Genomic DNA, 115,343 nt, shown 5'->3' with positions numbered 1-115,343 from the left:
GCTGCGATATCTGGATGATCAAAGATCTTTCACAATAAATTGTATGGAATATTGGTAGCGTTGCATCTATTCCGTTCAGCAATGAAAACTGTCATTTATTTATTCATCGCAGCATTTTTATTTTCCTGTCATCAAAAAAATGAACAGGTGAGGCCGGTTACTACAAGGGTATCTGCTGCTACTGTTTCCACTGTATTGAATTACGATTCCTGCAAAAATGTTATTGCACTCACCCGTAAACAAAATAAAGCGGGCTGGAATGCACTGCCCAAGCAACAAAAAGAAAAAATATTTACCGCTGCCGTGGTGCAAACCATCATCCCCAGCTGGATCGGTACCCCGTGGAGCTTTAACGGCACTTCCGAAACACCGCAGCAGGGCAGCATTGCCTGCGGTTATTTTGTAACCACCATTTTAAGGGATGCCGGGCTTAGCCTTGCAAGAATAAAACTGGCGCAATGTGCATCCGAGCAAATGATACTGGCATTAGTGCAGTCCAGATACGTGCAGCATTTCAGCAATGTGAATATGGACAGCTTCCTGCAGGCCATACAGCAACAAGGCTATGGATTATATATTGTAGGACTGGACAATCACACCGGGTTTATCTATAATGATGGCAGTACGGTATATTTTATCCACTCAACGTTTGTGGGTACACGAAATGTACAATACGAACCGGCAGCAGATAGTTATGTGCTGCGCCAGAGTAAATATAAAGTATTGGGTAAAATAAGCGCCGATGAAAAAGTATTGAACAGGTGGATCAATTAAACATCTTTAGTCTTTTACAACAACCAGCTCCACTTCGTATACTGCGCTGAATAAATATAATTTGCCGGTCTTTACTTCCAGGCATTTGTACCGCTTGCGCACCTTCTCTCCTTTTTTAAATATGCGGCCCCCTTTTATTTTAAAGAGCGCCCCCTCATGAAGGTCTTCCACCAACACCACGCCCGGCTTCTTTACATCATAATGATTAAGCACCCTTAATAACTTTTCATCCCCGCAACTGCTGGCAGCAGGATTTTGCAGGGTCTGCATCAATGCTTTTTCAATATCTGCAGGAAATACTTTTTTAAGCAGGAATTTAGCGAGTATCTTACTGAACTCATTCTTCCATTCTTTGCCATGGGCCATTACGCGGTGGCCAAACTGTTCGTACGTGAACAGGTGCGCCAGTTCGTGCAGCAATGTAATGAGGAAGGCATATTTATTAAGGTTACCGTTTACGCTTATACGATGCGTTTGTCCCGCATGCGCATGGCGGTAGTCGCCCAGTATGGTTTGCCGCTGGCGGGTAATGGTAAGGTGTACTTTATAATGCTGCAGGTAATACAGTACTTCTTCAAAACTGCCCTGCGGCAAATAATCCTGCAACTGCAGCAGCGGCGCTTCCTGTTTAGGCATTTTTCTGTTTGTTCAGCTTCAGCGCCATAGCCACTTCTACAGCCAGGTATAGAAAATACAATACAATGGAAATGTAAATAGCAGGCTTATTCACCGCTTTACCCAATCCCACCACATACCCGATAAACGCACCCAGCACCAGCAGCATCTTGATCATCATAGCGGCCATCATACTGCGTACAAAAACATTGGGATTTTTATTTTGCAATCCCCTGCGCTGTAGTAAAAAAGCAATGAAATTGGTAAGAAAAAAAAAGCGTGTTCGCTGCTATCAGCACATAACGGTCAATACCGTGTTTTTCAAAAAAAGAAACGCCTGTTAATAAAAAAGCATTTACAATAAGGAAGACCATCAGCAACGGCAATACCGTTTTGGGCGTGTTTTGCATTCAACTGTTTTTGGTTAAGGTTGCAAAGGTACTATCTAAAAAAGAAATGCCCCTGAACATATCCAGGAGCATTGTAATATTTTATACCGCCGTCAGCTATTCATTCACTACAGTGGCCCTTTCGGTAATGGTGATCAGTTCCACCACGTTGGCGCCCATATGGCATTTACCATTAAAGGAAGCAGTAGGTTCTATCTGCAGTTTGCCTGCATAGATATCTCCATCCACCACGGCCTGGCCATGCAGGTACAGCAGGTCGGCCACTTTTATCTTACCGGTCACCTTGCCTAAAATATCGGCCTGCTTACCGTCGATATCCCCTTCAATTACGCCCCCTGCACCCACCAGTATCTTGGCTTTGGATATAAGGTTGCCTTTTATAACGCCATCAATGCGAATATCACCATTGCTTTGCACATCACCTGTAATGGTGGTGCCTGCACCAATAATGCTGGTAGAGCTGGCGCTGGTATCGTCAAACGATGTTTTTGATTTTGAATTAAACATATTCTTTAGTTTTTGAGGTTGAAAATGGATATTTACTCATCACTGTTCTCCACCTTGGGCAAGTTAAGCTTGGTGGTATCCAGCTTTGGCACATTACCTTCCAGCACTTTTTGTAAATTATTAAAATACTGCTGTTTATACTGTATGTCCTTTTCCAGCGAATCTGTTCTCATCTTCAGGAACCGGTACTCTTTTATCTGCTTGGCGTTACCATAACCCACCCCCGGTAAATAATACTTCAGCGGGGTAAAAACGATCAGGGAAACGGTCAGTCCCACCAGTAAAACGAAAAGAGTACTTAAAGCGATATATACACTCAGGCGATTTAATTTGAACTTTACCACCTCCTCGTAAGTGTCTTCATTCATCACCACCAACCTGTAACGATTCCGCAAGCGTTTTAATGTGCTGTTGGCGTCAAATTTTGCCATATTTTTTTTATTGCAGGGGCTTAAAATTAAGTAAAGGAGGCTGAAAAAGCAATAACACCCCTAAAAAAGCGTAATTATACTTGGAGGCCTGGAATATATTTACGCAAATGCTGCCGGCAATGGCCTCCTAAAAAAAATGTAAAGTGGCATTTTACCCTCTTGTTTCTGAAGACATTTAATAAAAATAACCGATATTTAGGGCTGTTATTCTAACCTTTTGATTCATGCTGAAAAAAACTGTTTTTCTCACGTTTTTATTTGTTGTTATTAGTACCTGCTTTTTTAAAGCTGTAGCCCAGCCCACATGGACTTTAGACCCTTTTGGAAAAGAAAAGAAACCGGAAAAATACGAGGAACGTAAACTGGGTTCGGAAAAGACCGCGGATAAAAAATTTACCACTTCCAGGCATTTTATACAGAATACCATTACCCACTACAACTATTACTTTAATTCCAATAACAAAGTAAATGCCGTGGTGGAAAGGGCCAAGATGGGCACCAAAGACGACTACAGTAAACTGTTGCCTTTTTATCCTTATTCGTTAGATAATACTGCCAACCAAAAACAGGAGCTGGACTCCGTGATCTACAAATGCACGGCGGGCATTCTACTGCACGACCTGCGCAATGACTGGATCGATAATATGTACCTGCTCATCGGTAAAGCATATTACTACCGCAAGGATTTTGATTCGGCTGCATTGACCTTCCAGTTCATTAACTACAATTTATTTCCAAGAAAAAAGCATGAAGATGATAACCGTGTGGTGGGAACCAATGAATCTGCCACGGGCAATAACATCTCTATTGCCAATAAGGAAAAACTGAATATTTTACAGAAAATTGCTTCCCTGCCACCCAGCCGCAATGATGCGCTGATATGGCTCGCCCGCACTTTGATAGAACAGAATGAGTATGGTGAAAGCGCCGGCCTTATCAATACCCTGCAGAATGATGCCAACCTGCCCAAGCGATTACAGAACGACCTGGATGAAGTAAATGCCTACTGGTATTTTAAACAGGGCGGCTACGACAGTGCAGCCGTACACCTGGAAAAAGCATTGAGCAATGCAGATGACAAACAGGATAAATCCCGCCGCGAATTCTTACTGGCACAGCTATACGAAATGAACGGGCTTACGGATAAAGCGTCTGAGTATTACGGTAAAGCATCCAAACATACTTACGACCCGCTGATGGATATTTATGCAAGGCTGAATGATGCCAAAATGTTCAAGAGTGGTGATGACATGAAGGAGCTGAATAACAGTATCAGCACACTTTTGCACATGGCTAAAAAAGATAAGTATGAGGCCTACCGTGATATTGTTTATTATTCCGCCGGCCAGCTTTCGATGCAGAAACCGGACACGAATAACGCGATCATTTATTTCGACAAGAGCATCAAGTATAACCAGAATAATATCAGCTATAAGAACAAGGCTTACCTGCAATTAGGCGATATTGCATACAAACGTAAATTATACAAACTGGCTGCTGCTATGTACGATAGCCTGCAGCTGAGCGATACCACTTTCACCACCGATCTTGCCGGTGTGCAGGCAAGGCGTGCAGCGCTTACAAAGATCGTTGCTTATACTGCTGCCATTGAAAGAGAAGACAGCCTGCAGCGTATTGCAGCCATGACACCAGCTGACAGGGACCTCTTCATAAAAAAGATGGTTAAAACATTGCGCAAGGAAAACGGCTTAAAGGATGATGGCGCTTCCAGCGGCGGAGTATCGCAGATAGATACCAAGACCAATACGCCTGCTGACATCTTTGCCTCCAGCAATACCAAGGGCGAATGGTATTTTTATAACAGTTCGCTTAAATCCAAAGGCTATAATGAATTCAAGAACCGCTGGGGCAACCGCCTGAATGTAGATAACTGGCGCAGGAAATCGGCGCTGGACCTGGCTACTAAAAATGCGGCCAATAATATCACCAACATTCTTAACAATAACGCTACTAACGGTGCCGCACAACCGGCGGACATCACTTACGAATCTTTAATGGGTGATGTGCCGTTAACACCAGAAAAGATCGACAGCAGTAATCTTACCATTGCAGATAATCTTTTCAATCTTGCTAAATTGTATAAAGACGAACTGGAAGATCATGAAGAAGCTGTAAAGACCTACGAAGAATACCTGCGCCGTTTCCCGAACAATCTACGTGATGGTGAAGTGTATCTTGGATTATATTACAGCTATACCAAATTGGGCAATACCGAAAGAGCCAATTATTACAAGAACCTGCTGAACAGTAAATTTGCCAGCAGCAAATCGGCATTGATGCTGAGCAATCCTGCTGCTTTCAATCCTAATAGTAAAGATCCGCAGGCCACCAAGACCTATGAGAATATTTACAACCTTTTTATTGAAGGAAACTTTGATGAAGCTGTAAGCGAAAAGAAAAAAGCAGATGCCCAGTACGGCGTAAATTACTGGACCCCGCAATTGCTGTACATAGAAGCCCTGTACAACGTAAAGCAGCACAACGATAGCCTTGCTATTGTTGGCCTGAATAATATTATCACTAACAATCCTGCTTCTCCGCTGAAAGATAAAGCGGCCACCATGATCGATGTGCTGAAGAGAAGAAAAGAAATTGAATCATACCTTACCAACCTGCAGGTTACCCGCATGGAAGATGATAAGGTGTTGATGCAGGATGAAAAGCCCGCCCCGAAGCCACAGGCACCGGTTGTAAAAGCCCCTCCTGCCGTGATACAGCAACCGGCTGTAAAAGCACCGGTTATTAAAGACACGGTTCCAAAAGCTGCACCACTGCTAACGAATGGTTCATTTGTAATAAAACCCGATTCGCCGCATTATGTGATTATGATACTGGATAAGGTGGATGGAGTGTTCATCAATGAAGCGAAGAATGCATTCGGCCGGTATAACCAAACAAATTATTATGGTCAAACTATTAATATAGCCAGGGATGCTATTGACGGTGAGCGCAGCTTGCTGCTGATATCGCCTTTTGCGGATGGCGCCGCTGCCCTGGAATATTACAATAAGATAAAAAGGGATGCACCCAGGGAAGTTTCCTGGCTGCCGGCCGCTAAATATTCATTTGTGATCATTACGGCCGAAAACCTGCAGGTATTAAAGACCAATAAAGATATTGCAGGCTATAAGGCCCTGTTAAATAAACAATATCCCGGCAAGTTTTAACAGGTGGCAGGGCCAATAATTAACCGCTGCAAGTATATTTGTACTCAGCATTACAACCATAACCATAACACACCCCCTTCATGAAGCGCTCTATTAAAATTTTCTGGCGGCTTTTCCTTTGCGGATTTGCTCTTGTGATCATTATGCTGCTATGTGCAAATTTCGGCCTGTTTGGAAAAATGCCTTCTATTGCAGAACTGGAAAATCCGGAAGCCGATCTTGCCAGCGAGATCTACTCCAGCGATGGTGTGCTGATGGGAAAATATTATGCAGAGAACCGCAGCGAAGTAAAATACAGCGAGATATCCCCCAACGTTATCAATGCTTTGATCGCTACTGAAGATGAAAGGTTTTACGACCATTCCGGTATTGATGCACAGGCATTGGGCAGGGTGGTATTTACACTGGGTACACAAGGCGGTGGCAGTACCATTACGCAGCAGGTGGCAAAGATGATGCTCGGCCAGGGTAAGGGTAATATTATCAGGCGAAGTATCGATAAGATGAAAGAATGGATAGTAGCTGTTAAACTGGAACGCAATTTTACCAAAGAAGAAATAATTACACTGTACCTGAACCGTGCTCCCTGGGGCAATGTATTCGGCATACGCAATGCATCACGGATGTATTTCCAGAAAGAACCTAAAGATCTGAAAATAGAAGAAGCAGCTGTATTGGTAGGTATGCTGAAGGGTTTTATCTACAATCCCATCACCAAACCAAAAGCGGCGCTCGACAGGAGGAATACAGTTATCAACCAGATGGTGGTGTGCAAACAACATTTTCTTACCGAAGAAGCGGCTGCAAAACTGAAGGCAAAACCGTTGATCACCAATTATAAAAAAATTGACGAGAACATTGGTATTGCCCCCTACTTCCGCGATGTTTTAAAAGATAAACTGAAAGCATGGTGTGCAGATCATAAAAATCCTAAGACGGGTGAGCCTTATGATCTTTTAAGGGACGGGCTTAAGATCTATACCACCATCAACAGTAAAATGCAGCAGTATGCAGAAGAAGCCGTGGTGGAGCACATGCCGCAGATACAGAAAAAACTGGATTATATCATGAAGAACAATGCCGACAGGATGTGGAAGGGACACGAGACCACAATAGAGTCGGCCATGAAATATTCTGAAAGATGGAAGAATCTTAAAGACGATGAAATGAAGGAAGAGGATATTAAAAAGACCTTTTTCGTTCCTGTAAAAATGAAGGTATTTGCCTGGAATGCCAAGCGGGAAAAAGATACGATCATGACGCCGTATGATTCCATTAAATACCACAAGCAGTTACTGCAAACCTCTTTTGCGGCAATGGACCCAAGGACGGGCGAGGTAAAATGCTGGGTAGGTGGTATCGATTATAAATGGTTCAAATTCGATCATATCACCACCAAGCGCCAGGTTGGTTCTACTATCAAGCCATTAATTTATTCTTTAGGCGTGCAGGATGCTGGTTATACTTTACAGACAGAGATACCGGGCGGCGCTGTAAAATATGGCAACGAAATGAGGACCTTTAAAGGCGGCGGCGGTACGCTTGCCAACTGTCTTGCATTTTCCAAAAACACAGCGGCGGTGAGAATTGCCAACCTGGTGGGTGTAAAAAGGATCATTGAATTTGCAAAAAGCTGCGGTGTAAAAGCAGAACTGAATCCTTACATTTCACTGGCATTGGGTGCAACAGAAATTCCAATGCTGGAAATGCTGCGGGCATACACCATGTTCCCCAACAAGAGTTTTAATACTGAACCGATACTGGTTACCCGCATTGAAGATAAAAGCGGTAATGTGCTGCAGGAATTTGTACCGGAAAGCAAACAGGTAATGAGCGAAAGCTCTGCTTACACGATGGTACAGCTGATGCAGGGCGTTATAAAATTTGGTACAGCGGCCAGGTTGAACAGTTATAATATCCCTGTTGAAAAAGCAGGCAAAACCGGTACGACCGATGACAACGCCGATGGATGGTTCATTGGTTATACGCCTGAATTACTGGCCGGTACCTGGGTGGGTTGCGAAGATCCTTTCATAAGGATATACTCCGGTACATCGGGTGGTAATGAAATGGCAGCGCCTAAATGGGGTATTTTTATGAGCAAGGTATATGCAGATAAAAAACTGGGTTATGGCAAGATAAAAGAATTTGAAAAACCTGCTGTAATGGGTAATGTGGAATTATCTGCCGATGCAGAAAAAAATCTTTTCAACGCAGGTGACAGCGTAATTGATGCTGACAGTAAAGATCCGAATGATTTTTTTGAACCGGCGCAACAACAGGAAGCTATTCCCATTGAAAGCGAAATAAAAAAACCTGCTGCTGATACCAATTCAAAAACAAAAAATAAACCAGTGGAAAAACAGGATCCCAAAGCGCCCCAACAATCAACCCCGCTGGTAAGGCCCCTGACTGATAAAGAAAAGACTACGATCAAGAAAGAGAAAGAAAAAAATGATTATTAACAATCGCCTTTAAAAGGTGAAAGAACAACAAAAAAAATTACTCAGCCAGCGGCACCCTGCACTCTATTTTATTTCGGTTTGGACCAAACGCCTTAAACGGCAATGGCAGTGGTATACTGACAGTAAAAGCTATGCTTCATTCAGAACGAATGAACCACTCCCCTTCAGGATAAAAAAACACCAGTCGGTTTTATTGAAAAAACTGGGCGACAATAATGCGCAACTGCAGATCAATAAAGTGACCAATCTTAAAATTGCAGCGGCAAACATCAATGGTATCATTATACAACCCGGCCAAACTTTTTCGTTTTGTAAACTGGTAGGCAGGCCTACTAAACGTAAGGGCTACCTGCCCGGTATGGAATTATCGTTTGGCGAAGCAAGGGCCGGCATTGGTGGCGGCATCTGCCAGATATCGAACCTTATTCACTGGCTGGTGATACATAGTCCTTTAACAGTAACAGAACGATATCATCACTCTTTCGATCCTTTTCCCGATGATGGACGTGTATTACCTTTTGGAAGCGGTGCAACGGTGTTTTATAACTACAGGGATTTTCAATTCACTAATAATACGCAGCATACTTTCCAGGTCAATCTCTGGTTCAGCGAAAAATGCCTGGAAGGAGAATTAAGGATCAATGAAGAACTGGATTATGCCTATCATGTAGAAGAAAAGGAACATGCTTTTCTTAAAATAGAAAATGTGTTTTACAGGAAGAATGAAATATGGCGGCACAAGATCCTCAAATTTCAAAGCGGTAAAATTGTAAGTACCGAACTGATCACAAAGAATTTTGCAAGGGTAACCTACACTCCTCCCGGATTTACTGAAGCAGAAAAATAACATTTACTTCTTCCACACTGCTTTTATGATCCTGAAGATGAGCATGGATAAGATAGCGCCTGCAAAAGCAATACCCATATCTTTTTGTGCATCCCATATATCGCCCTGGCTGCCTAAATATGCCGCGCCTTCTTCTGGATAAAATACATCGGCCACCAGCCATTCTATCAGTTCGTAGGCGGCGCTGAAAGACATGGTGATCTCCACCGGCAGCACCCAGCAAACCCAGTCGGGCCAATGCATGTAATTCTTAAAATAATCCCGCATGGGATAGGCCAGCATAAAGCCAAAACTGAAATGCACGATACGATCGTAATAATTGCGGTTCAAATGCAAAGCATCCTTCAGCCAGTAGCCGAAAGGGTTTTCGGCATAAGTATATTCAGCGCCATAAATATGCAGCAGTATGTATACAAAGAACAGCGTGTAACTGAGGTCACTGAATTTAAATTTTTTATAGCTGATAAGGATACCCGAAATAAAGATAGTGGTAAGCACATTTTCGGTGAACCAGTTTTGCCGGTTAGGTGTATTGATAAAGGTGCCGAGCCAGCAGGCAAAAAATACCAGCAGGTAGATCTTAAGCAGGTGGTTCTGTTTAAAACTCTTTCGTTCGGCACTTACAGCGGTAGAAAAGGACATAGGTTGATTTTACAGGGTTTAAAAAAAAGCAGGGTTTGAAATGAATCGAACCCTGCTTTAAGTATTTTAAAAAACCGATTGATTAATAGTTCCTCGCTTTCATTTCCACCCTGCGGTTCTTTGCACGGCCGGCAGCAGTTTTGTTATCTGCAACTGGCATATCCTGTCCATGGCCCGCTGCAAATAATTTGCTGGCATCCACACCTTTGCTAACCAGGTATGCTTTTACAGCATTCGCCCTGTTTTCGCTCAAGGTCTGGTTCTTATCAGGTTTACCCTGGCTGTCGGTATGACCGTCGATGTCCAGTTTTAAAGTAGCGTCATCGCCCAGTATCTTCACAACATCGTTCAAAGATTTGAAAGATTTAGGTAACAATTTAGCGCTGCCTGTTGCAAAGAAGATGTTCTTAGCCGCATAGTTGATCTTATCGATAACTGCCTGAGCAATTACAGGGCAGCCATAGTTGCTGGCAGGACCTGCTTCGTTAGGGCATTTATCTTCTTCATCATTTACACCGTCTTTATCCTTATCAGGAATCGGGCATCCCTGGTAACGTGCAAAACCTTTTTCTTTCGGACATTTATCCAGTTCATCGTTGATACCGTCGCCATCTGTATCAGGAATAGGGCAACCATTGTATTTTGCCAAACCTGCTACATCAGGACATTTATCTTCTGCATCAGCAATGCCGTCGCCATCCCTGTCGGGGCAGCCTTGTAATGAGGCCAGGCCTTTTACATCCGGGCATTTGTCATCCACATCCAGTACGCCATCACCATCCCTGTCTTTTGGCGCTTCCACAACTGGTGGCGGAGGCGGTGGAGGGATCACCACTTCTTTCTTTTTACCGATATTGCCGGCAATGCCAAAGCTGTGGTATAAATGATACGCACCGTTCTCTGTAATAGGAATACGGTATTGAGAATTGATCAATAAGAATGCTTCGTCAAAAAGATTTACCTGCAAACCGATACCAACAGGGATCAGGGCGCCATAGTAGCCTTTGTATTTTGAGATACCCACACCACCGGTAAGATAAGGGCTTACCCAGTATTTATCGCTCAGCAGTTTAAGGTTGGCAGTTGCAACACCTTCCAGCAAAAGATGGGTATTACCATCCGATACTTTGCCTGGAACAGGATAATCGAGGAAAGAGCTGGAAATACCCGCTTCAAAATCGATATTGTTGGTCAAACCCTGGATATAGTTGATACCGATACCTGCCGCCATATCTTTTGTATGCTTCCACTGTTTGCTTGTAACTACATTAGAAATACCCGAGGTACGCAATAAGCTGGCCGTTTTAAAATCATTCAAAATAAAATTAATACCCAGTGCCGGACGCTTCTTGTAATCATTCTGACCAAAGCTGCTGAAAAGCAGTCCTGTGGCTAAGAATGACAATAAAATTTTCTTCATATTTATTAGTTTACTTAATTCTGGCAAAAATACCTTCTTAGGCGCAAAACGTAAAATAATTTACACACATAATTGAAACGAATCATTTCAGAAACAAACCTTTATAAAGCCTCAAAAGGCCATTTTAAAGGCCTGCAGGCGGCTTTTTACCCAAAACCTCCACTTTTACCCTTGTAAGGCCCGATGATACATATCCCAGCTTAACGGCTGCCGCCTTGGTAAGGTCGATAATACGCTTCATACGTGGGTGCAGGCGGTCGTTGGTCTTAACGATCACGGTACGGCCATTGCGCTGGTTGGTCACCCTTATCCAGGTGCCCAGCGGCAGTATATTACAGGCACAGGTAAGCTTATTCTGGCTGAATATCTCACCCGAAGCTGTTTTTTTGCCATTGAATTTACTGGAATAAAAGCTGGCCATGCCGTAAAGCACCCTTTTGGGCTTGGCGCTGGCCTTTTTTGCCGCCGTATCCACCTGTGCGGCTGCAGTAACGGTAAAAAACAGTGCTGCTGCGGCCAAAAAGGCTGTTTGAAGATGGTTTTTCTTAAAAATTGGTCTCATGCAAGCTATTAATTATGGTTAGGAAAGGTTGAATCCAGGCTTATTTGTCTGCAAAATATTTTTCCCTTGCCACTTTATCCTCGCCGTAAATATCGTCGTAAAACTTGATCTTTCCATCTTTTCCCTCGCAACTGAAGTAGCGGATATAGATCGGTATCCTGTTCTTTACATCAATGCGGTGCTTTTCTTTATGCGCTATCCAGTTTTTGATAGAATCGGTATTATACTTCAGTTCACTGGTATTCTTTGCATTCATACTGTCGTTACGGGCCACATAATAAGCCAGTTGCTCCCAGTCCTGCACCCTTACACAACCATGGCTCAGCGCACGGGCGCTATTCTTAAAAAGATAACGCTGATTCGTATCATGCAAGTATACCGCGTAAGGGTTATTAAAGTTGAATTTAAAGATACCCAGGGCATTATTATCACCACTGTTCTGCATCACTTTAAAAGGTATGCCCTTGGAATATTTGCTCCAGTTCACACTGGAACCATCCACTGTTTCACCCTTACCGTTCACCAGCTTCAGCCCCAATTTGGATAGATATCCCGGGTTGTTCTTTAACCTGGGCAAATATTGCTTGGCAATAATGCTGGTGGGTACCGTCCAGGTGGGATAAGTGACCATATCTGTGATCTCGCTGTTCAGTAACGGTGTCCTGGTATCCGGTTTGCCGCAGATCACTTTCGATTCCAGTGCGATCGTATCATGATCCACCACCCACAAATAATAACCGGGCAGGTTTACCCAGATATATTTTTCAGGCATCTGGTCTGGCAATTGTTTATAACGGTCAAGCGTGATCGCAATTCTTTTAAACCGTTCTTCATCACTCGTGTTCATGATCCTTACGGTTGCAGCGCCGATCTTACCATCGGGCTTAATGCCTTTCTGCTTCTGGTATTTAGAGATGGCCGCACTCAATTGTGTGGAGTCGGGTAATTTAGCAGATAATTCTATATCACCACTTTCACTCAATCGTTTCTGCAATGTTTTAATAAAGAAAAGAGAATCTTTTGTATCGCCTTTTTTATAGGGATAAGTTACATACGTGTAAGTCTTGGTATCCATACTGTCTAAAAAACGGCGGATACCTTTTTTAAGTTCCCAATAACCTTTGTTGGCGGGCTGTAATGAATTCAGCAGTGAAGAGAATTGTTTTTTAGCCACCAGCTCATTTAAATTCTTAACAAAAAAATTACCTGCCCCCAGTGAGTCTTTATTGAGTGTAATGCTATCGGGTTGCAGGCGCCCGTGTTTAAGATCTTTTATAATGCGCATGAATGCGTCGGTGAACAACAGGTCGGCCTTTGTCCATAAAGCGGCATCCATACGTTTCAATGAATCCGTATCCAGTGTGTGTTTAAGTGATCCAAGGTTTTTAAAATGATAATCCTTCGGAAATAATCCTTCTTCCTGCGCATTGCTGATAAAATGAAAAAGACTGTCGGCAAGTGGTTGCCAGCTTTCCTTACTGCTCCATACCGGTTGATAAGAAGCCGCGGTATAAAAATCATTCACGATCGAAGCAAGGTTCAGCTTGATGCTGTCGTTGATCTTTCCATTATTTTTAAGGGCGAATTCGAGCGTTTGCTGTATGCTTTCACTCATTTTATTATCCATTTCTGCGGGACTGTCTACGATCTCTTTCTCCTTTGGTGCATTGGAATTATTGCAGGAAAGAATGAAAAGACATAAAATGACGATCGTAATTTGCAAGTAAGGGTTCCTGGTGTGATACATATGCTAAGCTCAAAAATTGTTATTTCTGGGTACTTTTGTCTTCCGGAGGATCTGTTTATATGAACAAGATAATACATAGGTTTCAATTAATCGTAATTTATAGCGTTGTTTTTTTATTAACAGCGTGTGTTGCGGGTGCACAAAACCCGGGTAAGCCGGTAAATGATACCGTGCTGAATAAATATGGCCTTTGGGTGATCCATTCAACGGACATACTCAATAAAACTGCAATTAACAATGCTGCCAAGCAAATGATCGATATTAAAAAGCATATTCCTTCTATCCTGCTTGATCTGCGTTATGCCGGTACTAATAATTTTATGCATGTACAATTGTATCCTGCCCTCAACACTACTTTTTTACGGAAAGCGGCTGCAGATTCTTTATTAAAAATTCAGCAGTTGTTAAAGAAAAAAGGATTGGGTATAAAAATATTTGATGCCTATCGTCCGTATGCTGTTACAGAAAGAATGTGGGAACCGGTGAAAGACGACCGCTATGCGGCAGACCCTAAAAAAGGCAGCGGGCACAACCGCGGTATTGCGGTGGATCTTACACTGGTGGATCTGAAAACAAAAAAAGAATTGCCGATGGGTACCGGCTTTGATAATTTTACTGATTCGGCGCATCATGCTTTTACAGACTTGCCAAAAGAAATATTACAAAACCGTTTGTTGCTGAAGAAAATAATGGAGGAGCATGGTTTTAAAGCGCTGGATACAGAATGGTGGCATTACTATTTGCCCAATGCTGCAAACTTTGAATTGCTGGATATTGATTTTAAAGAACTGGAACAAAACAATAAAAACATACACAAATGACTACTGCAATTGTAAGCGAACTTTTTGAGCGGGATCTCAATAAATTAAAAACCGAAATAGGTTTATATAAAGATGAAAACAGTTTATGGATCATTAAAGAAGGTATTGGCAACAGCGGGGGAAATCTTTGTTTGCACCTGCTCGGCAACCTGAATCATTTTATCGGGGCTGTATTAGGCAATACAGGTTATGTGCGGGAAAGAGAAAAAGAATTCAATTTAAAGGATATTCCTCAAAAAGATTTGTGCGCACATATTGAGCAGACCATCTCAATAGTAAACACAACTTTATCGAAACTCACAGCAGAAGACCTGGAAAAGAATTTTCCGATAGAAGTTTTTGGAAAGCCTTTAACAACAGGATTTTTACTGGTACACCTCACCACACACCTTTCGTATCATTTAGGACAGATCAATTATCATCGCAGGTTACTGGCTTAGTGATGTATCCTGCTGATCTTATTTTCCAGCATCATCAGGTCGGCCAGTACAAAAGCCGTAACAGCTTCCAGCACTACCGGTACACGCAATGCAATGCAAAGATCGTGTCGACCCTTGATAGAAAAATGTTCCACCGTATTGGTTTCCCAATTCAGTGATTCCTGGTCCTTAGGAGTGGAAGAAGTTGGTTTTACTGCAATGCGGAACACCAGTTCGTTACCATTACTGATACCGCCCACTACTCCACCGGCATGATTGGTAACTGTTTTCCCGGTGGCGTCTGCAATAGCATCATTGTGCTTGCTGCCAAACATTTTTGCAGCTGCAAAGCCGGTACCGAATTCAATACCGCGTACTGCAGGTATCGCAAAAACCGCATGACTGATCACGGACTCCACCGAATCAAAAAAAGGTTCGCCCAGGCCAACCGGTAAATTATTTACACGGCATTCTACAATGCCGCCAATACTATCCTTTTCGTCTATGGCTCGCTGCAAGCCTTTATCGAGATCTGCTTCGCCGCCAATTTCCAAAATGGTGGATGCCACTTTTATTTCATTCAGTATTTTTTTTGCCACAACACCTGCTGCCACCAATGCTACTGTTAAACGGCCGCTGAAATGTCCGCTGCCCCTGAAATCTTCAAAGCCGCCGAATTTTTTCTGCGCAACGAAATCAGCATGGCCCGGCCGCGGAAATGCACGCTGCTTTTCATAATCTCCACTACGGGTATTTTTATTTTTAAAAAGAATAGTGAGTGGCGCACCCGTTGTTCTTTCATTGAACCAACCGCTGATGATCTCGGGAATATCATCTTCCTTTCTCGGCGTGGTGCCTTTTGTACCGCCTTTTCTTCTTTCAATATCTGTATAAAAATCCTCCACAGTTAAAGGCAGACCCGCCGGGCAACCATCGATCGTTACACCAGCACAATCACCATGCGATTCGCCAAAAATGTGTATCCTGAATAAACGGCCAAAAGAATTCATCGAAAATATTTTAATTAATTAAAGATACAGCAGCATTCAATAACTGCAGGTGTTCGTAAAAATCAGGATACGATTTATTGATCGCTTCGGCCTCTTCAATAATAGTTTCGCCTTCGGCCTTTAAAGCAGCCACAGCACAGGCCATTGCAATGCGGTGATCGTGCCGCGAATGAACCGTAGCCCCCTTTAAACCTTCGCCGCCTTTTATCATCATCAAATCGTCCTGCAAAATGATCTCTACGCCCATTTTTGCAAATTCTTCCTGCAAAGTTAATCCACGATTACTTTCTTTATGTGCCAAACGGCTTACCCCTTCAATAACGGAGGTGCCGTTGCAATAAGCTGCCAATGCAACCAGTGGTGGAAAAAGATCCGGGCAATCGGTGGCGTTGAAATGAAAAGGTTTCAATGCTGACAATCCGATTGATGGCGGGGCAATTTCAATTTGTTTTTCTTCAACAGAAATGGTAGCACCGCTTGCGATGATCGCCTGTAACACCGCTTTATCCGCCTGGGTGGAAAATGGATCCAACCCTTTAACAACGATCTTGCCTCCAATAGCACCCGCTACCAATAAAAATGCACCACCGCTCCAGTCGCCTTCTACAGTATAACTGATTGTTTTACCGCTTAAGTTATTGCCTGGTTGAATGGTAAAAGAATTATAGTTATTATTTTGAATCGCATAACCAAAATGCTGCATTACCTGCAGGGTAAGATCAATATAAGGTTTGCTTTTAAGATCGTTTACAGAAATGGTCACAGGGTTAGTTGCAGCTTTGGCAAAAGCAAATAATAATCCTGTCAAAAACTGTGAGCTTAACGATCCATCAATAGTGATGTCCTTTGGTTGCAGCGGCCCTTTTATCTGCAATGGCAGCATACCAGCATTAGATGCTACTTTAATATCCAGCAATGGCAATATCTCGTCAAAAAAATTCATGGGGCGTTTTAATAAACTGCCTGTTCCGTTAATGGTTAAAGACTGCCCGCTTAATGCAGCAATGGGAGTAAACATACGTATGGATAAACCACTTTCCCCACAACTGATACTGCCAGACACCGGCTGAACACCGGTTGACTGAATATCAATTTCGCTATTTTCTATATTACTAACAGTAGCGCCTAATCGCTGTATAATACCCAACGCAGCAAGATCATCATTGCTTTTCCCTGGATTATGGATAGTTGTTACGCCTTCATGCAGCAGCGCTGCCGCACAGGCACGCTGCATAGAGCTTTTGCTGGTAGGTGCAATCAGGGCCCCCTTTATATCCGAGGGCTTTATTGATACTTTCACTATAAAATTTCTTTTAAATACTTGTGTAGGGTTTCCAGCTCCACCGGTTTTATCACGGCTTTGCCAATTTTTTCGAGCAAGAATAAAATTCATCTGGTTGCTGCTTCTCTTCTTATCCATCTTCAGCACCTCAAAAACTTTTTCGTACTCGGTTTCTATATCCACCGGTAAATGATATTTCGCCAGCAGTTTTACGATACGGATCGCTTCTTCAAAATGAAAGCCACTTAATTTCTCCGAAAGATTGCAGGCTGCCACCATACCAATACTGATAGCATGGCCATGCAGCAGATGATGGAGGTTCTCAATAGCATGCCCGATGGTGTGACCAAAGTTCAGCTGTTTCCGGTCGCCCTGCTCAAACTCATCGTTCACTACTACATTGGTCTTTATACTCACATTCTGCTCTATCAGTTCTGCCAAAAGGCTTTCATCCGTTTTAAAATCATGCAGCGAATATCTTTCCAGCTTTGCAAACAGCAGTGCATCTTTTATACAGGCATGTTTGACGATCTCTGCAAAGCCATTCACCCATTGTTCATTAGGCAATGTGCGCAGCAATGAATAATCAAACAATAAAAATTCCGGTTGTTTAATTAATCCCACCAGGTTTTTATATATACCTGCATCCACCCCATTCTTTCCTCCAATGGAAGCATCCACCATGGCTAGAATTGTGGTGGGTACAAATGCAAATTTCAATCCCCGCATGTACACACTTGCAGCATAACCTGTAATGTCTGTAACCACGCCACCTCCAACACCAACAATAAAAGTTTTCCTGTCGGCCTCCAATGCTATCAACTCACTGATAATAAAATCAACCGTAGATTGCTGCTTGTGCTCTTCTCCCGCTTTTATTACAATTGTTCTCCAGCCCTCAAATTTTTGCGAATGAAGCGCCCTGATATTTTCATCCGTAATTAAAACAGTATTTTCTTTTACCGCTAATTCTTCCAAATAAGAAAAAGCGGCATCAAAATAATAACTGACCTTTTTTTCTGAAAAACTATATTCGGCTTTAGTCATAATATCCGTGTTAATTCGTGCAATCCGTGGCTAGTTAACTGTTCATGATATTGTTCTGGTGATTGATACTTTCCAGGTGGATCGCATCAAAATACTTGGTGATGAATTCTTTGCTTAAACCCAGTTTTTCTCCTTTAGTATAGGCTTTTTCCAGTATCTCGTTCCAGCGATTGGTCTGCAGGATGGTAATATTATTGGCTTTTTTATACTGGCCGATCTTATCTGCAATCTTCATACGCTGGCTCAATATGGTCATCAGTTCATCATCCAGTTGGTTGATCTGTTCACGCAAAGTGGCCAGTGCGGTTACAAATTCTTTTTCATCTGTATTCTCATTACGCCAGATCAGTGCGTCCAGTATTTCGGCTAAGCGTTCGGGGGTGATCTGTTGTTTGGCATCACTCCATGCTTTATCCGGATCAATATGGCTTTCGATCATCACACCATCAAAATCAAGATCGATACTTTTTTGTGCTACTGATTGCAGCAATGTTCTGTTACCACAAATATGCGAAGGATCACAGATCAACGGCATACCAGGGAACCTTCTTTTCATTTCTATCGGCAAATGCCACATCGGCGCATTACGGAACTCAGTATTACCGTAAGATGAAAAACCACGGTGTATCATACCCACTTGTGTAATGCCCACTTTCTGCAAACGTTCAATACCACCGGTCCATAATTCCAGGTCGGGGTTGATAGGATTTTTTATTAAGACAGGAATATCAACGCCACGCAATGCGTCAGCAACTTCCTGTACACTAAAAGGGTTCACGGTGGTTCTTGCACCGATCCACAGCATGTCCACATCAAACTGCAATGCATCCTGCACGTGTTTGGCGGTGGCTACTTCCACAGTGATCGGCAGGCCGGTTATTTTTTTTGCCTGTGCCATCCAGGGCAAACCTTTTGTACCAATGCCTTCAAATAAACCGGGTTTGGTACGGGGTTTCCAGATGCCTGCACGGAGTACATCTATTTTACCTGTTTTGGCAAGGCGTGTGGCTGTTTCCAATACCTGCTCTTCTGTTTCTGCGCTGCAGGGTCCGCTGATAATTAATGGGCGCTTATTCCATTTTGCCTGCATTAATTCCTTCATTGATTGTGTTGCTGTTTGCATGATTGTAATGATTAAATTTTTTGAATTATTTTTTATTGCTCAATTTTATTTTTTGTGCTCCCACTCTGTCGCCGTCATCTCAAACCTGGTTTCGCCTTTACCATATACACCCGTTACTTTCCATCCCTGCAATGCATAAAATTTTTCTGCCCTTGTGCCGGGGCTGGTGCTCAGCCAAACCATTTCTTTCTGTTGTGCAAAATACCAGTCGAGCATTGTATCATGTAATATCTTGCCAATGCCTTTTGCTTCAAAATCAGGGTGTACAAAGAGCGCCCAGATATTATTATCCACTAAGTCGGCAATTGAAAAACCTACTATTTCACCATCAATTTCACAAACCCAGCCTTTGCCCCGTTGTGTTATGTAATCAGAACAATCTTTGTCAGTTACCAGGGCCGGATCGCTCAGCATATTTTCCTTTACTGCATTGCGTACCACCTGTATCTGCTGTATATCATCGTTCTGTGCTTCCCGAAAAATCATACCAGTTTATTTAAGTATCTTTTTTATTTTATTCGCATTCTCCATCAGTTCCACCAGGTAAGTGATATTTTCTTTTTCAAGACTTGCCTTGAATTTTCTTAACTGCGAGATGTGCTCATTCAATACATCCAGTACATTTTCTTTATTCTGCATAAAGATGGGCGCCCACATGGCCGAGTTACTTTTAGCCAACCGCACGGTGCTTTCAAAACCACCGCCCGCCATTTCAAAGATCGCATCTTCTTCTTTTTCTTTTTCCAGCACCGTGTTCGCCAATGCAAAAGAAGTAATGTGAGAGATATGGCTTACATAGGCTGCGTGCACATCATGGTTCACCGCATCCATATAAATAATGTGCATGCCCAGTGTTGTATAAATATTTTCCACCAGCTCCAATGCTGCTGTATCTGTTTTTTCTTTTTCGCAGATCACACAGGCACGGCCTGCAAAAGCGCCGCGTACTGCAGCTTCCGGCCCGCTGTATTCGGTACCCCACATAGGGTGCGTGGCCACAAAGCGGCTGCGCATGGGATGATCTTTTAAAGCAGCACATAAAGCCGCCTTGGTAGAACCTGCATCCAATACCACCTGTTTATCCGTGATCATATCCATTACTTCTATCATCACCGGTATAGTAGCATCCACCGGGATTGATACATAGATAATATCTGCCTGTTTTACTGCTTCCTCTAAAGGAAGGGCTTCATCAATAATACCCAGCTCAATTGCTTTTGCAATGCTGGTGGCAGATCGCCCCACGCCGATCACTTTTGTGGCAATACCTTTATCTTTCAATGCCAGCGCCATTGAACCGCCAATTAAACCAACACCTACAATTGTAACCGTCATAAAAATTATTTATTTTCTTTTATCCTTTTTATTGCTGCATCAATATTCTCTTCCTTGCAACACAAACTCACCCGTACATATTTATCGCCGGCGCTGCCAAAAATGCCACCGGGTGTTATAAATACATTGGCACCGTACAACACCTTATCGCTTAATTCGTAACCATCTTTATAATTTTCCGGTATGGAAGCCCACACAAACATACCAGCCTGGTCTTTTGCATATGTGCATTCCAGCAGGTCCAGTAATTCAAACACTTTTTCTCTTCTTGCCTTATATATCGCATTGATGGAATCGTGCCAGTCTTTTTCCAATGTAAGCGCTTTTGCTGCTGCCAGTTGCAGGGGCAGGAACATGCCACTATCCATATTGCTCTTAAAACGTAAAACTTCGTCTATGCGTTCCTTTGAGCCACACAATGTACCAACCCTCCATCCCGCCATATTATGCGATTTACTCAATGAGTTTAATTCGATCACACAATCTTTTGCTTCTTCCATGCTTAATAAACTCATCGGCTCGTCATTCAGGATAAAGCTGTAAGGATTATCGTGTACTATAAGAATGTTGTATTTTTTTGCAAATATCACCAGTTGGTTGAACAAAGACGATGTAGCCAGTTGCCCGGTTGGCATGTGCGGATAATTTACAAACATCAGTTTTACACGGTTGATGTATAGATTATTCTCAATAGCTGCAAAATCGGGGAACCAGTTATTTTCTGCTGATAATGTATACTCCATACATTTAGCCCCTGCAATGGTAGCTGCAGCACGATAAGTTGGATAACCGGGATTGGGTATCAGCACAAAATCACCTTCATTCAGGTAGGTCATACAGATATGCATGATCCCTTCTTTGCTGCCGATCAGTGGCAGAATTTCCGAATCCGCATCCAGCGTTACGCCGTACCATTTTTTATACCATGCCGCAATAGCATTGCGCAATACAGGGCTGCCTTTGTAACTCTGGTACGCATGTGTATTGGGTTTGGCGCTTTCTTCCTGCAATACTTTTATCACATCCGGGTGCGGCGGCAGATCAGGGCTGCCAATACCCAGGCTGATCACGTTTTTCCCTTCTTTATTCATACCATCTATCTCTCTCAATTTTTGAGAAAAGTAGTATTCGCCAATGCCTTCTAATCTTTTTGCTGTTTCCATATATTTTTTTATTACACTAATTATTACGAATTACACGAATTCATTTAGATAGTGCCTTTGTTTTAATTGGTGTAATTCGTTCAAATTCGTGTCATTTATTTTTTAATTCGTGTTATTGCTCTTCCCGTTCTTATACACGCCCAACACACTCAGCTCATCTGTCAGTGGTCTTATTTTTTCTATTACGTTGTTGAATTGTGCAGCTGTTTCAAATTCCATATCTGCATGAAAAGAATATTTAAAATCGCTGCCCGGTATGGGCATACTCTGCAGTTTGGAAAGATTGATCCCTTCTTCTGCAATTTTAGTAAGCACCCTTGCCAGGCTTCCCTTGGAATGATCGGTATAAAAATTAATGGAAGCTTTGTCTGCATCTGTTACAGACACTGCAACATCATTTGGTTGTAATACTAAAAAGCGGGTGTAATTATTTTTTAAAGTATGGATATTGGGAGCGATCATATCCAGGTTGTATAATTCGGCGGCGAGCTTACTGGCTATTGCCGCTACATGTTTGTTCTTGTGCTGGTGAATATGTTTGGCACTCAGGGCGGTATCTTCTGTTTCCACCAGCTTCCAGTTGTATTTATCTAAAAAACCAAAACATTGCTGTATGGCCATCGGGTGCGAATGCACTTCCCGTATATCCTCCAGCGTTACCCCGGGGTTTACCAAAAGATTCTGTTTGATCTGCAGGTATATTTCACCAACAATCTTAAGATTGCTTTTCAGCAGTAAATTATAATTAGGTAATATGCTGCCCGCAATAGAATTTTCAATGGCCATTACACCTCCATCGCTTTGTTTTTTATCGGCAGCGAGCTTTATCACTTCTTTAAAAGTTGCGCAGCAGATCACTTCCGTAGCTTTTCCGTAAAACTGGCGTGCAGCCACCTGGTGAAAGCTTCCTTCAAAACCCTGTATCGAGACTTTTTTATTCATACATTATTTGTAAAACAAAAATCCCGGCCTTTTAGCCGGGATTTTCTTTATGTTAGTCTGTTTATTTTATGTTCAGTATTAACAAAAGCATCCCGGCCTATTTGTAAAATAGTAGCTAAAATAAAAGAAGCTATGGTTGCCTTTGTTCATCATTGAATACCAAAAATAGGAAAACAAGTTTATATCAACAAAAAAATAAAAATCCCCCTTAAAAATTAAGAGGGACTTTAACGATTGCTTGCCATTTAAAAATCTTTATACTGAAACCGGCTGAATTACACAAGCAACCAATGGCCGGTTGAGAAAGTGCTTACTTCTTAGCAGCTGAATCTTTCTTAACAACTGGAGAGTCAACTTTTGGAGCAACAGCTGGAGAATCAACTTTTGGAGCAACAGCTGGAGAGTCAACTTTTGGAGTAGTTGCAGCTGGAGAATCAGTTTTTGGAGTTTCAGATTCACCACCATTGTTACAAGCTACGAATACAGAAGCTACTGCTAATGCTAAAAATACTTTTTTCATTTTTGTTTGTTTAATTTTTAAAATTATAATTTGATATTTATACTGAGACTCAAAAAAGGTAACCCAATATTTATTAACTTTTTTTTTCGTTCTTTTGGGTTACAAATAATCTTTAATCGTATTAATATTACCGGGTGAGCAATTTAGAAGAAGAAAAACTGATACTCAAGGGATTGGCTGAGAACGATAAGCAGGCTATCGAGACCATTTACCGGTCCAATTACGCTATGATCCAGGCATTTATACTCAATAACAGCGGTAGCCAGGATGATGCAAGGGATATTTTCCAGGAAGCCATGATAGTGCTGTACGAGAAGGCCCGGACCGAGAGTTTTGAGCTCAGCAGCCAGATAAAGACCTATATATATTCAGTTTGCAGGCGGTTATGGCTAAAAAGACTGAGCCAGATGCAACGTTTCAGCGGGCATCTGGAACATATAGAAGAGAGTGTGCCGGTGGAAGAAGATATTGAGTCGCACGAAAAAAAGAATGCCGACTTCATATTAATGGAAACCGCCATGAGTAAGATAGGCGAACCCTGTAAAAGCTTGCTGGATGCATATTATATACAGAAAAAGCACATGCAGGAAATAGCAGCCGATTTTGGATATACCAATGCTGATAATGCTAAAACACAGAAATACAAGTGTTTAATGCGATTGAAAAAATTATTCTTTGCACAATATAAAAATGGACAGTAACATGGATGACATATTATTAATGGATGCAGTTGAAAGATACCTGAGAGGAGAAATGTCTGAGCAGGAAAGGACCATGCTGGAAGAACTCCGGAAAAACAATCCTGAGGTAGACCAGATGGTGGTGGAGCATACTTATTTCCTGAACGAACTGGATCAATACGGCGCTATCAAGAATTTTAAACATGCACTGGTTGAAGCGGAGATCAAATTGACCGACGAAGGTGTTATCAACCCTGCTAAATTACAAGGCAGGGCCAAAGTGGCCTTCCTGTGGAAGAGGTACAAGCGCATTGCAGCCGTTGCAGCCAGTATTGCCGGTATTGTTTCTATTATTACCGCAGGATTAACTTCAGTTTATAATAACAGCGGTGATAAAACCAACCCGGGGTACGAACAGCTTAAAAGAGATTTGACAGCTATAAAAGAAGATCAGAAAAAAACCAAGAACGAGGTTAACGATATAAAGACTTTAATTGGTGATGCAAGACCTAAATCTGGTGGTACCGGCTTCTTGATTGATGGCCAGGGATACCTTATTACCAACGCCCATGTGCTGCAGGGAAAAACCATTATTGCTACTAATGATAAGGGCCGCCAGTTTTTGGTTACTGTATGTATGCAGGATAACACCCGTGATATAGCAGTTTTAAAAATAGATGATAAAGATTTTGTTCCTTACAAGTCATTGCCATACAGTATCGGCAAATCCGTAAATCTTGCAGAACCGGTATACACCATGGGCTTTCCTAAAGATGGTATTGTATACGGTGAGGGCTATTTGAGCAGTGAAACAGGTTTCCAGAATGATACGCTTTCTTACCAGATCGCTATTACAGCCGATCATGGTAATAGTGGTGGTCCTGTATTAAATAAAAACGGCGATGTAATTGGTATACTGAGTGATAAATCAGCAGGTGGTGGTGTTTACGCGGTTAAGTCAATGTATATTTTCAAGACCATTGAAAACCTGAAAAAAGACACGGCCTTTTCTAATATAAAATTGGCGAGCGCCAATACCATTAAAAACCTGGACAGGGAACAGCAGGTGAAAAAAGTAACAAGCTGCGTATTCTTAATTAAGAGTTACGAGTAAAATAGCTTTGAGCAAAAAGCGAAATAAAAAACGGTCTCATTCATTTGAGACCGTTTTTTTATACTGTACAATATTTTAAGCCCACAGGTTATCAGGATATTCTCCATCTGCCACCAGCTTATCGATGCTGGCTTTTACCACGGGTGCATCTTCTTTATACGTTACACCAAACCATTGTGAAGAGCAAGGGATCACTTTGATATTGCCGCCCATATCTTTCACAAAAGCATCACCGATCAGCGGGATAAAGAATTCAGCTTTGATATTATCACTGTTATCTTTTACAAACTGGTGAAATAATTTTTCTGTAAGTGGGAACAGCGACTGGTGGAAGCACCAGAAGTTCATTGATACACTTGAATTGAATGGCACTTCGTGTTTGCCATTGTCATCTTCATAAACAATAATATTTCCTTCCCGGTAGATCTTTGTACGTTCATTGATGCTTACAAGATTATTGTCCTTATCCACTACGCAAACGCCCCGGCTAACGGTGCCATGCTCACTGAGCGTTTTCGCCAGTTCGTACCCGATGATGGAATAGGTTTTTTCGTTGCAGTCGTTATTTAAAAATGCTGCTGCTTTTACAAAACCATCCTTACCATAAAAATCATCGGCATTGATCACGGCAAAGGGTTCTTTAATTACATCTTTGGCGCATAATACCGCATGGCCTGTGCCCCAGGGTTTGGTGCGGCCTTCGGGTACCGGCATACCGTCCAGGTGAGCATCCATTTCCTGGTACACATATTCTGTTTTTATTTTTCCTTTCAGTTTGGGTTCAAAAGTATTTTTAAATCCTTCAGCAAAATCTTTGCGGATGATGAATACCACTTTGCCAAAACCGGCGCGGATGGCATCATAAATAGAATAATCCATGATAGTTTCGCCACTGGGTCCAAAGCCCTGCGTTTGTTTCATACTTCCATAGCGGCTTGCCATACCGGCAGCTAAGATCAAAAGAGTTGGTTGCATTGATAATTTAAATTAAAGAATGAAAAATTAATGCCCGATTTTTGAGCAACGAAAATACTATAAACCCGATAAGATATAATAAAAATGCCTTTTAATATTTTTGATGCCCCTGTTGAACAACTGGATGCGGAATTACTGGCGCAAAAAAAATTATCAGTGTCGGTACTGCGCCTCGATCAAATACATCCCGTGGTATCGGGCAACAAATTATTTAAACTGCATTATTTTTTAGCAGCCGCATTACGGTCGCAACACAAGACCATCCTTACTTTCGGCGGCGCATACTCCAACCATTTAGTGGCCACTGCTTTTGCCTGCAGGGAAAATGATCTTAAATGTATAGGTATTGTAAGAGGGGAAAAACCTGCCACGCTCTCCCCCACCCTGCAGCAATGTATGCACTATGGCATGCAGCTGCAATTTGTTGCAAGAAGTGTGTATGATGAGAAAGCAAATGAAGATTTTATCACGGGTCTGCAAAAAGAATGGGGTGATTGCATGGTGATTCCCGAAGGCGGTTACCACCCGATGGGTGCAAAAGGCGCCGCACTTATCATTGACCTGGCGAAAGAAAAAGGCTTCACGCATATTTGTACTGCTACCGGCACTGCCACCACTGTTGCCGGCCTGCTGCTGAACAACAATGATACATCAGTAATAAGTGTACCCGTTTTAAAAGGCATGACCGATATTGAACAAAGAATTCATTATTTAACAGGTGGCAACTGGAAAAGGGACCGCCTGGAGGTACTAGATCAATATCATTTTGGCGGCTACGCAAAAAAAACACCTGAACTGCTTGCATTCATGAACCGGCTTTGGCAAGAACACCGCCTGCCGACCGATTTTGTATACACTGCAAAATTATTTTATGCAGTTTTTGACCGTATAAAAAACGACCGGTTCCCGGAAGGTTCTCAAGTACTTTGCCTGCACACAGGCGGGCTGCAGGGCAATAATTCCCTGCCGGAAGGCAGTTTATTATTCTAATTATTAACATCCCATTATCTTTGCCATAAAATTTAAAGCCGCTTATCCTCGTTATAGTAATATGCAAAGGCCGTTTTTATTGTTCATCCTCTTTTTCAATCTGCTGGCAGCGTCCTTAAAAGCGCAGGATACTTTGCCCAATACCCTGCCGAATATTACGGTAAAGAATATCAACGGGCAGATCATTGTGAGCTGGATCAATAATTACAAACTGCCGGTTAGTACCATCAACATTCAGCGCTCCTACGACAGCCTGCACAATTACAGTACGGTAGGTTCTGTTTTAAATCCGCAAAGTACAGAGAATGGTTATGCCGATATAAAGCCTCCCTACAACAAAATGTACTACCGCGTTTTTATTGCTTTTGAAGGAGGTACGTATGCGTTCAGTAAAAGCGGGAGACCGGTAAAAGTAGTGCAGGAAACAGTGAATGTGCCCGACACTTCCTTCCCCTTCTTAATTACAGGCCGCGATAAATCGGCTATACAATCCATCAGCGACAGCAGGCAGAAAGACCCGAAAAATATCCAGCCCAAAACACAGGTACCCGTGATCATCAACTCCGAGATCATTACTTACCCCAGCAGGCGCATCTTTACTGCAAAAGATAATAATGTGATCATTTCATTGCCGGATGCAGAATCAAAAAGATACACTGTAAAATTTTTCGATGAGAATGAGTTGCCACTTTTTGAATTGAATAAGATACACGAATCCTTCCTTATTATTGAAAAGGTGAATTTTGTGCACGCCGGTTGGTTTCATTTTGAAGTATACGAAAGCGGTAAGCTGATGGAGAAAAATAAATTCTTTATTTCAAAGGATGGCAAATCGCAGCCGCCGCAGAATTAATTACTGAGGGTAGCGGTAATTTCAGCAGGCACAGCTGTTGCTTCAAAAACTTTTTCAAAATTATTCTTGATCTTTTCCTTCACTTCTTCATAATCCACTTTATAGCCCAGTTCTTTTTCGATGGAAGTAACCTGTTTATCCTGTATGCCGCAGGGAATGATATTGTTGAAATAACTCAGGTCGGTATTTACGTTCAACGCAAAGCCATGCATGGTGACCCACCTGCTGCATCTTACGCCAATGGCGCAGATTTTTCTTTCTTTCCCCAAAACACCCGGCTCGATCCACACCCCGGTTTCACCGCTGCTGCGTTCCCCTTTTATACCATATTCGGCAATTGTTAAAATGATCACTTCCTCCAGGTTGCGCAGGTACCTGCCGATATCGGTATAAAATTGCTCCAGGTCCAGTATAGGATAACCCACCACCTGCTGCAGGCCATGAAAAGTGATATCGCCGCCGCGGTTGGTGTTAAAAAACTGTATATGATTGGCTTCCAGTTCCTCATCGCTCATCAGCACATTATTGATATTGCCGCTTTTGCCCAGTGTATAAACTGCCGGATGTTCGCAAAACAAAAAATAATGAGTGGTGCTCGGTTCAGGTGGAGTTTGCCCATTGCGCAAAGCAGTTTTAATGGCCACATTTTGTTGCAACAATGTTTCCTGGTAATCCCAGGCCTTTTTGTAATCAATAATACCCAGGTCTTTGAATATCACTTTATGGTTATCCACTGCAATGTTTTAATTTGCAAAGATACGACAGATGTTGAATGTGCGAATATCGAATAGCGAATATGGTTTGGACCGAAAAATATTCGAAATTCGCACCTTCAAAATTCGACATTCGCATATTCGAAATTCACAATAATGAACGAAGAACAGGACATAGAAGAATTACAGGGCTCCGAAGAGTTATACGAAAAGCTGACCCTTACCATTGATAAAGGGCAGGAACCGTTACGTATTGACAAATTCCTGATGACCCGTATTGAAGGCGCCACCCGTAATAAGATACAGCAGGCCATTGATGATGAGATGGTATTGGTGAATGAAAAACCTGTAAAGAGCAATTACAAGGTAAAGGCCTATGATAAGATCGTGGTGTACGATGACAGTTCGCCCGAGAGCTCTGAGATCATTCCGCAGGATATTCCCTTGAATATTATTTTTGAAGACGATGATATCCTGATCATTGATAAACCTGCGGGCATGGTGGTGCACCCCGGCAGCGGCAATCCTGATGGCACTTTGGTAAATGGTGTGGCCTATCACCTGCTGCAGCAAAATCCCCAGCTCGATGAAACTGAACTCAACCGCTTTGGGCTGGTGCACCGTATTGATAAAAATACCAGCGGTTTGCTGGTGATGGCCAAAACCAAAAAAGCCATGACCGATCTTGCAAAGCAGTTTTTCGATCATACAGTACACCGCCGTTACATTGCACTGGTATGGGGCGATTTTGATAAGGATGAGGGCACCATCGTTGCACATGTGGGCAGGCATTTGCGATTCAGGAAACTCTTCACTGCTTACCCGGATGGCGATCATGGTAAAGATGCCATTACGCATTACAAAGTGCTGGAGCGCTTCAATTATGTAAGCCTGGTGGAATGCAGGCTGGAAACGGGTCGTACGCACCAGATAAGGGTACACATGCAATTGATCGGGCACCCATTGTTCAATGATGATTTTTATGGTGGCGACCGCATCGTACGGGGCACTGTTTTTACCCGCTACAAACAATTTGTAGATAACTGTTTTGCATTGTGCCAGCGCCAGGCCCTGCATGCAAGGGAATTGGGTTTTATACATCCCAGGACAAGAAAGCCCATGCACTTTGAAAGCCCGCTGCCGGCTGATATGGATGCAGTGATAGAGAAATGGCGGAAATACATTGGCCATAAAGGCCACGAATAAAAAATGCTATTATTATGAATGTACAAGAGGCATACAACAATTGGTCGCAGCAATACGACACTAACGAGAACAAGACACGTGATCTTGAAGCAAAAGCATTAAAGACTGTTGTGGCGGATGTGCAATTTGATCATTGCCTGGAGATTGGCTGTGGTACCGGCAAGAATACACAATGGCTCATCACAAAAGCAAAGCATATCACTGCGGTCGATCTTTCAGAAGCCATGTTGGCCAAAGCAAAACAAAAGATCGTAACAGATGCGGTACAATTTATACAGGCTGATATTACATTGCCCTGGGCTTTTACCAATAAACAATATGATCTTGTTACCTTCAGCCTGGTGCTGGAACATATACAGGACCTGGATGCTATTTTCAGCAAAGTGGCCGCAGTGCTTGCACCCGGCGGGCATGTGTATATTGGCGAGCTGCATCCCTTTAAACAATACAGTGGCTCTAAAGCAAGGTTTGAAACAGCAACCGGCACACAGGTAGTGGAATGCTATGACCATCATATTTCTGAATTTGTTGGTGCTGCAAAAAAACATGGATTGCAACTTGTTGAACTGGATGAATATTTTGATGATGACAACAACAAAAATCTCCCCCGCATACTGACACTCTTGTTTAAAAAGAATTAAACCGCCGTTCCATCTACTAAATATTGAGTATATACCAACTGCGTTAATTGGCCGATTTTTATTTAGTGCTGCCGCAACCTGCAGCATTTAAATGATCATTCATCAATAAAAACACAGTTATGGCTTACACCCAACCGGCAGATTACCAGCAAAGACCCATACTCATTATCGGCGCAGGCACTTTGGGCAGGCGCATTGCATTAATGATGGCCGCAGGCGGCGGCGAAGTAAGAATATTCGATTTGTCTGAAGAACAACGAGGTAAAGCAAAAGATTTTATAGAAGAACAATTACCGAAATTATTAGAAAAATTCAAGACCGGCAGCAAGGGTACCATCACTTTATCCGATGATCTTGCAAAAGCTGCAGCCAATGCCTGGCTGGTATTTGAAGCCATTCCTGAAAAACTGGATCTGAAGAAAAAAATATTCAGCGACCTTGACCGGCTGGCGCCTGCAGACGCGATACTCGCCAGCAATTCCTCTTCATTCCCCAGCAGCCAGTTCATCGATCACGTAAGTGATGCCGGCAAAGCAAGGGTGGTGAATACGCATTTTTATATGCCGCCCACACAAAATGCAGTGGAAGTAATGAGCTGTGGTGTGACCGATCCGGCAGTGATCAGTACTTTGATAAAGACCTTACCTTCCCTTGGCGGACTGGTACCTTTTGAAGTGCATAAGGAAAGTGTTGGATTTATCTTCAACCGTGTATGGGCTGCCATTAAAAGAGAATGCCTGAACGTAGTGGCAACGGGTGTATCCACGCCGCAGGATATTGATAAAATATTTTTAGTGAATACAGGCGCACCCTTTGGCCCTTTCAGAGAAATGGACCAGGTAGGGCTGGATGTGATATTGGCCATTGAAGAACATTATGCAGAACTTACTCCCTCATTGCCTGCAGGCCCAAGGGAGTTATTAAAAAAATATATTGCAGCCGGAAAACTGGGTGTTAAAAGTGGTAAAGGGTTTTACGAAGATTACCCCGATGCTGCAAAGAAACATTGAGCGCTACAATTTCAAACAACTTTTTACAGGATAATATTGTTGTACTTTTAGTACGAAAATATTTTCCATGCAATCTCCTGTTGTTTCTGTTGAATGGCTTTTTGAGAACCGTCACAATCCCGAACTTATTATCTTAGACGCAAGCCTGCAAAAGCCTGTTGCAGATCCTTTGTTGCAAAAAGATACAGCAAAGATCCCTGGCAGTATTTTTTTTGATATCGAAAATGTATTTAGTGATAAGCAGCATCCTTTGCCGCATATGATGCCTTCTGCCGAAACATTCACGCATGAAGCGCAGTTACTGGGTATCAACCAGCAAAGCATCATTGTAGTATACGATAATATTGGAGTATATGCTGCACCCCGGGCCTGGTGGATGTTCAGGGCTATGGGGCACGAACAGGTTTATGTATTGAACGGCGGTTTACCTCAATGGAAGAAAGCCGGTTTCTCTTGCAGCGAAGCGTATGCACAGCCTTTAAAAAAAGGTGATTTCATCGCTTCATACCAGCCATCACTCATTACAGCGCAACCTGCTGTAGCCGCTGCATTACTGAGCAACGATATAATTGTTGTTGATGCCCGTTCTCCTGAAAGATTTGTAGGTAAGGCTCCCGAACCAAGAAAAGGATTGAAAGGCGGCCACATGCCCAACGCAGTGAATATTTATTTTGAGCAACTGCTCAACGGTAATATTTTGAAAGAAAAGCCTGCATTGGAAGATATATTCAATGCTGTTGCAGACAGGGAACAACTGATTATTTTCAGTTGCGGTTCGGGCATCACCGCATGCATCACAGCTTTGGGCGCTGCCATTGCCGGCTACAAACATTTAAGTGTGTATGATGGTTCCTGGTGCGAATGGGGGTCGCTTCCAGGCACACCTGTGATAAGCTGAAGAAAAGAATTATTTTTAGCATGTCTATGATACAATTCAACGCCACTTTATTAAAGTTTGATGAACAGGGTGAAAAGACCGGGTGGACCTATATTATCATACCTGCAAAAATTGCGAAGCAATTAAAGCCAGGCAATAAAAAATCTTTTCGTGTAAAAGGAAAGCTGGATGATCATGCAATAGAAAAAGTTGCATTGATGCCCATGGGCGAAGGAGATTTTATCATGGCCTTTAATGCGTCTATGCGTAAGGGTACGGGCAAGCGGAAAGGCGCCACAATCAAAGTACAGCTACAGGCCGATGATGCACCCATACTGCCGCCAGCAGAATTAATGGAATGCCTGGCCGATGAACCGGCAGCGCTGGAACACTTCAACAGTTTGCCGCAGGGCCACCGCAATTATTTTACCAAATGGATAGAGAGTGCCAAGACAGAAGCCACTAAAACCAAACGCATTGCACTGGTAATAAAAACCATGGTACGCAAAATGGATTTTGGCGCAATGCTGCGGGAGGAAAGAGATGAAAGAAAAAAATTACAGGGATAAATTCATTACCTGATCAGTATCGAAGTGCCTTTTTGCTCAATACGTTTCCCTGTATCAATATTAGTGTATTGCAGTATCCACACATAAGTTGCCGGATCGGCGCCTTGTCCTTTAAAAGTACCGTCCCATCTTATCATCCAGTTAGTGGTTTGAAATACCAGTTGACCAAATCGGTTGTACACTTTAAAAATAAGGTCCTTTGCTTTGTATGCATTCAGCGGGTACAGGTAATCATTCAATCCATCACCATTAGGTGTAAAGGCATTGGGCACAGCAATATAACAGTTGCCCACTACTTTAATGGTATGTATGGCAGTATCTGTGCAACCTAGATTATTGGTAACGATTAAATCGCACCGGCACATCTCTTATATCGTTCATAGAATAAGGATATACCTGTGGTGGCGGTTGCTGCAGGGTGCTGGTATTGCCATTGCCAAAATCCCATAACCAGCCTACAATATTGCCGGTACTGTTGTCTTTATAAGTTGCCTCGTCGCCGGGACAAACAACAGCCGTTGCCTCAAACTCCGCATTATAATCATTGTCCAGGAAAATAGTTTTTACAGCAGAGGTATCTTTACAAACACCATTGGATACGATCAGCTGCACTGTTTTATCTCCGAAAGAAGCATACACTATTGAAGGATTCTGCAGGTTGCTGGTGCGGATATTATCAAAATTCCATTTCCAGAAATTCACTTCATTTCTTCCATCATGAAAGTAATCAATCGTATCTCTTCTGCAACCATAGCGGATGTTGTAAGTAAAGTCTGCATTCACAGTATCCGCAGTAGTAAATGTAAGCGAAGCGGGAAGCGTTTGCTGGCCGCATTCATTAATAAGGCTGTTACCATCGCTGCCCGTCTTTAATTGTATCTGGTACGTGCCTTTGGTTAGTATCGGCGCAGATAATTTTACTTTGATCACTTTTGTCAGATCGTCGTTTCCGCATACACCCGATGCACCGATCACGGTAACAGGCGTGGTACCGGTCACAATAAAATCGCTGCCATCTGCCGCAATGCTGCTGCAGCGGATATACCTTATTTGTTTGGAGAAATCCAGTTCCAGTTCATCAGGTGCACAACCGGGTTTGGTAATGCTATCCATTGGTGTTGGAAAAACTGGATACACTACCATCGGTATACTTTCACCCACCGGTATCAGCCTGTCGCAGTTATCTTTTAAAGTATTATTATCTGTGGAACCATTTTTTATATTGATGGTGTAATTACCCGGTGGCAGTGGCTTGTCCAAAGTCAATATCACCGAATCCATATCAAAACTTGCCGTGCAGCCGTATCCAACTGCGCCAATAACATTGGCAACAGGCGGAGTGATCGTAAACTCCGATCCGTCTGCAGAAAGGCTGTTACATTTCATGCGTTTATTGAGCTTGACCACAGCCTGGGTACCATCGCAAATGGCCCTGGAGCTTTCCATGTGGGGTTCTTTGGGATCGGTAATAACAGCAGTACCGCCGCCAAAAGAAAGACTATAACCATTAGGCGTATCCGAAAAGTGACTGATCAGTAATAAATAATCATGGCCCTGTATGATCACCGGCATGCTGCAATAAGTATTCACACCGGGACCGTCGCATTCTCTCAAAGAAGTACCCTGCGAATTGTCGGTGCCGGTTGGTTTAAATTCTGCAGACCAGTTATAGGCAACTATCAAACTGGCATCAGTATACACATCATTGGGGTTTCTGCCAGTAACATCAAATAATTCCCAATCATAATCTTCGGGAGAATTAGGATTGATCAGGAAACCCAGCGTTCCACCTGTAAAACAGGTGAATTTGTACCAGAAAGGATTTTTATCCGAGAAGGGCGCCCTGGGGCAGGAAGGTGCAGGTATATCTCTTCCACCGCAAAACGGCACCGTGGACTGAGAAAAACTTGAAGTACCGCAAACGGGAAAGGCTGTAGAAGGATTTTGACCAAGGGCAGTGCACACGGTCTGCGCATTGCTGCCCGCAAACACAATAACACCTACCAGTAAAACAAATATCCTTTTGATCATAACCCAAGCGAAATTATAGTAAAGATGCCTTTACAGGCAATAATGCTGCAAGTGTTAATAAGGTTTTAACAAGTAATGATGTATCAATTGATTGAAATACACAGCGAAATAGCTGGTTATTTTACTTTACCTTTTATCTCCTGCAGTTTTAATAATGCTTCCACGGGGGTAAGACGGTTGATATCCACTGTTTCCAAAAGGTTGCGTATCTCATCGAAAGTAACAGAATGTGCGTCAAAAATACTCAGCTGCATTTTGGGCGTACTCAATTGCTTCACGGTTTCATCAGTATTGGTATTACGGCTTGCCTCCAACTGCGCCAGTATTTCGTTGGCACGATTGATCAATGCCGGCGGCATACCCGCCATCCGTGCAACATGTATACCAAAACTGTGCGTACTGCCCCCGGGAGCCAGTTTACGCAGGAAAATTATTTTATTACCTGCTTCTTTATTGGTCACATGATAATTCTTTACCGCAGGTAGTTTATTTTCCAGTTCATTCAATTCATGATAGTGTGTTGCGAATAATGTTTTGGGCGAGTGGCTGCTTTTATGCAAAAACTCTACGATGCTCCATGCTATGGAAATACCATCATAAGTGGAGGTACCACGTCCTATCTCATCCAGCAGTACCAGGCTGCGGCTGGTGATATTATTGATGATGCTCGCTGTTTCATTCATCTCCACCATAAAAGTACTTTCACCACCACTTAAATTATCGCTCGCCCCTACCCTTGTAAATATTTTATCGGTCAGGGGCACTTTGGCCGCAGCGGCAGGCACAAAACTACCCATGTGGGCCATCAATGTTATCAAGGCTGTTTGCCGCAGAATGGCGCTCTTACCACTCATATTGGGCCCCGTTAAAATAATGATCTGTTGAGAGGAAGGATCGAGCAAAATATCATTGGCAATATAAGATTCGCCAACGGGCAAATACCTTTCGATCACCGGGTGGCGACTATCTTTAAGATCTAATATATTGCCTTCATCCAGCTGCGGTTTTTTATAATTAAAATGCAGGGCATTATTCGCAAAACAGGTCAGGCAATCCAGTATGGCCAGTACATGACCATTCACCTGCATGGGTGCAATATAATCCTGCAATTCATTCAGCAGTTTTTCAAAAAGCTGTAATTCTATCTGCAGTATCTTATCCTCAGCACCAACAATTTTTTCTTCGTATTCTTTTAATTCAGGGGTGATATAGCGTTCTGCATTTACCAGTGTCTGTTTGCGTATCCAGGTATCAGGTACTTTTGATTTATGTGCGTGTGTTACTTCCAGGTAATAACCAAACACGTTATTAAAACTGATCTTTAAAGAAGATATACCTGTAGCAGCCGCTTCTTTTTGCTGCAGTTGCAATAAATAATCTTTACCGCCGCTGGCAATTTTTCGCAAGCCATCCAGTTCTTCATTGATATCATCTGCAATGATACCTCCCTTTGCTGCCACTGCAGGAGGATTTTCATTGATCTCTTTAACGATCCGGTCTAAAATATATTTACAGGGATTGAGCGAATCGCCCAGTCTTTTTAAATAAGCATTGGTGGAATTTTCGCAGATCAGTTTTACCGCTTCTGTTTGCTGCAAACCTTTTGCTATCTGCAACACTTCGCGGGGATTTACTTTTTTCAACGGCACTTTGCTTACCAACCGTTCCACATCACCAGCCTGCTTGATATGTTGTGCGATCTTATTCCGGGTATCCACTTCTTTTATAAAAAATTCCACCGCATCCAGGCGTTCATTGATCTTATCAATACTATTCAGCGGCATGATGATCCAGCGCTTCAATAATCTTGCACCCATGGCAGACACGGTATTGTCCATCACTTTCAGTAAAGTGTTCTGCCCTTCGCCACCAAACAATTCCAGGTTACGGATGGTAAAGCGGTCCATCCATAAATGTTCGTCTTTGTCTATCCTTTGTATAGAAGTGATATGACCCAGGTTGGGATGCTCCGTATCTTTTAAATAATGCAGCACAGCGCCTGCAGCAATAATGGCCAGGCTCATTTTTTCAATGCCAAAACCTTTTAAGCTGTGCGTACCAAAATGTTTCAATAAACTTTCGGTGGCATAGGCTTCGGCAAATATCCATTCGTCTAAAGTGTAAGTAAAAAATTTGGGGCCGAATAATTCTTTGAATTGTTTTTGCCTGTTGCGTTGAAAGATCACTTCTGCAGGTTTTAAACTCTGCAGTAATTTATCGGCATAAGCGGCATCGCCTTCTGCTAAAAAAAATTCACCAGTACTGATATCCAAAAATGCAATACCGATATTGTTCTCTTCAAAATGCAGTGCAGCTAAAAAATTATTGCTGTTATGCTCCAGCAATTTATCATTGGTAGCAACACCGGGTGTTACCAGTTCGGTAACGCCCCGCTTTACAATACCCTTTGCCTGTTTGGGATCTTCCAGCTGATCGCAGATGGCTACACGATAACCGGCCTTTACCAGTTTATGCAGGTACGTATCCAGTGCATGGTGCGGAAAACCCGCCAGTTCGGATGCATCAGGATTGCCGTTATTTCTTTTGGTTAATGTAATACCGAGTACGGCCGCAGTTGCCACCGCATCCTGCCCGAATGTTTCATAAAAATCCCCTACCCGGAACAGCAGGATGGCATCAGGGTATTTAGCCTTGATGGCATTGTGTTGCTGCATTAAGGGTGTTTCTCCAGCTGCTTTTGCCATATATTTTATATCCTCATATAGGCTAAATGGTGCCTAATGGAGGGTGGGCAAAAATAAGAAAGCAGGAACTAAAAGGACCTTTTTTACTGAAAAAGATAGAATATTGGCCCTTTAAGAACAATTTCATACACTATTATCCAATATTTTTTCGAGAATCGATACTATACTTTGCTGTTGTCGAAGTAAAGATTCAATGACTTCTTTGGGTACTTCGTAATATTTGTGAGATTGAGCTATCTTTTTAATTTGATCAATGTGCTTCTCTTTTACTTCAGCATCAGATTCCATCAACCACATCAACGAAACTTCAAAAGCCCCGATCACTCTGGTAATCACGTCCCAGTTTGGGGTACTTTTATCAGTCTCATATCTGCTGTAAGTTGATTGCTCCATGCTAAGCTGTTCGCACATTTCTTCCTGTGTAAGATTATGCTGAAACCTTAATTCCTTTAATTTCTTTCCAAAGCTCATAGTACGCCAATTAGGAAACTAAAGTATGTAAAAATAAGAGAATTAAAATATGCAAAAAATGCATAGAATATACCCAATTCGCATATCCAATTAAAAGGAAATTGACAAATTTCAAGTACAGAAATTTTTGCAGCATACTTAAACTCACAAAAATCTAACAAAATGAAAACGTTTAAATTACTTGCCCTTTTCATTACAATTGTGGCAATTTCCTGTAAAAAGACAGCAACTAAAAAAGAGGACGATCAGAGTATTACAAATGAATCTTCAATCTCTCAGGTTTTGCTTTCAGAAAATCTGCAAGAGCAAAAAAACATGTACAAACTTTTAACAGCCAATGAAAAGGCTGTAATATGGAAAAGAAAATTTGAAAAGGCGCTAACAAACAAGGAGCTTACCGCCGAACAAAAAGCGTTTATAACAAAAATAAAAGAAACCATAGACCCTCAATTATTTAGTCAGGATAAAACATATTTTATCAAAACACTTAATGAAAAAGAGATTAAAAGTACGGCAATAAAGTTATTTGGTATTTCAACTGCTCATGCATTATTATGCAGTATTTCCAATCAAGCTGTTTTAGATGCCTCCACACTAAATCCCTCTTTGGCTCCCCAAAAATGCACGTGTTCAAAAAGTGATGACTGGTGCGATGGTGCATTAACATGCCAAAGTGCAGGCTGTACTGATACATCAGGAGGATGTGGATTATTATGGGCGTACGATTGTAATGGTAATTGTCAGAAAACAATAATAATTATTACATAAAATAAATTACAGTACTAACAAATACAACTGCAAAAATTTCTGCATCATTATAATCCAAACATGAAAAAGAAATATCTTATTTATCTATTTTTAATTTTAGGCTGCACCAATAATCCACAAAGAAAACAAAATTACAGGCTATCCTCAGACACTATCGATTTTATCAACCTGCCATATCGCGATACATTAAACAAAATCATCTACCTGCAAAACGAATCTGATTCTCTTCTTTATGTAAAAAAAATAGAAACAGAGTGTGGGTGCACTGCAGTACAAATAAAAGATTCTTTAGTGAAGCCCGGAGACAGCACCCCCATTCAAATACGTTATGTACCAAGCGCCGCAAATGACACTGGGAACATTATGAAGTTTATAACATTTCGTGTAAATTCCGTTCCTACTTTTGTAAACGTTACTATTAAAGGCAAAATATTAAGATGAAAAAGAATGTACTTTTTTTATTTATCATTATATTTTCATTAATAAGTATTGCTTTTTTTATAGCAGTAAGCTACCTTGGCAAGTTTAGTTTTAATATAAAGATTTTTGTAGGCACAATTGCATACTTCGCAGGAACCTTTTTTGCTTTGAAAAATATAAAAGCAGTGAAGGCATCTCATTTATTCTTAATTATTCTGTTGCCGGTATTTGCTTTTTTTTTAATAGTAAATGTCTTTGACTACAGAGCTTCTGTTGTCAGTTTTCCTTCCAATGCGTTTATCATCATTAGCATTATATCGGGATATTTATTCTTCCTGAAAAAAAATCTGTTAGTGCCAATTTTATTATCCTTATTTACCGGATCGTGGCTATTATATTTTCAAGAATTTTACTTAAATAAAAGAAATTACGGTACGTTTACAAAAACGGTACACTTCAAAAATCCCGCCCAATTATTCTATGATAGTTCAGGAAATAAAGTAATTATACCCGCACAGGCAAAAACAGTTGTTTTGGATTTTTGGAACTCAAATTGTGGAGCTTGTTATGATCTCTTCCCTTTTATTGATAGTATCAATAAAATTACTGACACCTCAAAAATTAAAATCTATACCGTGAATGTACCGATAAGGAATGAAAAAATGGCCAACAATTATCACAAGCTCGACAAATTCAAATATACTTTTTCGCAGCTGTTTGTCGAAGACGATAAAATACTCGATTTTTTACAAATCAAGTATTTTCCTACAGCCATCGTAGTTAAAAATGAAATCATTGTATTTCGCGGAGACTTTGAATCTGCTATAGCACAAATTAAAACCGAATGAGTATAAAATATCTTTACCCCTCTAACCGGTTTTTAACGTCAATTTTCCTGCTTGGTCAGTATCTCCTTCTTCATCTTTTCCCAAAAACCATCAAAGGTCTGGTGATTTTCTTCTTTCCATTTTTTACTGAAAGCCCTTATTTTTTCAGTCCGGTCATCTTTGGTAAGCCGGAAGAATGCCGTGATAGCTTCTCCATCATATTCATGCGCCATCTGGTTGTACAGTTCTTTCAATTGATGCTCCTTACGGATATTGCTGCGGGCAATCTCAATTTCCATTTCTTCCCGCAACTGCACCTTTTCATCATAACTGCCACTGGGCAATAATGTTTTTGCAATTACCGGCATCAGTTCTATCAGCATTAAAATAAATACAATGAGGTAATAACGGAATTCCAGCGCAGGATTATTCTTCAGCAGGTTGCTCAATGCATCCACCCTGGTTAAAAATCCATTATTAAGGTACTGGGTAAACGCAGTTTCTTCTGCCTTTATCTTCCCTTCCATTTCGTTCAACTCTTTATCAATGCCATCCAGTTTGGCCTGTTCCGTTTTTGCAGTAAGCTGGTAGGCCTCATCCAGTTTTTGATATTCGTTCCGCTTAGCAATAGCAATATCTTTTATGCCTACTTTGCCGGTACCGCCGCTGCCATCCGTTTCGGATAAAAAATTCTGCCGGGCTTTATTCACTTCTGCATATTTATTATCCAGGTCGGTTTTAATTTTTTCTTTTTGCTGTAACAATTCATTCTTACGGTTGCTGTACAGCGAATCCAGTTCCTGCCGTTTCACCATTTTTCTTTTTTCATTGTCCAGCGAGGTCTGCATTTTTATTTCTTTATCGAACATATACAATACCGCAGGCTGCGCCATAAATGTACCAATGGTAAGTGCAAGCAGCGCCCTGAACAATAGCGGTGTAAATTTCTTTTTATTGAATTTGGTGATGCCTTTTATCAATGCCCTGTCGATGGTGAGAATGATAAAGCCCATAAAAATACCCAGCGCCACGGCGAGTAAAGTGGAATCAACAATGGTGCTGAAAAAATAGGTCCAGGTAAAACTGGCAAACAGCCAGGTTGCCAGCACCGTCATACCAATAATGCGGTAACGGTTACGGTCAACAACAGAATCGATCAATATTTCTCTTTCGGCTGTGGACAGCCACCATAAAAATTCAGTTAACTGGGAAGGCTCGTAGGTTTCCCTTTGGGAAACAGGAATATTTCTTTCTGTCATTTTTAATAATTAAAATGAATTAATAAATGTTCAAAAGTTGAGTTGAACCAGAAAGACGAGTTGAAGTGATTGCAAAATAATTAATCCCTCCGTATTAACGGAATGTTATGGCATTTATTTCGGCGTTGGCAATACATTAACAGTTTATTAAAAACATCCTTTAAACTTCGGTTGCTCAAACCCATCTATTCTCATATCTTTGCGCCGTTTAAACGGTTAGCTTGTTTTAAAATAACACCTGTTAAAATGAAAAAAATATACTGTACTTTATTATTGAATGTATTGGCTTTTTTAACCATCAGCGCACAACCTCCTAAAGGAATGGGGCAAAGCGATCCTGATGCTAAAAAAGTACTGGATGCGGTAAGCGCCAAATTCAAGACCTTTAAGAATGTTACGGCAAAATTCTCTTTAAAGATGGAGAACAGCGCCGGTAAAAGCCTGGGTGCTAAAACAGGTACCGTATACATGAAAGGTACCAAGTACAGGATCAGCGTAACCGGGCAGGAAATATTCTGCGATGGCTCTAATGTATGGACCTACGATAAGGCCAGCAACGAAGTTACCATCAGCAAGCTGGATCCCACTAACAATACCATCACTCCACAAAAATTATTCACCAACTTTTACGATAAAGACTTTTTGTACAAACTCAACGGCGAGGTAAAAGGCATACAGGAAGTGGAATTAACTCCCATTGATAAAAGCAAGGCATTTCATAAAGTGCTGGTGAGTATCAATAAAGCTTCACAAACCATCGCTACCACCAAAGTGTTTGAAAAAACCGGAAACCGTTATACTTATACCGTTTCCAGTATGAACACCAGCAGTGCTGTTGCAGACAACCAGTTTGTGTTTGATGCGAAAAAATATCCCGGTGTGGAAGTGGTTGATCTCAGGTAATCTTAATACAACGCATTATAGGAAAAGGACTGGAATTTTTCAGTCCTTTTTTATTGCCCCCAACGGAAAGTTTTGATATCAATTCCGGCAAGGTCCAGCGCCCTGTCTACTACCGTGGCGGCAAGTTCTTCAATGCTTTTGGGCAGGCTGTAAAAAGAAGGCGTGGCAGGGCAAATAATGCCGCCTGCAAGGGTAATGGTTTCCATATTGCGGATGTGGATAAGGTTGTAAGGCATATCCCTGGCAACGCATATCAACCGGCGCCGCTCCTTTAAGATCACATCTGCGGCCCTGGAAATAAGGTCGTTGGAGATGCCGCCTGCAATGCGGCCCAGTGTGCCCATGCTGCAGGGTATGATGATCATGGTATTATACTGCCCCGAGCCGGAAGCAAAGGGTGCATTAAAATCCTGCTGGCTATAGAATTTTACCGGTAAGTTCCTGTAATCGTGGTTGTTAAGCTCTGTCTGCCATACCTGTTTGGCATTTTCCGTCATCACCACCGCCAGTTCGGCCCATTGCTCCTTTGCATGTAGTAATTTTTCTAATAATATTTTAGCGTAAATTGAACCACTTGCCCCCGTGATGGCAATTACAATTTTATTCATTTATTTGCGTTTTCAAACAATCTAAGCTACAAAACAATTAATTCATGCAAAAGGTTAAATATTTTTTGGTGTTGATGGCATTGCCGGTGCTGTTATTCTCTTTTAAAACAGAAAAAAAAGAAAAGATCAACTGGCTGAGTATTTCAGAATTAAGTGCAGCATACAGCAAAAATCCAAAACCTGTTATCATTGATGTATATACCAGCTGGTGCGGCTGGTGTAAAGTAATGGACAAAGAAACCTATGCCAATGATAAAGTAGCTGCTTACATCAACGAAAATTATTATGCGGTAAAATTCGATGCAGAATCAAAAGACAGCGTTGAATTCAGCGGAAAAAAATACGGTTTCAATCCTGCTTATAAGGCCAACGACCTGGCAGTATATCTTTTATATGGCCGTATGGGTTATCCCACCACGGTTTTATTATCCACGCTGGACGCACAGCCGGCGCCGTTATCGGGTTATCTGAAACCATCAGAGCTGGAACCCCCTTTAAAATTCTTTGGCAATGGTGTTTACAAGACCAAGAATTTTCCTGATTACATGAAAGAATTCACTGCTTCATGGTAAAATATTTACAACCATGCAACCACTGAGAAACGATTATCGACTTATTTAATGGTTTTTCATAGGATAAGGTTTAATGGTTAATGGTTTTCGATTAGCGCCGGGCCCCGAAAGGGATCCGGTTTTTTTTATGTGCAGATGTCGTAATTTCCATTTTCAATTCATTTCATGTCGGCACCAAAACTTCAGCGCAGCCTCGGGCTTTTTCACTCCACGGTTTTAAATATGATCGACATGGTGGGCATCGGCCCCTTTGTTACGCTGCCTATTGTAATGGGGCTGATGGGCGGCATGTTCCTCTATGCATGGATCGCCGGCGCGGTGCTTTCGCTGGTGGATGCGATGATATGGAGCGAACTGGGTGCCGCTTACCCGCTGGCCGGCGGCAGCTATAATTTCCTAAAGGAATCGTATGGCAAGAACGGCATGGGCCGCATGATGAGTTTTTTGTATGTATGGCAAACGGTGATACAGGCACCGCTGGTGGCGGCCTCGGCAGCCATCGGTTTTTCGCAGTACCTCGGCTACCTGGTGCACCTGGATGCCTGGCAGCAAAAAGCCGTTTCGGGCCTGGTGATCATCCTGATCACCTTCCTGCTGTACCGCAAGATCGACAGCATTGGAAAGATCGGCGTATTACTCTGGAGCGGCGTTTTACTTACACTGGGCTGGATCATTTTCGGGGGCATTGCACATGGTAATTTCCTGCAGCCTTTAAAAGATATCAATAACGATTTTGAATGGGGCAAACTGGTTTCATTTGTATTTGGGCAGGCCTGTATAAAATCAATTTACAGTTACCTTGGCTATTACAATGTCTGTCACCTGGGAGGCGAAATAAAAGATCCCGGCAGGAATATTCCCCGCAGCATGTTCATTTCGGTGATCGGTATTGCCATTCTATACCTTGCATTGAATACCAGTGTAAGCAGCGTGATACCCTGGCAGGAAATAAAACAATGGGAAGCCACCAAACTGGGCAATGCAGCCGATAAAAGCAATTACGTGGTAAGCATATTCATCGAAAGATTGTATGGCGGCACGGCAGCTAAAATTGCCACGGTAATGATACTCTGGGTGGCCCTGGCCTCCTTGTTTGCAGTAATGTTGGGCTACTCCCGGGTACCTTATGCAGCGGCGGCAGATGGCGCTTTTTTTAAAATATTCGGCAAACTGCATCCCACCAAGAATTTCCCTTACGTATCCCTTTTGATATTGGCAGGCTTTGCCTTTATCTTCAGCATGCTGTTCAAAATGAAACATGTTATTGATGGCATACTCGCCATGCGTATCATTGTGCAATTCATTGGGCAGGCCATCGGGGTAATGCTGTTAAGGAAGCGAAATGGCACGACTCATTTGACCTATAAAATGCCTTTATATCCCCTCCCGGTGATCTTGGCCATTGCGATATGGCTGGCTGTTTTTTTCGCTACCGGCCTTACCATAATCATTTCTTTTTTGGTGGTTTTTGGAAGCGGCGTGATCGTGTACTTTATTTATGCCAGGCTGCAGGGTAAATGGCCTTATACGTCCGGGAATATTGCGGACGAAGAAGAGCTGGTGGAACAGATAGGGCAATGATCCTTACAAAATAGAGTTACTGATCAGGAATTTGCCGGTACAGAGGAACAGCGCAACCAGGATTACCAGGTTAACTGCGATCAACATTTTTTTCATAGCGTCAGAATTTTATTTTTAGTCCCGTTGCAATACCAACCGCATTAGGATACACTTTTACCGCAGCGTCTTTATTAATGGCATTCAGGGCAAAATTGGCCGTCGGTGTAATATTTAACGCAATTCTCTTATTAAAATTATATTCCAATCCCAAGCCTGCAAATGCACTATAATAGTTGGATTTTAAACCGTAGATATTATTGCTGGTTTGTTTTTCCTTTGTAGAGCCCTGTACTATCTCTGTTTCAATTTTTTGTTTGGTTAAAAAATTGGCAGTAGCACCGATCATAGGTATGATACTGAGTTTCCCCAGGGGAATAGTATAATTCACTGCCAGCGGCACACTGATATACTGCAATGAATTAACAGAAGCTACGGTGCTCACGCTATCACCAACAGAAGGTGTATTACCGCCCTTGGGCGAGATATAGATAAAGCCGGAAGAACAGTCAAAACGGTATTTTACCTTACCCTCATTATCCAATTTAGCATATATCCTTTTAGGCTCGATATCCACTTTTTTCTTTACATAACCAATACCGGTTTGCACACTCCATCTTTTGGTCAAAGGCACTTCAGCCAATATTCCGAATGATGCGATCGTTTCTTTTGTTTCGCCTTCTTTTGCCTGCTCCCTGTTGTACCTGGGCGGCGGGCCTGTATTGGCATTGGTGCGGTCATCTACCACCCTGTTAAAACTAAACTGCGGTGCATAATACGGCATTATATTAAAGTGAAATGACCTGTCTTTTTTAGGCTTACTGTTTTTTGCTACCGCTTCTGGGGATGTTCTTTTGGTAAGCTCCTTTAATTCATTTTTACGGGTGGCAATATTTAATGCTGTTGCCTTTTCGTTTTGCAGTGCAGCCAGTTCGGCAATATTACCTGTATTAGCCGTTTTATCAGTATTGTTTTGAGCTACATTATCTTCATCACCCTCTGTATCTTCAACAGCACGGCCATTTTTGATACGGATCTTTGTTTTGTGTGTGGAGTTCCTTTTATTATTACCTCTGCCTTTATTTTCAGTAACGGTACCGGATACACTATTATCTTCGTTAACTGCTTCGTCATCATTTGTTGCAACGGGTTGTTTAATTTTAATGGTATTACGGCCATTCTGCTGCTGAATAGTAATGCCTTTTTCTGCAGATGTTGGTATTGTTGCTGATGAAGTGCTGGAGTTTTCTTTTGTGGCATCGATCACTGCATTACGGGTCTCATTACTACCCGATGCAGTGCTGTTAGTTTCTTCAGCTGCCTTGTCATCTCCGTTGGTGCCGGCAACTGTCTTATCCTGCTCCCCTGCTTTACTGCTGCCTGTATTATTATCAGCAGCCTGGTTGGCTGGGTTATTCTTACCATCATTCTGTACGATCGTTTCGCCACCTGTTTTCTTCGACTCTATCTCGTAAATAATGGTACCTGTTAAAAGCAGCAGCAGGGCAATAGCCAGGCGCTTCAGGTTATTGTATTTCCTTTTTATCTGGATGATGTTCGATTTATCCAGGTTATTATCAATAGCATCCCACACCTTACCGGAAGGCATTTCCTGGTGCTCGTCGATAGCATCCCTGAATAACTTATCAATATCGTGTAAATTTTCACTCATAAGCTAAATGGTGTTTTGTTTAGCGATCTGTGCGCTGCTCATAACAGCTTTTTTCAAAATGGCCCTTGCATCTGATAGATTGGATTTGGAAGTTCCTTCTGAAATGCCCAGCAGTTCTGCTATTTCCCTGTGCTTCATTCCTTCAAAAACATACAGGTTAAAAACCATGCGGTAAGCCGATGGCAATAATTGCACCATCTGCAGTAATTCCTTTGTTCCAAGTTGGGAGGATATGTTTTCCGAACCGCCGTATTCTGTTTTTACATCATCAATATTCACTACAGCATGCAAATGCGATTTACTACGGAACTTCTGCAGGGCACAGTTCACCATTATCTTCCTTACCCAGCCCTCGAAGGAACCGGCAAATTTAAATTGTTGTAAATTTTCAAATACTTTCATAAAACCCTCCTGCAAAGTTTCTTCTGCTTCTTCCCTGTTCCTTGAATACCGCAGGCATATAACAAACATCTTGGGCGCCAGCAATGCATACAACCTGCTCTGGGAATGTCTTTCCCCTTTAATACATAGTTGTATAAGCTGGTTTAATTGCTCCTGCATATGGTGAATATTGCTAAGATGCTAAGTGAATGTTAAATGGTTGGGTAAAAAATAAAATTATTTTTTCCACCCAACCTTTTGATCCTAAGTCAGCATCTGCTGTTTTAGAATTGGTTGATCAAAATTATCACACACAAAAGATAATTCACCAATAAGGTCTTTTTTTAACCGGGATTTTACCAAATTTTTGGGTCGCTGTAGTGGTTGCTACTACAATACAGGTAGTACAATGCGGACAAATGCCTGCACAGGCAGGACATTGAGGAGATGAAAGCAGCCTTCCCGGTTTTAAAAACTGTATACAAAAGCAGCAATGCTTTTGCAACAAAGGTTAAGTAAGGTTTATGGCGAATACAATCCAAGCAGGCTTATTTCTATAAGCCTGCTCTATTTTGTTTTTCGTGACTTTTACCTGACAATCCAATGTATCAATAAATCCATTTAAACACCCTTTTATCATCTTCACTTATGTTTAACAGTAACAGAAAGCAATAAGGATACTATTTTTTTATTTGGGATGTTACATAAGCAGCACCTATCACTAAAAACTATTTAACGACACACAGACTTTTACATTATCCTGTTTTCTTCACCTAAATGTAAATCCAATGAAGTCTGTATTCAACAAAACTGTGCTCACTATTTTTTTTGTATCCGGAACCGCTTATTATTCCACCGCACAGATCAATCTTTCCAAATATGAGATAGGTTTAAATGCCGGAGTTTTTGTGTACCAGGGCGATCTTACACCGCAACAACTGGGTTCGTATAAAACTATGAAGCCGCAGCTGGCACTGCAGCTGTACCGTATCCTCAATCCTTACTTTTCTGTACGGTTGAATATCAACCGCGGCAAATTATATGGTAATGATGCCGTTTATTCAAACCCCGACTGGAGAAAGTACAGGAATTTTAATTTTACCACACCTGTTACTGAATTATCGGTACAGGCTGTATGGAATATTACCAACCGCAACAATACACGGCTTACGCCTTACCTGTTTGCCGGTGCAGGATTGTCTTTTGTAAAAATAAAAAGAGACTGGAGCAACATCGACCCCACTATATTTCCTGAAGATGGGGAAGTAATGAATGGATTGGCAACCGACGCAGCCCGTTCATTGCCACGCACCATACCTGTGATACCGGCGGGAGTTGGTTTGCGCTATGCTTTAAGCGATCGTATTTCTTTAACAGCAGAAACAAGTTATCGATTTAGCTTTACCGATTACCTGGATGGTTTCAGCCAGTCGGCAAATCCTAATAAGAACGATCATTACCTCAGCCACAGCATCGGCATCATCTATTCCTTCAATAAAAAGAACAGAACACTGGCATGCCCGGTAATGAGGTATTAGCAGCAATTGATTTAAACCCCGGCAGTGGTGATAGCCCTGCCGGTGGTTATCTATGTCCTTGCAGGAATAGCCTGCAGTTCGTTTAAAGTACCATCAGTGCATTGAAAAGCCATGCAGTAGCTGCCGTTGGTAATGACCAGGTACGGCACCTGCATGGTTATATTATAGCGCAGCGCCTGGTCCAGCACCTGGCGGTTGAGGGAAACATTCATTTCCTTGCATTCAATGATCATCCAGGGTTTGGAATGCACATCATATACCACGATATCAAAGCGTTTTTTAAGATCACCCAGCCTGATTTCTTTTTCTACGGCCAGTAATGAGGGTGGATATTTTTTTACCTGGATAAGATATTCCAGGAAATTCTGCCGTACCCATTCTTCAGGTGTCAATACCACCCAGCGTTTTCTTACTGCATCAAAAATAAATTCCGTATCATTTTCCTTTTTTATCCTGGGTTGATATGGCGGGTATTCAATCTTTATCATTGAAGCTGAGCAGAATTTTGTAATTTTAAAAAATGCAATGTACTGAATCCATTGCGGAACAAAGCTATCGGTGCTGCAATTCATTCAGCCGCTGTAAAAAAGTAAAAGAAATATGAAATCGAAAGAAGAAATTGTAAACAACTGGCTGCCGAGGTATACTGGCGAGACTTTAGAAAATTTTGGTGAATATATCCTGCTCACTAATTTCAGTAATTATGTAGAAATGTTTGCCGAGTGGAATAATGTGCAGGTGATCGGTCGCGACAGGCCCATGCAATGCGCCACCGCACAAAATATCACCATTATCAATTTTGGAATGGGCAGCCCCGGCGCCGCCACTGTAATGGACCTGTTGAGTGCCATACATCCCAAAGCCGTTTTATTTTTAGGCAAATGCGGTGGCTTAAAAAAGCGCCACCATATCGGCGACCTGATACTGCCTATTGCCGCTATGCGTGGAGAAGGAACAAGTAACGATTATTTCCCTCCCATCGTTCCGGCATTACCATCGTTCAGCCTGCAGAAAGCTATCTCTACCACTATCAGGGATTATGAAACAGATTACTGGACCGGCACGGTGTACACCACCAACCGCAGGGTTTGGGAACACGATGATGAATTTAAATTATACCTGGAAAAAGTAAGGGCCTATGCCATTGATATGGAAACCGCCACTATTTTTTCTGTTGGATTTTATAACCGCATTCCCACCGGTGCATTATTGCTTGTAAGCGATCAGCCCATGGTACCCGAAGGCGTAAAAACAGAGGCCAGCGATAAAAAAGTTACCGCAGGTTTTGTCGAGCGCCATTTAAAGATCGGCATCGATTCACTAAAACAGCTGATCAATAACGGACTCACTGTAAGACATTTGAAATTTTAGTATACGGAAGCTCCTGCTTCCGTTAATATTCAGACTACTGGAAGCGGAAACTTCCAGGCACAAGATGCCATCTCTTCTTTCCATACAAAACCTTTCTGTGCAGTTCAGCAATGAAGGCAACAAAACTGTTGCCGTAAAGAACAGTTCGCTGGAAATAAAAAAAGGAGAGATCGTAGCAATAGTTGGCGAGAGCGGTTCGGGCAAATCGGTAACAGCGCTTTCGCTGATGCAGTTATTGTCCGGCAATCCCACTGTTTCGGGCAAGACCCTTTTTTTTCAGCAGGACAGGCCACCGGCCAACCTGGTCAATCTTGCTGCGGACAGGATCAATGATTTTCGTGGCAGAAAGATCGCCATGATCTTCCAGGAGCCGATGACATCGCTTAATCCTGTTTTTACCTGCGGTAAACAGGTCGTGGAATCTATCCGGCAGCACCAGGACATTTCTGTAAAAGCAGCCCGGCAAAAGACCATCGAACTTTTTGAAAAAGTAAAATTACCTGATCCTGCGTCTATTGCCGACCGTTATCCACATCAATTGAGCGGCGGGCAGAAACAAAGGGTAATGATCGCAATGGCCATCAGCAGCAATCCTTCATTACTGATAGCCGATGAACCCACGACTGCACTGGATGTGACCGTGCAAAAAAATATACTGGAACTGATAAGAGAACTGCAGCTGCAAAACAGGATGGCTGTTATTTTGATCACCCACGACCTGGGCATTGTTGCAGATATTGCCGATAAAGTAGTAGTGATGTACAAGGGAGAAATTGTGGAACAGGGACCTACAAAAGATGTTTTAAAAGCCCCGCAACATAATTATACCAGGGCCCTGCTTGCCTGCCGCCCTGCGGGCAAAAAAAAGGAGCAAGGCTGCCCGTGGTGAGCGACTTTATCAATGGCAATAATGTAGAAGCATCAAGTGCACCAATTACAGAAAATATAACGGAATCATCTGCCGCAACTCCTGTTTTACAGGTGGAAAATTTAAAAGTATATTTTCCCGTTAAGAAAAATTTACTGGGCAGGCCATCGCAATTTTTCAAAGCGGTGGATGATGTGAGTTTTGAAGTACTGCAGGGCGAAACACTGGGCCTGGTAGGTGAAAGCGGTTGCGGCAAGACCACGCTGGGCCGTACTATTTTACAATTGGTAAAACCTACCGAAGGGAAAATTTATTTACAGGGAAAAGATATCACCAATGTCCGTGCCGCCGAATTGCGTACTATGCGCAAAGACCTGCAGATCGTTTTCCAGGATCCTTATGGTTCACTCAATCCCAGGATCACCATCGGGGAATCCATACTGGAACCATTATCCGTGCACGGCATATTGGGCAACAACAATGAGCGTAAAGAAAAAGTAATGGAGCTGTTGCAAAAAGTAAGTTTGCTGCCGGAACATTTTAACCGATATCCGCACCAGTTCAGCGGCGGGCAGCGCCAGCGCATCTGTATAGCAAGGGCACTGGCCCTTAATCCTTCTTTCCTCATTTTTGATGAAAGTGTTTCTGCACTGGATGTAAGCGTGCAGGCTCAGGTGCTGAATTTACTGAACGATCTTAAAAAAGAATTTGGTTTTACGTCAATATTCATCTCCCACGACCTTTCGGTAGTGCGCTATATCAGCGACCGTATGCTGGTAATGCACCAGGGAAAAATTGTGGAACAGGGCAATGCGGAAGATATTTACAATCATCCGCAAAACGAGTACACACAGCGTTTAATTGAAGCCATTCCCGGCAGTAAATTCCTTAATCTCCAAAACGGTTGGTCTTAATACGCTCTGTCAAAAAATCCTTATCATCACTGTCGTAATCATTGCCATAGAACTGCGCTGCGCTGCTGTGCATTTTATTCAGCATTGTTTTCATCAACTGCTGCAACTGTTCTTTTACCGGTTTTGTTTCATCCAGTTTGTTGCTGCTGCTCCTGTAATAACTGTAAGATGAAGAAGAAGTAAAATCATCATTATCATCATCAAACTCTTTTGCATTTTCCGGTTGCATGCCAAACGAAAGTATCTTCCATTTCTTTTCTTCTTTCTTATTCTTGTATTTAAAGAAGTATACCACGCCTTTTTTATTTTTATACGTTACGGGCACTTTATCCAGCAATGCCAGCGTATCATATTTATCGTAGGATGATGCGCTTACCAATGCACTTCGCACCAGGTCTGCCTGATTATTGAATTTTGCCGGGAATTTATCCAGCAGTTTTGCCTTCTTTAAACTGCGGTACAGGTCTATACGGTAATCTTCATCGGCAGCATAAAAATTAAGCAGCGTATCGGGCACAGGTCTTTTATTGCGTAATAAAAGCAGCATGGTATTGAACCTTATCTGCTTATTCTTCAGTTTCATCAGCTCGTCAAAAAACACCGGCACACCGGGATTCTTATCCCAATAAGGCTGCAGCAGCACGGCATAACTTTGCAGCAATGCATTGCCAGCATCATTATCACCGCGATCACTGCCGGATTCATCATCCTCATCGGCTTTGTTGGCTTTTTCTGCCTTTGCAATAGCCTTCTGACTTTCGCTGGCTTTTTCTTTTTTAAGCTCCTGTTTTGCCTCTGTATAAAACTTGGTAAAATAAAGATCGTAGGTCTTTGCATCCACGTAGCCGCTATCCACCATGGTGGTCAGCAATTCCATCACATTGCCTTTGTAATCATCCAGGTTGATCAGTTGCAGTATATCTGGAAAAACTACTTTTGCCAATGATAGTGTATCATATAACGGGTACCAGTTACCATCATCATCGTACGTACTGCGGGCTTTGCTGAAAGCTTTACTGAGTTTACCAACCTTCGCAATAAGATCGCTGTAATCGTAGCTGGAACTGCTGCCACCATCGATCACAACAGGTGGCTCCATAATGATCAGGTCCTTGAAGGCGATGAAAGAACTTTTGGTCTGCATACCTAATAAAGATTGCAGCACTGCATTCTGCAGGTCGGCAGTATCTTTTGCATCCACGTACAGTTTCTTTAAGTAAACCACCAGGTTGGTATCATTGGTCTCTTCCAGCCTGCCGATGAAGTTCTGCTTCATTTGCAGGTAATCCTTGGTTTTCCAGCTCAGCGTATCAATGATCTTTTTAAGCGAAGCCACGTCCGACGAATCAAATTCTATATTAGCCAATCGCTTCATGGCTTTTGCATGGGTGGCGCTGTCCTTGCTGGCAAAGTCGCGGAAGAATTCTGCATTCTTCTTTACAAAAGGCGATTCCCCCTTCAGTGTATCAGCAGGTTTAAAAGTTTGAATGATATTTGCCAAAAGGCTGCTGCGGGGTGTTAGTGTATCCGTAAGTGTTACTAATGCAAAATAGTTACCCGATTTATAAAACGATTTGGAAATAATGGTACGGCTGCTGTTGGTATCGGTAACCTGCTGAAACATATAGCGCATTCCACTTGCAGTGATACCACTGTCTTTTTTAAGGTACAAATAACTCTGCGCTTTTTTAGCTGATCCCGAAAATTCAAAATCACTGTTGTTAAATACTTTGGAAGAATCTTTTACATAAGTGTTTTTCGGAGCTTTTGCCCAGGCAATAAACACTTTTTCACCGATCGTATCATTGCCAATCACTCTTACACCAAATTCAGGCACCTGGCTGTCATCATCATCGCCGCCATAACTTTCCATCATGTTCTTGATCGTCTCCATGATATCATTCTGCTTTTTACCTTCAGGAAAAAGCGGCGATTGCACGGTAAAATGCAAAGCGGTATCCACCCTGGGTTTTACTTCGGGATATATAAAAGGAACAATTTGAAATGATTCTATAAATTGTTTTACATTTTTTGTTTCGGCAGTATAATGCGCCATTGCAGCATAATAATTGGGGCCCTGCAATAGATACCTTACCGTGGTGAATGAACCATCTTTGTGTTTGTATTTACAATCAAGTATTGGATAGCCCTGCCATTTGCCCTGCAGCCTGCTTACCTGCTTATCGATCATTTCACTCGATGCAAAACTTTCATCCATTAAATTCAGGTCAAAAGTATCTTCTTCGATAAATCCATAATTATGCAAATTCGCTTTCATCAGGCTGTACGTGATATTTTCTTTATTATCTGCTGCCGTATATTCCAGGCGGTCGCTGCCAAAATCTTTTTGCATAATGGGTGTATGCGGCAGCTTAATGGCAAAACCTCCTGTGGCAGGCGTATAATTCACCCAGTTCTCTTCTTTGTACTGTGCTATGTTGATAGAATTGAAAAAGCGGTTGGCTTCTGTACCTTCCTGCACATAATCGCCGATACCACTGATCTTGAAGATCAATATCTCGAACGGCGTTACAAAAATATTATAGCGTTGTATATCGCCCCTCCTTGTTCTGTTGGTAACATCATATCCACGGTAACCGTTTTTAGTGACCGGTGATTTCTTCAATATCTTACCGGGAATATTCTCATATAAAAGGCTGTCCACTTTTTTATACACCGCATTCTCGTTATCGCCCAGCAACAGGCCATCTGTTTTAATACGGCTCACTACATAATAGGCGCCATTGCCCATATCTGCATATTGCTTGGTGTTCAGGTCGCCAAACCTGCTGAAGCTGTAAAATTTATCACCGGGTATCTCTACAGAAAATATTTTGTCATCGGACTGTATCGTTTTAAAATTCACCGGCACCCTTATCTTGTCAATGATGTCTTTTTGAAGGCCATCCCGTTCGCCCATTTTTACAGCCCGTAATTTATAGCCTTTGCTGCGCAGCATTTCTATCACGCCGCGTTTGCCGGGTAAGTGTGCACTGCCCACGCCTACAAACAAGCTTGTTTTGCTTTTAATGATCGAATCAATAGAGTTGGCCTGTATCTCGTTGCGTTTGTATAAAAACTTTTCTAAAAAAGCTTTGCTGTTGAATTGTTTACCTTCCAGGCTGTCCAGCATATCCAGGTCGCCTTTGCGGTAAGCATCTTCAATGGTGTAAGGGCTTTTTATATAATCATCATAACTGTAATCATCCCGGTCGTAATTCTTTTTCTTTTTTTCTTTGGCAGCATCTTTATAAGCTTCTGCCACCAGCTTTTCGCTCTCTTCAAAATTCTCCACGCCGGTCAGTTTTTTTCCCAGCTTGCTGCCTGTTTGAAAAATATACATATCCAGGTAAGTATCTTCTTCAAAATCGGCTCCCTGGTTATAAGTGCGATACAGCATACCATTGATCATAGCAGGTTCAGTTGCCATGGCCAGCTTTACATTGCTTTCGTATTTATCCACGGCAAAAGTATTCTTGCGCATGTAATCGTTGGGGATATCCAAAAATTTATATGCATAGTTGCTGATATCCGATGAACGGCTGTCGAAGATATTGGGCTTGCTGTAATCGTCCTGCCAGTTAGCAGGGTTGGTTTCCAGCGCTACCACATCCACATTCTTGATGGCATTGTAAAAAGAATCGGCTAAATGAAATGCCAGTTTATTGCTTACGTGCATAGTACCAAAAAGATAACTGGGTTTGGTCAGCCCGTTACCGGTTATCTCCCAAAGAAGACCCTGGTATTTTTTTTCTGGTTTTTTAGTGGCCTGGCTGGTTGCTGTTAGTACGGAAAGGGTAAATAGCAAAAGGGTTGCTGCTCTTTTCATGTATCGGTTAATTGTATAATAAAGATAATACAAAGATGATATAAGCCCCGCTATTCCACACTTGCAATTGTGCCATTTGGCAATCTGCTAACAATTAGCCGGCATTATGCTTTTTTGCCATATTACAGCCCGACTAATTAACATTTTTTACCATTACTGGGTTTTGCCGGTAAAAAGTCGTATCTTTGCGCCTCAAAATCATGCCGTAACATGATAAGCGCCTCCCAAAAGGCTTACTCTTTCACTCTGTGTAACGGCATGTAACTTTTAAATTAAACAGATACATGAAATTATCTCAATTCCGTTTCGATCTCCCTCTTAACCTTATTGCCCAGAACCCTACCAAAAAACGCGAAGACAGCCGTATGATGGTAATTGACCGGAAGACCGGCAATATCGAGAACAAACATTTTAAAGAGATCATTGATTATTTCGACGACAAGGATGTGTTTGTAGTGAATAACACCAAGGTTTTTCCTGCCCGTATGTACGGCCGTAAGGAAAAAACAGGTGCCAAGATAGAAGTGTTCCTGTTGAGGGAACTGAACAAACCCAATAAATTATGGGATGTGATCGTGGATCCTGCCCGTAAGATCCGTGTAGGTAACAAATTATATTTTGGCGAAAGCGACGAACTGGTTGCCGAAGTGATCGATAATACCACCAGCCGTGGCCGTACCATCCGTTTTTTATGGGATGGCACCGATGAGGAATTCCGCCAGATGCTGGAAATACTGGGTGAGACCCCGCTGCCAAAATACATCAAGCGCAAACCCGAAGAAGAAGATAAAGAGCGTTACCAGACCGTTTATGCCAAGCATGAAGGAGCCGTAGCAGCGCCTACTGCAGGTTTACACTTTAGTAAAGAACTGATCAAGCGCCTGGAAATAAAAGGTATCCGCTTTGCAGAAACCACGCTGCATACGGGTTTAGGTACCTTCCGCCCTATTGAAGTGGAAGACCTGAGCAAACATAAAATGGATGCCGAATATTACAGGGTGGAAGAAACAGCCTGCAATATTGTGAACAAGGCAAAAGAAACCGGTCACCGCGTTTGCTCAATAGGTACCACTACCATGCGTGCCATGGAAAGTTCTTTCACCGCACAAAAATTACTAAAACCATCCGAAGGCTGGACCAATCACTTTATTCACCCGCCTTATAGTTTTAATATTGCCGATGCACTGGTAACCAACTTTCACTTACCAAAAACAAGTTTACTCATCATGGCCTGCGCCTTTGCCGGTTACGACCTGATGATGGAAGCCTATAAAAAAGCGATCAAAGATAAATACCGTTTCTTCAGTTATGGAGATGCGATGCTGATCATTTAATTTCCGCAACATCATTTTTAAGAACGCCTCACCAGTTGGGGCGTTTTTTATTACCTGTATAAAATAAAAAAGGGCCAGGATAGAAATCCAGCCCCGTTTAAAATCCAATATCCTATGAAAAACCACTCATTAGACGTTCAAAGTGGCTAAAATGTTGTAAATGATTTGTTAAGAGTTTTAATTATTTTTAGGAAACATAAAACTGCTTGCAATGAAAACAATACAGCAATGGCTTGCCGAGTATGGTGAAAGCCACCAGAATGCCACTAATAAAACCATTCACTGGATTTGTGTTCCCACCATTTTCTTTTCGGTAGTAGGGCTTTTGTACAGCATAAAACTGCCATGGGTAGCCGCAGGGGTGCAAATCAACGCTGCCATCATCATCATGCTGCTGGTAATAGTGTATTATTTATCGTTATCCCGAACCCTGTGGATCGGCATGTTGCTGTTTGGTGTATTGTGCCTGTATATTTGTTACTTGGTGGAGCAAGCTGGCTTTATCCCTCTCTGGTTATTTTGTGTCATTACTTTCGTCCTTGCCTGGATCGGGCAATTCTATGGCCATAAGATAGAAGGTAAAAAACCCTCTTTTTTAAAGGACCTGCAGTTTTTAATGATCGGCCCGGCCTGGCTGATGAGTTTTATCTATAAAAAAATGGGGATAGGGCTTTAATGCCCAACCGGCTTGCCTTAACTGATTAGCATTTTTAAATATTTGACAGTATCTTTAAGGGATATGAGAAGGCTTTGCTTATTGTTCATCTTCTTTATCTCGGGCAACCTGTTTGCCCAACCTGCCGTATTGCAGTGGCAAAAAAGCTATGGCGGCAGCTTAGCCGATGATCCCAGCGACCTTTTATTATTACCTGACGGCAGTTTCCTGGTGTTGGGTTCCACAGCTTCTTCAGATGGAGACATGAAGGCTAATATCGGCAGTTCCGGCATTAAGGATATTGTGCTCACAAAATTCGACCCGGCCGGTAACCTGGTTTGGCAAAGATTTTACGGAGGTTCTGCAGAAGAACTTGGCTCCAGCATTGTCAAAACCGCTGATGGAGGCTTTGCTATAATCGGCAGCACTCAATCCAATGATGGAGATGTAAGCGGTAATCACGGTGTGGTTGATGTATGGATAATTAAAGTGGATGCAGCAGGAATCATTCAATGGAAAAAATGTTATGGGGGCGCTTATAGCGACTGGGGCTCCGATATTATAGCAGTAAACGATGGATTTGTTGCTGTAGGTTTGACGTACTCTGTAGATGGAGATGTATCAGGAAATCATGGCGCAATAGATGAGTGGATATTCAAAACAGATCTTTCTGGTAATTTAATATGGCAGCAATGCTATGGAGGTAGCAAACGGGATGGTTTTTACAGCCAATACGGGGCTAAAACCCTTATCAGGCAAACTCTTGATGGCAACTATGTTATTGCCGGCATAACAGATTCAAATGATGGCAATGTTTCTAACCCGATACCCAATAATGTGGACGATATATGGGTGTTTAAGATCACTACTACCGGCAGTATTATATGGGACAAATGCATTGGTGGGCGTTTTAGCGATAATCCTTGCACTATTATTGTAAACAGCGACGGTACTTATACAATCGGCGGTCTGGCCTATTCTGATAACCTGCCGGGTTCGCAGGCAAACAATATTTATAATGGTGACGGCTTTTTGTTTAAGCTGGATGCCAACGGGAACCTGCTATGGCAAAAAGCTTTCGGAGCAAATAATGAAGATCTTGCCTTTTCATTCGAGGCAACCCCTGATGGGGGATATATAGCACTGGGTACAACCAAATCCAACAGTGGCCAAATTTGTAAAAAACACGACATGACCGAAGTCTGGCTCACAAAGCTGGATGCTGCAGCCAATATACAATGGAGCAGGACCTTTGGTGGTAGTAAGATCGATCGTGGACAAAAATTAGCCCTTCTAAATGCCACATCCTGTATGGCATTATCCTCCAGCACTTCCGGGGATGGGGACCTTACATTGAGCCAGGGCAATACAGATATCTGGCTCACCCGATTTTCTTTTACCGGGCAGCTAACATTTCCTTCTGTCATTATCAAAGCTGAAAAAGCGAGCATTCCCTGCTCTACCCAACCACTTTATTTTATTGCCCAACCTGTAAATGGCGGAGCCAACCCGGTATTTCAGTGGAAGCTGAATGGCGTAACAATAGGTAATAACAGCGACACCCTGCGCATCTACAGCCTGCAAAGTACTGATGTAATTTCGTGTGTGCTTACCAGTGATGACCCCTGTGTGGATATAAAAACGGCGACTTCCAACAATCTTTCCGTGCAGGTGGGTGCATTACCACCGCCCCGGAATTTCCTGGCTGCAGATACCGCTTTATGCAGCTTCCAGCGTATTGAACTAAAGGCCAACCGCAAATTTGTAAGCTATTTATGGAGTAATAATGCCATTACCGAAACGATCAATGTAAAACAACCGGGCATTTACTGGTTAGAGGTAACCGACCAGTCGCAATGCACCGGCCGCGATTCGATCATTATATTTCCCAAAGCCTGCATAGAAGGCATTTTTATACCCAACGCATTTACGCCCAATAAAGATGGCAAGAATGATCTGTTCATGCCCATTATGAATGCAGATGTAAAACAATACCGGTTTATTATTTACGACCGTTGGGGACGGGTGGTTTTTGAAACCACTACGCTCAATCATGGTTGGGACGGCACTTTAAAAAACAGCCCTTTTAATACCGGTGTTTTTGCCTGGCAATGCCAGTACCAGCTGGAAGGAGAAGCCCCCACTTCCAAAAGAGGCACGGTGTTGTTACTAAGATAAAATCCTGCAAATAAAAATAGCTGCAGGCAACAATATACTTATCCCTTGCAGCTATTCCCCTTGCAACTTCTTCCTTACAATCCAAACAAGCCTGCGTTCAGCAGTTGCAATGTCTGTTCTTTATAATTTCGTGTAATCAGTAACGATACATTGTGTTTGCTGCCGCCATAACTTACCATACGTACGGGTATCGGCTCAATAGCATCAAACAGTTTTTTCATCACATCTTTTGTTTCGGCAATTTCGTTGCCTACAATAGATACGATGGTGTGATTGGTATCCACTTCCACCGTTCCGAATGGTTCCAGTTCCTTAATGATATCCGGCAGGTTCAGGTCATTATCAATGGTAACAGATACAGCTACTTCCGATGTAGTGATCATATCGATGGAAGTGCGGTATTTTTCAAACACTTCAAATACTTTGCGTAAAAAACCATAGGCCAGTAACATACGGCTGCTCTTTACCCGGATAGCAGTGATACCATCTTTTGCTGCCACTGCTTTTACACCCACACTGCCGGCTTTTTCAGCAATCAAAGTGCCTTTGGCGGTTGGTTCCATGGTGTTCAGCAATTTTACTGGTACATTGTAAAACTGCGCCGGCCAAATACTGGCAGGATGTAAAATCTTAGCGCCAAAATAAGCCAGCTCTGCTGCTTCTTCAAAGCTCAGTTGCTCAATGGCGAATGTTTTATTTACAATACGGGGATCGTTGTTGTGCATGCCGTCTATATCCGTCCATATTTCGCAAACACTGGCATTAATAGCTGCTGCTATCAGCGAAGCGCTGTAATCGCTGCCACCACGTTTTAAATTATCCACTTCGCCTTTGGCATTGCGGCAGATATATCCCTGTGTAATGAAGATCTTTTTTTCGCTGTGCTGTTTTAATAACTGTGCCAGTTTTACTTTGATAGCGCCCACCTGCGGTTCATCATACGCATCGATGGTCATAAATTCCAATGCAGGTAAAAAAGCATGATCGATATTATTTTCTGTGAGGTAGATAGAAAATAATTTAGTGCTCAGCAATTCGCCCTGTGCCAAAATATCTTTGTTCAATGCTTCGCTGAAAAGATATCTTCAATATGATGTATAAGAATTCAAAATGTTCCTGCAATATTTTACCTGCAGCCTGCAGCCCCGGTTCGGATTTCAATAACTGCTTTACAAATTCCTTATAATGATTTTCCAGCTTTTCGATCAGTTGTTTGGCTTCGGATTTATTGCCCGATGCCATGGCATTGCTGATATCCACTAAACTGTTGGTTGTTCCACTCAGGGCCGATAATACCACGATCTTGCTTTCATCATCCGCGGTTATCAGTTGACTTACCTGGTGCATTCTCTCCGGCTTTCCTACGCTGGTGCCGCCAAATTTCATTATTTTCATAATCCCCCCCATTGCCGCTTCTGCGGCAGATTTTTAATTAATAAATGATTTTAAATTTTTTGCAAAAGTATTTTATATACCATGCTATTCCAAATGCAATCAGGAAAAAACCAAAGAAAAACGTTGCGCAAGCGCCTGCAGGTCCTCTGCCACCGCATTTACCAGCGGAATACCCTCTTTCATCCGTTCAGCTTCCATTTCTCTTTCAGGGTCGCCCGGAATGATCACTTTTTCTTCGCCCGCAACAGTTTTGGCGCTGCGGAAGCGTTTGATCCAGTTATCCATGTGCTGTTTAAATTCCTCCGCGGTGCGGAAGGCATCAATGCGCATGGCGCCAAAAAAATGGCCGATACCTTCGCCCGGCATATTTTCGGGCATGGGCACATAGGCAGGGAATGGCGGTACCCAGGGCCCGTAATTGGCACCGCTGAGCACGGCCGAAAAAATATCTACAATAGCACCCAGCGCATATCCCTTATGGCTGCTGTGCTCCCGGTCGCCGCCTAACGGTAACAGTGAGCCGCCGTTCTTCAATTCGTTGGCATTGGTGCTGGATCGGCCTTCTTTGGTTTGTATCCAGCCCGTAGGCGCATCGGCGTTTTTTCTTTGCAGTATTTCCAGTTTTCCGTTGGCGGCAGTGGTGGTGGCAAAATCGGCCACAAATGCGGGTTCGGTTCCTGCTGGTATTGCCACAGCAATGGGATTGGTGCCCAGCATTCTTTCTACCGAAAAAGTAGGCGCCACCAGGGCACTGGCATTAGTCATAGCAATACCGATCATATCATGCGGCAAAGCCATCATAGCGTGGTAGCCTGCAATACCAAAATGATTACTGTTCTTTACACTCACCCAGCCGGTGCCTACATTTTTTGCTTTATCAATGGCCACCTGCATGGCATAAGGCGCCACCACCAATCCTAAGCCTGCATCTCCGTCAACCACAGCAGTGGAGGGTGTTTCGTGTGTTATTGTAATTTTCGGAGTGGCATTTACCCTTTGTACTTCCCACAGGCGTATATAACCGCTGAGCCTGGCCACACCATGGCTGTCCACACCACGGATATCGGCCGACAACAATGTTTTAGCAGCGATATCCGCATCTTTTTTACTGCATCCTATCTTTTCAAAAACAGCAGTGCTGAATGTATATAATTGTTCGTAAGTATATATTTTTTCCATCGGGCAAAAATAATCTAATTACTATAGTATAGCGCAAAAAGGGAAAGCCGTTCCTGGTGTGGAACGGCTTTTGCTAAAACCCCGCCTTATATGTCAACTAATTATTGTCCATTTGCATCTCGTCCTCTTCACCGGCTTTTTTATCCTTTCTCATCTGCATCATTTTCTGCTTTTGCTCGTCAGATAAAATGCCCATGGTGCTCTTTGCCTGTTCTTTTTTCAATGCCTTTAATTTAGCCTGTTTCTGATCGGGTGTAAGGCTGGCATCGTTTTCAATGGCCTGTTTCTTTTCCTGGCCGCTTTGCCTGATCTCTTTTAATTTACCTTTTTGCTCTTTGGTAAGATTCAGCTCCCGCATCATCTTCATTTTCTCGCCTCTTGAAGCGCCGGTGGCCGGTGCGGCTGTGGAATCGTTTGCTGCAACAGCTCTTTTACGTTGTACCTGTGCAAATGAAACCGTGAACATAATAAGGGCCGCAGCCAGTAAGGTGGTCTTTTTCATTGATCATTTTTTACGTGCATTGGATTACAGAATTGTACAAAAGTTTAACGGGCCTTAAAATAAAAAAGAAAACCCCGCCAAAAGGCGGGGTTAACAACGATTGCCGTCTGCGCCAAAGGCGAGACAGGTTTGCTTGCCAGCTTTTTTTATCTTAAGAAAAGCATTTCCCTGTATTTAGGCAGTAACCATTGGGTGTCATCCACCATCAGTTCCAGCTTATCTACATGATAACGGATAAGGTCGAAATATTTTCCTTTAATATTATCGCAATAGGCAATTGCCCTTTCTCTTGTATCAGAGATCTCGTTAGCAACTTTCCTTTCTTCGATCATTTTTTTAACGTTGTCGCTTACCACCACGATGTGTTCGCTGATGGCTTCCAGCACCTGCAACTGGCTTGCATAAGTACTTTCTTTTAAACCCGCTTCTTTCAAACCTTTGATGTTTGTCAGCAAAGTGTTTTGATATTTAACTGCAGAAGGTAAGATATAAGTGGTAGCCAGTTCGCCCATGATCCTTGCTTCGATCTGAACTTTCTTGATATAATCTTCCAGCATGATCTCGTGCCTTGCTTCCAGTTCGGCATGGTTGTAAATATCATTGCTTTCGAATAAATGCTTCGCTTTTTCAGTAACATAAGCATCCAGCGCCAGCGGAGTTGTTTTTACATTGGGTAAGCCGCGTTTTTCAGCTTCTTTAGCCCATGCTTCGCTGTAACCGTCGCCTTCAAACAATACTTTTTTGCTTTCTACAACATATTTCTGCAATACCTGCATGATAGCCACTTCTTTTTTATCGCCTTTTTCGATCAATGCATCCACATCTTTCTTAAAGGTTTTTAAAGTTTCTGCCAGTATGGTATTTAATACGGTCATGTTGGTAGCACAGTTAGCTGCAGAACCCACCGCACGGAATTCGAATTTGTTACCGGTAAATGCAAATGGAGAGGTCCTGTTCCTGTCGGTGTTATCCAGCATCAGTTCAGGTATGCTTTTATGGATATCCAGTTTCAGCATGGCTTCATCCTGTTCGTCGAATTTACCACCTACCCTTGTTTCCACCTGTTCCAATACAGTGGTCAAATATTTACCAATGAAAGCAGAGATGATCGCAGGAGGCGCTTCGTTGGCACCCAGGCGGTGATCGTTACCTGCGCTGGCGATAGAAGCTCTCAACAGGTCAGAATAATCGTATACCGCTTTAATGGTGTTCACAAAGAAGGTAAGGAACATCAGGTTGGTCTTAGGCGTTTTACCAGGCGCTAATAAGTTAACACCTGTATCAGTAGCCATACTCCAGTTATTGTGTTTACCACTACCGTTGATGCCGGCAAATGGTTTTTCGTGCAATAATACTTTTAAGTCGTGGCGTTTTGCAACCCTTGTCATGATGTCCATCAGCAACAGGTTGTGGTCAACAGCAATGTTCACTTCTTCAAAAATAGGTGCACATTCAAACTGTGCAGGCGCTACTTCATTATGACGTGTACGTAAAGGAATACCGAGTTTGTAAGATTCTTCTTCAAAGTCTCTCATAAAAGCGTATATCCTTTCGGGTATGGTTCCAAAATAATGATCTTCCAGCTGCTGGCCTTTTGCAGGTGCATGGCCAAATACAGTGCGGCCGGTCAGTACCAGGTCAGGACGGGCATTTGCCAAACCGGCATCCACCAAAAAATATTCCTGTTCCCAACCAAGGGTTGGTGTTACCCTGGTAACGTTTTTATCAAAATACTGGCAAACATCTACAGCAGCTTTATCCAAAGCCACCAATGCTTTTAATAAGGGGGTTTTAGCATCTAAAGATTCACCGGTGTAAGAAACAAATATTGTAGGGATGCACAGGGTTTTGCCCTGGCCGATCTCCATAATGAATGCAGGAGAAGAAGGATCCCATGCAGTATAACCACGGGCTTCGAAAGTGGCCCTTAAACCGCCGCTTGGGAATGAAGAAGCATCCGGTTCCTGCTGGATCAATGCACCACCATCAAATTCTTCAATGGGTGTACCATCTCCTTTCAACGTAAAAAATGAATCGTGTTTCTCAGCAGATAAGCCTGTTAATGGCTGGAACCAGTGCGTGTAGTGGGTAACGCCTTTGCTTTCGGCCCATGCTTTTACACCGTTAGCTACCTGGCCGCCCATTGCACGGTCGATCTTTTTACCACTTTTGATAGATGCCACTAAGCTTTTATAGGCTTCGTCACTTAAAAACTGGCGGGCAACTTTAAGTGTAAATACATTTTCATTAAAGATTCCGGTGATTTTTGAAGAGCCTGCTACTTCAACTTCTACAGGATTGCTGGTTAAGTTTTCCAGCGCATTGAAACGTAAAGATTGCATATTTTTATGTTTAGATCAACAAAAAAACACTAAAATCAGTTACAAAACAATTTTTTTACCTTTTTTCTTTGAAAAAAAATGAGTTTTTTTGATAAAACACAAATATGTTTTTATTTTTTAATATTAATACTCTGCTGTAGCTTTACCCAGTTTATACGGCATAATAAGGGGGTTATTAAAAAAGGGAGGTATACACTCCTGTACCGTACAATTGAGCCTAAATTGGGCATTATATAGCCAATAAAAAGGAACATACTGAGTGTAAAGAAAAGCCCGAAAATAATAAATGGGTTATATGATTTTTCCTGTTTTTTTAGCCCGTTAAAAATAAACAGAATAAAAAGCAACTGGTACAGGATCAATTCCACAGCAAGGGGCAGCAGGTTTTTTACTGATATCTCGGTGGGGTATGGCCGCAGCAGCAGGTGATTGTACGCTTGCGGCGCATTTACAGCAAAACTTTTAAAATGAGGAGCCAATGTATCGGTATGGATCATCGTGGCGGCCTGGGGCAATGCAAAAAAATCGGCCTGCTTATTTACCACTGTTTGCGGTGGATTGATAGAAGATATTATGGAATGAATATTAAAGAACAGCAGGCCTGCAATGATATACCCTGCAATAAAAGTGGGGAGCGGTGGCCATTTGAATTTTACTGCCAGTATCCATAATACCAGCGCCGGTAAAAGGTTCATCAGCACATAACTCCTGATGAGGAAGATGGTAACAAGGCAAAGAAAAATAATGGTGAGTCGCTTTGTATTAAAGCTTTTTTGCAGCGACTGGTATACGGCATAACATAAAAGACCTAATGCAATAAAAATGATCCCATCCTTCTGCACACCCGATGTAAAATAAAGCATTGAGGGTAAAAGGAAACAACCCACTATCACAGCTTTCTGCCGGTTCTTGTATACCTGGATAAACAACCTGTAAAAAGCCACATGCCCTAAAAATCCCATGCAGTTAAAGAAAAGGCTGTTGATATAATAATTGCCGCGGCTGAAGAGATCGAATACCGACAGCATTTTACTGATAAGATTATTGCGCAGGTCGTTCCAGAACGACTGGAAGGAATCGAATATGCCGCCATAATGTGCACCGTAATTAGATTTAAAAAGATTGGTGAAATATTCATGCGGATCGCTCCACAGTAACTGGTATTCAACCCATCCATCTTTGTTCACATCCCAGTAATCGTTGCCCGGTCCATAAACATGATAGGATACCCACCCGATGACTACCCCCGCTATTATCTTCAGCAGGAAAAGCAGCACTATGGATTGCCTGCTGATACCGGCGTTTTTTACAAACGGAATTGTAGTGATCCACCAACCACAGAGCAGCAGGTAAATAAAAAAAAGAAAATACTCCAATGCAATAAATTTTCAATGTGGGAAGATAGTTAAAATATTTGCGATCCTTCTTTCTTAATAAAGCATTACGGTGTTACCTTTGCGCTTTCTAACACTCCTTCTACTTCATTTATGGAAATAACAGTTAAAACAGCAGAACAATTACGTATTACAGCCGACGAATTTGAGTTAATAAAACAGAAACTGGGCCGCACCCCTAACTTTAATGAACTCTGTTCCTTTAGTGCCATGTGGAGCGAACACTGTAGCTATAAAAATTCCATTAAATGGTTAAAGACGTTGCCCCGCGAAGGCAAAAAAATGCTGGTAAAAGCCGGTGAAGAAAATGCCGGGCTGATGGATATCGGTGACGGTTACGGTGTGGTATTTAAAATTGAAAGTCATAATCACCCTTCTGCTATCGAACCCTTCCAGGGAGCGGCAACAGGCGTGGGTGGTATCAACAGGGATATTTTTACCATGGGTGCAAGGCCTATTGCATCTTTAAACAGTTTACGCTTTGGCAATTTAAAAGAAGCCAAGACACAACATTTGCTGGCCGGTGTGGTGCATGGTATTGGTCACTATGGCAATTGCTTTGGTGTACCTACGGTAGGCGGAGAAATTTATTTTGAAGATTGTTATCATACCAATCCATTAGTGAATGCCATGAGTGTGGGCATTTTAAAAAATGGCGAAACTATTTCTGCAACATCGGGAAAAGTAAAAGGCAATCCTGTATTTTTTGTAGGCAGTGCCACCGGTAAAGATGGTATCGGCGGTGCAAGTTTTGCCAGCGCCGATATTACGGAGGACAGTGCACAGGACCTGCCTGCAGTACAGGTGGGTGATCCTTTCCAGGAAAAGAAATTACTGGAAGCCTGCCTGGAAGTAATGAAGACCGGCGCTGTGGTGGGTATGCAGGATATGGGTGCAGCAGGTATCATCTGCAGCACCAGCGAAATGAGCGCCAAAGGTGAAGCCGGTATGCGCATTGACCTGGAAAAAGTACCTACCCGCCAAAAAGATATGAAGGCCTGGGAATTATTATTGAGTGAAAGCCAGGAAAGAATGTTGCTGGTAGCAGAAAGAGGAAAAGAACAGGCGGTGATAGATGTATTTGAAAAATGGGACCTGCCCTGCAGCGAGATCGGTGAAGTGACCACGGATGGCATTCTGCAGTTTTATATGAACGGAACACTGGAAGCTGAATTACCTGCTTTCGAACTGGTGCTGGGTGGCGGCGCTCCTCAAAACGACCGTCCTTACAGCGAACCAAAATATTTTGAAAAAATAAAAGCCTTTGATGCGAATACTATTGCTGTACCTGCTAACCTGAAAGCTGCTGCAGAGCAATTGATACAGGTGCCCAATATTGCGAGTAAGCGTTGGGTTTATGTGCAGTACGATAGCATGGTGGGCGCAGGTAATGCCAGCACCAATGCACCGAGCGATGCAGCCATTGTTATTGCAAAGCCTACCAATAAGGCACTGGCATTAACTACAGATTGCAACAGCCGGTATGTTTTTGCTGATCCTTACAAAGGCGCTATGATAGCGGTGGCAGAAGCTGCCAGGAATATTGTGTGCAGCGGCGGCCAGCCTTTGGGCATTACCAACTGTTTGAATTTTGGTAACCCTTATGATCCTGAAGTGTATTACCAGTTTGTACACGCCATTAAGGGTATGGGCGAGGCCTGCAGAAAATTTGATACGCCTGTAACCGGTGGTAATGTAAGTTTTTACAACCAGGGACCGGATGGCGCCGTATATCCTACGCCTACTATTGGTATGGTGGGTTTACTGAACTCTGCCGATGATAAAATGACGATGGATTTTAAGAATGAAGATGATGAGATATACCTGGTAGGTACACAACGCAATGATATCAACTCATCAGAATATTTACATAAACTGCATGGCGTGGAACATTCACCGGCGCCTTACTTTGACCTGGACGAAGAATTTGAAGTGCAGCACGAAATAAAGAAGATGATCGATAAAAAACTCATCAACTCTGCACATGATGTAAGTGAAGGCGGCCTGTTCATCACATTAATGGAAAGTGGCTTTAACCGCAACCTCGGCTTTAACGTAAATACCACCGATAAATCTTTAAGGAAAGATGCTTACTGGTTTGGCGAAGCGCAAAGTCGTGTAGTCGTTTCTGTTAGTAAAGAAAACCGAAATGATTTCAATATGCTACTGGAAAAGATGGAGATCACTGTTACTTACCTGGGTACTGTTACCGGCGGCGGCATCAGCATTGATGGTGAGGACTGGGGCAATGTATGCGAGTGGAAAGAAAAATATGATAATGCAATTGGCAATTTACTGGCTGGCCATGAGAGTGATCATGCTTTATCTTCTTTATAATTTATGACCAAAGATTCCACCATAATTGTTACAGGCGCTTACGGCTTTATAGGAAGCTGCCTGGTAAGTTATCTGAACCAGCAGGGTTTTGAGAACTTAATATTAGTAGATGAATTTGATGATGACGAAAAAGAACTGAACCTGCTGCATAAAAAATATGTAGTAAGGGTTGAAAGGGAAAACCTGTTCGACTGGTTATTAAAAGAAAAACCAGCTGTAAAATTCGTATTTCACTTAGGCGCCCGTACCGATACCACCGAATTTGATTACAGCGTTCATCAAAAACTGAACGTAGAGTATTCGCAGGAAATGTGGAAGTACTGCACTATTAACAAGATACCATTGGTATACGCCTCTTCGGCAGCAACCTACGGCGAGGGTGAGTTTGGTTATGATGACAGCCATGATGTGGTGGAACAATTGCAACCGCTCAACCCTTATGGCATCAGCAAAAATGAATTTGATAAATGGGCATTGCACCAGATAGAAACGCCCCCTTTCTGGGCAGGTTTAAAATTCTTTAATGTATATGGCCCTAACGAATATCATAAAGCAAGAATGGCCAGCGTGATATTCCATTCCTTTAACCAGATAAAACAGAACGGCAAGGTAAAATTATTCCGTTCGCATAAGGAAGGATATGAAGATGGTGAGCAGCTGCGTGATTTTGTATATGTGAAAGATGTGGTGTCGGTTTGTTATTGGCTAATGGAAACCGTCAGTAGTGAGTTGTCAATAGTGAGTAAGAAAACTCCTCAATCGAATGATTCACTCACCACTCACCACTCACCACTCACGCCCGGCCTTTACAACTTAGGTACCGGCACTGCAAGAAGTTTTATCGATCTTGTAAAGTCAACCTTTGCGGGACTGGACCTGCAACACAATATTGAATTCATCGACATGCCCAAAGACATCCGGGATAAATACCAGTATTTTACCGAAGCAAAAATGGAGAAACTGGTAAATGCCGGCTATCCGCATGAATTTTATTCTTTGGAAAAAGGTGTGGACGATTATGTGCGGAATTATTTAAACAAAAATTTATTTTATTAAGATGAAAATAGCAATTATTGGAGGCGGCAATTTAGGCACTGCCATTGCAGAAGGTTTATTAAAAAGTAAATTCTGCAAAGCAGCTGATATTACCATTACCAAAAGAAATATCAGCACTTTAAAAGCACTGAGCGATAAAGGTGTACATGTTACTGCCAACAATAATGAAGCCGTTAAAAAAAGCGAGCTGGTATTGCTGGCTGTAAAGCCCTTCCAGGTGGCAGAAGTGATCGCTGGGTTGAAAAAGGACCTGAATGCAAAACATGTACTCGTTTCCGTTATTACCGGCGTATCGCTGGATGACCTGGCAACCATGGTAAAGAAAACCAATCCTGTTTTTCGCGCCATGCCCAACACCGCTATTGCCATACAGGAAAGTATGACCTGCATCAGTCATGCCAATGCCAGCCCTGCACAGGTGCAGTTTGTACAGCAGTTGTTTGAAACCCTGGGCAAAGTAAGCATGATAGAAGATAAACTGATGGACGCCGCCACCGTGCTGGGTGCCTGTGGTACGGCTTATGCCATGCGGTATATACGTGCCAATATACAGGGCGGTATCGAAATTGGTTTCAGTGCCGTAACGGCCAGCCTCATCGCTGCACAAACGGTTAAAGGCGCTGCAGAATTACTATTGCAAAAAGGCTCCCACCCCGAACAGGAAATTGATAAGGTAACCACTCCCAAAGGTTGTACCATTGCAGGATTGAACGAAATGGAACACCAGGGCTTCAGTTCATCACTAATAAAGGGAATAGCTACAAGTTATAATAAGATCGTAAAGGGTTAACCGGCAAATTAAATTATTGCAGCCTACCTGTTTCTATATCCAGGATCGCCGGGTAATATTTTATTGAGCCGTTTTTATGATGCAAAAGATCTGCGATCTCAGTTGTTAAAGCTACAGCCGTAGCCGCTTCCGTCAATCCCATATTTGATTCATCATAATAATTATAAGGCCAATAAGGATGCGAAAGGATATGCCCGTTATCTTTGATCACAGTACTGCATGTTGTTATATAAGTTTCACCGTAAGGAAAAGCTTTGTTCAAAAAATTACCTGTTTTTATGTACAGCTCTCCCTGGTACACCAATCCCCATATTGAACGGTGCAATTTTGTATTCAATTCTTCATTTTCAATTCTAAAAGTAAAATCCTTAAAGAAAGCAGTTACGCTTAATGGTATTTTATAAAGATTGCCGTTAAGAAAGTCTTTATACGTTAAAAATACCCCCATACTGTCTTTAACAGGTACAGGTCCCGGTCGTTTCTTTTCTGCATTGGCGTAAAATATAGCTGCGCCATATTTTTTACTGATATGCTTACCGGGTTCTTTATAGAGCGCCAGCAGATCGTTTATTACTTTATCAATAGCCGTTTTATGAAACTCCCCAAAAGGATCTTTATAAGCAAAAACAGTGTCTACCCTGTAATCATAACAGAAACTATCCTTTTGTTTTATAAAAAACAAGGCGGAAACACTACAATAATTCTTACGTTTTTCATAACCGCTTTTATTGAACCAGAAATTTTTCAGTACTACAAAAATGCTGTCTGAAGCATGTTCATTCATTTTTGTTTTTTCAGCCTGGTTCAGCTCATCTTCCAATTTTTTTCCTGTAGTAAGTTTATTGATATCCTTACCGTCCTTTGAAACTATAAAGCCTGCAAAATTTTTAAAATGTCTTACATCCATGAATTGCACACTGGCATAAGCCTGTAACTGTGCCGGTATAACAAGTTGTTTTACAGAAGTTATTACTGAAGCAATTCCTGAATCGGGTGCAGAAATGCTGGTTTGCTGGGCATTAACAGACATCTTTATCAAAACGAAAAAGAACGTTAATTGTATATATTTTCTAATCATAGCTTTCGGGTGATGAAAATTAATAAAATAATGTAACTAACCACCACTTTTCCACAAATTTTCCCTCAAATTTTACCGACCCGAATAATCATCCTATCTTTGCATGACCTCTCGGATATTTTCTTTCAATAAATGCCCATTGGTCAACAGATCGGGTTAACAAATAAAGTTTTTTCGCTGAACAAAGAATTAAAACGTTGAAGTGAAGCTTACAACGGTATTGATTCTTATTTTTTGTTTTTCCCATTTTAAGGCATTCGAAATTCATAACTATGGCAAAATATATTTTTGTAACCGGCGGTGTTACATCATCATTAGGAAAAGGAATTATAGCTGCCTCGCTGGCTAAACTGCTGCAGGCAAGGGGTTTAAAAGTTACGATACAAAAATTCGACCCCTATATCAACGTTGACCCGGGCACACTCAACCCCTACGAACACGGCGAATGCTATGTTACCGACGACGGGGCGGAGACCGATCTTGATCTTGGGCATTACGAACGTTTTTTAAACACCCCTACATCACAGGCCAATAATGTTACCACCGGCCGTATCTATCAAACGGTGATCAATAAAGAAAGGGAAGGCGCTTACCTGGGCAAAACGGTACAGGTAATTCCGCATATCACCGACGAGATCAAACGCCGCATGTTATTACTGGGCAAAGAAGGTAAATACGATATCATCATTACAGAGCTGGGCGGTACCGTGGGTGATATCGAAAGTCTGCCTTTTGTAGAATCTGTACGCCAGATGCAGTGGGAAATGCCCGAAGAAGATTGCATGGTGGTGCACCTTACTTTGATACCTTATTTAAGCGCTGCAAAAGAATTAAAGACCAAGCCCACACAACATAGCGTACGTTTGTTAAGCCAGGAAGGGGTGCATCCCGATGTGATCGTATGCCGTACCGAGCAGCCTTTGAACAATGATCTTAAAAAGAAAATTGCATTGTTCTGTAATGTAAAACCCAATGCAGTAATTGAAGCAATGGATGCTTCCAGCATTTACGAAGTACCGTTGATGATGTTGCAGGAAGGGCTGGACCTGATCGTGTTGAAAAAATTACAGATCAATGGATATGCAGCCCCGGAGTTGACCAAATGGCGTGCATTTTTGGATAAATTAAAATATCCCAAAACAAAAGTCACTATTGGTTTGATAGGAAAATATATTGAACTGCAGGATGCTTACAAATCCATCCTCGAAAGTTTTGTGCATGCAGGCGCTATGAACGAATGCAAGGTAAAAGTGGTGGATGTGCACAGTGAGACCATTACGGAAGATAATGTAGCAGAAAAATTAAGCAAGCTGGATGGTTTACTGGTGGCACCGGGTTTTGGTAACCGCGGTGTGGAAGGAAAGATCACTGCTGTAAAATATGCCCGTGAAAATAACCTGCCTTTCTTCGGTATTTGTTTAGGTATGCAGATGGCGGTGATCGAATACGGCCGCAATGTATTGGGCTGGTCCGATGCCAACTCTACCGAAATGGTGAAAGACACGGCACATCCTGTTATTGACCTGATGGAAGAACAAAAAGATATTACCAATAAAGGCGGCACCATGCGTTTGGGCGCTTACCCTTGTACTATTAAAGAAGGTACACTGGCGCATACCATTTATGGCGCTACCGAGATCAGTGAAAGGCACCGCCACCGCTGGGAATTCAACAATAAATTTTTGGCCGATTATGAAAAGGCAGGACTGGTACCAAGTGGTAAAAATCCTTCCAACAACCTGGTGGAAATTGTTGAATTACCAAACCATCCTTTCTTTATTGGCGTGCAATACCATCCTGAATTAAAGAGCACGGTGGAAAATCCACAACCGATATTTGTACACTTTGTAAAAGCGGCCAAAGCATTTGCCGAAAAAAGGGATGCGGTAAAAAATCCGTTATTACAAAGTGAAATGATTTAGACCTTCGCAACCTTATTAATTTTAAAAAGAAATGTTCAATAATCAATGTTCAACGTTCAATATTCAAGTATAATTCAAAAGTATACTCAATAAATTGAGGGTATTTTTCCTTGAATATTGAACATTGAGTGTTGAACATTGAGCATTTTGATTCGCTTCGATATTTCTTTCTTATTCTATTTTTTGTGCAATCAGTGTCTACAAACAAAAAGCTTTCAATGGATGAGCTCAACCGCAAATCGGTGGAGGAGTTCAAACGGTCTGATAAAACACCCATTATAGCCGTGCTGGAAAATATCCGCAGTGCTTATAACGTGGGGAGTGTGTTCCGTACCGCAGATGCTTTTTTGCTGGAGGCGATCTACATTACCGGTTATACCTGCATTCCCCCGCATAAAGAAATAAAAAAGACCGCCTTGGGCGCCGAAGACACGGTAGAGTGGAAACAATTCCCCAATGCTACCGAAGTGATCCGGCTTTTAAAAGAGCAGGGATATAAAGTGTACGCAGTGGAACAAGCCATCAACAGCATATCGCTGGAAAAAATAGCGTTGGGTAACAATGAAAAAGCCGCTTTTATCTTTGGCAACGAAGTAACGGGAGTGGAACAAGCCACTATTGAACAATGCGATGCCTGCATAGAGATACCCCAACTGGGCATGAAACATTCTTTAAATATTGCCACCGCTGCCGGCGTGGTGTTATGGGAAGTGATCCGCAACAGAATATCCCAAAATCGGTAATTTGTTTATTATAGTGCGTGTATCTTTGCAGTATGAACCGTGTTAAGAACTATCTCTCGCTGGTAACCTTTTCCCACACCATTTTTGCAATGCCTTTTGCATTGATCGGTTTCTACCTGGCGATCAAAAAACCATTTTCAGGTTTCACCCAATTAAATTTAAATACTTCAATAAGCTGGAGCAATTATTCAACGCCCTTTATAGCAAATAATAGTTTATCTCATAAGTTGCTGGCAGGCATGAATCCCTATTGGGGAACTGCCATTTATTTGGGATTGGTTATACTCTGTATGGTGTTCGCCCGTTCGGCAGCTATGGGCTTCAATCGTTGGCTCGATGCCAAATACGATGCTATGAACCCACGCACAGCAATAAGAGAAATTCCAGCTGGAGTAATAAAACCCAACAATGCCCTGGCTTTTGTGATCATCAATTGCATTTTGTTTATCACTGCAACTTTTTTTATTAATTCATTGTGCTTTTATCTCTCCCCTGTTGCGCTGTTTGTAATTCTTTTTTATAGTTACACCAAACGTTTTACAGCATTGTGCCATTTAGTATTGGGTGTTGGTTTAAGTCTTGCGCCCATTGGTGCATATATTGCCGTTACTGGCCAATTTGGTTTATTGCCGATAATTTTTTCCTTCACTGTTTTATTCTGGGTAAGTGGTTTCGATATTATTTATGCTTTACAGGACGAGCATTTTGACAAACAACATCAATTGCATTCAATTCCTTCTGCAGTGGGTAAGGTAAAAGCATTGCGCATTTCTGAAATGTTGCATTTCCTTTCCGCAGCTTGTGTTATTACAGCAGGGTTTTACGGTCATTTTGGTTATTTCTATTGGGCCGGGGCAATATTTTATATCAGCTTGTTGATCTATCAGCACCTTTTAGTAAAACCCAATGATCTGAGTAAAGTAAACAGGGCATTCTTTACCACCAATGGCATTGCCTCTGTGGTATTTGCAATCTTTGTGATTTTAGACTTGTTTCTCCATAGCACAGGCGCCTGGAATCTGAATGCAGCCCCATAAGTTGATCAAAAAATCATTGCAATAAATTAAATCCGAAATCGCCAATCTAAAATCTACAATCTAAAATGGCAAGAATACTGGCAATAGACTACGGAGGAAAAAGAACCGGCCTTGCCGTAACCGATCCTTTACAGATCATTGCCACTGGTTTGGAGACCATCGAATCCAGGGAACTCATCCCCTACTTAAAAAAATACCTTGCTGCCGAAACTGTTGAACTCATCATTATCGGCCTGCCCAAAAACTGGGACGAAACTGATACCCATGGTACCCCTTTAGTACAGGCTGCCATTAAAAAGATACAGAAAGAATTTCCCTCTATACCCCTTAAAACGGTGGACGAACGCTACACTTCCAAAATGGCCAAAGACGCCATGCTGGAAATGGGCATGAAGAAAAAAGACCGGAGGGTAAAGGGCAATGTGGATGTGATTGCGGCCACCATTATGCTGCAGGAATACCTGGGGCAGTTTTAGATTTTAGATTGGCGATTGTAGATTTAAATACAGTAGTTAATTTCAAAGGAAATCTAAAATCGGCAATCTAAAATCTAAAATCAAATGATAGCCGTACCTTTGCAGTTCAATTTAAAATCAAATGATCTTTAGAAAAAGATGATGCCTTGTAGTTAGGTATAAATTCGAAATCTAAAATCGCCAATCTAAAATCAAATGATTCTTCCGATAGTAGCATACGGTTCTCCTATTTTAAGAAAGGTGTGCAGCGATATCCCCGCTGATTACCCGGGCCTGGAGCAATTGATAGCAGATATGTGGGAAACCATGTACAACAGCAATGGTGTTGGCCTGGCGGCTCCGCAGATCAATAAAGAGATCCGCCTGTTTGTTATTGACACCGAACAGATATTTGCCAACCAGGAAGAAGATGAAAAAGATGAATTCCCGGATGCACCGGGTTACAAAGGTGTTTTTATCAACGCCCATATTGTGGAACTGGATGGCGAAGAATGGGCTTACAACGAAGGCTGCCTGAGTATCCCTAAAATAAGGGAGGATGTATACCGCGAAGAAGAAGTAACACTGGAATATGATGATGAGAATTTTGTGCACCATACCAAAACCTTCAACGGTATAACAGCAAGGGTTATACTGCACGAGTACGATCATACCGAAGGTAAATTGTTCATCGACCATATAAGGCCCCTGAAAAGGAAATTGCTGCAGGGCAAACTCTCCGATATTTCCAAGGGAAAGATCAGTGTGGACTACCGCATGGTGTTCCCCAAATAAAAAATATTTCCGCCACTTAATCAGTACAATCCCCCGCTTTGGGGGATTGTTTTTATAAAAAATCCCACTTTTAGGGTATTGTCCCCCGCTACTTTTGGCAATAGTTTTGCTGCTGAACCACAACGAACTAAAACTGTTGTTTATGCAAAAAATTGCTACACTCCTTTTGCTCCTTACCATTTACAGTACATCCAACGCACAGATAGTGGCCGTAAGGCAGGTAACCGCTTCGTTGGGAAAAGATACTTTGATCGGTACCACCAACTGGGCCTACACCGTAGGCGAACCTGTAATTGAAACCTACACTTTCGGTAACTACACACTTACACAGGGCTTTCACCAACCCGACGGTTACTCCATCACTCCCTTTATCCCCATCATCAACAACCTGGTGATCTACCCCAACCCCGGCAGACCCAACAGCACTTTAAGTTTTTATTTAAGGGTGGACAAACCCAAACTCAGCATCCTTATTTACGATGCACAGGGTAAACTCTACCAAAAGCAGGAACTCGCCAGCTACGCAGGGCAAACCTATCACAGCCTGAACCCGCAGATAATGGCGGGCGGCACCTACATCGTAAAAGTGATAGCGGGTGATGATGTGTATACCGGCAAATATATCGTGACCAACTAACCTACAATTTCATAACAGCTTAATCTTTTATACCAAACAAACATTGTAATATGAAAAAGTTTTTCTCATTACTGCTCGTTACTATTATGTGCTGCACTGCAGGTTTTTCGCAGGGATTGACCGGCATCAATTACCAGGCCGTGGCACGTAATCTTAATGGCACTGTATTAAGTAATAAAACCATCCAGGTACGTTTTACCATTACACTGGGTAACACCACCCTGGTGCAATACCAGGAAACCCAGAATGCGTTGACCAATGCTTATGGCCTGTTCAACCTGGTGATAGGTAAAGGTGTGCCGGTAACGGGTACCTTTGCAGGCATCAGCTGGGCCACCGGCAATCAATGGCTGCAGGTGGAAGTATCCGTGGATGGCGGCGCCATGAACAGCCTGGGCAAGAATCCTTTTTACGCAGTACCTTATGCTTTGATGGCGGCGCAGGCAAATCCTGCAGGCCCAGCGGGTGGTGACCTTACCGGCACTTATCCTAACCCATCATTAAGCAATACTTCGGTTACGCCCGGCAGTTATGGTAATGCCACCAACTTTCCCACATTTACAGTGGATGCAAAAGGCAGGTTAACAGCAGCAGGTGTGTTACCATTGCCCACCAGCTTACCTCCATCAGGTCCGGCTGGCGGCGACCTCAGCGGCACCTATCCCAATCCTACTATCACTATTCCTTTAATAAAAACATCGGCTCAAACGGGCAACCCGTTGATCGGTATGACCAACAGCGCTACTACCGGCACACTCGGTGCCATACAGGGCAGCAGCGCCAGTACAGATGCCAGTGCAGTAGCAGTACAGGGTACCATATCATCCACTACGCCTGGTGGTTTTTCATCCGCAGTGCGGGGTATCAATAATGGCACCGGTGGTTTGGGTATTGGTGTATGGGGCAGCCAGGCAGGCAGTGGCTGGGGTGTGTACGGCGTTACACCTACCGGCTTAGGCGTGTATGGTAATTCAACCGGCGCAGGTTATGGTGTGTATGGAAACAGTAATACCGGCATTGGTGTAAATGGTGCAAGCACTACAGGCATCCCCGGTAATTTTTCAATAACCAACAATGCCAACAATAATGCAGCATTGGTTGCATCTACCGTAAGCGATGGTGCTGCAATAGACGGAAGTTCATCTTCCACTACCGCAAGCATAACGGCAATAAAAGGTACGATATCATCTACCGCACCCGGTGGTTTTTCATCCGCAGTACGGGGTATCAATAATGGTACCGGTGGTTTAGGTATTGGTGTTTGGGGTAGCCAGGCAGGCAGCGGCTGGGGTGTGTATGGCGTTACGCCTACAGGTTTGGGTGTATATGGTAATTCAACCGGCGCAGGTTACGGTGTTTATGGAAACAGTAATACCGGTATTGGTGTGAATGGTGCCAGCACCACAGGTATTCCCGGTAATTTTTCAATAACAAATAATGCGAATAATAATGCAGCATTGATGGCCTCCACCGTAAGCGATGGAGATGCGATCAATGCTACAACAGCTTCCACCACCAGCAGCATCAGCGCTATCAGGGGTATTGTTTCTTCCACTGCACCGGGCGGTTTTTCTGCCGGTGTAAGAGGTGAGAATAATGGTACCGGCGGTTTGGGTATTGGTGTATGGGGCAGCCAGGCAGGCAGCGGCTGGGGTGTATATGGTTCAGTAGGCGGTGCAGGTATTGGTGTCAACGGATCCAGCGCCAGCGGTTTTGGTGTTAATGGTACTTCCACTACCGGTACCGGCGGTCGTTTCACCACTACATCAGGCCTTGCATTGAATACCAGCGGTGCATTAAGGTTACAGGGTATTGGCGAAGCAGCCGGCAGGGTATTAACTTCTGATGCTGCAGGTAATGCCACCTGGCAGGCCTTCAGTGCAACGGGCATAACAGGTAGCGGTACACTAAATCAAATACCTAAATTTACTCCAACCGGGTCTCAGCTCGGCAACTCACAAATATTTGATGATGGCAATAATGTGGGCGTTAATACCACTACGCCTTCTTATAAATTCCAGGTGAACCATGGTGGTTCTACCGGCATATTGTCAAGATCAACTGCAGGGTTTTCTGTAATAGATATTGATGCCGCCAGCGGCGATGCGGCATTGCGTTTTGGCAACGCCGGCGTTAACCAATGGAACATGCGCAACAGGCCGGGTGATAATTACCTGGAATGGTTTGAACTGGGCGGCGGCGGCAGCCGCATGGTGATACAGGATGGTACCGGTAATGTGGGTATTGGTGAAACTACCAACCCTAGCTACAGGCTGGATGTATTACACGGCGGCGCAACAGGTATCCGCTCCCGCTCTTCTTCCAGTTTTTCTGTAATAGATATTGATGCAGCCAGTGGTGATGCAGCCTTACGTTTTGCCAATGCAGGTGTTAACAAATGGAACATGCGTAACCGTCCCGGTGATGATTACCTGGAATGGTTTGAACTGGGTGGTGGCGGCAGCCGTATGGTGATACAGAATGGTACAGGCAATGTGGGTATCGGTGAAACCACTTCCCCTTCATACAGGTTAGATGTATTACATGGTGGAGCAACGGGTATCCGTTCCCGCTCTTCTTCCAGTTTTTCTGTGATAGATATTGATGCAGCCAGCGGCGATGCAGCTTTACGTTTTGCCAATGCAGGCGTTAATCAATGGAACCTGCGGAACCGCCCGGGTGATAATTACCTGGAATTTTTTGAACTGGGCGGTGGCGGCAGCCGTATGGTATTGCAGGATGGTACCGGTAACGTAGGTATCGGCGAAACCACTTCACCTTCGTACAGGCTGGATGTATTGCATGGCGGCGCTACAGGTATCCGTTCCCGTTCTTCCTCCAGCTTTTCGGTTATCGACATCGATGCTGCCAGTGGTGATGCAGCATTGCGTTTTGCCAATGCAGGCGTAAACCAATGGAATATCCGCAACAGGCCTGCCGATAATTATTTAGAAATATTTGAACTGGGTGGCGGCGGCAGCCGTGTGGTGGTACAGGATGGTACCGGTAACGTAGGTATCGGCGAAACCACTTCTCCTTCTTACAAACTGGATGTACTGCATGGCGGCAGCACCGGTGTACGTGTAAAATCTTCTGCTTCTTTCTCTACAATAGATATTGATGGCGCCAGCGGCGATGCGGCATTGCGCTTTGCCAATGCAGGCGTAAATCAATGGAATATCCGTAACCAACCCGGCACCAACGACCTGGAAATATTTGAACTAGGTGGCGGCGGCTCAAGAATGCGCATTCAGAACACTACTGGTTTTACCGGTATCAATACACCGGCTCCGGCATCACGCCTGGAAGTATCGGGTTCAACAGGTGGTTTTGACCAGGGCTTTGGTGTTACCAATTCTTCTGTAACCTCTACCTGGCATTTATACTCTTCTTCCACCGGCAATATGTTTATTGGCCGTACCAGCAACCTGGGCTCGTTTGATGGTACCACAGGCGCCTACACTGCCCTGTCTGACGGAAGATTGAAAACAAATATCAAATCATTGGAATCGGTATTACCAAAGATCATGAGCCTGGATGCAAAAAGATACGAATACAAATACAACAATGATGCACACCAGCAAAGCATTGGTTTTATTGCACAGGATATACAGAAAAACTTTCCTGAATTTGTAAGAGTGAATAAGACTGATGAAGGTAACCCGATGGTAAAAGACCAGTTAAGTCTTGATTATGCAGGATTAAGTGTACTGGCCATTAAAGCCATACAGGAGCAACAGGATATGCTGAATGCAATGGGCAATGTGAACAGCGGCAATATCACTACCGATAAAAACGGTAAAGCAACTATTGTGCTGCCTGCAGCATTCATCAACGATTGCAGCGATTTTAAATACCAGCTTACAGTTGTTGACGAAACACAGTTTGCGCAGTCCCGCATCTCTAAAAAAATAAACGGCAACAGTTTCGAGATCACCACCGATAAACCCGGTATCGAGATCAGCTGGCAGGTAACCGGTATCCGTAAATCAACAGCAAATATTGCTAAAGTGAACAGCGCACCGGAATACAACGCCGATAACTTTACTTTTGAAAAGAACACCCAACCACAACAGGCTGCTAAACCTGTACCAACAGAAATTACCGGCAGCCTGGTAAGCACTGCTCCGGCAACCGTACCTGTAGCAGATAAATCACTGAACAATGGTGGTAGTGTTGCAGATGTTAAACCAACCACTGCACCTGCAAAAGACATAGCGGTCAACAATGGCGGCAGCGTTGCAGATGTTAAACCAACCACTGCACCGGTAAAAGATAAAGCAGTCATTAAAGGTGGCAGCACCGAAGACGTGGTACCGGTAAAAAAAGAAGTTAAAAAAGCAGCAGCCAAAACTGAAAAAGGCAGCACTGATTAACATCATTTCTTAACCTTTGTTATATAACTTGCAGGCATGAAATATTTCATGCCTGTTTTTATTTGTTTATTTTTTACTGGTAAGGCTGCGGCACAAAAACCGGGGGACACTACCATCATCATAGGTAAAAAAGCCATCACACTCAACGAAGTGATCGTTGACAACAAACTGAATGTGCCCGCTTTTATTGAACACATCAAGAACGATACGAGTTTTTATAAAGCATTCCGCAACCTGCGCATACTTAACTTCAGTGCTATTAATGATATCCGTATGAACAATAGTGATGGTGAAGCCAAAGCCACGCTGCACAGCAAAACAAAACAAATACGCAGCACTAACTGCCGCAGGATGGAAACACTGGAAGAACAGGCAACAGGCGATTTTTACGACGATAATCACAATTACAATTACTATACCGCACAAATGTATGCCTCGCTTTTTTTTACCAAAGATTCGGTATGCGGGGAAGATAATATTGTAAAAGGAAAAGAGTTCAGCACAGCAGGTAAAAGCGGTATGGAAAAACATAAGGAGCAACTGAAGATGCTCTTCTTCAATCCCGGTAAAAAAATTAACGGCCTGCCCTTTATGAGCAACAAGACCGCCATATTTGATGATGATATTGCCGACCGGTACGATATGAGTATAGATATGGATGTATACAACGGCGCCAGTTGCTATATCTTTAAACAAACGGCAAAGGCCGATCAGAAAAGCAGCGTAGTAGTGGATGAAATGACCACCTGGTTTGACGAAAAGACCTACGATGTACTGGCCAGGAACTACAGCATCAGTTACGACGCCGGTGTATATGATTTTAAAGTGCAGATGGAAGTGGTAATGACCAGGTTTGATAAATACCTGGTGCCATCGCTGATACGCTATACCGGCAACTGGAAAGCCATCTTCAAGCCCCGGGAAAGAGGCATTTTTACCGCCACCCTCTTCGATTTTAAATAAGCACTTTCAGTAATTCTTAACGTTCCAATCCTTAATTTTATCCTATGACACATTTTCCCAAAAAGATACTGACCCTCTTGCTCATCAGTATCACCGTAACTTGTTTTGCCCAGAAAGATGGCCGTGATTTTAAAGACATTGATGAATATGTAAAAAAACTCGGTACGCTTGATACGCTGAACATGGGTACCATCAGCAATATCCTTACAAAGAATTACAGCGATAAGACCGATAAAGTAAGGGCCATCTACGACTGGATAGCTTATAACATCAGCTACGATATAAAAACTGCCCGCAATGGTGGTGCAGAAAAGAATTCTTCCGACGAAGTGCTGAAATTCCGTAAAGCTACCGGTGCAGGCTATGCGAACCTGTTCCAGGATATGTGCAGCAGCGCCGGCATACGTTGCTTAACTGCTGATGGATTCATCAAATTCGGAACAGCGGATATTGGCGAGACCAAATCCGATATCAATCACAGCTGGGCCGTGGTGCAGTTAGGGCAAAGCCCCGATAAATGGTACTATGCCGATCCCTGCATGGGCAGCGGCTATCCCGATGCAGAATTCAAGACCTTTACCAAAGCATTCAACCCCGATTATTTTTTTGCCACATTATCTATCTTCAACTGGCAACACTATCCCGATAATGCCGCCTGGCAACTGGGCCCCGGCCCCAAGAACAAAGCGGATTTTTACGGACTGCCTATTATAAAATCAGCAGCGTACGAATTTGGATTAAAAAGATTCACCCCCAACGATGGTAAGGTAAAAGCAAAAGCAGGTAAACCACTTGCATTCAGTTACGAACTAAGCAACAGTTCATCTGTGGAAAGGATTGCCATAGCATTTGGTGAAGGCAAAAAAAGAAAAGTGAAAGATGTACCTTTTACCAGCAGCGGAAATATCGTGGGCTTTACTTTTAAATTTGAAGAAGAAGACAACTTTCCTGTTACCGTTTTGATAAATGGTAAAGAACTGATCGAATATAATGTTGATGTGGAATAGAACTTGCAATAGTTAAAATGGATTAACCATTAAACTACGGTTGATGTTTTTTGTCGAACGAAAAAAACATACTATGAAAAGGTATATTCTATCAGCAGCGATCATTATTGTTGCAGCAATCACATTTAATTCCTGTGCACCATCTTATGTAGCAGTAAGGCCTGCGCCACCGGTAGCAGTGGTACGTCCACCTGCACCCGCACCGGGATATATCTGGGTATCGGGTAATTATGTATGGCGGGGTGGCCGTTATGTATACACCAATGGTTACTGGTCTGCGCCAAGGGGCAGAAGGTATTGGGTAGATGGCCACTGGCAGGGAAGAAGAGGTGGCTACACATGGGTACCGGGTCATTGGGCACGTTGATCACCCTGCGGGAAAAACTCCCCGTATTGTACCATTAAAGTAACAAATAACAAAGGCCCCGGCACAATGCCGGGGCCTTTAATTTATGCTCTTTGTTTGGCAGGCGCTTTTTTCTTTGCTTTTTTAAGCGCCGTTTCAATTTCTTTACTCAGGTTTTCGAAAGAGCCTTTGCCTGATACTTTTTCACCGTTGATGAAAAATGCAGGGATCTCTTTCACCCCTTTATCAACCCCGTCCTGGAAGTCGTTGCGCACCTGCCAGCCATAAGTTGAGTTGATCAGTTCATCCAGGAAATGTTTGTTCTCCACTCCCGCTTCTTTTGAATACAACTTTAAACTGGTGGTACCCAACTGGCGGCGGTTCTCGAACAACAGGTTGTGCATTTCCCAAAACTTACCGTTCTGTGCTGCAGCCAGCGAAGCTTCGGCAGCTTTCATAGAACGTTGATGGATCTTAGTTTGGGGAAAATGGCGAAAGTTGAACCTGATTTTACCTTCATATTCTTCCAGTAATTTTTTAACCACTTCATTTGCTTTAGCACAATCTTCATTTTCGTACTCTCCAAATTCTGTAAGTGTTACAGAAGCCTGGGGGTTGCCTACAAAGATATCCTTGCTGGGGATGATCTCTGCGACGTCTTTTGCTTTTGTTGCCATAGTATATATTGTCTTTGCTCTGCTGCTGTTAACAGCAGTTTGTTATTAATCCAATGCTATTGTCCTTTGCGGGAGAACCCGTTTGGGACTGCATCTATATTTCTTCTTTCGTTATTTCAATTCAGGCTCGGGCACTTCGTTGCGGAACACCACCAATCCGTCAAACACATCCACCAGTACCGGTTTTGCTTTATCAATATCACCGGCCAGTATCCGCTTGCTCAACTGGTTCACGATCTCTTTTTGTATCAGCCTTTTTAAAGGCCTTGCACCAAACTGTGGATCGTAGCCATTCTCCGCCAGGTAATCCAAAGCATAATCACTGAACTGCAGATTGATACCGCTTTGGGCCACCAGCCGCTTTAAATTGTCCAGTTGAATACTGATAATGCCCCGGATCTCTTTCTTCATTAAAGGCTGGAACATGATCACTTCGTCTATCCGGTTCAAAAATTCCGGGCGGATGGTTTGCCTTAATAACAACATCACTTCCTCTTTTGTTCTTTCCACCACCTCGTCCTTGTTCTTTTCCGTAACCTTTTCAAAGTTATCCTGTATCACCTGGCTGCCCATATTGCTGGTCATAATGATGATCGTATTTTTAAAATTCACTATACGACCCTTATTATCGGTCAGCCTGCCGTCGTCTAACACCTGCAATAATACGTTAAAAATGTCAGGATGCGCCTTTTCTATCTCATCTAATAATACCACACTATAGGGCTTTCTTCTCACAGCCTCGGTCAGCTGGCCCCCTTCATCATATCCCACATAACCGGGAGGGGCGCCCACCAGGCGGCTCACAGTATGCTTTTCCTGGTACTCGCTCATGTCTATCCGGGTCATCATACTGTCGTCGTCAAACAGGTAATCGGCCAGCGCCTTGGCCAGCTCGGTTTTACCTACTCCCGTGGTTCCCAGGAAGATAAAGGAGCCGATCGGCTTTTTAGGGTCCTGCAAACCGGCCCTGCTGCGGCGGATTGCGTCAGAAACAGCCTCAATGGCTTCGTCCTGCCCCACTACTCTTTTATGCAGTTCTTCTTCCAGGTGCAGCAGTTTTTCCCTTTCACTCTGCAGCATTTTGGTAACCGGTATGCCGGTTGCCTTGGCTATATTTTCGGCAATATCATCTGCATCCACCTCCTCTTTTAACATTCTTTTTTCACTTGCAGCATCCAGTTGCCTGCTGTATTCTTCAATTATCTTTTCCTGCTCCTGCACCTTTCCATACCTTATTTCGGCCACTTTACCGTAATCCCCTTCCCTTTCGGCTTTTTCAGCAGACAGCTTTAACTGCTCAATTGCAGCCTTGGCATTCTGTACTTTTTCCACAATTTCCTTTTCCTGCTGCCATTTGGCCTTGTAAGTATCCCTTTCCACGGAAAGATTGGCTATTTCGGTATTCAGCTCTTTCAGCTTCACGGTATCGTCTTCCCTTTTAATGGCTTCCCTTTCAATTTCCAGTTGGCGTATCTGCCTTTCCAGTTTATCCAGTTCTTCGGGCATGCTGTTCATTTCCAGGCGCAGTTTAGCGGCGCTTTCATCTATCAGGTCAATGGCCTTATCGGGTAAAAAACGATCGGTGATGTAACGGTGCGATAATTCCACCGCGGCAATGATCGCTTCATCCTTGATACGTACATGATGGTAAGTTTCGTAGCGGTCTTTCAATCCACGCAGTATCGAAACGGCATCTTCCACAGAAGGCTCATCGATCAATACTTTCTGGAAACGGCGTTCCAGCGCCTTATCTTTTTCAAAGAATTTTTGATACTCATTTAAAGTGGTGGCACCAATCGCTCTCAGCTCACCTCTTGCCAGTGCAGGTTTTAAAATATTGGCAGCATCCATAGCGCCATCACCGCCGCCGGCACCCACCAGTGTATGTATCTCGTCAATGAACAACACAATTTCACCATCGCTGTTGCTCACTTCCTTCACCACGCTTTTTAAACGTTCTTCAAACTCCCCTTTATATTTTGCACCGGCTATCAGTTGCCCCATATCCAGCGCATAAATGATCTTGCTCTTTAAATTCTCCGGCACATCGCCATTTACGATACGCATGGCCAGGCCTTCGGCAATGGCCGTTTTACCCACACCGGGTTCACCCACTAAAATGGGATTGTTCTTGCTTCTCCTGGATAAGATATGCAGTGTTCTGCGGATCTCTTCATCCCTGCCGATAACAGGATCGAGCTTGCCCGACCTTGCCATTTCATTCAGGTTCTTGGCATATTTATTCAGCGCATTGAATTGCGTTTCGGATGTTTGCGATGAAACAGTGGAACCTTTCTTCAATTCTTTGGTAGCAGCCACCAAACCTTTTTCGGTAAGGCCGGCATCTTTTAAAATTTTAGCGGTATTATCACTACCCTGCAGCAATGCGATCAATAAATGTTCAGGTGCAACGAATTCATCACCAAACTGCTTCAGCGAGTTGGTGGAACGCAGCAAAACATTGTTCAGGTCGCGGCTTACATTCTGTGCAGGTTCGCCACCGGCAACCTTGGCCAGTTTTTTAATACTTTCTTCCAGCTTTGTTTCCACGAAGTTGATATTGACATTATTCTTTTTCAATAAGAACTCTATGGGCGAATCATCATCGTCTAGCAAGGCCATCAGCAAATGCTCGGTCTCAATCTGCGCATTGTTATTATTAAATGCCAGTTGCTGTGCATGCTGTATCCTTTCCTGCGACTTTATAGTTAAATTCTGTAAACTCATATCTTTAATTATTTTTTTATTTTTTATTGCACTAATTCAGACGAATTACACGAATTAAAAAAGGATGGATTAAACCTGTTTGTAATTATTATATCTATCCTGAATTAAACTCTTATAATTCGTGTAATTAGTATAATTCGTGTAATCAACGAACAAATTATAATCCAACAGCAAAACACCGGTTATTATGTCATACAAATTTCAGTCCATCTGCCGCAAATTCAGCCTGTTAGGCCTGTTACTGCTATTGTTACAGTCGGCCTTTTCCCAATACGATTTTTCGAAGGCCGACGACTGGGTGAAAGACAATGTAAAAGCCCTGGGCGGAAGGGCGGTACTGGTGATATTTAAAGATGGAAAATTAGTGTACAGCCATGCTGAAAATGAAATGACCGGCCGACAGAAAATGGTGGGCAAATTCATTGCTAAAAGGCAGGGCAAAGACCCCGCTGATATGCTGCAGGATTTTACCCCTTCCACTAAAGAAAGAATTGCCAGCTGCAGCAAATGGCTGAGCGCCGCCATGATGATGACCTTTGTGGACGAAGGCAAAGTGAATTTAGAAGACAGCATCGGAAAATTTTTACCCGTAATGACCGCCAATGGTAAAGGTGGGATAAAAGTGTGGCAATGCCTCAGTCATTTAACGGGTATAAAAGCAGGCAGTTTAAAAGAATCGCTGGAAGAAATGAAAACGCTGAACAACATGGACGAAGCAATGGCATCCATTGCGCAGCAGCCGATGGAAGGCGAGCCGGGCAAGACCTTTCATTACAGCAATATCGGCCTGCAGATAGCGGGCGCCATTATGGAAAAGATAAGTGGTAAAAATTTTGAGACCCTGTTTGCCGAGCGTATTGCACAACCCTGCAATATGAAAAATTCTGATTTCGGGCATGTTAAAGTAGCATTGCCTGCCGGTGGCGGCTGGAGTACCGCGGAGGACTACCTGAATTTTTTACAGATGATATTACAACAGGGTATGTTCAATGGCAAAAGAGTATTAAGCAGTAGATCGGTAATGGAGATGCAGAAAAATCGTGTAGCCAAAGACGCTGTCATCGTTTCGTCACCAGCCGAAGCGGGCCACTGGGGCTATGGACTGGGCGAATGGGTGATGGACGATATTGGCAGCGAACAGGTATCGGATGCCGTTACCAGCCCCGGTTTATTCGGCAGTTTTCCCTGTGTGGATAATAAAAGGCAGTATGCCGCCTTTTTGATGACCTTTAACATCAAGAACAAGGGCCGGAACGAGCGCTATAAAGAATTAAAGCGAATAATTGATGAAAGTTTAAACATTAAATAGTTCCTGTTTGTTCTTTCCGTAAATTTGCGTTTTGATTCAATAGACTGGCATGAAAAAATTATTCGTACTGGCTTTGTTTACAGGCAATTTTCTGTACTCATTCTCCCAGGAAAAACAAAAACTCTTTAAGGGCATGTACCTGCAATGGGGATATAATGCCGAAAGCTACACGAAGAGCAACATCCATTTCAAAATGTCGAATGGCAACAACTTTGTGCTGCACAATGCAGTGGCGCATGATAAAGGCGATTTTGACGCCATTTATAAAAAACCATCGCAGATATCCATTCCGCAATACAATTACCGTATCGGGTTTTACCTGAATGCATCGCACAGCAAGGCCATTGAGCTGAATTTTGACCATGCCAAATACGTGGTCACTGATGGGCAAACGGTAAGGGTGACCGGCGTGATAGATGGTGTGCAGGTAAATGGCGACAGCGTTTTAAATCCTGACACCTTCCTGCACCTGGAGCATACGGATGGTGCCAACTGGTTGCATATAAATTATGTGCAGCAAAAAATATTGTTGTTGACTGCATCTAAATCAAGACCGTTATTAACCACTGTATGGAAAGCCGGCGCCGGTATCAATATACCCCGTACCGATTTTACCTGGCGGGGCGAAAGGCTGAACAACAACTTTCATATAGCGGGTTATAATATCGGTGCTGAAGCAGGCTTAAGATTGTACATGATGCGCAGGATATTTTTTGAATGCACCGGCAAAACCGGTTTTGTGAGATACGTGAATGCACTTGCATGTACGCCTACGCAAAAAGGCAACCGTGTTACACACAGTTTTGGATATGCCGAAGCTATTGCTACATTAGGTTACGATATCAACTGGTAATAACAACTATTTTACAAAAGCCGTGCAGATTACTGCACGGCTTTTGTATTTTTATAGAAACAGCAACCGATGAACGAGATCAAAAAACATAAGCTGGCCCCGAAGGAAGTATATTACCGCAGGCTGTGGAAGAATTTTTTCTTTTCTGCATTCATACTGGTGGTAAGTTTAGGCATCGGTATTATTGGTTATAAGATCACGGTGCCGGAATTTGACTGGTACGATAGTTTGCTGAATGCTTCCATGATATTGAGTGGTATGGGACCGGTGATCGACAGCAAGATCGTATTGAGCAACACCGCAAAAGTTTTTGCATCCTGCTATGCCATCTTCAGCGGCGTAACATTCATATCCACCATTGGTATATTACTGGCACCTATTGCACACCGCTTTTTTCACAAGTTGAACCTGGACGACGAATAAGCTGTATGAGTAAAGAAAAGCATACACAACTGGTAAAGGCCTATGCAAAGCAACTGGGCTTTGATTTTTGCGGCATTGCAAAAGCCGTGAAGCTGGAAGAAGATGCCCGGCGGCTGGAGAGCTGGCTGCACAAAGGTTTCAACGGATCGATGCAATACATGGAAAATTATTTTGAGTTGCGGATCGATCCTGCAAAGCTGGTACCGGGTGCAAAGTCGGTGATCACCTTACTGCTGAATTATTTTCCCGAAGAACAACAACAAGAAGAAGCGCCCAAGATCGCTAAATATGCTTACGGTAAAGATTACCACGAAGTGATACGCCGTAAATTGAAGCTCCTGCTTCAATCAATAAAAGAGCACATTGGCGAGATCAACGGCCGTGGCTTTGTAGACAGTGCCCCTGTGCTGGAAAGAACATGGGCGCAAAAAAGTGGCCTGGGCTGGGTGGGCAAGAACGGCAACCTGATCAATAAACAATCCGGTTCTTTTTTCTTTATAGCAACACTCATCACCGATCTTGAACTGGAATACGAAGATGGTTTTGCAAAAGATTATTGCGGCACCTGTACCAAATGTATCGACCACTGCCCTACCGAGGCAATACTACCGGGCAAAGTAGTTGATGGCAGTAAGTGCATCAGTTATTTTACCATAGAACTGAAAGATGCACTGATACCTGCAAAGAATGAATTCAGCAACTGGATGTTTGGTTGTGATGTATGCCAGGATGTATGCCCGTGGAACCGCTTCAGCAAACCCAACAATGAAATTGATTTTAAACCCTTGCCGGAAATACTCAACTTCAGCAAAGATGATTGGGAAGAATTGACTGAAGAATCTTTCCGGGTGATCTTTAAAGACTCACCGTTAAAGCGCAGCAAATTTGAAGGCATCAAAAGGAACCTGCATTTTATCCGCACTTAAAATTGAAAGCCCAGCTTTACCACGATGCGGCTGAACTTTCTTTTCGTATCATATACACCGCCCGGTCCGTCAATAAAGTAAGTCTTTTCTGTTTCTTCGATATGCTTAACTGCATTACCGATACTTAAAAATATATGAGTGCTTTTGCCGGTGCTTACCATATAACCTGCTCCGGCATCTGCATAAAAGCCTCCTTTTCTAAAAAGCGTGGAGTAATAAGAAGCTTTTTCACTTTTACTGCCCGCAATAAAATTGCCACCGATATCGGCATATAAAAAAACAGCAGTACGCTTTACAGGAAATATTTTTTTAACTGCACCGTACAGCGGCAAAGTTTTAACATAATAATTATCGATACCGAAGCCAAGGCCAGCAAACCAGTTCTTGAAAGCAATGCCATTTTCTGTTTGTGCAGCAAATAATTTGGCCAGCTTACCAATAGCAACGCCCCCGCTATTATAAGAATCGAATTGGACCGCATGCTTTTTTTGCGCCAATAAAGCTGTGCTGCAAAGCAGCAGCACAGTGATAAGAATAGTTTTCATAACGATCAGTTTTGAATGCTTATTTTAGACAGTAATTTAATGGCAGCAGGATTGCTGTAATCATACTGGTACAGACCATCTTTTGCAATTACCAACGCAATATTGTTGTAAGCGATCACATCATTCGCTTCGGGCATTACAAATTGTTTCATCATGGTAATAGCCGTGTTGCTGGCGGCATTCATCACTTTCAGACCGTCATTACCATCGCAGATGAACAGCAGGTTACCTTCTTTACCCAAACCCCTCGGGCTGGTAAAAGGATAGGATTTGATGAGTGTGGGCGCCTGTATATTACGGATGTCCAGCACATCCAGCTGGTTCGTGTATCCCAAACAGGTAGTGCCGGAGTGCAGCGTAACATAAGCAATGCTGTCATCTGCAATTACAGGATCGCAGGTGCGTACATGACTGAATGTACCCAGCTTTACCGGCGCAGCAGGATTTTGCACACCGTAGATCAGCATACCGTTATTAGAGCCTATAAAAAGTTTGTCTTTAAATGGATATACCGTTTCAATACCAAAACCCAGCGCCACTGCATTTACTTTGGCCGGATCGGCAGGCAACGCGGTGCTGATCACTTTCAACGAATCATTGGAAACAGCGTACATATAATCATTCATCAATGCAAACCGCGCCAGCGAACCGCTGATACCAACCGGCGCAGGGCCGGAAGCCCTTATCAGTCCTGCATCTGCAGTACTGGCCAGTATACCGTTATTGCTGAAGGCAATGATGCCGCCACCATCACAGTTGCAATCCACGGTTTCTGTTTTTTTCTGCCAATCGTAAATAACCAGGGAACGGTTGGTATTATAACCATAATAATATCTTTCAGGAAATACATTGCTCACAAATTTTTTGACCACTACATTCAATGGATTACTGATATCCATCGCCACCAGGTCGGTATAAAAATCTGCATAAAGTATATTGCCCTTAATGGCAATATCAACATTACCGGGCAGGTCAATAAAAGCAGTATTCTTTGGATTGGAAGGATCGGTATTATCTATCACGTGAATGCCCTTATTCAGTTCATTCAAAAAGATATAACCATCCTTGATATAAATTTTACCGGGGCTTACAATGGCTTTGGCAGGATTACTCTTTATATTGGCCCTTACCTCTTCGGTGGTTTTATACACGGGCTGGTAATAAGTGTAAGTGTACGTTTTTTGGCAGGTATCTTTTACACAGCCCTGTTGTAAAAGAAAAAATGCAGCAATAAAAAATACAGCAATGGTTTTGGTGGTATTGTGTTGCATAAATAACAGTTTGCAGGGTTGACAACAGGTATTTAAATACCGTTGCAGTATTGCAATATTATTTTTTCAACGGAACCTTCAGGAATAATTGTGTGCTGATGAAATGCTGTTGTGCATAAGCAGTTTTAATAACAGAATTAAGGCTGTATTGAACCCTTGCACCAATACTGAAAGGGAATTTTGATCGACGGCCAATATCAAACCCTGCTCCCGCATTCAAAGAGAACAGCAGCTTATTGAACAGGTCTTTATTGTGAATATAAGTTGCAGTGCTGCCGCTATAGACCAGTGCATTGGAATGCAGCAGGTAGCCAATAGTTGGTCCACCCTCAATATAAAAAGCACCGTTGGCAGTTGGTTTAAATTGAAACAGCAGTGGCAGTTCCAGTAGATGGAATTGATTGGCAAAACGATTGCTGTTGCCATTGCGGTAGTATGATGGTGCACTCACCCTGTCGGCAGTGCTGCTGAATAAAATATTCACCGCCGTATCCACTCTTTGGCCGGTCTTGATGCTATTGGATTGATAATGATAATTCAATCCTGTTTTGAATACCCATTTAGCTGTAATATTTTTTTGCGCATAGAAGCCTAAAGACAATGCAGCTCCTTCAACAGGCGATGAAGGCTGCTGGTAACTCGGCGATGCAGGATTGCCCACACCGGTGGACGGAGAAGAATTACCGAGTGCGCTGCTGTATAGTGGCTTATCGCTGAAAATGCCATTCTTTACATTGGATATACCACCAGATGCTTCAACACCCAACTGCCATTTGGGATTGATCTTCTTTTTCTCTTCTTTTTTGGTAACAGTTTTTGAACTGTCTGTTTTTACGGTCAATACCGTATCTTTTTTCTTTTCAACATTTACTGTTAAAGTACTGTCAGTTTCGGCGATCTTTTTTACAAGAGCAGTGCTATCATCATTCAAACTTTCTGTTGCCCCATTATTATCATCTTCATTACCGGCGACAGGTGCTTTTACACGCATTTTTGTTTTGCCTTTTTCGTTCAGCGATTTCCTGTTACTGTTTACAAGCGCATCATCCTTTGTTGCGTCATCCTCTTGCGTATTTGCTTTTTTTATCTTTATATTATTCGATGACCTGGTGGTTATTTTTTTGCCTGTATTTTTTTGTAAAGTTCTGCCTGCATCATCAGCAGTTGTTGTTAAAGTATTGGCAGCAGTTGTTTGTGCCTGTGTGTTATCGGCTGTAATATTGTTGGTATCTTTTTTATCAGTATTATTATTTATATTTTGAGTATCATCTTTTGTTGCCGCAGCAATTTGTTTTGCAGCATTTTTATCATTCTTATTCCATACACTCCATGTAATTGCAGCACCGGTAAACAGGCCGGCAAACAACAGCACAAAAAATATCCAGCGGCGTTTTTTCTCAGCCGGCAGCTCCGCTTCAATTTTATCCCATACAGCAGGTGTGGGAGCGAACTTCAGTTCGTCCATTTTCTGCTGCATATTTTTTTCAAATTCACTGTCGTGCATAGAACTGCGGTTTATTATCTGAGTAATTTTTTTTTATCCAGGTTATCATCAATGCCCTTGCCCTTGCATACTGCGACCTGGATGTACCATCCGTAATGCCCAGCAATGCACCGATCTCCACATGCGAATAGCCTTCCACAGCATGCAGGTTAAAAATGGTTTGATATCCCGTGGGTAATTGCTGTATCAGCGAAGCCAGCTCTTTGGTATTCAAAAGTATTTCCGGATTGTCGGCTGCAACAGGGTGCATTTCTATTTTATCAAAGGCAAGGTCCTGTTGGTATTTGGCATTGCGTTTTAAAAAATTCAAAGCGGTGGTAACCATTATCCGCCGTATCCAGGCCCCCAGTTCCCCTTCCGCTTTATATTGATGCAGGTTTTTAAATACCCTTATAAAGCCTTCCTGCAACACATCCTCCGCATCGGTCATGGCCTTGGTATAGCGATAGCAAACCCCCAGCATCACTTCGGCATACTGCTGGTACAGTTGCTTTTGTGCTGCCCTGTTATTGCGCATACATTCCCTTACTAACTCAATATCCTGCTCCATTTCATTTTGTTCACTGTGTTGACAACCCGTTTTGCGATACCGTTGCACCGTTCCATCAAAAATAAATTAACTTGGGGCATGAACAGTAACGTGAAGGCCCTTTACGCCATTACAGCCAAACCCGAAAGGCTGATCATCGGGCTGATGAGCGGCACATCGCTGGACGGCCTGGATGTAGCCCTGTGTCGCATTACAGGCCATGGCCTGCAAACTAATATACAGGTGTTGCAGTTTGAAACAGTGCCTTATAACGAAGATGTTAAAAAAGAAATAAAAACGGTTTTCAGCAAACAGCAGGTGGACCTGGAGAAACTCACATTACTCAATCCCTGGATCGCACTGAAGCATGCTGCTATCATTAATGCGCTGCTGCAAAAATGGGATATTGCAAAAGAACAAATAGATATCATTGCCAGCCATGGACAGACCATTTATCATGCACCTAAAATTTTGCATGCAAAAGATGCGTTCGGCAATGCTACTTTACAGATCGGTGATGGCGATCATATAGCAATGGCCACCGGTATCATCACCATCAGTGATTTCAGGCAAAAACACATTGCAGCCGGCGGCGAAGGCGCACCGCTGGCGGTGTACGGCGATTATTTGATATTTGGTAAAGCAGGAGAAGACAGGATACTGCTGAACATGGGCGGCATTGCCAATTTTACTTTTTTACCGGGAGACATTAACAGCAACAATATCTTCAGCACCGATACAGGGCCTGGTAATACGATGATGGATGCGTACATGCAGCAACAATATCCCGGTCAATACTTTGATGCGGATGCGGCCGTGGCATTAAAAGGCACTATCAATACGGCGTTGCTGGAAGCATTGAAACAAAATGATTTTTTTGCAAAGCCATTTCCCAAAACCACCGGGCCGGAATTATTTAACCTGGATTATTTGCAAAAAGCAACATCAATTGCTGCAATAAAAGATAGCAGCACGGCAGACACAATGGCCACGCTCAATAAATTTTCTGCCGATACCATTACAGCAGCGCTGTTAAAAGCCACCGATAAAAACAAGCCCTATTCCATTTTTTGCAGCGGAGGTGGTATACACAATCCGTTACTGATGCAGCACCTGCAACAGTCTTTACCAAATTTTACATTCAACAGTACTGCTGCATTGCAAATAGACCCTGATGCAAAAGAAGCCGTACTGTTTGCATTACTCGCCAACGAATGTATCTGCGGCGATGGCACATATTTAAAGAAGGGAGTTGCAGGCATGCCCGTGGTATCAATGGGCAAGATCAGTTTTCCAGATTGAGTTTTACGGAGCTGCTTCCACCAGCGCTTTCAATTTGATGAGCGAACTGTCCATTACCACTGCTACATTCTTACTCAGCACCATCGCACTGAATTTTTTCCAGGGTTTGTACCAGGGCAGTTTCTCAACCAGGTTCCAGTTCAGCAACACACTGTTGCCGGCATTATCAAATAAAAAGAATTGTGAGTGCAGTGTATTATCATTAATGCTGGTGAAAGCGTAATTAAGCGTATCGCTGTTTGCAGAATGGCTTTCGCCTACAACATTATTTTGCACAAAGGAGTTCCATTGTTTCCACGCAGTAGTATCGTTCAGTTTGCTTACCAGTTTTTCTTTGCTGCCGCTGATGGTCACCGTTTTGGAAGTGATCACCTGGCCGGGGAACAATAAGGAAAGCAGGAAGAACAAAAAAGAGAACGCAACAATATTGATCAGTAAAAATTTAAAATGCTTCATAGATTATTCCCATTTAAAAACTTTAATGGCAATGGCGTAGATCACTACCATCCATACGGCCAGTATACCCAACTCTTTCCAGCAATCCCATAAATGCAGGCCGGTAAAAGATATTTTGCGGATAGCATCATTATATTGCGTCAAGGGAAGTCCGTACCTGCAGATAGTTTGCAGCCAGTTAGGAAAAACTTCTATCGGGAAAAAAGTACCCGACAATAACATTTGTGGAAATGCAAAAAGGTTAATGAGCAATGGTATAGAAGTATCTGCTTTTACAATACTGCTGAATATCAAACCAACGCCCAGCAACAGCAGCAGCATGTAAATGGTCATTAAACTCATTTCTAAAAAAGTAGCAAAGCCATGCACCAGTGTAAAGTGCATAAAGAAATAACCCAGTGCGATCAGCATCACCACATTTATTAATTGAAACACCAAGCGACTGATACCAATACCGAGCAAAATATTGATCCTGCTGACTGGTGTTGCATAAAAACGTTTTAAGATCAACTGTTGCCTGAACTGGAAAAAAGTAAACGATATACCGAACAACGTGGAGAACAGGATAGAAAAACCGAGCATGCCCGGCAATACAAAATCAATGTTACGATATTCCCGTATGCTGTACACATAAGGCACTATTGCCGGCATCGATTTTTGTGAAGTATGATTTAATGCAATGGTGTTGGTGATATTGCTGAATACCTGTTGCAAAGCCGCAATGGTATTACCACTGGTATTGGTAAGCGTATCAAAAATGATGTAGCGGTTGTTACCGGCAGTATCCGTTACTTTTTTCAAACTTACAATGGCCGATATCTTATCTTTTTCCAGCGCTGTTCTTCTTGCAACGGTATCGGTTTTGCCGTTGGCATCCTTAAAAGAAACAATAGAAAGTAAAGGATTGGCTTTTATGCTGTCGAAAACCTCGTTGGTGGTATCTGCATAATCCGAAATAGCAATATGATAGCGCACACCATTGCCACCACCAAAAGAACCAAAAATAAAAATAAAGATCACCGGGAAAAGTAAACTGAAGAACAATGCACTCGGATTGCTTAGAATGGACCGGAAACTCGCTTTCAGAATGGCCAGGAAAGCCCTGAACTGACTATACTTTTGCATTGCCTTTGTTTTGAGGCGTAAAACTATTGGTAAAAAAGCATTTTAAAAAATTTGAATGCCCATTGCAATTACATTATAACTACCTTGCGAAAGCAAAACAGGCGTATAAAATTTTTATTCCTCCATGAGTGTTGTGTATCTTCTTTTAGGCAGTAATATGGGCGACAGCCGCAAGCAACTGCAAAAAGCCCGGAAAAATATTGAACAGTTGATCGGGCCCATCAGCCGCAGTTCGGCCCTGTACCAAACCGCTGCCTGGGGCAATAACCATCAGCCCGATTTTCTGAACCAGGTGGTCATCGTTCATACCACGCTCACACCTGCAACCACCATGCAGACCATCCTGGCCATCGAAAAAAAAATGGGCCGGATAAGGACCGTAAAGAATGCGCCCCGCATAGTAGATATTGATATTATCTTTTTTAATAAACACATCATCCATACCACCGAACTCACCGTACCACATCCGCAGTTGCAGCACCGGCGCTTTGTACTCGTGCCACTCAACCAGCTTTCACCCAACCTTAAGCACCCGGTTTTGCATAAAACTATCCACCAGTTATTAAGAATTTGTAAAGACCCTTTGACTGTGCATAAAATTTCGGGTTAAAAGAAACGCTTTCCATTTATTTTGCAACAACTTTTAAGATCGTTAGCCTTTGTAAAAATCTAAAACTAAAACTACCTGTTAAAGGCTGGCGGCCTGCGCCGTTCATCGCAAATTTTATGAAGTATAATTTTGTTACTATTGAAGGGAATATCGGCGCCGGAAAAACAACCCTTGCTCATTTGCTGAGCAAACATTTTAACGCCCGCCTGATACTGGAAGAATTTGCCGACAATCCTTTTTTGCCAAAATTTTACGAGAACCAGCAGCAATACGCTTTTCCGCTGGAACTGTTCTTTATGGCAGAGCGTTACAAGCAATTGAAAGACCTGCTGCAGACAAAGGACATGTTCCAGAACGTCACCATCTCGGATTATTTATTTACCAAATGCCTGTTGTTTGCCAAAGTAACATTGGCAGATGAAGAATTCCGCTTATACCAGAAATTATTTGATATCATCAATCCGCAGATCGTTCAGCCGGATATATTGATCTACCTGCATGCACCGGTAAATAAGTTGCAGGAGAATATAAAAAAGCGCAACCGTGGATACGAACAGCATATTCCCAACGATTATCTTTTTTCGCTGCAGGAAACTTATACCCAGTATATTAAACAGCACAATATCAAAACGCTTTTCATTGACGCCTCCAATGCCGACTTTCTCGGCAACGAGTTGCACATGAAAGCCATCATAGATGCACTGGATAAAGAGTACGACGACGGGCAGCATTATTTGAGTTTGCCTTAAGGCCAACTCGAAAAAAAATTGCATCTTCGCAGTATAATGAGTTTATCTTTTAACAGCGATGCGCTCGCTCCCCTTAAAGAAAAAGAGTTTAAGTTATACATCATCTGCCGTTTCATTTACATTATGGCATTGCGTATGGTGGGCACGGTGGTTGCGTACGAATTATTTCATTTAACACAAAGTTCATTTGCCATCGGCCTGGTAGGCTTGTCAGAATTTGTGCCTGTATTTTCACTGGCCTTGTACGCCGGTCATGTAATAGATAAATCCGAAAAAAGAACCTTATTATTAAAAGGCATGATCGCTTATGGCTTTTGCGTACTGTTGCTGATTATCTGCACACTGCCTTCTACACAATCAAAGCTCAGCACTCACTGGCTGGAATATTGTTTTTATGCCATCATTTTTTTAACCGGTGTGATAAGGGCCTTTGCAGGGCCGGTATCCAATGCCATCATTGCACAACTGGTACCCCGCGAAAAATTACCCTTTGCTGCCAATATCAGTTCTTCCACCTGGCTCATCGGTTCCATCACCGGCCATGCCAGTGCAGGATTTTTAATAGCCGGTGTGGGTGTAAATAAAACATTCATGATCGTGCTGGTATACATCATTACTGCCGCCACCATTCTTTCCTTTATAAAAAAGAAACCGATATTGTATGCACCAAAAGATATCGGTGCGTGGGATAGTGTAAAGCAGGGATTGAATTTTGTATTCACCAACAAGATCATGCTGGGTGCCATATCACTCGATCTTTTTGCAGTATTATTTGGTGGCGCCGTTGCCATGATACCGGAGTTCAGCGCCACTATATTGCACATCAGTCCTATTGGATTTGGCTGGCTTACAGCTGCTACCGATATTGGTTCCATTACCACCATCATTATGCTCACCTTCTTCCCCATGCGCAGCAAACAGGGCCGCAGAATGCTGATGGCGGTGGCAGGCTTTGGTATCTGCATCATCACCTTTGGTCTGTCCAGTGTATACCTGTTATCATTTTTTGCATTATTGCTCAGCGGTATCTGCGATGGTATCAGTGTGATAGTGCGGGGCACCATCTTACAGCTGACCACACCCGACGAAATGCGGGGCCGTGTATCATCCGTAAACTCCATGTTCATCAACAGCAGTAATGAACTCGGCCAGTTCGAGAGCGGTTTTGCCCGCCAGGCATTGGGCGCTGTACCATCGGTGGTATTCGGCGGGTGCATGACATTATTGGTAGTAGTGGTAACATGGTTCAAAGCACCGGCATTAAAAAATATGGAGTATTGATTGTTTTTAAAGTGATCAAAAGATCGGGTGAATTAATACAAATCCTTTTAATCCAATAATCTCCCCAAACCTGCCTGTCGGCACGCAGGTCCCCGTTCAGGTATCCTCGGGCAACCACTTCCACCATTCCTCCGTTCTCTATTCATCATCTCAGCAAAATATTGTACCTTTTAATGCCATATCATTACCGTCATGAAAAGATTGAGTATATTTTTTTGCATTGTATTATGCAGCACTAAAGTAGTTGCCTGCCTTAATTATTATGTGATCAATGAAAGAGGCGAAGTGGGCCATTACGACTATGATTATCCATACGAGATCTATCAAAACAATAATCCCGAAGCCTATCTCAAAGAATTAAAATGGTACGAAAAGCGTATTGCTGAAAAAAATGGAATGGACAAGGTCTGGTATACCTCCAATTATAGTTTTTACCTGGTAAAACTGGGCCGCAACAAAGAAGCATTGGCCATACTGCAAAAATTAGCCACAGCAAATCCCGGTGAGTACCAGGTGTTGGCCAACCTTGCAACAGCCTACGAACTGAATGGCCATTTAGACAGCGCATTGAAATACATTCAGCGATCCATAAAACTGAACCCATTATCACATTTCGGGAGTGAATGGTTTCATCAAAGATTTTTAGAAGCGGCAATAGAAGTACGTGATAAAAAAACACCGGTCAACGAACTGGATATTTTAAAACTATCTGCCGACACCAGTGCAAAAGCGGGCAACGAAATAGCCGAACAACTACGGGAAAGAGTACCGTTGACCAATGCACCCAACGAATTATTATGCAAAGCCATTGAAGAAGCGGCGGATTATTTCAGGAAAAATATTTCTGTAGACTGGGCCGTAAAATTTTACGCCATAGCTGTGGGCTTTGCTGCAAATGAAGCACAAAGCAACAGGATCAATTTAAAGATAGAAGCGGCTATCAACCGCATCATGTTTTTAAACAAAACCAATCCCCCGCAACGCCCGGTAGACCCGGTAAGAAAGGAATTGATGAAAGACACCAGGATGGGCTACATACAGAAAGACATCGATCTCTGGAAAAAGAACAAAGCCCTGTATGTTGAAAATATGACACCGATGATATTTTAAACAATAACATAAGTAGATCACACTTAAACAATTTAAACGGTTCCTTGTTTACAATTTTATAACTTACCATTTCAAAATCAATCTCATCATGCAACGCAGAAATTTTATCCGCAACACCGGTTTAACCATTGCAGGTGTTGCCTTAATGAACCGGCAGCTGGCCGCGGCTTTTTTTGCACAACCAGAAGTAAATATTAAAATGCTTACAGACAATATAGGTGTGTTCACCGAAAAAGGAGGAACGATCTTATTTTATATCGCCAAAAAAGATATCGTGGTGGTGGATGCGCAGTTCCCCGACAGTGCCCAGCACCTGATCGATGAACTGAAAAAACGTTCTACCAATCCTTTTAAATACCTGATCAATACACACCATCATGGCGATCATACATCGGGCAATATTGCATTCAAGGGATTGGTGGAACATGTAGTTGCGCATGCAAATTCATTGACCAATCAAAAAAATGTGGCCATAAAAAGTAAAAGCGAGGATAAACAATTGTATCCCGATATTACCTATACTGATACCTGGAGCGAAAAAGTAGGTAAAGAAAAAATAACCATGCATTATTTTGGCGCCGGCCATACCAATGGCGACAGCCTGGTACATTTTGAACACGCCAATATTGTGCACATGGGCGACCTGGTATTCAACCGCCGCCATCCCTTTGTAGATAAAAGCGCCGGCGCCGATATGGGCAGCTGGATAAAAGTATTGGACAAAGCCATCAGCACGTTCGACAGTAAAACACAATTTGTATGCGGCCACTCCGGCGAAGGATATGATATCGTTACCAACAGCAGCGACCTGAAAGCCTTCGGCGATTACCTCGGTAATGTATTGAAGTTTGTGGAAGCTGAGATCAAAGCAGGCAAATCAAGGGAAGATATTTTAAAGAACAAGACCATCCCGGGCACCGAAGAATGGAAAGGCGATGGCATCAACCGGCCCCTCGAAGCAGCTTATACAGAGATCACTTCAAAAATACCATAAGCCTTCCGCCATGGTAGGCGTCCCCCTGGTCGGTGTCCTCACCGAACATGATTGCCTACTCCGTGGCCGGTGTCACCACCGGCCACGCTCTATCACTAGGATATGTTTCAAAAACCAGCTTTATCTCCATGGTCGGTGTCCCACCGAACACGCTCTTCCACCAGGATAGATTTCAATAATTTGCCTTACCTTTTAATCCCTAACACCCAAATCAACTATGTACGAAAAATTCACAGACGATGAATTAATAGAAGCCTATCAATCCATGATGGAATATTCCGGCCAACCCAATGATGAAATGAGGAAGGCAATAGAACAAAGGGGCGGCATGGAAATATTTATACAGAACATAGCACATAAAAAAACCATCACTGCAGAGATCAATCGCATATCAAAAGAAATATACCAGCTGGTAAGCCCCGAAACCAATGCCGGCTTTATAAGACAGTTCATTAAATCAGATATTTTATCCAAAGAAGCACTGGATGATTTAGTAGAGCAGAAGACACATTATTACCAATCCATACTGGAAAACAAAAAGGTAGATTCAAAGACATTCATGCATACTGCTTTTGCTGCAATTGCCGCATGCATTGCCGGCGCTATAATAGTGTGCTTACTGCTTCATTTTATAACACCTGTCTTTTTGTATTTTGTGGTTCCTGTTTATATCATCAACTATCTTATCATCTGGGCGATCACTAAAAAAACACGGGCCAACATTGTAATATTTATAGCCACCTTACTGGCAACTATTTTCTCCTTTATATCAGGAGGCGTTTTAGCAGGTTTATTTTTCGGCTGAAAATGAATTTCCCGTTCCATCGTCGGTATCCTCACCCAACACTAACCCGCAACTCGTAACCCGTAACTTCCTTACCCGTAACCCGTAACTTTTTAACTCGTAACTTTCTTCAACCCCTAACTCACACCCCCACCTCCCGCAACTTCTCCAGCACAAAATACACCGCCGGGCAAAAACTCGAATTCTTTAAAGTCAAAGGCTGACGTTTCAGGATCACATCTTCATCCGTATAAGGAAAACGGGCACAATCAGAAGGACGTACTTCATAAATACTGCAGTAATTATCAGCGCCTAAAAAACTGCAGGGTTGTTGCTGCAGCACATAATCGCCCTCGTTATCCACCTTTAAATAAGCGTTGATAAAATCGCCTTCCTTCATTTTAAGATGCTTACTGATGCGCTTGATATCCGGCGTTTTGAACCGCGGCGAATAACCCTTGCAGCAATTACCGCATTGCAGGCAATCCACTTTTTCAAAAGCTTCCTCATGCAATGCCGGCAGGGCTTTCAGCACTTTATTCTTATCGGCACGGTGCAGCAATTGCTTGTACAGCTTCTGGTGGTCGGCCGATTTTTTTTGCCAGTTATGTAACAGATCATCCTGCATGCTGCAAATATCGGTATAATACAAAGAAAGTAGCTACTGGCTGTACATGCCGTAGTTGCATCGTACATAAAGCGTAGGTACAGCATAGTATAAGCGTACTTAAAGCAATGCAACGGTATTACGCTCACGGTAAACCCTCGGTCATCCTTCGGACTGCCTTCGGACATCCTTCGGACACGATTACAGGAAACAACCTAAAAATCTGTCACGCCTTCTTATATACCCCCTCCCCCGCCCTGCTTGCAGTATAAATATTTTCTTTTATCTTGGGCAAAACTTAACTAACTATGCTACAGGTAATTGTTCCCCTTGATTTTTCTGAAACATCTTTTAATGCAGCGCATTATGCCTGCAATATGTTCAAAGGCAGAACCGATGTCAATATCACATTGTACCATTATTATGCCGAAGGCGAGGACAAACCGACTGCCGAAAATTACCTGGCTACGCTTAAAAAAGAACTGCAGGCTCTCAGCCCCAATATTGATACTTATACAGAATCAGGAGACAATTTTATCGACAGCCTTGCTGCTTACGGGCATGTGAAGGGCGCCTATATCATCATCATGGGTTTAACAGGTAAAACACCGCTGGAGCAACGCTTTTCAGGCACCAATACATTAAAGATGGTGGAAAAAGATATCTGCCCGGTACTCATTGTTCCCGAAGAAGCCAGGTTCAGCAAAGTGGATAATGTGCTCATCACTTCCGAAATGAAATACGTGGATGAAACGCCCACCCTGCTGGCAGTAAAAAAAGTGCTGGAAGATTTTAAGCCATCCTTGCATATACTCAATGTGGATGACAGCCATTATATCGCCCTTACCAAAGATTTTAAAGAAGAAAGGGATAAAATGGAGGAATTACTGGCCTCCTTTAAGCCCGAATTCTATTTCATGCGCCTCTACGATTTTCATGAAGCCGTAAATTTATTCGCCAACGATAAAGATATCGACATCATCATCATTGCCCCCAAAACACACAGCTTTTACGAAAGGCTGTTCAAAACACAGCACACCAAAAAAATGATCTACCAGAGCAAAGTACCCGTACTTGCCGTACACGAGTAGAGACAAGCCACAAGGGGAATAGCTACAAGGGCAGCAGGCCCATCGGGCCGACATGTTGGTAGGTCCCATCGGGCCGATATGTCGGTAGCCCCGGCGGGGCGGTAGTTTTTATAAAGGGAAGCAGCCCGAAAAGAAATGTCGCCCCTACAGGGCTTCGTTAATCCTGATCGGTGCGTTGTTACCAAAATATCACCTCTACGAGGCTGGTGCTTTTTCATCCACACACTACTTTATAAATTACTGGATTTTACCCCATACAATAAATCTGCGAACCAACAACGCAGGCCCAGCGGGCCAACATGTTGGTAGGCCCCATCGGGCCGGCATATTGGTAGCCCCGTAGGGGCGGCATGTCGGTAGCCCCAGCGGGGCGGCAGTTTTTTACAAACAGGAGATAGCCACCAGGGAAAAGTATAACATCTCAAACAGCCTGCTCATCCCTTGCAGCTGATATCTTGTAGCTTGTATCTTACCCCTTAGTTTTCCACAGTACTCCCGCATCGAACTTATTGACACCAATTCTTGTTATGTTATCGTAATTTTGCAGCTGATTTTTCTGCACTATCCAATACATAATAAATTAAACAGGTATATGAATCTTTTCGAGCAACAAAACCAGGAGTTTACAGCCAGGCATATCGGCCCTAACGAACACGAAACCAAGGCGATGCTGAAACTGATCGGCGTAAGATCGGTGGACGAACTCATCAGCCAGACCGTACCGGCATCCATCCGTTCCAAAGAACCGCTGCAGACCGGCGGCCCCGTAAGTGAATTTCAATACCTTACCGAGCTGAAAAAAACAGCCCAACTCAACAAAGTATTTAAATCATACATCGGCCAGGGATATTACAATACCATCGTACCCAGCGTGATATTAAGAACGGTATTTGAAAACCCGGGTTGGTACACCCAATACACACCCTACCAGGCAGAAATTGCACAGGGGCGTTTGGAAAGTTTGCTCAACTTTCAAACCATGGTAAGCGATCTTACCGGGTTACCTATCGCCAACGCCAGCTTACTGGATGAAGGCACTGCTGCTGCAGAAGCAATGGCCATGCTGTTCAATCATAAAAACAAAAACCACGATCATGTAACGGCACCTAAGTTCTTTGTGGATGAAAATATTTTTGCACAAACAAAAGATGTATTGATCACCAGGGCCACACCATTACATATCGAACTGGTATTTGGCGATCATAAAACAGCGCAGCTGGATGAACTGTATTTCGGCGCCATAGTACAATATCCCAACAGCAATGGAGCGGTGGAAGATTACCGCAGCTTTATAGATAAAGCGCACACGGTAAATGCACAGGTGGTAATGGCTACGGATCTGCTGGCGCTTACTTTATTAACGCCCCCCGGCGAACTGGGCGCTGATGTTGCCATTGGTAACTCACAGCGTTTGGGCGTACCAATGGGTTTTGGCGGACCACATGCAGCCTTCTTTGCTACCAAAGATGAATTTAAAAGAAATATCCCCGGCCGTATCATCGGCGTAAGTATAGATGCACAGGGCAACCGTTGCCTGCGCATGGCATTGCAAACAAGGGAACAGCACATCCGTCGTGAAAAAGCCACCAGCAATATCTGTACAGCACAGGCGCTGCTGGCGAATATGGCAGCTATGTATGCCGTATACCATGGCCCGGATGGAATAAAAAATATCGGTAAAAGAGTGGCATTGCTGGCCCAGACATTAAGTGATGAACTGGCCGAACTGGGTTTCAACAATGTGAATGAGTATTACTTTGATACCCTGAAAGTACAGGTAAAAGATGCAGCAGCGATACGCAAACTGGCCGAACAGCAGGAAATCAACTTCAATTATTTTGGCAACGAATACATCGGCATATCATTAGATGAAACAACCTCGCAATACGATATATTGAACATACTGCATGTATTCTCTACCTCGCAAAGCAATGATACAGCCGTAGCCAATTTTGATGCAGACACATTATTGGAGAACATACCGGCAGCGCTTACACGCACATCTGATTATTTAACACACCCTGTATTCAACACCCACTGCAGCGAAACAGAAATGCTGCGGTATATCAAATCATTAGAAAATAAAGACCTGAGTTTAAATACCTCCATGATCAGCCTGGGCAGCTGCACCATGAAACTGAATGCAGCCACACAACTGATACCGGTAAGCTGGCCGGAATTTGGCGGCATGCACCCATTTGCACCCGTGGCACAATGGAAAGGCTACCAGCAGATTGTCACCGAACTGGAAGACTGGTTAAGCAATATCACAGGGTTTGCAGCCACCTCATTACAACCCAACAGCGGTGCACAGGGTGAGTATGCAGGCTTATTAACCATAAAAGCGTATCACGATGACCGTAAGGAGCCGCAAAGGAATGTGATACTGATACCCATCTCTGCGCACGGCACCAACCCCGCAAGTGCAGTAATGGCAGGCTTTAAAGTAGTGGTAACCAAATGCGATGATGCCGGCAACATTGATGTGGCTGATCTAAAGATGAATGCAGAAAAATACAAGGATACATTGGCAGGATTGATGGTAACCTATCCAAGTACACATGGTGTATTTGAAGAAAGCATCATCGACATCTGCCAATTGATACACGATAATGGTGGCCTGGTATACATGGATGGCGCCAACATGAATGCACAGGTGGGATTAACATCACCCGGCAATATCGGCGCAGATGTATGTCACCTTAATTTACATAAAACATTCGCCATACCACACGGTGGCGGCGGTCCCGGCATGGGCCCTATATGTGTAAATGAAAAATTAGCGCCTTACCTGCCATCACATGTAAGTCAAATTACCGGCGGCAGTCATCCCATACATGCAGTAAGTGCAGCGCCGTTTGGCAGCGCCAGTATCTTGCTCATCAGTTATGCCTACATAAAATTACTGGGGCCTGAAGGATTGAAGAAAAGTACCCAGTACGCCATACTGAATGCTAATTACATGAAGGCACGTTTGGAAAAAGAATACAAGATATTGTACAGTGGTATCAACGGCACCTGTGCACATGAATTTATTGTAGACCTGCGTCCGTTTAAACAAAGCGCCGGCATAGAAGCAGAAGATGTGGCCAAGCGTTTGATGGATTACAATTTCCATGCACCCACCTTAAGTTTCCCTGTAGCAGGCACCATCATGATAGAACCCACCGAAAGTGAAGACAAATCGGAACTCGATCGTTTCTGCGATGCATTATTAAGCATACGCGAAGAGATACGGGCAGTGGAAAATGGCAGTGCAGATAAAGCAGACAATCCGTTAAAGCATGCGCCACACACTCAATTCGTGGTAATCGCCAACGACTGGAACCATCCCTATAGCAGGGAAACAGCAGCCTTCCCGCTGGAATATGTAAGGCAGAATAAATTCTGGCCCAGCATCAGCAGGGTGAATAACACCTATGGCGACAGGAACCTGGTATGCACCTGCGAACCCGTGAGCGCCTACGTGGAAGAAGCAACAGTGTAAGGTCTCATTTTAAATATCAGGCCTTCAGAGATATCGAATGTGCGAATATCGAATGTACTTGTAATTAAACAACATTCGACGTTCGCACATTTTTATATTCGACATCCTCACATTCGATATTCGTACATTTTCACATTCGACATTTTCCCGCCGTTTATCAAAACCATTAAAAAAATAGCATAAAATAATTTAAATTCACTCCCTATCTAAAAAAACTTCACATGAGAAAACAACCTTTCCTGCTCGGTGCATTATGCATGTTATGCAATATTGTATCGGCGCAAACAGATGATGCCACCAATAAGATCAAGAATGAAGGGCTGAACAATTCACAGGTAATGGATTTTGCTTTCCATCTTACAGATGTATCAGGTCCCAGATTAACGAATTCGCCCGGCTATTTAAGAGCGGCCAACTGGGCCAAAGATGAGCTGACCAAACTTGGTTTGGTGAATGCCACACTGGAACCCTGGGGCGATTTTGGTGTGGGTTGGGAACAGACAAGATGCTATGTTGCAATGACAGCGCCTTATTATGCACCCATCGTTGCCATACCCCGTGCGTGGACCGGCGGCACACCCGGCAAAAAGATCATGAGCAGCGAAGTGATCATGATCAATGTAAAAGATTCTGCAGAACTGTACCAGAAATTTTCAGGGAAAATAAAAGGCAAGATCGTGATGGTGTATTCACCGGATACCCTGCATCCCTCCTTTACACCCGATGGTCAGCGCTATGCCGACAGCTCACTGGAAAAAATGGCCAATGCAAAACCCGATGCGCCAAGAGGGCCCGGCGGTGGAAGGAATTTTAACATGAGTGACGCCATGCGGCAACGCCAGCTGCTGGCAAGGCAGATGGGAGATTTTTACAAGAACGAAAAGCCTGCCCTGGTATTGAGCCTGAATGCCCGTGGTAATGATGGTACCTTATTTGTGCAAAACGGTGGCGCTTACACGAAAGATGCTGAGAACAATTATGGATGGGTAATGTTATCGAGTGATGATTACCTGCGTATACAACGCCTCGTAATGTCGGGCCAGAAAGTGGAAATGGAAGCGGATGTTAAAACAAAATTCTACCCCGAAGACATTAAAGGATACAACGTGGTGGCAGAGATACCGGGTACCGATCCTGTATTAAAAGATGAGATCGTAATGCTGGGCGGCCACCTGGACAGTTGGCATGGCGCTACCGGTGCTACCGATAACGCAGCAGGCAGTGCGGTAATGATGGAAGTGGTACGCATATTAAAAGCTACCGGCCTGCAACCCAAACGTACCATACGCATTGCATTATGGAGCGGTGAAGAACAGGGATTATTTGGATCGAGGAATTATGTAAAAAATCATTTTGCCGATCCTGCTGATATGGTATTGAAACCGGAGCATTCAAAAATTTCCGCTTATTATAATTTAGACAATGGCACCGGTAAAATAAGAGGTATTTATTTGCAGGGCAATGAAGCAGCAAGAGCCATCTTCCAGAAATGGCTGGAACCGTTTTATGATCTTGGTGCAAAAACAGTCACCATCAGCAATACCGGCGGTACCGATCACCAGTCGTTTGATGGCGTAGGTATACCCGGCTTCCAGTTTATACAGGATGCGATTGAATACGATACCAGGACACACCATACCAATATGGACACCTACGATCACCTGGTACCCGAAGACCTGAAACAGGCGGCTACTATTGTTGCATCATTTGTATACAACACTGCACAAAGTGCCGACAAAATTCCAAGAAAAGAATTACCCAAACCAAGGCCAGCCAACGGCAGACCGGCCTTCTGATAAAATATGCAACACAAAAAATCCCAAACACCTGTTTGGGATTTTTTTTTCTGATATTTTCAGCCTTACATTTTTTCTTTACCGTCAATCTTCTTCACAACTCACCACTGACTACTCACCACTCACGCCTCACGTCTCACGATTCACATCTCACATCCTGTAACAAACCGCATTAATATTCATCCCCGCCCCTACCGAAGCAAACAGGATCACTTCACCTAGCTTCAGCTGGTGTTCCGGCATCGTATCTCTTCTTACAAGATCCAGCAAGGTAGGAATAGTAGCCACCGAGCTGTTGCCCAGGTAATGAATGCTCATGGGCATAATAGCTTCAGGCACTGTTTTAATACCGTACAATTTATACATCGCTTTAATAATACCCTCATCCATTTTTTCATTGGCCTGGTGAATAAAAACTTTCTTCAGTTCACTGATATCAACACCTGCTTTATCCAGGCAATCCTTCATCGCCAATGGCACATACTTCATGGCATACTCGTATACTTTTCTGCCCTTCATCTTAATATAACGGATACGGGGATCCGAATCTGGGAAGTTGGATTTACCCATATTCAGGTAATCCACTTCTTCCAGGCAATGCGATTGCACACTGGTGGAAAGAATACCGCTTTGTGTACTGCCGGCATCTTTTACTTCCAGCACACAGGCTCCGGCACCATCCGAAAATATCATACTGTCGCGGTCATATACATCTATCACCCTCGACAAAGTTTCTGTACCGATCACCAAACATTTTTTAGCAATGCCCGCTTTAAAAAAAGCATCCGCCTGTATCACGCCCTGTACCCAACCGGGGCAACCAAATAAAATATCGTAAGCAACACAAGCAGGGTTCTTTATCTTAAGCGCATGTTTCACCCTCGATGCCAGCGCCGGCAATACATCTGTCTGTATCGTATGTTTGATAACATTACCAAAATTATGCGCCACGATCACCTGGTCTAAAGTTTCAGGATCGCAGTTGGCATCTTCAATCGCTTTTTGGGCCGCTATAGCTGCCATATCAGATGCATCCATATCTCCACAGGCATAGCGCCTTTCTTCAATGCCCGTTATCTGCTTGAATTTTTCCACCACTTCCTGCGGATCGGTCTCTATCTTCTTGTTGTCTTCACCATAAAAATTATGTACGGTAAAATCCCTGTTGGTCTTTATATTAACGGGAATATAACTGCCCGTACCCGTGATCACTGTTTTACTATCATGCATTGAACTAAAATTAAATGTAAACAACCGTTATCGGTAGTAAAGGTATTGGTTCTTTAGCATAAAGGAACCGCCTCAGCAAACTATTTACCGGGGCCGCTTACAGGCTGCTGCAGGTGCTTATACTGGAAATTTTGGTAAGTTTGTTGCTTATTGTTTTACTATGACAAAAATAACCGGTTGCATTGCACTGCTTTTGCTCTTCGCACTGCAAACAAGATCACAAAATACTGTTACCATTCCTGCATATACCGCCTATGCGGTACCGGCAGAAGAAGGCAATGAAGAGGAAGAAAGCACCATATTTTCTGCCAAAGATGGGGTGCACAACTGGGCAGATAGCAAACAACAGCTGCAATTTTATTTTTACCTGCGCACTAAAGGAAAAATTTCCCTTTCATTATTACTAAAGAACAGTACAGCAGGCAATAAACTGGCTGCATCCATTGCAGGAAAAAAATTCATGGTAAATGTTCCGGTATCAGCCGCTTTTAAAAAAATACCTGTTGGTACCATTGAGATCAAGGACACGGGTTTTTATATGCTGTCACTTTCTTCCCTTGGTAAAAAAGGAAAAACAATTGCCGATATACGATCACTCGAACTCAGTGGCACAGCTGTAAAGAATATGCACTTCAATAACAAAGCAAGAAGGAATGCGGCCTCCGTGCATTTGATGTACCCCATGGATGACAGCATGCAGGTAGTTGCTTTTTACAACGAAGTAACGGTGCCAAAAGATGCAGATCCATTATACAGCTATTTTATGGCATGCGGTTTTGCAAGAGGATATTTTGGTATGCAGGTAAACAGCGCTACCGAAAGAAGGGTGATATTTTCTGTATGGGATGCAGGCAACGAAGCGGTGGACAGGAACAAAGTAAGCGAGGAAAATAAAGTACAGTTGGTAGCCAAAGGCGAAAATGTTTTTGCAGATGATTTTGGTAATGAAGGCACGGGTGGTCACAGTCATTTGGTATATAACTGGAAGGCCGGTGAAACCTATAAGTTTGTAGTAACTGCCAGCACCGACAGCGCCACGGCTACTACCAGCTATGCAGGCTATTTCTTTATGCCCGAAGAACAGAAATGGAAATTGATCGCCTGTTTTAAAGCGCCCAAAGACGGCAAACCATTACGTAAATTATATTCGTTTGTAGAAAATTTTGGCGGCAATAACGGGCAGTTACTGCGCAAAGCCTATTTCGGCAATCAATGGATAAGAAGAGAAAGCGGCGAATGGAAAGAAGTAACGGAAAGCAAATTCAGTTATGATGCCACCGGCAAAGCTGGCGACCGCATAGATTATGGCGGCGGTGTGGAAGGCAATAGTTTTTACTTATGGAACGGCGGCTTTAAAAAAAGCAATACCAAATTTGGTGATACCTACACAAGAGTACTCACAGATAAAAAACCGGTGATCGATTACTACAAAAATGCCGATAGCCTGGTAATTGCTGAAAGACAACATGCAGAGATATTAAAAGCGATTCAGTCAGGCAAACTGGATACCACCGGCAGCAGCAAAGGCCTGTACTACAAAATTGTGCAGGAAGGCAGCGGCGCCGCGCCTGCGGTAAGCGATACCGTGGTGATCAACTACAAAGGGCAGTTACTGAACGGTGCTGTATTTGACGAAACCAAGGATAAACCGGCCACTTTTCCCTTAAAAAGGCTTATCAGTGGCTGGCAGATCGGAGTGCCGTTTTGTAAAGAAGGCGGTAAAATAAGGCTTATAATCCCCTCATCATTAGCCTATAGCATGCGCAACCTGGGCATCATCCCGCCCAACAGTGTGCTTGTTTTTGACATTGAGCTGCTGGAAGTAAAAAAAGCGAAGCAACTGCCGTAAATAATAAAAACAGCCTTATTAATAAAAAAAGCTATCTTTGCCACTTATTACTAATACAATACAATTAAAAATGGACAAACAACAAGGTACCGTTAAGTTTTTCAATACTGAAAAAGGATTCGGTTTTATCAAACACAAAGACTCTAACAAAGAAACTTTTGTACACGTAAGTGGATTAAAAACTCAAAATATTAAAGAAGGAGACAGCGTTGAGTTTGATGTTCAGGAAGGTAAAAAAGGCCTGAATGCGGTTAACGTTGAAGTGGTTGGATAATTTTTTATTAAAAGATTCTTCCGGGGCTGTACATTGTACAGCCCTTATTTTTTGTCCCTGCTTTGCAGGTAATTAAATCCCGCTGCCGCAACCAAACAGATGGCTCCCAGCGTCCACCATAAATAAGAATAGCCCACTGCCCTTGCTATTTGCGTACCACTCAAACTGCCTGTTACCTGCGCCGCACTCCAGGCCATGGTATAAATAGCTGCGTACTGCCCCCTGTTGCCGGCATTAGAGCGGCCGATATAATAACTGTTCATAAAGGGCATACCGGTTATTTCTGCGATCGTAACCATGATGATCACCACGAGTGCCAATAAAAAAGTATTGGCCACCGGTAAGTTCAGCATGCAATAAGATATGGACAGCAGCACTGTACCCAGGCTCATCAATCTTAAATAATGCGCTTTGCCTTCCAGCTTGAACACCACCACCATTTCAAAAACTGCGATCAGGATACCATTCAGCGACATGATGAGACCGATCTGCGATTCCTTCAGTTTAAATCCCTCTTTAAAGAATAAAGGCACCGTGGTAAACAACTGAAAAAAACAAAAAGCAAAAAGCAGCATAAAGCAAGTGAAGGTAATAAAGGTCTTATCATTCAAAGGGCCATCACTCTTTACCGATTTACCCGTACCGCCTGCGTGCTGCTGCGCAATGGTAACCTTGGGCAATATCAGCAGCAATACTATACCTGCAAGAATATTGGTACAGCCATCTACCCAAAATAATAAATGATAACTGATAGAAGCCAGCATACCTGCAGCAGCACTGCCCACACCCCAGCCCAGGTTAATGGCCAGGCGCACCAGCGAAAAAGATTGCGTACGGTTTTGAGGTGTGCTGTAATGCGCCACCGCACTGGAGTTGGCAGGACGGAACGCTTCGTTGATAAGGCTTGCAAAAAATATGCAGATGCAAATGGTAACATAAGAATCCATTTGCCCGAGAATGATGAACATGATACCACCACCAAATAATGCCACAAACTGCATGGTATAAAAACCGATCTTATCACTCAGCCTGCCACCCATAAAAGCGCCAAATAAAGAACCGATACCATAAATAGCCACTGCAAGCCCACCTTGTGTTTCCGTATAACCGCGATGGTTACAGTACAGGGTCATAAAGGGCAGCACCATCGTACCGCTGCGGTTGATCAGCATCACTATTGCCAATAACCACATGCGGCGGGTAAGCCCGCTGTAAGCATTTTTATAAAGATTAAGGGTGGTCGTTATCATAACAGCGCTGCAAAGATAATTTTATTACCCACTTACCGCCGGTTAAATTATTGTACGGTAATTGTTATTTATTTTTTTGTAACAACATATTGTTAACACAGCAACTGTTATAAAATTTTAAACTTAGTATTCTCTTTAAACTGCCATTACCAAAGCTGTTGAAACAATGCTGTTCCATATTGCTGTTATCATTATTAACCTGGTTACAGTTTAGTAAGCAGCTCACTTATTTCCATTGCAGGATAAGCAATACTTTCTCTGCAGCACATTGCAATTGCGAAGACGTGCTTGCATCCGGTGATGAGCACAGCAATGATGATATACCATTGCAAAAAAACAATCCACTTACTGCACCGGATGAATTCTATTACATATCAGTCAGCTCTGCAACAAACGATGCTGCAATAAAAC

General features: G+C 42.9%; 106 protein-coding genes (1 of these 106 running past the window's edge). 59 read left to right on the top strand and 47 right to left on the bottom strand.

Going from position 1 to position 115,343, the window contains the following annotated elements; genetic code table 11:
• Positions 1–38 carry the 3' end of a GNAT family N-acetyltransferase gene (locus QM738_RS24900; protein ID WP_462279492.1) on the top strand. 454 nt of this gene lie to the left of the window's left edge, so the window shows 38 of its 492 coding nt (coding positions 455–492); its start codon lies off the left edge, out of view; it ends in the stop codon at positions 36–38.
• A gap of 43 nt (positions 39–81) precedes the next feature.
• Positions 82–774, top strand: a complete 693-nt coding sequence (locus QM738_RS24895; protein ID WP_462279491.1) for a hypothetical protein — start codon at positions 82–84, stop codon at positions 772–774.
• Positions 775–780: 6 nt separating this feature from the next.
• Here QM738_RS24895 and QM738_RS24890 read toward each other — a convergent pair whose 3' ends face one another.
• The 5 genes from QM738_RS24890 to QM738_RS24870 all read right to left on the bottom strand — a co-directional run bounded on the left by QM738_RS24890 (position 781) and on the right by QM738_RS24870 (position 2,737).
• Positions 781–1,410, bottom strand: a complete 630-nt coding sequence (locus QM738_RS24890) for a SprT-like domain-containing protein (protein WP_462279490.1) — start codon at positions 1,408–1,410, stop codon at positions 781–783.
• Complete coding sequence (locus tag QM738_RS24885; RefSeq protein ID WP_462279489.1) at positions 1,403–1,618, bottom strand: hypothetical protein; 216 nt, start codon at positions 1,616–1,618, stop codon at positions 1,403–1,405. The genes QM738_RS24890 and QM738_RS24885 overlap by 8 nt, the downstream gene beginning before the upstream one ends.
• The gene (locus QM738_RS24880) at positions 1,608–1,799 is read right to left on the bottom strand and encodes a hypothetical protein (RefSeq protein WP_462279488.1); all 192 of its coding nucleotides are present in this window, start codon (positions 1,797–1,799) and stop codon (positions 1,608–1,610) included. The genes QM738_RS24885 and QM738_RS24880 overlap by 11 nt, the downstream gene beginning before the upstream one ends.
• Positions 1,800–1,895: 96 nt before the next feature.
• Complete coding sequence (locus QM738_RS24875) at positions 1,896–2,306, bottom strand: bactofilin family protein (RefSeq protein WP_462279487.1); 411 nt, start codon at positions 2,304–2,306, stop codon at positions 1,896–1,898.
• Positions 2,307–2,338: 32 nt separating this feature from the next.
• The gene (locus tag QM738_RS24870; protein WP_462279486.1) at positions 2,339–2,737 is read right to left on the bottom strand and encodes a hypothetical protein; all 399 of its coding nucleotides are present in this window, start codon (positions 2,735–2,737) and stop codon (positions 2,339–2,341) included.
• A gap of 224 nt (positions 2,738–2,961) precedes the next feature.
• Between QM738_RS24870 and porW the strand changes: the two genes are divergently transcribed.
• The 3 genes from porW (at position 2,962) to QM738_RS24855 (ending at position 9,237) form a co-directional block, all read left to right on the top strand.
• The gene (gene porW / locus QM738_RS24865; protein WP_462279485.1) at positions 2,962–5,925 is read left to right on the top strand and encodes a type IX secretion system periplasmic lipoprotein PorW/SprE; all 2,964 of its coding nucleotides are present in this window, start codon (positions 2,962–2,964) and stop codon (positions 5,923–5,925) included.
• 80 nt (positions 5,926–6,005) lie between these two features.
• On the top strand, positions 6,006–8,390 hold the full coding sequence (locus QM738_RS24860) for a transglycosylase domain-containing protein (RefSeq protein WP_462279484.1): 2,385 nt from the start codon (positions 6,006–6,008) through the stop codon (positions 8,388–8,390).
• A 16-nt stretch (positions 8,391–8,406) separates the two neighbouring features.
• A complete protein-coding gene (locus QM738_RS24855) occupies positions 8,407–9,237 on the top strand; it encodes a VanW family protein (RefSeq protein WP_462279483.1) in 831 nt (276 codons plus the stop codon).
• Positions 9,238–9,240: 3 nt separating this feature from the next.
• Here the strand turns inward: QM738_RS24855 and QM738_RS24850 are convergent, their stop codons facing one another.
• From QM738_RS24850 to QM738_RS24835, 4 genes are all read right to left on the bottom strand, one after another.
• Positions 9,241–9,879: a DUF2238 domain-containing protein gene (locus QM738_RS24850; protein WP_462279482.1), complete on the bottom strand. Its 639-nt coding sequence runs from the start codon at positions 9,877–9,879 to the stop codon at positions 9,241–9,243.
• Positions 9,880–9,961: 82 nt separating this feature from the next.
• Positions 9,962–11,299 carry an OmpA family protein gene (locus QM738_RS24845; RefSeq protein WP_462279481.1) on the bottom strand — a complete coding sequence of 446 codons (1,338 nt, stop codon included), beginning with the start codon at positions 11,297–11,299 and terminating at the stop codon, positions 9,962–9,964.
• 124 nt (positions 11,300–11,423) lie between these two features.
• Positions 11,424–11,861, bottom strand: a complete 438-nt coding sequence (locus tag QM738_RS24840; protein WP_462279480.1) for a septal ring lytic transglycosylase RlpA family protein — start codon at positions 11,859–11,861, stop codon at positions 11,424–11,426.
• Between the two features lie 40 nt (positions 11,862–11,901).
• Entirely contained in the window at positions 11,902–13,584 is a 1,683-nt protein-coding gene (locus tag QM738_RS24835; RefSeq protein WP_462279479.1) for a L,D-transpeptidase family protein, read from the bottom strand.
• Positions 13,585–13,667: 83 nt separating this feature from the next.
• On the opposite strand from QM738_RS24835, the gene QM738_RS24830 reads away from it, so the two are divergent.
• Together QM738_RS24830 and QM738_RS24825 are read left to right on the top strand one after the other, a co-directional pair.
• Entirely contained in the window at positions 13,668–14,429 is a 762-nt protein-coding gene (locus QM738_RS24830; RefSeq protein WP_462279478.1) for a M15 family metallopeptidase, read from the top strand.
• Positions 14,426–14,869, top strand: a complete 444-nt coding sequence (locus QM738_RS24825; RefSeq protein WP_462279477.1) for a DinB family protein — start codon at positions 14,426–14,428, stop codon at positions 14,867–14,869. Before QM738_RS24830 ends, QM738_RS24825 begins: the two co-directional genes overlap by 4 nt.
• Here the strand turns inward: QM738_RS24825 and QM738_RS24820 are convergent.
• The 8 genes from QM738_RS24820 to QM738_RS24785 form a co-directional block, all read right to left on the bottom strand.
• Positions 14,866–15,858 (bottom strand): chorismate synthase, encoded by a 993-nt coding sequence (locus tag QM738_RS24820; RefSeq protein ID WP_462279476.1) that lies wholly within the window; start codon positions 15,856–15,858, stop codon positions 14,866–14,868. The two genes, QM738_RS24825 and QM738_RS24820, sit on opposite strands and share 4 nt — an antisense overlap.
• Before the next feature lie 10 nt (positions 15,859–15,868).
• Positions 15,869–18,187, bottom strand: a complete 2,319-nt coding sequence (gene aroA / locus QM738_RS24815; protein ID WP_462279475.1) for a 3-phosphoshikimate 1-carboxyvinyltransferase — start codon at positions 18,185–18,187, stop codon at positions 15,869–15,871.
• A gap of 34 nt (positions 18,188–18,221) precedes the next feature.
• Positions 18,222–19,310 (bottom strand): chorismate mutase, encoded by a 1,089-nt coding sequence (locus QM738_RS24810; protein ID WP_462279474.1) that lies wholly within the window; start codon positions 19,308–19,310, stop codon positions 18,222–18,224.
• Positions 19,311–19,355: 45 nt separating this feature from the next.
• Positions 19,356–19,796 carry a GNAT family N-acetyltransferase gene (locus tag QM738_RS24805; protein ID WP_462279473.1) on the bottom strand — a complete coding sequence of 147 codons (441 nt, stop codon included), beginning with the start codon at positions 19,794–19,796 and terminating at the stop codon, positions 19,356–19,358.
• A gap of 6 nt (positions 19,797–19,802) precedes the next feature.
• Positions 19,803–20,645 carry a prephenate dehydrogenase gene (locus tag QM738_RS24800; protein ID WP_462279472.1) on the bottom strand — a complete coding sequence of 281 codons (843 nt, stop codon included), beginning with the start codon at positions 20,643–20,645 and terminating at the stop codon, positions 19,803–19,805.
• Between the two features lie 5 nt (positions 20,646–20,650).
• Complete coding sequence (locus QM738_RS24795; RefSeq protein WP_462279471.1) at positions 20,651–21,808, bottom strand: pyridoxal phosphate-dependent aminotransferase; 1,158 nt, start codon at positions 21,806–21,808, stop codon at positions 20,651–20,653.
• A gap of 102 nt (positions 21,809–21,910) precedes the next feature.
• Positions 21,911–22,750 (bottom strand): prephenate dehydratase, encoded by an 840-nt coding sequence (locus QM738_RS24790; protein ID WP_462279470.1) that lies wholly within the window; start codon positions 22,748–22,750, stop codon positions 21,911–21,913.
• A 310-nt stretch (positions 22,751–23,060) separates the two neighbouring features.
• The gene (locus tag QM738_RS24785; protein WP_462279469.1) at positions 23,061–23,270 is read right to left on the bottom strand and encodes a hypothetical protein; all 210 of its coding nucleotides are present in this window, start codon (positions 23,268–23,270) and stop codon (positions 23,061–23,063) included.
• A gap of 134 nt (positions 23,271–23,404) precedes the next feature.
• Here QM738_RS24785 and QM738_RS24780 point away from each other — a divergent pair, with 134 nt between their 5' ends.
• Positions 23,405–23,971 (top strand): RNA polymerase sigma factor, encoded by a 567-nt coding sequence (locus QM738_RS24780; RefSeq protein ID WP_462279468.1) that lies wholly within the window; start codon positions 23,405–23,407, stop codon positions 23,969–23,971.
• Between the two features lies 1 nt (position 23,972).
• Positions 23,973–25,064, top strand: a complete 1,092-nt coding sequence (locus QM738_RS24775) for a S1 family peptidase (RefSeq protein WP_462279467.1) — start codon at positions 23,973–23,975, stop codon at positions 25,062–25,064.
• Between the two features lie 75 nt (positions 25,065–25,139).
• Here the strand turns inward: QM738_RS24775 and QM738_RS24770 are convergent, their stop codons facing one another.
• Positions 25,140–26,039 carry a sugar phosphate nucleotidyltransferase gene (locus QM738_RS24770; protein ID WP_462279466.1) on the bottom strand — a complete coding sequence of 300 codons (900 nt, stop codon included), beginning with the start codon at positions 26,037–26,039 and terminating at the stop codon, positions 25,140–25,142.
• Between the two features lie 84 nt (positions 26,040–26,123).
• Between QM738_RS24770 and QM738_RS24765 the strand changes: the two genes are divergently transcribed.
• Both QM738_RS24765 and QM738_RS24760 read left to right on the top strand, forming a co-directional pair.
• Positions 26,124–27,029, top strand: a complete 906-nt coding sequence (locus QM738_RS24765) for a 1-aminocyclopropane-1-carboxylate deaminase/D-cysteine desulfhydrase (protein ID WP_462279465.1) — start codon at positions 26,124–26,126, stop codon at positions 27,027–27,029.
• Between the two features lie 61 nt (positions 27,030–27,090).
• Positions 27,091–27,882 carry a hypothetical protein gene (locus tag QM738_RS24760; protein ID WP_462279464.1) on the top strand — a complete coding sequence of 264 codons (792 nt, stop codon included), beginning with the start codon at positions 27,091–27,093 and terminating at the stop codon, positions 27,880–27,882.
• Here QM738_RS24760 and lipB read toward each other — a convergent pair.
• Complete coding sequence (gene lipB / locus QM738_RS24755) at positions 27,879–28,616, bottom strand: lipoyl(octanoyl) transferase LipB (protein WP_462279463.1); 738 nt, start codon at positions 28,614–28,616, stop codon at positions 27,879–27,881. The two genes, QM738_RS24760 and lipB, sit on opposite strands and share 4 nt — an antisense overlap.
• A gap of 135 nt (positions 28,617–28,751) precedes the next feature.
• On the opposite strand from lipB, the gene QM738_RS24750 reads away from it, so the two are divergent.
• From QM738_RS24750 to QM738_RS24730, 5 genes are all read left to right on the top strand, one after another.
• Positions 28,752–29,801: an RluA family pseudouridine synthase gene (locus QM738_RS24750; RefSeq protein ID WP_462279462.1), complete on the top strand. Its 1,050-nt coding sequence runs from the start codon at positions 28,752–28,754 to the stop codon at positions 29,799–29,801.
• 14 nt (positions 29,802–29,815) lie between these two features.
• Positions 29,816–30,442: a class I SAM-dependent DNA methyltransferase gene (locus QM738_RS24745; RefSeq protein ID WP_462279461.1), complete on the top strand. Its 627-nt coding sequence runs from the start codon at positions 29,816–29,818 to the stop codon at positions 30,440–30,442.
• Positions 30,443–30,561: 119 nt separating this feature from the next.
• Positions 30,562–31,452, top strand: coding sequence for a 3-hydroxyacyl-CoA dehydrogenase family protein (locus tag QM738_RS24740; protein ID WP_462279460.1), 891 nt, complete (start codon positions 30,562–30,564; stop codon positions 31,450–31,452).
• 67 nt (positions 31,453–31,519) lie between these two features.
• The gene (locus QM738_RS24735) at positions 31,520–32,350 is read left to right on the top strand and encodes a sulfurtransferase (protein ID WP_462279459.1); all 831 of its coding nucleotides are present in this window, start codon (positions 31,520–31,522) and stop codon (positions 32,348–32,350) included.
• 20 nt (positions 32,351–32,370) lie between these two features.
• Positions 32,371–32,898: a YdeI/OmpD-associated family protein gene (locus tag QM738_RS24730; RefSeq protein WP_462279458.1), complete on the top strand. Its 528-nt coding sequence runs from the start codon at positions 32,371–32,373 to the stop codon at positions 32,896–32,898.
• Between the two features lie 5 nt (positions 32,899–32,903).
• On the opposite strand, the gene QM738_RS24725 is transcribed toward QM738_RS24730, so the two are convergent.
• The 4 genes from QM738_RS24725 to QM738_RS24710 all read right to left on the bottom strand — a co-directional run bounded on the left by QM738_RS24725 (position 32,904) and on the right by QM738_RS24710 (position 38,105).
• Positions 32,904–33,263: a gliding motility-associated C-terminal domain-containing protein gene (locus QM738_RS24725; protein WP_462279457.1), complete on the bottom strand. Its 360-nt coding sequence runs from the start codon at positions 33,261–33,263 to the stop codon at positions 32,904–32,906.
• Positions 33,232–34,929, bottom strand: coding sequence for a PKD domain-containing protein (locus QM738_RS24720; protein WP_462279456.1), 1,698 nt, complete (start codon positions 34,927–34,929; stop codon positions 33,232–33,234). Before QM738_RS24720 ends, QM738_RS24725 begins: the two co-directional genes overlap by 32 nt.
• A 116-nt stretch (positions 34,930–35,045) precedes the next feature.
• Positions 35,046–37,634 (bottom strand): DNA mismatch repair protein MutS, encoded by a 2,589-nt coding sequence (gene mutS, locus QM738_RS24715; RefSeq protein WP_462279455.1) that lies wholly within the window; start codon positions 37,632–37,634, stop codon positions 35,046–35,048.
• A gap of 123 nt (positions 37,635–37,757) precedes the next feature.
• Positions 37,758–38,105 carry a helix-turn-helix domain-containing protein gene (locus tag QM738_RS24710; protein WP_462279454.1) on the bottom strand — a complete coding sequence of 116 codons (348 nt, stop codon included), beginning with the start codon at positions 38,103–38,105 and terminating at the stop codon, positions 37,758–37,760.
• A 162-nt stretch (positions 38,106–38,267) separates the two neighbouring features.
• Between QM738_RS24710 and QM738_RS24705 the strand changes: the two genes are divergently transcribed.
• Genes QM738_RS24705 through QM738_RS24695 form a run of 3 tightly spaced genes read left to right on the top strand, consistent with a single transcriptional unit; the run spans position 38,268 to position 40,141 of the window.
• Positions 38,268–38,873 carry a bacteriocin fulvocin C-related protein gene (locus tag QM738_RS24705; RefSeq protein WP_462279453.1) on the top strand — a complete coding sequence of 202 codons (606 nt, stop codon included), beginning with the start codon at positions 38,268–38,270 and terminating at the stop codon, positions 38,871–38,873.
• Positions 38,874–38,933: 60 nt separating this feature from the next.
• On the top strand, positions 38,934–39,314 hold the full coding sequence (locus QM738_RS24700) for a DUF1573 domain-containing protein (RefSeq protein ID WP_462279452.1): 381 nt from the start codon (positions 38,934–38,936) through the stop codon (positions 39,312–39,314).
• A complete protein-coding gene (locus QM738_RS24695; RefSeq protein WP_462279451.1) occupies positions 39,311–40,141 on the top strand; it encodes a TlpA family protein disulfide reductase in 831 nt (276 codons plus the stop codon). Before QM738_RS24700 ends, QM738_RS24695 begins: the two co-directional genes overlap by 4 nt.
• 38 nt (positions 40,142–40,179) lie before the next feature.
• Here the strand turns inward: QM738_RS24695 and QM738_RS24690 are convergent, their stop codons facing one another.
• Positions 40,180–41,379 carry a DUF4407 domain-containing protein gene (locus QM738_RS24690; RefSeq protein ID WP_462279450.1) on the bottom strand — a complete coding sequence of 400 codons (1,200 nt, stop codon included), beginning with the start codon at positions 41,377–41,379 and terminating at the stop codon, positions 40,180–40,182.
• 246 nt (positions 41,380–41,625) lie between these two features.
• On the opposite strand from QM738_RS24690, the gene QM738_RS24685 reads away from it, so the two are divergent.
• A complete protein-coding gene (locus QM738_RS24685) occupies positions 41,626–42,282 on the top strand; it encodes a LolA family protein (protein WP_462279449.1) in 657 nt (218 codons plus the stop codon).
• 50 nt (positions 42,283–42,332) lie between these two features.
• On the opposite strand, the gene QM738_RS24680 is transcribed toward QM738_RS24685, so the two are convergent.
• The gene (locus QM738_RS24680) at positions 42,333–42,890 is read right to left on the bottom strand and encodes a UbiX family flavin prenyltransferase (protein WP_462279448.1); all 558 of its coding nucleotides are present in this window, start codon (positions 42,888–42,890) and stop codon (positions 42,333–42,335) included.
• A gap of 44 nt (positions 42,891–42,934) precedes the next feature.
• Between QM738_RS24680 and QM738_RS24675 the strand changes: the two genes are divergently transcribed.
• A complete protein-coding gene (locus QM738_RS24675; protein ID WP_462279447.1) occupies positions 42,935–43,462 on the top strand; it encodes a thioredoxin family protein in 528 nt (175 codons plus the stop codon).
• Positions 43,463–43,627: 165 nt separating this feature from the next.
• Complete coding sequence (locus tag QM738_RS24670) at positions 43,628–45,043, top strand: APC family permease (RefSeq protein WP_462279446.1); 1,416 nt, start codon at positions 43,628–43,630, stop codon at positions 45,041–45,043.
• 100 nt (positions 45,044–45,143) lie between these two features.
• Here QM738_RS24670 and QM738_RS24665 read toward each other — a convergent pair whose 3' ends face one another.
• Positions 45,144–46,751: a hypothetical protein gene (locus tag QM738_RS24665; protein ID WP_462279445.1), complete on the bottom strand. Its 1,608-nt coding sequence runs from the start codon at positions 46,749–46,751 to the stop codon at positions 45,144–45,146.
• Positions 46,752–46,754: 3 nt separating this feature from the next.
• Entirely contained in the window at positions 46,755–47,312 is a 558-nt protein-coding gene (locus tag QM738_RS24660; RefSeq protein WP_462279444.1) for an RNA polymerase sigma factor, read from the bottom strand.
• 608 nt (positions 47,313–47,920) lie between these two features.
• Here QM738_RS24660 and QM738_RS24655 point away from each other — a divergent pair.
• On the top strand, positions 47,921–48,670 hold the full coding sequence (locus QM738_RS24655) for a DUF6089 family protein (protein ID WP_462279443.1): 750 nt from the start codon (positions 47,921–47,923) through the stop codon (positions 48,668–48,670).
• 50 nt (positions 48,671–48,720) lie between these two features.
• Here QM738_RS24655 and QM738_RS24650 read toward each other — a convergent pair whose 3' ends face one another.
• Entirely contained in the window at positions 48,721–49,158 is a 438-nt protein-coding gene (locus QM738_RS24650) for a type I restriction enzyme HsdR N-terminal domain-containing protein (protein ID WP_462279442.1), read from the bottom strand.
• Between the two features lie 112 nt (positions 49,159–49,270).
• Between QM738_RS24650 and QM738_RS24645 the strand changes: the two genes are divergently transcribed.
• From QM738_RS24645 to QM738_RS24635, 3 genes are all read left to right on the top strand, one after another.
• On the top strand, positions 49,271–50,041 hold the full coding sequence (locus QM738_RS24645) for an AMP nucleosidase (RefSeq protein ID WP_462279441.1): 771 nt from the start codon (positions 49,271–49,273) through the stop codon (positions 50,039–50,041).
• Between the two features lie 64 nt (positions 50,042–50,105).
• Positions 50,106–50,930: an ATP-binding cassette domain-containing protein gene (locus QM738_RS24640; RefSeq protein ID WP_462279440.1), complete on the top strand. Its 825-nt coding sequence runs from the start codon at positions 50,106–50,108 to the stop codon at positions 50,928–50,930.
• Positions 50,924–51,823 (top strand): ABC transporter ATP-binding protein, encoded by a 900-nt coding sequence (locus QM738_RS24635; RefSeq protein WP_462279439.1) that lies wholly within the window; start codon positions 50,924–50,926, stop codon positions 51,821–51,823. The genes QM738_RS24640 and QM738_RS24635 overlap by 7 nt, the downstream gene beginning before the upstream one ends.
• On the opposite strand, the gene QM738_RS24630 is transcribed toward QM738_RS24635, so the two are convergent.
• Positions 51,798–55,652, bottom strand: a complete 3,855-nt coding sequence (locus QM738_RS24630; protein WP_462279438.1) for a TraB/GumN family protein — start codon at positions 55,650–55,652, stop codon at positions 51,798–51,800. The two genes, QM738_RS24635 and QM738_RS24630, sit on opposite strands and share 26 nt — an antisense overlap.
• Positions 55,653–55,936: 284 nt before the next feature.
• Here QM738_RS24630 and queA point away from each other — a divergent pair, with 284 nt between their 5' ends.
• From queA to QM738_RS24615, 3 genes are all read left to right on the top strand, one after another.
• A complete protein-coding gene (gene queA / locus QM738_RS24625) occupies positions 55,937–56,986 on the top strand; it encodes a tRNA preQ1(34) S-adenosylmethionine ribosyltransferase-isomerase QueA (RefSeq protein ID WP_462279437.1) in 1,050 nt (349 codons plus the stop codon).
• Positions 56,987–57,197: 211 nt separating this feature from the next.
• Positions 57,198–57,662: an Mpo1 family 2-hydroxy fatty acid dioxygenase gene (locus tag QM738_RS24620; protein WP_462279436.1), complete on the top strand. Its 465-nt coding sequence runs from the start codon at positions 57,198–57,200 to the stop codon at positions 57,660–57,662.
• Between the two features lie 42 nt (positions 57,663–57,704).
• On the top strand, positions 57,705–59,819 hold the full coding sequence (locus QM738_RS24615) for a T9SS type B sorting domain-containing protein (protein WP_462279435.1): 2,115 nt from the start codon (positions 57,705–57,707) through the stop codon (positions 59,817–59,819).
• Between the two features lie 74 nt (positions 59,820–59,893).
• Here QM738_RS24615 and QM738_RS24610 read toward each other — a convergent pair whose 3' ends face one another.
• The 6 genes from QM738_RS24610 to QM738_RS24585 all read right to left on the bottom strand — a co-directional run bounded on the left by QM738_RS24610 (position 59,894) and on the right by QM738_RS24585 (position 66,613).
• Positions 59,894–60,883, bottom strand: a complete 990-nt coding sequence (locus QM738_RS24610) for an aspartate kinase (RefSeq protein ID WP_462279434.1) — start codon at positions 60,881–60,883, stop codon at positions 59,894–59,896.
• The gene (locus tag QM738_RS24605; protein WP_462279433.1) at positions 60,840–61,214 is read right to left on the bottom strand and encodes a hypothetical protein; all 375 of its coding nucleotides are present in this window, start codon (positions 61,212–61,214) and stop codon (positions 60,840–60,842) included. Before QM738_RS24605 ends, QM738_RS24610 begins: the two co-directional genes overlap by 44 nt.
• A 99-nt stretch (positions 61,215–61,313) precedes the next feature.
• The gene (locus tag QM738_RS24600) at positions 61,314–62,393 is read right to left on the bottom strand and encodes an Ldh family oxidoreductase (RefSeq protein ID WP_462279432.1); all 1,080 of its coding nucleotides are present in this window, start codon (positions 62,391–62,393) and stop codon (positions 61,314–61,316) included.
• Between the two features lie 97 nt (positions 62,394–62,490).
• Complete coding sequence (locus QM738_RS24595; protein WP_462279431.1) at positions 62,491–62,895, bottom strand: hypothetical protein; 405 nt, start codon at positions 62,893–62,895, stop codon at positions 62,491–62,493.
• 146 nt (positions 62,896–63,041) lie between these two features.
• Positions 63,042–65,237, bottom strand: a complete 2,196-nt coding sequence (locus tag QM738_RS24590) for a glutamine synthetase III family protein (RefSeq protein WP_462279430.1) — start codon at positions 65,235–65,237, stop codon at positions 63,042–63,044.
• 110 nt (positions 65,238–65,347) lie between these two features.
• Complete coding sequence (locus QM738_RS24585; RefSeq protein WP_462279429.1) at positions 65,348–66,613, bottom strand: DUF2142 domain-containing protein; 1,266 nt, start codon at positions 66,611–66,613, stop codon at positions 65,348–65,350.
• Between the two features lie 111 nt (positions 66,614–66,724).
• Here QM738_RS24585 and purL point away from each other — a divergent pair, with 111 nt between their 5' ends.
• Genes purL through proC form a run of 3 tightly spaced genes read left to right on the top strand, consistent with a single transcriptional unit; the run spans position 66,725 to position 70,814 of the window.
• The gene (gene purL, locus QM738_RS24580) at positions 66,725–68,968 is read left to right on the top strand and encodes a phosphoribosylformylglycinamidine synthase subunit PurL (RefSeq protein ID WP_462279428.1); all 2,244 of its coding nucleotides are present in this window, start codon (positions 66,725–66,727) and stop codon (positions 68,966–68,968) included.
• Between the two features lie 3 nt (positions 68,969–68,971).
• Positions 68,972–70,024 (top strand): ADP-glyceromanno-heptose 6-epimerase, encoded by a 1,053-nt coding sequence (locus QM738_RS24575; protein WP_462279427.1) that lies wholly within the window; start codon positions 68,972–68,974, stop codon positions 70,022–70,024.
• A gap of 1 nt (position 70,025) precedes the next feature.
• A complete protein-coding gene (proC, locus tag QM738_RS24570) occupies positions 70,026–70,814 on the top strand; it encodes a pyrroline-5-carboxylate reductase (RefSeq protein WP_462279426.1) in 789 nt (262 codons plus the stop codon).
• Positions 70,815–70,827: 13 nt separating this feature from the next.
• On the opposite strand, the gene QM738_RS24565 is transcribed toward proC, so the two are convergent.
• Entirely contained in the window at positions 70,828–71,844 is a 1,017-nt protein-coding gene (locus QM738_RS24565; protein ID WP_462279425.1) for a hypothetical protein, read from the bottom strand.
• Positions 71,845–72,164: 320 nt separating this feature from the next.
• On the opposite strand from QM738_RS24565, the gene QM738_RS24560 reads away from it, so the two are divergent.
• The 10 genes from QM738_RS24560 (at position 72,165) to QM738_RS24515 (ending at position 84,194) form a co-directional block, all read left to right on the top strand.
• Positions 72,165–73,814, top strand: a complete 1,650-nt coding sequence (locus QM738_RS24560) for a CTP synthase (RefSeq protein ID WP_462279424.1) — start codon at positions 72,165–72,167, stop codon at positions 73,812–73,814.
• A gap of 218 nt (positions 73,815–74,032) precedes the next feature.
• A complete protein-coding gene (locus QM738_RS24555) occupies positions 74,033–74,557 on the top strand; it encodes an RNA methyltransferase (RefSeq protein WP_462279423.1) in 525 nt (174 codons plus the stop codon).
• A gap of 32 nt (positions 74,558–74,589) precedes the next feature.
• Positions 74,590–75,594 (top strand): UbiA-like polyprenyltransferase, encoded by a 1,005-nt coding sequence (locus QM738_RS24550; RefSeq protein ID WP_462279422.1) that lies wholly within the window; start codon positions 74,590–74,592, stop codon positions 75,592–75,594.
• Positions 75,595–75,659: 65 nt separating this feature from the next.
• Positions 75,660–76,070, top strand: a complete 411-nt coding sequence (gene ruvX / locus QM738_RS24545; protein ID WP_462279421.1) for a Holliday junction resolvase RuvX — start codon at positions 75,660–75,662, stop codon at positions 76,068–76,070.
• A 195-nt stretch (positions 76,071–76,265) separates the two neighbouring features.
• Positions 76,266–76,844, top strand: a complete 579-nt coding sequence (gene def, locus QM738_RS24540) for a peptide deformylase (RefSeq protein WP_462279420.1) — start codon at positions 76,266–76,268, stop codon at positions 76,842–76,844.
• A 142-nt stretch (positions 76,845–76,986) separates the two neighbouring features.
• Positions 76,987–77,481 carry a T9SS type A sorting domain-containing protein gene (locus QM738_RS24535; protein WP_462279419.1) on the top strand — a complete coding sequence of 165 codons (495 nt, stop codon included), beginning with the start codon at positions 76,987–76,989 and terminating at the stop codon, positions 77,479–77,481.
• 50 nt (positions 77,482–77,531) lie between these two features.
• Positions 77,532–81,857 carry a tail fiber domain-containing protein gene (locus QM738_RS24530; protein ID WP_462279418.1) on the top strand — a complete coding sequence of 1,442 codons (4,326 nt, stop codon included), beginning with the start codon at positions 77,532–77,534 and terminating at the stop codon, positions 81,855–81,857.
• Positions 81,858–81,893: 36 nt separating this feature from the next.
• Positions 81,894–82,820 (top strand): hypothetical protein, encoded by a 927-nt coding sequence (locus QM738_RS24525; protein ID WP_462279417.1) that lies wholly within the window; start codon positions 81,894–81,896, stop codon positions 82,818–82,820.
• A 44-nt stretch (positions 82,821–82,864) separates the two neighbouring features.
• Positions 82,865–83,827: a transglutaminase domain-containing protein gene (locus tag QM738_RS24520; protein WP_462279416.1), complete on the top strand. Its 963-nt coding sequence runs from the start codon at positions 82,865–82,867 to the stop codon at positions 83,825–83,827.
• 73 nt (positions 83,828–83,900) lie between these two features.
• Positions 83,901–84,194: a hypothetical protein gene (locus QM738_RS24515; RefSeq protein WP_462279415.1), complete on the top strand. Its 294-nt coding sequence runs from the start codon at positions 83,901–83,903 to the stop codon at positions 84,192–84,194.
• Positions 84,195–84,277: 83 nt separating this feature from the next.
• Here the strand turns inward: QM738_RS24515 and QM738_RS24510 are convergent, their stop codons facing one another.
• Positions 84,278–84,850 (bottom strand): DsbA family protein, encoded by a 573-nt coding sequence (locus QM738_RS24510; RefSeq protein WP_462279414.1) that lies wholly within the window; start codon positions 84,848–84,850, stop codon positions 84,278–84,280.
• 111 nt (positions 84,851–84,961) lie between these two features.
• Positions 84,962–87,577 (bottom strand): ATP-dependent chaperone ClpB, encoded by a 2,616-nt coding sequence (gene clpB, locus QM738_RS24505; protein WP_462279413.1) that lies wholly within the window; start codon positions 87,575–87,577, stop codon positions 84,962–84,964.
• A 187-nt stretch (positions 87,578–87,764) separates the two neighbouring features.
• Here clpB and QM738_RS24500 point away from each other — a divergent pair, with 187 nt between their 5' ends.
• From QM738_RS24500 to queG, 4 genes are all read left to right on the top strand, one after another.
• Positions 87,765–88,886 carry a serine hydrolase domain-containing protein gene (locus QM738_RS24500; RefSeq protein ID WP_462279412.1) on the top strand — a complete coding sequence of 374 codons (1,122 nt, stop codon included), beginning with the start codon at positions 87,765–87,767 and terminating at the stop codon, positions 88,884–88,886.
• A gap of 49 nt (positions 88,887–88,935) precedes the next feature.
• Complete coding sequence (locus QM738_RS24495; RefSeq protein ID WP_462279411.1) at positions 88,936–89,739, top strand: hypothetical protein; 804 nt, start codon at positions 88,936–88,938, stop codon at positions 89,737–89,739.
• Between the two features lie 69 nt (positions 89,740–89,808).
• The gene (locus tag QM738_RS24490) at positions 89,809–90,162 is read left to right on the top strand and encodes a hypothetical protein (RefSeq protein WP_462279410.1); all 354 of its coding nucleotides are present in this window, start codon (positions 89,809–89,811) and stop codon (positions 90,160–90,162) included.
• Between the two features lie 5 nt (positions 90,163–90,167).
• The gene (gene queG / locus QM738_RS24485) at positions 90,168–91,088 is read left to right on the top strand and encodes a tRNA epoxyqueuosine(34) reductase QueG (protein WP_462279409.1); all 921 of its coding nucleotides are present in this window, start codon (positions 90,168–90,170) and stop codon (positions 91,086–91,088) included.
• Here the strand turns inward: queG and QM738_RS24480 are convergent.
• The 4 genes from QM738_RS24480 to QM738_RS24465 are packed head-to-tail and all read right to left on the bottom strand — an operon-like array spanning position 91,085 to position 94,958.
• Positions 91,085–91,633 (bottom strand): hypothetical protein, encoded by a 549-nt coding sequence (locus tag QM738_RS24480; RefSeq protein ID WP_462279408.1) that lies wholly within the window; start codon positions 91,631–91,633, stop codon positions 91,085–91,087. The genes queG and QM738_RS24480 overlap by 4 nt on opposite strands.
• Positions 91,634–91,638: 5 nt before the next feature.
• Positions 91,639–92,904, bottom strand: coding sequence for an LVIVD repeat-containing protein (locus QM738_RS24475; RefSeq protein WP_462279407.1), 1,266 nt, complete (start codon positions 92,902–92,904; stop codon positions 91,639–91,641).
• Positions 92,905–92,962: 58 nt separating this feature from the next.
• Positions 92,963–94,408 carry a porin family protein gene (locus QM738_RS24470; RefSeq protein ID WP_462279406.1) on the bottom strand — a complete coding sequence of 482 codons (1,446 nt, stop codon included), beginning with the start codon at positions 94,406–94,408 and terminating at the stop codon, positions 92,963–92,965.
• Positions 94,395–94,958 carry an RNA polymerase sigma factor gene (locus tag QM738_RS24465; RefSeq protein WP_462279405.1) on the bottom strand — a complete coding sequence of 188 codons (564 nt, stop codon included), beginning with the start codon at positions 94,956–94,958 and terminating at the stop codon, positions 94,395–94,397. The genes QM738_RS24470 and QM738_RS24465 overlap by 14 nt, the downstream gene beginning before the upstream one ends.
• A 78-nt stretch (positions 94,959–95,036) precedes the next feature.
• Between QM738_RS24465 and QM738_RS24460 the strand changes: the two genes are divergently transcribed.
• Positions 95,037–96,239 carry an anhydro-N-acetylmuramic acid kinase gene (locus QM738_RS24460; protein WP_462279404.1) on the top strand — a complete coding sequence of 401 codons (1,203 nt, stop codon included), beginning with the start codon at positions 95,037–95,039 and terminating at the stop codon, positions 96,237–96,239.
• 3 nt (positions 96,240–96,242) lie between these two features.
• Here QM738_RS24460 and QM738_RS24455 read toward each other — a convergent pair whose 3' ends face one another.
• Entirely contained in the window at positions 96,243–96,695 is a 453-nt protein-coding gene (locus tag QM738_RS24455) for a hypothetical protein (protein WP_462279403.1), read from the bottom strand.
• A 3-nt stretch (positions 96,696–96,698) separates the two neighbouring features.
• Entirely contained in the window at positions 96,699–97,820 is a 1,122-nt protein-coding gene (locus tag QM738_RS24450; protein ID WP_462279402.1) for an ABC transporter permease, read from the bottom strand.
• A gap of 124 nt (positions 97,821–97,944) precedes the next feature.
• Here QM738_RS24450 and folK point away from each other — a divergent pair, with 124 nt between their 5' ends.
• The 6 genes from folK to QM738_RS24420 all read left to right on the top strand — a co-directional run bounded on the left by folK (position 97,945) and on the right by QM738_RS24420 (position 103,369).
• The gene (gene folK, locus QM738_RS24445; RefSeq protein WP_462279401.1) at positions 97,945–98,430 is read left to right on the top strand and encodes a 2-amino-4-hydroxy-6-hydroxymethyldihydropteridine diphosphokinase; all 486 of its coding nucleotides are present in this window, start codon (positions 97,945–97,947) and stop codon (positions 98,428–98,430) included.
• A gap of 116 nt (positions 98,431–98,546) precedes the next feature.
• On the top strand, positions 98,547–99,179 hold the full coding sequence (locus tag QM738_RS24440; RefSeq protein WP_462279400.1) for a deoxynucleoside kinase: 633 nt from the start codon (positions 98,547–98,549) through the stop codon (positions 99,177–99,179).
• A gap of 36 nt (positions 99,180–99,215) precedes the next feature.
• On the top strand, positions 99,216–100,460 hold the full coding sequence (locus tag QM738_RS24435) for an MFS transporter (protein ID WP_462279399.1): 1,245 nt from the start codon (positions 99,216–99,218) through the stop codon (positions 100,458–100,460).
• 192 nt (positions 100,461–100,652) lie between these two features.
• Entirely contained in the window at positions 100,653–101,570 is a 918-nt protein-coding gene (locus QM738_RS24430; protein WP_462279398.1) for a tetratricopeptide repeat protein, read from the top strand.
• An 88-nt stretch (positions 101,571–101,658) separates the two neighbouring features.
• A complete protein-coding gene (locus tag QM738_RS24425) occupies positions 101,659–102,564 on the top strand; it encodes an MBL fold metallo-hydrolase (protein WP_462279397.1) in 906 nt (301 codons plus the stop codon).
• Positions 102,565–102,781: 217 nt separating this feature from the next.
• The gene (locus tag QM738_RS24420) at positions 102,782–103,369 is read left to right on the top strand and encodes a hypothetical protein (protein ID WP_462279396.1); all 588 of its coding nucleotides are present in this window, start codon (positions 102,782–102,784) and stop codon (positions 103,367–103,369) included.
• Positions 103,370–103,490: 121 nt separating this feature from the next.
• Here QM738_RS24420 and QM738_RS24415 read toward each other — a convergent pair whose 3' ends face one another.
• Entirely contained in the window at positions 103,491–103,976 is a 486-nt protein-coding gene (locus tag QM738_RS24415; RefSeq protein ID WP_462279395.1) for a YkgJ family cysteine cluster protein, read from the bottom strand.
• Positions 103,977–104,263: 287 nt separating this feature from the next.
• On the opposite strand from QM738_RS24415, the gene QM738_RS24410 reads away from it, so the two are divergent.
• From QM738_RS24410 to QM738_RS24400, 3 genes are all read left to right on the top strand, one after another.
• Positions 104,264–105,046 carry a universal stress protein gene (locus QM738_RS24410; RefSeq protein ID WP_462279394.1) on the top strand — a complete coding sequence of 261 codons (783 nt, stop codon included), beginning with the start codon at positions 104,264–104,266 and terminating at the stop codon, positions 105,044–105,046.
• Between the two features lie 592 nt (positions 105,047–105,638).
• Positions 105,639–108,533, top strand: a complete 2,895-nt coding sequence (gene gcvP / locus QM738_RS24405) for an aminomethyl-transferring glycine dehydrogenase (RefSeq protein WP_462279393.1) — start codon at positions 105,639–105,641, stop codon at positions 108,531–108,533.
• 221 nt (positions 108,534–108,754) lie between these two features.
• Positions 108,755–110,329 (top strand): M28 family metallopeptidase, encoded by a 1,575-nt coding sequence (locus QM738_RS24400; RefSeq protein ID WP_462279392.1) that lies wholly within the window; start codon positions 108,755–108,757, stop codon positions 110,327–110,329.
• Between the two features lie 150 nt (positions 110,330–110,479).
• On the opposite strand, the gene QM738_RS24395 is transcribed toward QM738_RS24400, so the two are convergent.
• A complete protein-coding gene (locus tag QM738_RS24395) occupies positions 110,480–111,559 on the bottom strand; it encodes a 3-oxoacyl-ACP synthase III family protein (protein WP_462279391.1) in 1,080 nt (359 codons plus the stop codon).
• A gap of 160 nt (positions 111,560–111,719) precedes the next feature.
• Between QM738_RS24395 and QM738_RS24390 the strand changes: the two genes are divergently transcribed.
• Both QM738_RS24390 and QM738_RS24385 read left to right on the top strand, forming a co-directional pair.
• Positions 111,720–113,408: a DUF3472 domain-containing protein gene (locus tag QM738_RS24390; RefSeq protein ID WP_462279390.1), complete on the top strand. Its 1,689-nt coding sequence runs from the start codon at positions 111,720–111,722 to the stop codon at positions 113,406–113,408.
• Positions 113,409–113,478: 70 nt separating this feature from the next.
• Complete coding sequence (locus QM738_RS24385) at positions 113,479–113,682, top strand: cold-shock protein (RefSeq protein ID WP_462279389.1); 204 nt, start codon at positions 113,479–113,481, stop codon at positions 113,680–113,682.
• Positions 113,683–113,726: 44 nt separating this feature from the next.
• On the opposite strand, the gene QM738_RS24380 is transcribed toward QM738_RS24385, so the two are convergent.
• Complete coding sequence (locus QM738_RS24380) at positions 113,727–114,932, bottom strand: MDR family MFS transporter (RefSeq protein WP_462279388.1); 1,206 nt, start codon at positions 114,930–114,932, stop codon at positions 113,727–113,729.
• A 158-nt stretch (positions 114,933–115,090) separates the two neighbouring features.
• Here QM738_RS24380 and QM738_RS24375 point away from each other — a divergent pair.
• A partial coding sequence (locus QM738_RS24375) for a hypothetical protein (protein WP_462279387.1) occupies positions 115,091–115,343 on the top strand: 253 nt, incomplete at its 3' end.

The organism is Ferruginibacter sp. (genome assembly GCF_049840995.1).
GTDB lineage: Bacteria > Bacteroidota > Bacteroidia > Chitinophagales > Chitinophagaceae > Ferruginibacter.
This window is presented reverse-complemented; position numbering and strand designations above follow the sequence as displayed.

Excerpts from the sequence above, each read along its gene's own strand:
- QM738_RS24895 (WP_462279491.1), top strand. The coding sequence starts at position 82 with ATGAAAACTGTCATTTATTTATTCATCGCAGCATTTTTATTTTCCTGT.
- QM738_RS24890 (WP_462279490.1), bottom strand. The coding sequence starts at position 1,410 with ATGCCTAAACAGGAAGCGCCGCTGCTGCAGTTGCAGGATTATTTGCCG.
- QM738_RS24880 (WP_462279488.1), bottom strand. The coding sequence starts at position 1,799 with ATGCAAAACACGCCCAAAACGGTATTGCCGTTGCTGATGGTCTTCCTT.
- QM738_RS24875 (WP_462279487.1), bottom strand. The coding sequence starts at position 2,306 with ATGTTTAATTCAAAATCAAAAACATCGTTTGACGATACCAGCGCCAGC.
- QM738_RS24870 (WP_462279486.1), bottom strand. The coding sequence starts at position 2,737 with ATGGCAAAATTTGACGCCAACAGCACATTAAAACGCTTGCGGAATCGT.
- porW (WP_462279485.1), top strand. The coding sequence starts at position 2,962 with ATGCTGAAAAAAACTGTTTTTCTCACGTTTTTATTTGTTGTTATTAGT.
- QM738_RS24860 (WP_462279484.1), top strand. The coding sequence starts at position 6,006 with ATGAAGCGCTCTATTAAAATTTTCTGGCGGCTTTTCCTTTGCGGATTT.
- QM738_RS24850 (WP_462279482.1), bottom strand. The coding sequence starts at position 9,879 with ATGTCCTTTTCTACCGCTGTAAGTGCCGAACGAAAGAGTTTTAAACAG.
- QM738_RS24845 (WP_462279481.1), bottom strand. The coding sequence starts at position 11,299 with ATGAAGAAAATTTTATTGTCATTCTTAGCCACAGGACTGCTTTTCAGC.
- QM738_RS24840 (WP_462279480.1), bottom strand. The coding sequence starts at position 11,861 with ATGAGACCAATTTTTAAGAAAAACCATCTTCAAACAGCCTTTTTGGCC.
- QM738_RS24830 (WP_462279478.1), top strand. The coding sequence starts at position 13,668 with ATGAACAAGATAATACATAGGTTTCAATTAATCGTAATTTATAGCGTT.
- QM738_RS24825 (WP_462279477.1), top strand. The coding sequence starts at position 14,426 with ATGACTACTGCAATTGTAAGCGAACTTTTTGAGCGGGATCTCAATAAA.
- QM738_RS24820 (WP_462279476.1), bottom strand. The coding sequence starts at position 15,858 with ATGAATTCTTTTGGCCGTTTATTCAGGATACACATTTTTGGCGAATCG.
- aroA (WP_462279475.1), bottom strand. The coding sequence starts at position 18,187 with ATGACTAAAGCCGAATATAGTTTTTCAGAAAAAAAGGTCAGTTATTAT.
- QM738_RS24810 (WP_462279474.1), bottom strand. The coding sequence starts at position 19,310 with ATGCAAACAGCAACACAATCAATGAAGGAATTAATGCAGGCAAAATGG.
- QM738_RS24805 (WP_462279473.1), bottom strand. The coding sequence starts at position 19,796 with ATGATTTTTCGGGAAGCACAGAACGATGATATACAGCAGATACAGGTG.
- QM738_RS24800 (WP_462279472.1), bottom strand. The coding sequence starts at position 20,645 with ATGACGGTTACAATTGTAGGTGTTGGTTTAATTGGCGGTTCAATGGCG.
- QM738_RS24795 (WP_462279471.1), bottom strand. The coding sequence starts at position 21,808 with ATGGAAACAGCAAAAAGATTAGAAGGCATTGGCGAATACTACTTTTCT.
- QM738_RS24790 (WP_462279470.1), bottom strand. The coding sequence starts at position 22,750 with ATGAATAAAAAAGTCTCGATACAGGGTTTTGAAGGAAGCTTTCACCAG.
- QM738_RS24785 (WP_462279469.1), bottom strand. The coding sequence starts at position 23,270 with ATGAAAAAAGTATTTTTAGCATTAGCAGTAGCTTCTGTATTCGTAGCT.
- QM738_RS24775 (WP_462279467.1), top strand. The coding sequence starts at position 23,973 with ATGGATGACATATTATTAATGGATGCAGTTGAAAGATACCTGAGAGGA.
- QM738_RS24770 (WP_462279466.1), bottom strand. The coding sequence starts at position 26,039 with ATGCAACCAACTCTTTTGATCTTAGCTGCCGGTATGGCAAGCCGCTAT.
- QM738_RS24765 (WP_462279465.1), top strand. The coding sequence starts at position 26,124 with ATGCCTTTTAATATTTTTGATGCCCCTGTTGAACAACTGGATGCGGAA.
- QM738_RS24760 (WP_462279464.1), top strand. The coding sequence starts at position 27,091 with ATGCAAAGGCCGTTTTTATTGTTCATCCTCTTTTTCAATCTGCTGGCA.
- QM738_RS24750 (WP_462279462.1), top strand. The coding sequence starts at position 28,752 with ATGAACGAAGAACAGGACATAGAAGAATTACAGGGCTCCGAAGAGTTA.
- QM738_RS24745 (WP_462279461.1), top strand. The coding sequence starts at position 29,816 with ATGAATGTACAAGAGGCATACAACAATTGGTCGCAGCAATACGACACT.
- QM738_RS24740 (WP_462279460.1), top strand. The coding sequence starts at position 30,562 with ATGGCTTACACCCAACCGGCAGATTACCAGCAAAGACCCATACTCATT.
- QM738_RS24735 (WP_462279459.1), top strand. The coding sequence starts at position 31,520 with ATGCAATCTCCTGTTGTTTCTGTTGAATGGCTTTTTGAGAACCGTCAC.
- QM738_RS24730 (WP_462279458.1), top strand. The coding sequence starts at position 32,371 with ATGTCTATGATACAATTCAACGCCACTTTATTAAAGTTTGATGAACAG.
- QM738_RS24725 (WP_462279457.1), bottom strand. The coding sequence starts at position 33,263 with ATGTGCCGGTGCGATTTAATCGTTACCAATAATCTAGGTTGCACAGAT.
- QM738_RS24720 (WP_462279456.1), bottom strand. The coding sequence starts at position 34,929 with ATGATCAAAAGGATATTTGTTTTACTGGTAGGTGTTATTGTGTTTGCG.
- mutS (WP_462279455.1), bottom strand. The coding sequence starts at position 37,634 with ATGGCAAAAGCAGCTGGAGAAACACCCTTAATGCAGCAACACAATGCC.
- QM738_RS24710 (WP_462279454.1), bottom strand. The coding sequence starts at position 38,105 with ATGAGCTTTGGAAAGAAATTAAAGGAATTAAGGTTTCAGCATAATCTT.
- QM738_RS24705 (WP_462279453.1), top strand. The coding sequence starts at position 38,268 with ATGAAAACGTTTAAATTACTTGCCCTTTTCATTACAATTGTGGCAATT.
- QM738_RS24700 (WP_462279452.1), top strand. The coding sequence starts at position 38,934 with ATGAAAAAGAAATATCTTATTTATCTATTTTTAATTTTAGGCTGCACC.
- QM738_RS24695 (WP_462279451.1), top strand. The coding sequence starts at position 39,311 with ATGAAAAAGAATGTACTTTTTTTATTTATCATTATATTTTCATTAATA.
- QM738_RS24690 (WP_462279450.1), bottom strand. The coding sequence starts at position 41,379 with ATGACAGAAAGAAATATTCCTGTTTCCCAAAGGGAAACCTACGAGCCT.
- QM738_RS24685 (WP_462279449.1), top strand. The coding sequence starts at position 41,626 with ATGAAAAAAATATACTGTACTTTATTATTGAATGTATTGGCTTTTTTA.
- QM738_RS24680 (WP_462279448.1), bottom strand. The coding sequence starts at position 42,890 with ATGAATAAAATTGTAATTGCCATCACGGGGGCAAGTGGTTCAATTTAC.
- QM738_RS24675 (WP_462279447.1), top strand. The coding sequence starts at position 42,935 with ATGCAAAAGGTTAAATATTTTTTGGTGTTGATGGCATTGCCGGTGCTG.
- QM738_RS24670 (WP_462279446.1), top strand. The coding sequence starts at position 43,628 with ATGTCGGCACCAAAACTTCAGCGCAGCCTCGGGCTTTTTCACTCCACG.
- QM738_RS24665 (WP_462279445.1), bottom strand. The coding sequence starts at position 46,751 with ATGAGTGAAAATTTACACGATATTGATAAGTTATTCAGGGATGCTATC.
- QM738_RS24660 (WP_462279444.1), bottom strand. The coding sequence starts at position 47,312 with ATGCAGGAGCAATTAAACCAGCTTATACAACTATGTATTAAAGGGGAA.
- QM738_RS24655 (WP_462279443.1), top strand. The coding sequence starts at position 47,921 with ATGAAGTCTGTATTCAACAAAACTGTGCTCACTATTTTTTTTGTATCC.
- QM738_RS24650 (WP_462279442.1), bottom strand. The coding sequence starts at position 49,158 with ATGATAAAGATTGAATACCCGCCATATCAACCCAGGATAAAAAAGGAA.
- QM738_RS24645 (WP_462279441.1), top strand. The coding sequence starts at position 49,271 with ATGAAATCGAAAGAAGAAATTGTAAACAACTGGCTGCCGAGGTATACT.
- QM738_RS24640 (WP_462279440.1), top strand. The coding sequence starts at position 50,106 with ATGCCATCTCTTCTTTCCATACAAAACCTTTCTGTGCAGTTCAGCAAT.
- QM738_RS24630 (WP_462279438.1), bottom strand. The coding sequence starts at position 55,652 with ATGAAAAGAGCAGCAACCCTTTTGCTATTTACCCTTTCCGTACTAACA.
- queA (WP_462279437.1), top strand. The coding sequence starts at position 55,937 with ATGAAATTATCTCAATTCCGTTTCGATCTCCCTCTTAACCTTATTGCC.
- QM738_RS24620 (WP_462279436.1), top strand. The coding sequence starts at position 57,198 with ATGAAAACAATACAGCAATGGCTTGCCGAGTATGGTGAAAGCCACCAG.
- QM738_RS24605 (WP_462279433.1), bottom strand. The coding sequence starts at position 61,214 with ATGAAAATAATGAAATTTGGCGGCACCAGCGTAGGAAAGCCGGAGAGA.
- QM738_RS24600 (WP_462279432.1), bottom strand. The coding sequence starts at position 62,393 with ATGGAAAAAATATATACTTACGAACAATTATATACATTCAGCACTGCT.
- QM738_RS24595 (WP_462279431.1), bottom strand. The coding sequence starts at position 62,895 with ATGAAAAAGACCACCTTACTGGCTGCGGCCCTTATTATGTTCACGGTT.
- QM738_RS24590 (WP_462279430.1), bottom strand. The coding sequence starts at position 65,237 with ATGCAATCTTTACGTTTCAATGCGCTGGAAAACTTAACCAGCAATCCT.
- purL (WP_462279428.1), top strand. The coding sequence starts at position 66,725 with ATGGAAATAACAGTTAAAACAGCAGAACAATTACGTATTACAGCCGAC.
- QM738_RS24575 (WP_462279427.1), top strand. The coding sequence starts at position 68,972 with ATGACCAAAGATTCCACCATAATTGTTACAGGCGCTTACGGCTTTATA.
- proC (WP_462279426.1), top strand. The coding sequence starts at position 70,026 with ATGAAAATAGCAATTATTGGAGGCGGCAATTTAGGCACTGCCATTGCA.
- QM738_RS24565 (WP_462279425.1), bottom strand. The coding sequence starts at position 71,844 with ATGTCTGTTAATGCCCAGCAAACCAGCATTTCTGCACCCGATTCAGGA.
- QM738_RS24560 (WP_462279424.1), top strand. The coding sequence starts at position 72,165 with ATGGCAAAATATATTTTTGTAACCGGCGGTGTTACATCATCATTAGGA.
- QM738_RS24555 (WP_462279423.1), top strand. The coding sequence starts at position 74,033 with ATGGATGAGCTCAACCGCAAATCGGTGGAGGAGTTCAAACGGTCTGAT.
- QM738_RS24550 (WP_462279422.1), top strand. The coding sequence starts at position 74,590 with ATGAACCGTGTTAAGAACTATCTCTCGCTGGTAACCTTTTCCCACACC.
- ruvX (WP_462279421.1), top strand. The coding sequence starts at position 75,660 with ATGGCAAGAATACTGGCAATAGACTACGGAGGAAAAAGAACCGGCCTT.
- def (WP_462279420.1), top strand. The coding sequence starts at position 76,266 with ATGATTCTTCCGATAGTAGCATACGGTTCTCCTATTTTAAGAAAGGTG.
- QM738_RS24535 (WP_462279419.1), top strand. The coding sequence starts at position 76,987 with ATGCAAAAAATTGCTACACTCCTTTTGCTCCTTACCATTTACAGTACA.
- QM738_RS24530 (WP_462279418.1), top strand. The coding sequence starts at position 77,532 with ATGAAAAAGTTTTTCTCATTACTGCTCGTTACTATTATGTGCTGCACT.
- QM738_RS24525 (WP_462279417.1), top strand. The coding sequence starts at position 81,894 with ATGAAATATTTCATGCCTGTTTTTATTTGTTTATTTTTTACTGGTAAG.
- QM738_RS24520 (WP_462279416.1), top strand. The coding sequence starts at position 82,865 with ATGACACATTTTCCCAAAAAGATACTGACCCTCTTGCTCATCAGTATC.
- QM738_RS24515 (WP_462279415.1), top strand. The coding sequence starts at position 83,901 with ATGAAAAGGTATATTCTATCAGCAGCGATCATTATTGTTGCAGCAATC.
- QM738_RS24510 (WP_462279414.1), bottom strand. The coding sequence starts at position 84,850 with ATGGCAACAAAAGCAAAAGACGTCGCAGAGATCATCCCCAGCAAGGAT.
- clpB (WP_462279413.1), bottom strand. The coding sequence starts at position 87,577 with ATGAGTTTACAGAATTTAACTATAAAGTCGCAGGAAAGGATACAGCAT.
- QM738_RS24500 (WP_462279412.1), top strand. The coding sequence starts at position 87,765 with ATGTCATACAAATTTCAGTCCATCTGCCGCAAATTCAGCCTGTTAGGC.
- QM738_RS24495 (WP_462279411.1), top strand. The coding sequence starts at position 88,936 with ATGAAAAAATTATTCGTACTGGCTTTGTTTACAGGCAATTTTCTGTAC.
- QM738_RS24490 (WP_462279410.1), top strand. The coding sequence starts at position 89,809 with ATGAACGAGATCAAAAAACATAAGCTGGCCCCGAAGGAAGTATATTAC.
- queG (WP_462279409.1), top strand. The coding sequence starts at position 90,168 with ATGAGTAAAGAAAAGCATACACAACTGGTAAAGGCCTATGCAAAGCAA.
- QM738_RS24480 (WP_462279408.1), bottom strand. The coding sequence starts at position 91,633 with ATGAAAACTATTCTTATCACTGTGCTGCTGCTTTGCAGCACAGCTTTA.
- QM738_RS24475 (WP_462279407.1), bottom strand. The coding sequence starts at position 92,904 with ATGCAACACAATACCACCAAAACCATTGCTGTATTTTTTATTGCTGCA.
- QM738_RS24470 (WP_462279406.1), bottom strand. The coding sequence starts at position 94,408 with ATGCACGACAGTGAATTTGAAAAAAATATGCAGCAGAAAATGGACGAA.
- QM738_RS24465 (WP_462279405.1), bottom strand. The coding sequence starts at position 94,958 with ATGGAGCAGGATATTGAGTTAGTAAGGGAATGTATGCGCAATAACAGG.
- QM738_RS24460 (WP_462279404.1), top strand. The coding sequence starts at position 95,037 with ATGAACAGTAACGTGAAGGCCCTTTACGCCATTACAGCCAAACCCGAA.
- QM738_RS24455 (WP_462279403.1), bottom strand. The coding sequence starts at position 96,695 with ATGAAGCATTTTAAATTTTTACTGATCAATATTGTTGCGTTCTCTTTT.
- QM738_RS24450 (WP_462279402.1), bottom strand. The coding sequence starts at position 97,820 with ATGCAAAAGTATAGTCAGTTCAGGGCTTTCCTGGCCATTCTGAAAGCG.
- folK (WP_462279401.1), top strand. The coding sequence starts at position 97,945 with ATGAGTGTTGTGTATCTTCTTTTAGGCAGTAATATGGGCGACAGCCGC.
- QM738_RS24440 (WP_462279400.1), top strand. The coding sequence starts at position 98,547 with ATGAAGTATAATTTTGTTACTATTGAAGGGAATATCGGCGCCGGAAAA.
- QM738_RS24435 (WP_462279399.1), top strand. The coding sequence starts at position 99,216 with ATGAGTTTATCTTTTAACAGCGATGCGCTCGCTCCCCTTAAAGAAAAA.
- QM738_RS24430 (WP_462279398.1), top strand. The coding sequence starts at position 100,653 with ATGAAAAGATTGAGTATATTTTTTTGCATTGTATTATGCAGCACTAAA.
- QM738_RS24425 (WP_462279397.1), top strand. The coding sequence starts at position 101,659 with ATGCAACGCAGAAATTTTATCCGCAACACCGGTTTAACCATTGCAGGT.
- QM738_RS24420 (WP_462279396.1), top strand. The coding sequence starts at position 102,782 with ATGTACGAAAAATTCACAGACGATGAATTAATAGAAGCCTATCAATCC.
- QM738_RS24415 (WP_462279395.1), bottom strand. The coding sequence starts at position 103,976 with ATGCAGGATGATCTGTTACATAACTGGCAAAAAAAATCGGCCGACCAC.
- QM738_RS24410 (WP_462279394.1), top strand. The coding sequence starts at position 104,264 with ATGCTACAGGTAATTGTTCCCCTTGATTTTTCTGAAACATCTTTTAAT.
- gcvP (WP_462279393.1), top strand. The coding sequence starts at position 105,639 with ATGAATCTTTTCGAGCAACAAAACCAGGAGTTTACAGCCAGGCATATC.
- QM738_RS24400 (WP_462279392.1), top strand. The coding sequence starts at position 108,755 with ATGAGAAAACAACCTTTCCTGCTCGGTGCATTATGCATGTTATGCAAT.
- QM738_RS24395 (WP_462279391.1), bottom strand. The coding sequence starts at position 111,559 with ATGCATGATAGTAAAACAGTGATCACGGGTACGGGCAGTTATATTCCC.
- QM738_RS24390 (WP_462279390.1), top strand. The coding sequence starts at position 111,720 with ATGACAAAAATAACCGGTTGCATTGCACTGCTTTTGCTCTTCGCACTG.
- QM738_RS24385 (WP_462279389.1), top strand. The coding sequence starts at position 113,479 with ATGGACAAACAACAAGGTACCGTTAAGTTTTTCAATACTGAAAAAGGA.
- QM738_RS24380 (WP_462279388.1), bottom strand. The coding sequence starts at position 114,932 with ATGATAACGACCACCCTTAATCTTTATAAAAATGCTTACAGCGGGCTT.